This is a genomic window from Haloarcula sp. MBLA0138 (genome assembly GCF_055632455.1).
The window spans coordinates 1,804,280-1,914,416 of sequence record NZ_CM145746.1; the positions used below are offsets into that span (position 1 = coordinate 1,804,280).

At 69.4% G+C, this 110,137-nt stretch carries 109 protein-coding genes, 2 pseudogenes and 1 CRISPR repeat array (1 of these 112 only partly in view); of the genes and pseudogenes, 74 read left to right on the forward strand and 37 right to left on the reverse strand.

Features of this window, described 5'->3' with window-relative positions; genetic code table 11:
* The first annotated feature begins 358 nt into the window (after window positions 1-358).
* The 9 genes from cas6 (at window position 359) to ACV7JO_RS09670 (ending at window position 11,074) form a co-directional block, all read left to right on the forward strand.
* Window positions 359-1,162, forward strand: a complete 804-nt coding sequence (gene cas6 / locus ACV7JO_RS09630; protein WP_470353194.1) for a CRISPR-associated endoribonuclease Cas6 — start codon at window positions 359-361, stop codon at window positions 1,160-1,162.
* Window positions 1,149-3,284, forward strand: coding sequence for a type I-B CRISPR-associated protein Cas8b/Csh1 (gene cas8b, locus ACV7JO_RS09635; protein WP_470353195.1), 2,136 nt, complete (start codon window positions 1,149-1,151; stop codon window positions 3,282-3,284). Before cas6 ends, cas8b begins: the two co-directional genes overlap by 14 nt.
* Before the next feature lie 3 nt (window positions 3,285-3,287).
* On the forward strand, window positions 3,288-4,382 hold the full coding sequence (gene cas7b / locus ACV7JO_RS09640; protein ID WP_470353196.1) for a type I-B CRISPR-associated protein Cas7/Csh2: 1,095 nt from the start codon (window positions 3,288-3,290) through the stop codon (window positions 4,380-4,382).
* A gap of 2 nt (window positions 4,383-4,384) precedes the next feature.
* The gene (gene cas5b, locus ACV7JO_RS09645; protein WP_470353197.1) at window positions 4,385-5,167 is read left to right on the forward strand and encodes a type I-B CRISPR-associated protein Cas5b; all 783 of its coding nucleotides are present in this window, start codon (window positions 4,385-4,387) and stop codon (window positions 5,165-5,167) included.
* Window positions 5,168-5,170: 3 nt separating this feature from the next.
* On the forward strand, window positions 5,171-7,792 hold the full coding sequence (locus tag ACV7JO_RS09650) for a CRISPR-associated endonuclease Cas3'' (protein WP_470353198.1): 2,622 nt from the start codon (window positions 5,171-5,173) through the stop codon (window positions 7,790-7,792).
* Window positions 7,789-8,367: a CRISPR-associated protein Cas4 gene (locus tag ACV7JO_RS09655; RefSeq protein WP_470353199.1), complete on the forward strand. Its 579-nt coding sequence runs from the start codon at window positions 7,789-7,791 to the stop codon at window positions 8,365-8,367. The genes ACV7JO_RS09650 and ACV7JO_RS09655 overlap by 4 nt, the downstream gene beginning before the upstream one ends.
* Before the next feature lie 2 nt (window positions 8,368-8,369).
* Window positions 8,370-9,362, forward strand: a complete 993-nt coding sequence (gene cas1b / locus ACV7JO_RS09660) for a type I-B CRISPR-associated endonuclease Cas1b (RefSeq protein WP_470353200.1) — start codon at window positions 8,370-8,372, stop codon at window positions 9,360-9,362.
* Between the two features lie 2 nt (window positions 9,363-9,364).
* Entirely contained in the window at window positions 9,365-9,628 is a 264-nt protein-coding gene (cas2, locus tag ACV7JO_RS09665) for a CRISPR-associated endonuclease Cas2 (RefSeq protein WP_470353201.1), read from the forward strand.
* A 276-nt stretch (window positions 9,629-9,904) separates the two neighbouring features.
* Complete coding sequence (locus ACV7JO_RS09670; RefSeq protein WP_470353182.1) at window positions 9,905-11,074, forward strand: ISH3 family transposase; 1,170 nt, start codon at window positions 9,905-9,907, stop codon at window positions 11,072-11,074.
* Between the two features lie 190 nt (window positions 11,075-11,264).
* A CRISPR array of direct repeats spans window positions 11,265-13,430; the repeat unit is 31 nt; unit sequence GTTTCAGACGGACCCCTTGTGGGGTTGAAGC.
* An 80-nt stretch (window positions 13,431-13,510) separates the two neighbouring features.
* On the opposite strand, the gene ACV7JO_RS09675 is transcribed toward ACV7JO_RS09670, so the two are convergent.
* From ACV7JO_RS09675 to ACV7JO_RS09685, 3 genes are all read right to left on the reverse strand, one after another.
* Window positions 13,511-14,134: an ArsR/SmtB family transcription factor gene (locus ACV7JO_RS09675; protein ID WP_470353202.1), complete on the reverse strand. Its 624-nt coding sequence runs from the start codon at window positions 14,132-14,134 to the stop codon at window positions 13,511-13,513.
* Window positions 14,135-14,207: 73 nt separating this feature from the next.
* The gene (locus ACV7JO_RS09680) at window positions 14,208-15,530 is read right to left on the reverse strand and encodes a S8 family serine peptidase (protein WP_470353203.1); all 1,323 of its coding nucleotides are present in this window, start codon (window positions 15,528-15,530) and stop codon (window positions 14,208-14,210) included.
* A complete protein-coding gene (locus ACV7JO_RS09685) occupies window positions 15,523-16,287 on the reverse strand; it encodes a hypothetical protein (RefSeq protein WP_470353204.1) in 765 nt (254 codons plus the stop codon). Before ACV7JO_RS09685 ends, ACV7JO_RS09680 begins: the two co-directional genes overlap by 8 nt.
* Window positions 16,288-16,395: 108 nt before the next feature.
* Here ACV7JO_RS09685 and ACV7JO_RS09690 point away from each other — a divergent pair, with 108 nt between their 5' ends.
* From ACV7JO_RS09690 to ACV7JO_RS09700, 3 genes and pseudogenes are all read left to right on the forward strand, one after another.
* Window positions 16,396-17,694 carry a nickel pincer cofactor-dependent isomerase, group 22 gene (locus ACV7JO_RS09690; RefSeq protein ID WP_470353205.1) on the forward strand — a complete coding sequence of 433 codons (1,299 nt, stop codon included), beginning with the start codon at window positions 16,396-16,398 and terminating at the stop codon, window positions 17,692-17,694.
* A 45-nt stretch (window positions 17,695-17,739) separates the two neighbouring features.
* The gene (locus tag ACV7JO_RS09695) at window positions 17,740-18,528 is read left to right on the forward strand and encodes an SDR family oxidoreductase (RefSeq protein WP_470353206.1); all 789 of its coding nucleotides are present in this window, start codon (window positions 17,740-17,742) and stop codon (window positions 18,526-18,528) included.
* 70 nt (window positions 18,529-18,598) lie between these two features.
* Window positions 18,599-20,010: pseudogene (locus ACV7JO_RS09700) on the forward strand (FAD-dependent oxidoreductase).
* 194 nt (window positions 20,011-20,204) lie between these two features.
* On the opposite strand, the gene ACV7JO_RS09705 reads toward ACV7JO_RS09700, so the two are convergent.
* The 3 genes from ACV7JO_RS09705 to ACV7JO_RS09715 form a co-directional block, all read right to left on the reverse strand.
* Entirely contained in the window at window positions 20,205-21,440 is a 1,236-nt protein-coding gene (locus ACV7JO_RS09705; RefSeq protein WP_470353207.1) for an FAD-dependent monooxygenase, read from the reverse strand.
* A 133-nt stretch (window positions 21,441-21,573) separates the two neighbouring features.
* The gene (locus tag ACV7JO_RS09710) at window positions 21,574-21,894 is read right to left on the reverse strand and encodes a hypothetical protein (RefSeq protein ID WP_470353208.1); all 321 of its coding nucleotides are present in this window, start codon (window positions 21,892-21,894) and stop codon (window positions 21,574-21,576) included.
* A gap of 61 nt (window positions 21,895-21,955) precedes the next feature.
* Entirely contained in the window at window positions 21,956-23,281 is a 1,326-nt protein-coding gene (locus ACV7JO_RS09715; RefSeq protein ID WP_470353209.1) for a CoA-binding protein, read from the reverse strand.
* A gap of 90 nt (window positions 23,282-23,371) precedes the next feature.
* Here ACV7JO_RS09715 and ACV7JO_RS09720 point away from each other — a divergent pair, with 90 nt between their 5' ends.
* Window positions 23,372-23,815: a MaoC family dehydratase gene (locus tag ACV7JO_RS09720; protein ID WP_470353210.1), complete on the forward strand. Its 444-nt coding sequence runs from the start codon at window positions 23,372-23,374 to the stop codon at window positions 23,813-23,815.
* A 72-nt stretch (window positions 23,816-23,887) separates the two neighbouring features.
* Here the strand turns inward: ACV7JO_RS09720 and ACV7JO_RS09725 are convergent, their stop codons facing one another.
* Window positions 23,888-24,646 (reverse strand): maleate cis-trans isomerase family protein, encoded by a 759-nt coding sequence (locus ACV7JO_RS09725; RefSeq protein WP_470353211.1) that lies wholly within the window; start codon window positions 24,644-24,646, stop codon window positions 23,888-23,890.
* Between the two features lie 129 nt (window positions 24,647-24,775).
* Between ACV7JO_RS09725 and ACV7JO_RS09730 the strand changes: the two genes are divergently transcribed.
* Window positions 24,776-26,128, forward strand: a complete 1,353-nt coding sequence (locus ACV7JO_RS09730) for a methyl-accepting chemotaxis protein (RefSeq protein WP_470353212.1) — start codon at window positions 24,776-24,778, stop codon at window positions 26,126-26,128.
* Window positions 26,129-26,176: 48 nt separating this feature from the next.
* Here the strand turns inward: ACV7JO_RS09730 and ACV7JO_RS09735 are convergent, their stop codons facing one another.
* Window positions 26,177-26,578 (reverse strand): universal stress protein, encoded by a 402-nt coding sequence (locus ACV7JO_RS09735; protein WP_470353213.1) that lies wholly within the window; start codon window positions 26,576-26,578, stop codon window positions 26,177-26,179.
* Window positions 26,579-26,695: 117 nt separating this feature from the next.
* Here ACV7JO_RS09735 and ACV7JO_RS09740 point away from each other — a divergent pair, with 117 nt between their 5' ends.
* From ACV7JO_RS09740 to ACV7JO_RS09750, 3 genes are all read left to right on the forward strand, one after another.
* Window positions 26,696-27,316 (forward strand): GNAT family N-acetyltransferase, encoded by a 621-nt coding sequence (locus ACV7JO_RS09740; RefSeq protein ID WP_470353214.1) that lies wholly within the window; start codon window positions 26,696-26,698, stop codon window positions 27,314-27,316.
* Between the two features lie 94 nt (window positions 27,317-27,410).
* Window positions 27,411-27,920 (forward strand): gamma carbonic anhydrase family protein, encoded by a 510-nt coding sequence (locus tag ACV7JO_RS09745; protein ID WP_470353215.1) that lies wholly within the window; start codon window positions 27,411-27,413, stop codon window positions 27,918-27,920.
* A 210-nt stretch (window positions 27,921-28,130) separates the two neighbouring features.
* Window positions 28,131-28,898, forward strand: a complete 768-nt coding sequence (locus ACV7JO_RS09750; protein ID WP_470353216.1) for an IclR family transcriptional regulator — start codon at window positions 28,131-28,133, stop codon at window positions 28,896-28,898.
* Here the strand turns inward: ACV7JO_RS09750 and ACV7JO_RS09755 are convergent.
* The gene (locus tag ACV7JO_RS09755) at window positions 28,889-29,746 is read right to left on the reverse strand and encodes a UbiA family prenyltransferase (RefSeq protein ID WP_470353217.1); all 858 of its coding nucleotides are present in this window, start codon (window positions 29,744-29,746) and stop codon (window positions 28,889-28,891) included. The genes ACV7JO_RS09750 and ACV7JO_RS09755 overlap by 10 nt on opposite strands.
* A 106-nt stretch (window positions 29,747-29,852) precedes the next feature.
* Here ACV7JO_RS09755 and ACV7JO_RS09760 point away from each other — a divergent pair, with 106 nt between their 5' ends.
* On the forward strand, window positions 29,853-31,400 hold the full coding sequence (locus ACV7JO_RS09760; protein WP_470353218.1) for a class I adenylate-forming enzyme family protein: 1,548 nt from the start codon (window positions 29,853-29,855) through the stop codon (window positions 31,398-31,400).
* Window positions 31,401-31,617: 217 nt separating this feature from the next.
* Here the strand turns inward: ACV7JO_RS09760 and ACV7JO_RS09765 are convergent, their stop codons facing one another.
* Window positions 31,618-33,027 carry an SLC13 family permease gene (locus tag ACV7JO_RS09765; protein WP_470353219.1) on the reverse strand — a complete coding sequence of 470 codons (1,410 nt, stop codon included), beginning with the start codon at window positions 33,025-33,027 and terminating at the stop codon, window positions 31,618-31,620.
* A 92-nt stretch (window positions 33,028-33,119) separates the two neighbouring features.
* On the opposite strand from ACV7JO_RS09765, the gene ACV7JO_RS09770 reads away from it, so the two are divergent.
* On the forward strand, window positions 33,120-33,740 hold the full coding sequence (locus ACV7JO_RS09770) for an MBL fold metallo-hydrolase (RefSeq protein ID WP_470353220.1): 621 nt from the start codon (window positions 33,120-33,122) through the stop codon (window positions 33,738-33,740).
* Here ACV7JO_RS09770 and ACV7JO_RS09775 read toward each other — a convergent pair.
* The gene (locus ACV7JO_RS09775; RefSeq protein ID WP_470353221.1) at window positions 33,737-34,486 is read right to left on the reverse strand and encodes an ABC transporter ATP-binding protein; all 750 of its coding nucleotides are present in this window, start codon (window positions 34,484-34,486) and stop codon (window positions 33,737-33,739) included. The genes ACV7JO_RS09770 and ACV7JO_RS09775 overlap by 4 nt on opposite strands.
* Before the next feature lie 93 nt (window positions 34,487-34,579).
* Between ACV7JO_RS09775 and ACV7JO_RS09780 the strand changes: the two genes are divergently transcribed.
* The 8 genes from ACV7JO_RS09780 to ACV7JO_RS09815 all read left to right on the forward strand — a co-directional run bounded on the left by ACV7JO_RS09780 (window position 34,580) and on the right by ACV7JO_RS09815 (window position 41,891).
* A complete protein-coding gene (locus ACV7JO_RS09780; protein WP_470353222.1) occupies window positions 34,580-35,950 on the forward strand; it encodes a CoA-binding protein in 1,371 nt (456 codons plus the stop codon).
* Window positions 35,943-36,677, forward strand: coding sequence for an acetate--CoA ligase family protein (locus tag ACV7JO_RS09785; protein ID WP_470353223.1), 735 nt, complete (start codon window positions 35,943-35,945; stop codon window positions 36,675-36,677). Before ACV7JO_RS09780 ends, ACV7JO_RS09785 begins: the two co-directional genes overlap by 8 nt.
* The gene (locus tag ACV7JO_RS09790; RefSeq protein ID WP_470353224.1) at window positions 36,674-37,078 is read left to right on the forward strand and encodes an acyl-CoA thioesterase; all 405 of its coding nucleotides are present in this window, start codon (window positions 36,674-36,676) and stop codon (window positions 37,076-37,078) included. Before ACV7JO_RS09785 ends, ACV7JO_RS09790 begins: the two co-directional genes overlap by 4 nt.
* A 67-nt stretch (window positions 37,079-37,145) precedes the next feature.
* Entirely contained in the window at window positions 37,146-37,316 is a 171-nt protein-coding gene (locus ACV7JO_RS09795; RefSeq protein ID WP_470353225.1) for a hypothetical protein, read from the forward strand.
* Between the two features lie 146 nt (window positions 37,317-37,462).
* Window positions 37,463-38,566, forward strand: a complete 1,104-nt coding sequence (locus ACV7JO_RS09800; protein WP_470353226.1) for a cupin domain-containing protein — start codon at window positions 37,463-37,465, stop codon at window positions 38,564-38,566.
* 119 nt (window positions 38,567-38,685) lie between these two features.
* Window positions 38,686-39,927 carry an ABC transporter substrate-binding protein gene (locus ACV7JO_RS09805; protein WP_470353227.1) on the forward strand — a complete coding sequence of 414 codons (1,242 nt, stop codon included), beginning with the start codon at window positions 38,686-38,688 and terminating at the stop codon, window positions 39,925-39,927.
* A gap of 21 nt (window positions 39,928-39,948) precedes the next feature.
* Entirely contained in the window at window positions 39,949-40,830 is an 882-nt protein-coding gene (locus tag ACV7JO_RS09810; RefSeq protein ID WP_470353228.1) for a branched-chain amino acid ABC transporter permease, read from the forward strand.
* A complete protein-coding gene (locus tag ACV7JO_RS09815; RefSeq protein ID WP_470353229.1) occupies window positions 40,827-41,891 on the forward strand; it encodes a branched-chain amino acid ABC transporter permease in 1,065 nt (354 codons plus the stop codon). Before ACV7JO_RS09810 ends, ACV7JO_RS09815 begins: the two co-directional genes overlap by 4 nt.
* 86 nt (window positions 41,892-41,977) lie before the next feature.
* Here ACV7JO_RS09815 and ACV7JO_RS09820 read toward each other — a convergent pair whose 3' ends face one another.
* The 5 genes from ACV7JO_RS09820 to ACV7JO_RS09840 form a co-directional block, all read right to left on the reverse strand.
* Entirely contained in the window at window positions 41,978-42,682 is a 705-nt protein-coding gene (locus ACV7JO_RS09820; RefSeq protein ID WP_470353230.1) for an ABC transporter ATP-binding protein, read from the reverse strand.
* A 157-nt stretch (window positions 42,683-42,839) separates the two neighbouring features.
* Entirely contained in the window at window positions 42,840-43,718 is an 879-nt protein-coding gene (locus ACV7JO_RS09825; RefSeq protein ID WP_470353231.1) for a fumarylacetoacetate hydrolase family protein, read from the reverse strand.
* Between the two features lie 105 nt (window positions 43,719-43,823).
* Window positions 43,824-44,711: an SDR family oxidoreductase gene (locus ACV7JO_RS09830; protein WP_470353232.1), complete on the reverse strand. Its 888-nt coding sequence runs from the start codon at window positions 44,709-44,711 to the stop codon at window positions 43,824-43,826.
* 1 nt (window position 44,712) lies between these two features.
* Window positions 44,713-46,212 carry an aldehyde dehydrogenase family protein gene (locus ACV7JO_RS09835; RefSeq protein WP_470353233.1) on the reverse strand — a complete coding sequence of 500 codons (1,500 nt, stop codon included), beginning with the start codon at window positions 46,210-46,212 and terminating at the stop codon, window positions 44,713-44,715.
* A gap of 74 nt (window positions 46,213-46,286) precedes the next feature.
* Window positions 46,287-49,361, reverse strand: a complete 3,075-nt coding sequence (locus ACV7JO_RS09840) for an FAD-binding and (Fe-S)-binding domain-containing protein (protein ID WP_470353234.1) — start codon at window positions 49,359-49,361, stop codon at window positions 46,287-46,289.
* 96 nt (window positions 49,362-49,457) lie between these two features.
* On the opposite strand from ACV7JO_RS09840, the gene ACV7JO_RS09845 reads away from it, so the two are divergent.
* Both ACV7JO_RS09845 and ACV7JO_RS09850 read left to right on the forward strand, forming a co-directional pair.
* Window positions 49,458-50,900 carry a DUF3179 domain-containing (seleno)protein gene (locus tag ACV7JO_RS09845; protein WP_470353235.1) on the forward strand — a complete coding sequence of 481 codons (1,443 nt, stop codon included), beginning with the start codon at window positions 49,458-49,460 and terminating at the stop codon, window positions 50,898-50,900.
* Window positions 50,901-51,094: 194 nt separating this feature from the next.
* A complete protein-coding gene (locus tag ACV7JO_RS09850; protein WP_470353236.1) occupies window positions 51,095-51,436 on the forward strand; it encodes a DUF8000 family membrane protein in 342 nt (113 codons plus the stop codon).
* A 161-nt stretch (window positions 51,437-51,597) separates the two neighbouring features.
* On the opposite strand, the gene ACV7JO_RS09855 is transcribed toward ACV7JO_RS09850, so the two are convergent.
* A complete protein-coding gene (locus tag ACV7JO_RS09855; protein ID WP_470353237.1) occupies window positions 51,598-52,743 on the reverse strand; it encodes a glycosyltransferase family 4 protein in 1,146 nt (381 codons plus the stop codon).
* Window positions 52,744-52,822: 79 nt separating this feature from the next.
* Between ACV7JO_RS09855 and ACV7JO_RS09860 the strand changes: the two genes are divergently transcribed.
* From ACV7JO_RS09860 to ACV7JO_RS09910, 11 genes are all read left to right on the forward strand, one after another.
* Window positions 52,823-54,580, forward strand: coding sequence for a Gfo/Idh/MocA family protein (locus tag ACV7JO_RS09860; RefSeq protein ID WP_470353238.1), 1,758 nt, complete (start codon window positions 52,823-52,825; stop codon window positions 54,578-54,580).
* Complete coding sequence (locus ACV7JO_RS09865) at window positions 54,577-55,353, forward strand: CDP-alcohol phosphatidyltransferase family protein (protein WP_470353239.1); 777 nt, start codon at window positions 54,577-54,579, stop codon at window positions 55,351-55,353. Before ACV7JO_RS09860 ends, ACV7JO_RS09865 begins: the two co-directional genes overlap by 4 nt.
* A gap of 6 nt (window positions 55,354-55,359) precedes the next feature.
* A complete protein-coding gene (locus ACV7JO_RS09870; protein ID WP_470353240.1) occupies window positions 55,360-56,142 on the forward strand; it encodes a GTP cyclohydrolase IIa in 783 nt (260 codons plus the stop codon).
* Window positions 56,135-57,154, forward strand: coding sequence for a zinc-dependent alcohol dehydrogenase (locus ACV7JO_RS09875; protein ID WP_470353241.1), 1,020 nt, complete (start codon window positions 56,135-56,137; stop codon window positions 57,152-57,154). The genes ACV7JO_RS09870 and ACV7JO_RS09875 overlap by 8 nt, the downstream gene beginning before the upstream one ends.
* 24 nt (window positions 57,155-57,178) lie before the next feature.
* Complete coding sequence (locus ACV7JO_RS09880) at window positions 57,179-57,553, forward strand: 6-pyruvoyl trahydropterin synthase family protein (protein ID WP_470353242.1); 375 nt, start codon at window positions 57,179-57,181, stop codon at window positions 57,551-57,553.
* A 2-nt stretch (window positions 57,554-57,555) separates the two neighbouring features.
* Window positions 57,556-58,386, forward strand: a complete 831-nt coding sequence (locus ACV7JO_RS09885; RefSeq protein WP_470355768.1) for an SAM-dependent methyltransferase — start codon at window positions 57,556-57,558, stop codon at window positions 58,384-58,386.
* 70 nt (window positions 58,387-58,456) lie between these two features.
* The gene (locus ACV7JO_RS09890; protein WP_470353243.1) at window positions 58,457-58,939 is read left to right on the forward strand and encodes a metal-dependent hydrolase; all 483 of its coding nucleotides are present in this window, start codon (window positions 58,457-58,459) and stop codon (window positions 58,937-58,939) included.
* A gap of 53 nt (window positions 58,940-58,992) precedes the next feature.
* A complete protein-coding gene (locus ACV7JO_RS09895; RefSeq protein ID WP_470353244.1) occupies window positions 58,993-59,340 on the forward strand; it encodes a DUF192 domain-containing protein in 348 nt (115 codons plus the stop codon).
* A gap of 159 nt (window positions 59,341-59,499) precedes the next feature.
* Window positions 59,500-61,041 carry a (R)-citramalate synthase gene (locus ACV7JO_RS09900; protein WP_470353245.1) on the forward strand — a complete coding sequence of 514 codons (1,542 nt, stop codon included), beginning with the start codon at window positions 59,500-59,502 and terminating at the stop codon, window positions 61,039-61,041.
* 104 nt (window positions 61,042-61,145) lie between these two features.
* On the forward strand, window positions 61,146-62,063 hold the full coding sequence (locus ACV7JO_RS09905; protein ID WP_470353246.1) for an NAD(+)--dinitrogen-reductase ADP-D-ribosyltransferase: 918 nt from the start codon (window positions 61,146-61,148) through the stop codon (window positions 62,061-62,063).
* Between the two features lie 49 nt (window positions 62,064-62,112).
* A complete protein-coding gene (locus ACV7JO_RS09910) occupies window positions 62,113-62,514 on the forward strand; it encodes a hypothetical protein (RefSeq protein WP_470353247.1) in 402 nt (133 codons plus the stop codon).
* An 8-nt stretch (window positions 62,515-62,522) separates the two neighbouring features.
* Here the strand turns inward: ACV7JO_RS09910 and ACV7JO_RS09915 are convergent, their stop codons facing one another.
* The 3 genes from ACV7JO_RS09915 to ACV7JO_RS09925 all read right to left on the reverse strand — a co-directional run bounded on the left by ACV7JO_RS09915 (window position 62,523) and on the right by ACV7JO_RS09925 (window position 65,065).
* Complete coding sequence (locus ACV7JO_RS09915) at window positions 62,523-63,185, reverse strand: HAD family hydrolase (RefSeq protein WP_470353248.1); 663 nt, start codon at window positions 63,183-63,185, stop codon at window positions 62,523-62,525.
* Between the two features lie 80 nt (window positions 63,186-63,265).
* Window positions 63,266-64,498, reverse strand: coding sequence for a type IV pilin domain-containing protein (locus ACV7JO_RS09920; RefSeq protein WP_470353249.1), 1,233 nt, complete (start codon window positions 64,496-64,498; stop codon window positions 63,266-63,268).
* 87 nt (window positions 64,499-64,585) lie between these two features.
* On the reverse strand, window positions 64,586-65,065 hold the full coding sequence (locus ACV7JO_RS09925; RefSeq protein WP_470353250.1) for a bifunctional nuclease family protein: 480 nt from the start codon (window positions 65,063-65,065) through the stop codon (window positions 64,586-64,588).
* 178 nt (window positions 65,066-65,243) lie between these two features.
* On the opposite strand from ACV7JO_RS09925, the gene ACV7JO_RS09930 reads away from it, so the two are divergent.
* Window positions 65,244-65,552, forward strand: coding sequence for a DUF8142 family protein (locus tag ACV7JO_RS09930; RefSeq protein ID WP_470353251.1), 309 nt, complete (start codon window positions 65,244-65,246; stop codon window positions 65,550-65,552).
* Between the two features lie 12 nt (window positions 65,553-65,564).
* Here ACV7JO_RS09930 and ACV7JO_RS09935 read toward each other — a convergent pair whose 3' ends face one another.
* The 4 genes from ACV7JO_RS09935 to ACV7JO_RS09950 all read right to left on the reverse strand — a co-directional run bounded on the left by ACV7JO_RS09935 (window position 65,565) and on the right by ACV7JO_RS09950 (window position 67,099).
* Window positions 65,565-65,801, reverse strand: coding sequence for a DUF3194 domain-containing protein (locus ACV7JO_RS09935; protein ID WP_470353252.1), 237 nt, complete (start codon window positions 65,799-65,801; stop codon window positions 65,565-65,567).
* Window position 65,802: 1 nt separating this feature from the next.
* On the reverse strand, window positions 65,803-66,192 hold the full coding sequence (locus tag ACV7JO_RS09940) for a prefoldin subunit beta (protein ID WP_470353253.1): 390 nt from the start codon (window positions 66,190-66,192) through the stop codon (window positions 65,803-65,805).
* Window positions 66,193-66,287: 95 nt separating this feature from the next.
* The gene (locus tag ACV7JO_RS09945; RefSeq protein WP_470353254.1) at window positions 66,288-66,800 is read right to left on the reverse strand and encodes a PIN domain-containing protein; all 513 of its coding nucleotides are present in this window, start codon (window positions 66,798-66,800) and stop codon (window positions 66,288-66,290) included.
* Entirely contained in the window at window positions 66,797-67,099 is a 303-nt protein-coding gene (locus tag ACV7JO_RS09950; protein WP_470353255.1) for a UPF0175 family protein, read from the reverse strand. The genes ACV7JO_RS09945 and ACV7JO_RS09950 overlap by 4 nt, the downstream gene beginning before the upstream one ends.
* Window positions 67,100-67,220: 121 nt before the next feature.
* On the opposite strand from ACV7JO_RS09950, the gene ACV7JO_RS09955 reads away from it, so the two are divergent.
* The 6 genes from ACV7JO_RS09955 to ACV7JO_RS09980 all read left to right on the forward strand — a co-directional run bounded on the left by ACV7JO_RS09955 (window position 67,221) and on the right by ACV7JO_RS09980 (window position 72,303).
* Window positions 67,221-68,057: a pantoate kinase gene (locus tag ACV7JO_RS09955; protein ID WP_470353256.1), complete on the forward strand. Its 837-nt coding sequence runs from the start codon at window positions 67,221-67,223 to the stop codon at window positions 68,055-68,057.
* Window positions 68,058-68,095: 38 nt separating this feature from the next.
* Window positions 68,096-68,845, forward strand: a complete 750-nt coding sequence (locus tag ACV7JO_RS09960; RefSeq protein ID WP_470353257.1) for a 4-phosphopantoate--beta-alanine ligase — start codon at window positions 68,096-68,098, stop codon at window positions 68,843-68,845.
* Window positions 68,846-68,882: 37 nt separating this feature from the next.
* A complete protein-coding gene (locus ACV7JO_RS09965) occupies window positions 68,883-69,650 on the forward strand; it encodes a hypothetical protein (RefSeq protein WP_470353258.1) in 768 nt (255 codons plus the stop codon).
* A gap of 148 nt (window positions 69,651-69,798) precedes the next feature.
* Entirely contained in the window at window positions 69,799-70,731 is a 933-nt protein-coding gene (locus ACV7JO_RS09970; protein WP_470353259.1) for a sulfide-dependent adenosine diphosphate thiazole synthase, read from the forward strand.
* A gap of 263 nt (window positions 70,732-70,994) precedes the next feature.
* Complete coding sequence (locus ACV7JO_RS09975) at window positions 70,995-71,471, forward strand: HTH domain-containing protein (protein ID WP_470353260.1); 477 nt, start codon at window positions 70,995-70,997, stop codon at window positions 71,469-71,471.
* A gap of 64 nt (window positions 71,472-71,535) precedes the next feature.
* Window positions 71,536-72,303, forward strand: coding sequence for a DUF7001 family protein (locus ACV7JO_RS09980; RefSeq protein WP_470353261.1), 768 nt, complete (start codon window positions 71,536-71,538; stop codon window positions 72,301-72,303).
* Here ACV7JO_RS09980 and ACV7JO_RS09985 read toward each other — a convergent pair.
* From ACV7JO_RS09985 to dcd, 3 genes are all read right to left on the reverse strand, one after another.
* The gene (locus ACV7JO_RS09985) at window positions 72,300-72,947 is read right to left on the reverse strand and encodes a class I SAM-dependent methyltransferase (RefSeq protein ID WP_470353262.1); all 648 of its coding nucleotides are present in this window, start codon (window positions 72,945-72,947) and stop codon (window positions 72,300-72,302) included. The genes ACV7JO_RS09980 and ACV7JO_RS09985 overlap by 4 nt on opposite strands.
* Complete coding sequence (locus ACV7JO_RS09990; protein ID WP_470353263.1) at window positions 72,944-73,840, reverse strand: thiamine-phosphate synthase family protein; 897 nt, start codon at window positions 73,838-73,840, stop codon at window positions 72,944-72,946. Before ACV7JO_RS09990 ends, ACV7JO_RS09985 begins: the two co-directional genes overlap by 4 nt.
* Before the next feature lie 144 nt (window positions 73,841-73,984).
* Window positions 73,985-74,572: a dCTP deaminase gene (gene dcd / locus ACV7JO_RS09995; protein ID WP_470353264.1), complete on the reverse strand. Its 588-nt coding sequence runs from the start codon at window positions 74,570-74,572 to the stop codon at window positions 73,985-73,987.
* A gap of 194 nt (window positions 74,573-74,766) precedes the next feature.
* On the opposite strand from dcd, the gene ACV7JO_RS10000 reads away from it, so the two are divergent.
* The 7 genes from ACV7JO_RS10000 (at window position 74,767) to ACV7JO_RS10030 (ending at window position 81,168) form a co-directional block, all read left to right on the forward strand.
* Entirely contained in the window at window positions 74,767-75,549 is a 783-nt protein-coding gene (locus ACV7JO_RS10000; protein WP_470353265.1) for a BGTF surface domain-containing protein, read from the forward strand.
* 128 nt (window positions 75,550-75,677) lie between these two features.
* Window positions 75,678-76,016 (forward strand): peptidyl-tRNA hydrolase Pth2, encoded by a 339-nt coding sequence (gene pth2, locus ACV7JO_RS10005; protein WP_470353266.1) that lies wholly within the window; start codon window positions 75,678-75,680, stop codon window positions 76,014-76,016.
* A 77-nt stretch (window positions 76,017-76,093) separates the two neighbouring features.
* On the forward strand, window positions 76,094-76,828 hold the full coding sequence (gene psmA / locus ACV7JO_RS10010) for an archaeal proteasome endopeptidase complex subunit alpha (protein ID WP_470353267.1): 735 nt from the start codon (window positions 76,094-76,096) through the stop codon (window positions 76,826-76,828).
* Window positions 76,828-77,520 carry an archaeal proteasome endopeptidase complex subunit beta gene (gene psmB / locus ACV7JO_RS10015; RefSeq protein ID WP_470353268.1) on the forward strand — a complete coding sequence of 231 codons (693 nt, stop codon included), beginning with the start codon at window positions 76,828-76,830 and terminating at the stop codon, window positions 77,518-77,520. The genes psmA and psmB overlap by 1 nt, the downstream gene beginning before the upstream one ends.
* Before the next feature lie 100 nt (window positions 77,521-77,620).
* Entirely contained in the window at window positions 77,621-78,967 is a 1,347-nt protein-coding gene (locus tag ACV7JO_RS10020) for an MFS transporter (RefSeq protein ID WP_470353269.1), read from the forward strand.
* 40 nt (window positions 78,968-79,007) lie between these two features.
* On the forward strand, window positions 79,008-80,387 hold the full coding sequence (gene truD, locus ACV7JO_RS10025; RefSeq protein WP_470353270.1) for a tRNA pseudouridine(13) synthase TruD: 1,380 nt from the start codon (window positions 79,008-79,010) through the stop codon (window positions 80,385-80,387).
* 49 nt (window positions 80,388-80,436) lie between these two features.
* A complete protein-coding gene (locus tag ACV7JO_RS10030) occupies window positions 80,437-81,168 on the forward strand; it encodes a DUF2103 domain-containing protein (protein WP_470353271.1) in 732 nt (243 codons plus the stop codon).
* Here the strand turns inward: ACV7JO_RS10030 and ACV7JO_RS10035 are convergent.
* Both ACV7JO_RS10035 and ACV7JO_RS10040 read right to left on the reverse strand, forming a co-directional pair.
* The gene (locus ACV7JO_RS10035) at window positions 81,154-81,810 is read right to left on the reverse strand and encodes a hypothetical protein (protein ID WP_470353272.1); all 657 of its coding nucleotides are present in this window, start codon (window positions 81,808-81,810) and stop codon (window positions 81,154-81,156) included. The two genes, ACV7JO_RS10030 and ACV7JO_RS10035, sit on opposite strands and share 15 nt — an antisense overlap.
* Window positions 81,811-81,843: 33 nt before the next feature.
* Window positions 81,844-82,011: a hypothetical protein gene (locus tag ACV7JO_RS10040; protein ID WP_470353273.1), complete on the reverse strand. Its 168-nt coding sequence runs from the start codon at window positions 82,009-82,011 to the stop codon at window positions 81,844-81,846.
* A gap of 125 nt (window positions 82,012-82,136) precedes the next feature.
* Here ACV7JO_RS10040 and ACV7JO_RS10045 point away from each other — a divergent pair, with 125 nt between their 5' ends.
* The 6 genes from ACV7JO_RS10045 (at window position 82,137) to ACV7JO_RS10070 (ending at window position 86,998) form a co-directional block, all read left to right on the forward strand.
* Window positions 82,137-82,445 (forward strand): 50S ribosomal protein L37ae, encoded by a 309-nt coding sequence (locus tag ACV7JO_RS10045; protein WP_470353274.1) that lies wholly within the window; start codon window positions 82,137-82,139, stop codon window positions 82,443-82,445.
* Between the two features lie 26 nt (window positions 82,446-82,471).
* Complete coding sequence (locus ACV7JO_RS10050) at window positions 82,472-82,606, forward strand: DNA-directed RNA polymerase subunit P (RefSeq protein ID WP_470353275.1); 135 nt, start codon at window positions 82,472-82,474, stop codon at window positions 82,604-82,606.
* Window positions 82,603-82,866 carry a KEOPS complex subunit Pcc1 gene (locus ACV7JO_RS10055; protein ID WP_470353276.1) on the forward strand — a complete coding sequence of 88 codons (264 nt, stop codon included), beginning with the start codon at window positions 82,603-82,605 and terminating at the stop codon, window positions 82,864-82,866. Before ACV7JO_RS10050 ends, ACV7JO_RS10055 begins: the two co-directional genes overlap by 4 nt.
* Window positions 82,867-82,916: 50 nt before the next feature.
* On the forward strand, window positions 82,917-85,682 hold the full coding sequence (locus ACV7JO_RS10060; protein ID WP_470353277.1) for a PAS domain S-box protein: 2,766 nt from the start codon (window positions 82,917-82,919) through the stop codon (window positions 85,680-85,682).
* A 160-nt stretch (window positions 85,683-85,842) separates the two neighbouring features.
* Window positions 85,843-86,199, forward strand: a complete 357-nt coding sequence (locus ACV7JO_RS10065) for a DUF7344 domain-containing protein (protein ID WP_470353278.1) — start codon at window positions 85,843-85,845, stop codon at window positions 86,197-86,199.
* Between the two features lie 37 nt (window positions 86,200-86,236).
* Complete coding sequence (locus ACV7JO_RS10070; protein ID WP_470353279.1) at window positions 86,237-86,998, forward strand: aldo/keto reductase; 762 nt, start codon at window positions 86,237-86,239, stop codon at window positions 86,996-86,998.
* A gap of 3 nt (window positions 86,999-87,001) precedes the next feature.
* Here the strand turns inward: ACV7JO_RS10070 and aspS are convergent, their stop codons facing one another.
* Window positions 87,002-88,306 (reverse strand): aspartate--tRNA(Asn) ligase, encoded by a 1,305-nt coding sequence (aspS, locus tag ACV7JO_RS10075; protein ID WP_470353280.1) that lies wholly within the window; start codon window positions 88,304-88,306, stop codon window positions 87,002-87,004.
* 92 nt (window positions 88,307-88,398) lie between these two features.
* Between aspS and ACV7JO_RS10080 the strand changes: the two genes are divergently transcribed.
* The 3 genes from ACV7JO_RS10080 (at window position 88,399) to ACV7JO_RS10090 (ending at window position 91,718) form a co-directional block, all read left to right on the forward strand.
* The gene (locus ACV7JO_RS10080) at window positions 88,399-88,887 is read left to right on the forward strand and encodes an Lrp/AsnC family transcriptional regulator (protein WP_470353281.1); all 489 of its coding nucleotides are present in this window, start codon (window positions 88,399-88,401) and stop codon (window positions 88,885-88,887) included.
* 222 nt (window positions 88,888-89,109) lie between these two features.
* Window positions 89,110-89,514: an NAD-binding protein gene (locus tag ACV7JO_RS10085; RefSeq protein WP_470353282.1), complete on the forward strand. Its 405-nt coding sequence runs from the start codon at window positions 89,110-89,112 to the stop codon at window positions 89,512-89,514.
* 2 nt (window positions 89,515-89,516) lie between these two features.
* Window positions 89,517-91,718, forward strand: coding sequence for an amino acid permease (locus tag ACV7JO_RS10090; RefSeq protein ID WP_470353283.1), 2,202 nt, complete (start codon window positions 89,517-89,519; stop codon window positions 91,716-91,718).
* A 9-nt stretch (window positions 91,719-91,727) separates the two neighbouring features.
* On the opposite strand, the gene ACV7JO_RS10095 is transcribed toward ACV7JO_RS10090, so the two are convergent.
* Window positions 91,728-92,444: a phosphoglycerol geranylgeranyltransferase gene (locus ACV7JO_RS10095; RefSeq protein WP_470353284.1), complete on the reverse strand. Its 717-nt coding sequence runs from the start codon at window positions 92,442-92,444 to the stop codon at window positions 91,728-91,730.
* A 106-nt stretch (window positions 92,445-92,550) separates the two neighbouring features.
* Between ACV7JO_RS10095 and ACV7JO_RS10100 the strand changes: the two genes are divergently transcribed.
* The 3 genes from ACV7JO_RS10100 to ACV7JO_RS10110 all read left to right on the forward strand — a co-directional run bounded on the left by ACV7JO_RS10100 (window position 92,551) and on the right by ACV7JO_RS10110 (window position 94,425).
* Window positions 92,551-92,949, forward strand: a complete 399-nt coding sequence (locus ACV7JO_RS10100; protein WP_470353285.1) for a Rieske (2Fe-2S) protein — start codon at window positions 92,551-92,553, stop codon at window positions 92,947-92,949.
* A 104-nt stretch (window positions 92,950-93,053) separates the two neighbouring features.
* Entirely contained in the window at window positions 93,054-93,887 is an 834-nt protein-coding gene (locus ACV7JO_RS10105; RefSeq protein WP_470353286.1) for a YqcI/YcgG family protein, read from the forward strand.
* Entirely contained in the window at window positions 93,880-94,425 is a 546-nt protein-coding gene (locus ACV7JO_RS10110; RefSeq protein ID WP_470353287.1) for a cysteine hydrolase family protein, read from the forward strand. Before ACV7JO_RS10105 ends, ACV7JO_RS10110 begins: the two co-directional genes overlap by 8 nt.
* 8 nt (window positions 94,426-94,433) lie before the next feature.
* Here ACV7JO_RS10110 and ACV7JO_RS10115 read toward each other — a convergent pair whose 3' ends face one another.
* On the reverse strand, window positions 94,434-96,941 hold the full coding sequence (locus ACV7JO_RS10115) for a DNA topoisomerase I (RefSeq protein ID WP_470353288.1): 2,508 nt from the start codon (window positions 96,939-96,941) through the stop codon (window positions 94,434-94,436).
* 186 nt (window positions 96,942-97,127) lie between these two features.
* Here ACV7JO_RS10115 and ACV7JO_RS10120 point away from each other — a divergent pair, with 186 nt between their 5' ends.
* Entirely contained in the window at window positions 97,128-97,667 is a 540-nt protein-coding gene (locus tag ACV7JO_RS10120; protein ID WP_470353289.1) for a hypothetical protein, read from the forward strand.
* Window positions 97,668-97,690: 23 nt separating this feature from the next.
* Here ACV7JO_RS10120 and gatB read toward each other — a convergent pair whose 3' ends face one another.
* Entirely contained in the window at window positions 97,691-99,208 is a 1,518-nt protein-coding gene (gene gatB / locus ACV7JO_RS10125; protein WP_470353290.1) for an Asp-tRNA(Asn)/Glu-tRNA(Gln) amidotransferase subunit GatB, read from the reverse strand.
* A gap of 159 nt (window positions 99,209-99,367) precedes the next feature.
* On the opposite strand from gatB, the gene ACV7JO_RS10130 reads away from it, so the two are divergent.
* The 4 genes and pseudogenes from ACV7JO_RS10130 (at window position 99,368) to ACV7JO_RS10145 (ending at window position 105,147) form a co-directional block, all read left to right on the forward strand.
* Entirely contained in the window at window positions 99,368-100,114 is a 747-nt protein-coding gene (locus tag ACV7JO_RS10130) for a DICT sensory domain-containing protein (protein ID WP_470353291.1), read from the forward strand.
* Window positions 100,115-100,240: 126 nt separating this feature from the next.
* Window positions 100,241-100,618, forward strand: coding sequence for a DUF7518 family protein (locus ACV7JO_RS10135; RefSeq protein ID WP_470353292.1), 378 nt, complete (start codon window positions 100,241-100,243; stop codon window positions 100,616-100,618).
* 15 nt (window positions 100,619-100,633) lie between these two features.
* Window positions 100,634-104,217 (forward strand): annotated as a pseudogene (gene smc, locus ACV7JO_RS10140) (chromosome segregation protein SMC).
* Window positions 104,218-104,220: 3 nt separating this feature from the next.
* Window positions 104,221-105,147: a segregation/condensation protein A gene (locus tag ACV7JO_RS10145; protein WP_470353293.1), complete on the forward strand. Its 927-nt coding sequence runs from the start codon at window positions 104,221-104,223 to the stop codon at window positions 105,145-105,147.
* Here the strand turns inward: ACV7JO_RS10145 and ACV7JO_RS10150 are convergent, their stop codons facing one another.
* Both ACV7JO_RS10150 and ACV7JO_RS10155 read right to left on the reverse strand, forming a co-directional pair.
* Window positions 105,148-106,356 carry a cation:proton antiporter gene (locus ACV7JO_RS10150; RefSeq protein WP_470353294.1) on the reverse strand — a complete coding sequence of 403 codons (1,209 nt, stop codon included), beginning with the start codon at window positions 106,354-106,356 and terminating at the stop codon, window positions 105,148-105,150.
* A gap of 21 nt (window positions 106,357-106,377) precedes the next feature.
* Window positions 106,378-106,866, reverse strand: coding sequence for a cation:proton antiporter regulatory subunit (locus ACV7JO_RS10155; protein ID WP_470353295.1), 489 nt, complete (start codon window positions 106,864-106,866; stop codon window positions 106,378-106,380).
* A gap of 287 nt (window positions 106,867-107,153) precedes the next feature.
* Here ACV7JO_RS10155 and ACV7JO_RS10160 point away from each other — a divergent pair, with 287 nt between their 5' ends.
* From ACV7JO_RS10160 to ACV7JO_RS10170, 3 genes are all read left to right on the forward strand, one after another.
* Window positions 107,154-107,390 (forward strand): antitoxin VapB family protein, encoded by a 237-nt coding sequence (locus ACV7JO_RS10160; protein ID WP_470353296.1) that lies wholly within the window; start codon window positions 107,154-107,156, stop codon window positions 107,388-107,390.
* The gene (locus ACV7JO_RS10165) at window positions 107,387-107,611 is read left to right on the forward strand and encodes a PIN domain-containing protein (protein ID WP_470353297.1); all 225 of its coding nucleotides are present in this window, start codon (window positions 107,387-107,389) and stop codon (window positions 107,609-107,611) included. The genes ACV7JO_RS10160 and ACV7JO_RS10165 overlap by 4 nt, the downstream gene beginning before the upstream one ends.
* Window positions 107,612-107,686: 75 nt before the next feature.
* Window positions 107,687-108,787: a site-2 protease family protein gene (locus tag ACV7JO_RS10170; RefSeq protein ID WP_470353298.1), complete on the forward strand. Its 1,101-nt coding sequence runs from the start codon at window positions 107,687-107,689 to the stop codon at window positions 108,785-108,787.
* Window positions 108,788-108,793: 6 nt separating this feature from the next.
* On the opposite strand, the gene ACV7JO_RS10175 is transcribed toward ACV7JO_RS10170, so the two are convergent.
* Complete coding sequence (locus ACV7JO_RS10175) at window positions 108,794-109,444, reverse strand: hypothetical protein (protein ID WP_470353299.1); 651 nt, start codon at window positions 109,442-109,444, stop codon at window positions 108,794-108,796.
* 250 nt (window positions 109,445-109,694) lie between these two features.
* Window positions 109,695-110,137, reverse strand: the 3' portion of a protein-coding gene (locus ACV7JO_RS10180; RefSeq protein WP_470353300.1) for a phosphoribosyltransferase. The gene runs 253 nt beyond the window's last position; the window shows 443 of its 696 coding nt (coding positions 254-696); the start codon falls outside the window, past its right edge; its stop codon occupies window positions 109,695-109,697.

Here is a 110,137-nt window from a genome sequence, read left to right on the forward strand (position 1 = left end):
ACCAAATGCCAAGAACAACCACCAACTCCGACCGAGAACCGACAATAAATTGGCTCAAACGTGGTCACGTGCGTGCTGACCCAAAAGCACCGGAGTCAGAATAGTAAGTTAATCAACACACAATGAATATGGCGTAGCCTCACGAGTGCACAAGTGTCCCTACCAGATAGATAAATTCCGATGGAACAGCGTGTGGTTGAAGCAGCAATCTGTGTTACACAGAGTGTAGTAGGGACCTGTTATCAGACGGCCCTCAGTGGGTCGTTCCACTTTCACCGTAGTAGAAGTAGATTTATATGTATATGAAATGTCGTTATCCCTGTGACATGAACGGACCACGTTGGAGTGAGTCGACCTAATGCGGGTACTCGTCCGGTTGACGGCCCGCGCGGACAGCGAGTACGACAACGCCTACCACCACAAGCTCCGCGGCCGCATCTGGCGAGCGCTCGAAGGGAGCGAGTACGACGACATCCACGACGAGAACCGGCCCAAGCCGTTCGCCTACAGCAATCCGTTCCCCCCGGGGGCGATGACCGAGGGCGACGAGCGCTCACTGCTGGTGGCCTCGGCGCGCGAGGACCTGCTGGCCCACGTGGCCGAGGACCTGACGCGGGACCGGGAACTCAACGTCGGCGAGATGCCGTTTCACGTCGACGAGGTGACGCCGCTCGCGCCGGACGTGGGCGAGCCCGGGACCACCGGCACCATCGAGACCGGGACGGGCGTCCTCGTTCGGATTCCGCCGTGGCGCTTCGAGGAGTACGGCATCGACAGCGACCACGACGAAGCGGAATTCTGGAGACCCGAACACACGATGGAGCCGTTCCGGAACCAGATAGCCGCGAACCTCGACAAGAAACACGGGCTGTACGCACCGGACTACCTGCCCGGCCCCACCGAGGTCGACGGCGACCTCTTCGACGAGCACGAACTCGTCAAGACCTTCGCGATTCCGGTGACGCCGACCACCGGCCACGAGGAGACGTGGGTGTTGAGCAAGTGGAAGTTCGACTACGCGGTCCGGGACGACGACCACCGCCGGCACCTGAACCTCGCGCTCGACGTGGGCATCGGCGAGCGGAACTCGCTGGGCTTTGGTTTCTGCAACATCACCGACAAGACCACCACGGGGGGCGAGCGCGCGGATGCTCTCCCCTGATGAGTTCGAGTCTGAACACGGCGACCGCTTGGACGAGGAGCTTCCCGACCGGCCGGTCTCGACGCTCCGGGACATCCAGTACCTCTACGGCCGGCTCTACACGCTGGCGACCGCCGGCGGCGGGGAGTTCTCCGCGTACCTCACGCCCGACGAGTCCCGGGACATCCGCGGCGAGCCCGAGAGCCTGATTGCGCTCCGCATCGACCTCGCCGCCGATGGGAGCGCGGCGCTGGCTGACGACCCGGTCCACGTGACGACGCTCACCGCGGACCTCGTCCCCGCGGTCGCACACTGCGACTACGACTCGTCGCGGGGTATCGACCACAGCGTCACCCACCGGACCGGACAGGACAAGTCACCCGAGAGAATCGCCGGCTACCTCGTCGACCGGCTCACGCGCTGGGCGACCGACGAGGTGGTCGCCGACGCCGCGGCCGACCACGAGGACGGCTGGATAATCGACGCGCTGGCCGACCTCGGCGAGGACGAGTCGCTGCCCGAGCGCGTCGAAGCGGCGGTCGCGGCGGCACTCGACGGGACGACGACGGCCCTGACGACGGTGCTGGTCCGGCCCCCCGACGCCGAGAGCTACTTCTACCCCGGCGAACTCGCCACCGAAGCGGCGGGGGCCGACCGGACCGACGTGTTTCAGGTGGCGATGCGGGCGCGCAAGCTGTCGAAGCTCGTCGACAAGAACGCCGCCGACGACTCGCGCGGGCGGGCCGTCGACCTCCTCACCGGCGAGGCCGCACAGACGGTCGGGATGGCGGAGGACCCGCTCAACTACTTCCTCGGCAAGCAACACGAGTCGTTCCCGGGGCTTGACCCCGAGGAGGCGTGGCGGTCCCACCCCGTCTCGGAGGACGGCGCGGTGACGCTCATCAACGCCCAGACGTTCGTCGACGCCTGCTCCTACCGCGCGCTGAACATGCGGGTGTACTACCTGCCGTACTTCTTCGGCCGGCCGACGGTCGAGAAGGCGCTCGCGCTCTACGACATCCTCTACGCCGTCTACCGAGACGACGACCTGACGCCGGTCGAGCAGGCCTACCAGTCCTACACCGGCGAGCGAGCGTTCGGCGTCGATTCGAGCCACGAACTCCGCTTTTACGTCGGTGCCATCCGGTACCAGCAGGCCAAGCGCTTCGACGTGTTCGGCGACACGCTCGACGGCTCGCTCGTCTACCCCGTCGACCTCTCGGAGGCCCACGACGCGGTCATCGAGAGTCCGCTGTTCGAGGCCGGAGCGTCGCCACGGAGCGCGCCGATGCCGACACACCCCGACTGGGACCTGCTCACGCCGGGCGACCAGCTCCGGAGCATCGCTACGGGGTGGTATCTGACGCAGACGTTCCCCGACTTGGCCCCCGACGCCGATACCTCGCCGGACGACTACCGCATCGAGGCGCTCGTCGGAATCCTCTCGGGGGAGCCGCTGCTCGTCGAGGAACTGCTCCGGGAGTACGTCGACGCGCTGACCGACGCCGAGGGCGACGACCACCCGTCGCTCACCGCCGCCTCGCAGTTCGCACAGCTGTCCGCGCTGGCCGAGGCCGACCTGCTGGACACGAACGACCCGCGCTACGAACCGCTGACCGAACCACCGACCTACGACTCACTCACGATGACACACGCAGACGAGATGCGGGCCGACGGCGGCAGCGCCGCCGCGGACCGCGAAGCGAAGCTCGAATCGTTCGTCGACGGGACGCCGGCGATACGCGAGGACCCGCGACGGCGGGCGGCGTTCCTCCTCGGCGCGCTCGTCGGACACGTCTCCGGCTATCAGGAGGCCAGCGAGAACCGCGCGACGACGCTCGTGGATCAACACCCAATCAAGGGGCTGACTGTCCGGAAGTTCAAACGGACGCTACAGGAGGCGCTGGACAAGAACGTCGTCTACTCCCGGGACAACCGAATGAGTTCGACGATGTACGCCGAAGTGGTCGACGGCCTCCGCGCGGCCGTCGCGGCCAGCGAGACCGACCCCGACGAGTGGGAGATAGACACGACCGACCTCCGGTTCTACTACTCGCTTGGGGTCACCTACGGCCTCAACGACTACGCCCCGGACGGGGAATCGAGCGACGAACAGACCGCCGAAACAGCCGAGGAAGCCTAACCCATGTCCGAGACAGACCAGTCCGTGACGAACCGCTCCGAAATCGTGTTCCTGTACGACGCCGTCGACGCGAACCCCAACGGCAACCCACTGAGCGGGTCGGACCGACCGCGTATCGACCCGGAGACACAGCAGTGTGTCGTCACCGACGTTCGACTGAAGCGGTACCTCCGGGACCAACTCGACGCCGACGGCCACGGCGTCTACATCCGGAGCGTCCAGTCCGACGACGGCAACCAGTACAGCCGCGAGAAACTGCTCGGCGACCGCCTGCGCGAACTGGACCCGGACGACTGGGACCTCGGCGACCTCGACGAGGAGGGGGAGGCAGCGCTGTTCGACGAGGTCTACGGCACCTTCCTCGAACACAGCGCCGACGTGCGGTACTTCGGCGCGACGATGAGCGTCGACCTGCAGGGCAAGTACGAGGGGTTCGACGACTACCTCCCGGACCACTTTCAGGGACCGGTCCAGTTCTCGCCCGGCAAGTCGATGCACGCCGTCTCCGAGAACGAGGAGTACAACAGCCTGACCAGCGTCATCGCCACGGGCGAGGGCAAGGAACAGGGCGGCTTCGACTTGGACGACCACCGGGTGAAGTACGCGCTCATACGCTTCCGCGGGCTCGTCGACGAGCACGGGGCCGACGACACGAACCTGACCGAAGCCGACGTGCGCCGGCTCGACACGCTCTGCTGGCGCGCCCTGAAGAACCAGACGACGAGTCGGAGCAAGATAGGGCAGGAGCCGCGGCTCTACGTCCGCGTCGAGTACGCCGAGGAGAGTTTCCACCTCGGCGACCTCGCGCGCGAGTTCCGCGTCGACGAGGCGCACTCGAAACCGGACGAACAGCTCCGCTCGGTCCGGGACGTGGTCGTCGACGTTGACCCGTTCGTCGACCGCCTCGCCGAGAACGCCGACCGCATCGACACGGTCCACGTCGCCGGCAGCCCGTCGCTACAGGTCGCCTCGGACGGGGAAGTGGCCGACGTAGAGACGTTCTACGACGACCTCCGGGCGGCGCTCGGAACCGACGGCGTCCACGTCATCGACGTCTACGACGAGTACGAGGCGACGCTGCCAGAGACCGACGCGTGACGATGGGCGAGAGAACCGCCGACACCGACGACCGCCCGGTCGGGGAGACGTGTCTCTCCTTTACCGTGTGCGGCGAGTGGGGCCACTTCCGCCGCGTCGAGGGCAACATCGTCAAGCAGACCTATCGGTTGCCGCCGCGGACGACGGTCGCGGGGCTGCTCGCGGCCGTCCTCGGTATCGGCCGGGACGACTACTACGACCTGTTCGGCCCGGAGAACTCGGCCATCGCCGTCGAGCCCCGCGGGCGGCTCCGGACGATGAACGTCCCGCAGAACACGCTGTCGACGGCGAAGGCGAACATCGAGATGCACCCCTCGCGCGGCCACGCCCGCATCGGCCTCCCGGACCCGTCCGACCTCCGCCAGCAGCACAACTACGAGATGCTGGTCGACCCCGAGTACCGCGTCGACTGCTGGCTCGCCGACGAGGCGGCGTACGCCGACCTCCGCCGACGGCTCCGGGAGGGGAAGAGCCACTACGCGCCCAGTCTCGGCCTCTCGGAGTGTCTCGCGTCGATAACGTACCACGGGGAACACGGTATCGCGGCCGCCGACGCGACCGACCCCGTGGTCGACTCCGCGGTCGTCGACGCCGTCGACGCCGTCGTGCTCGACCCGGAGACGCCCGTGCGGACCGAGCAGTCGCCGGGATTCATGCGCGCCGACGACGGCGGTCGCATCACGACGGAGTTCGTCTCCTACGGGTTCAGCCCGCGGGGGGACCCGCTCACCGTCCGCGACACCGACGCCTGCGTCGTCGACGGGCGGACGGTCATGTTCAGCTGACCGATGCTCGAACGAACGGACCGGTACTCGCACTACCGGCACGACGGGGAGCCGATTCACCTCGCCGACCACCAGCGGGACGTGGCGGAGCGGGTCGCGTATCTCGCTCCGGACGGGGCCACGACCTGTGCCGGGACGCCGGTCGCGGAACTCGCGGCGACCGTCGCCCTCGTCCACGACTTCGGCAAACTCACGACGGCGTTCCAGCGCCACCTCGACGGCGAATCCGTCGACGAGCCGACGGAACACGCGCCGCTGGCTGCGTTCGCGGCCTTCTACGCGCTCGACGCGAGCGGGTACGACCCCGTCGACGCGCTGACCGGGTTCGTCGCGGTCGCCAAGCACCACGGCGACCTCCCCGACGTCGCCGACTACGTCTTCGACAACACGCATCCGGACCAACAACGGGGTCGGAAGCGAATCGAGATGGTCGGGACACAGGTCGACGATATCGACGGCGACGCCGCGGCGCTGGCCGACGAGATGCTGGCCGACGCGACCGACGGGAACGGGTCGTGGGACGAGTTCGCGGCCCGAGCGACCGGCGACGAGTTCCTGCTGGACGTACTCGACCCCGTGACCGGTCGGACGCCGACGAACGCGCAGCCGGATGGGCTGCCCGACGACTTCTACGACGGGGTGTTGCCGGTCTGGTCGACGCTGACGCTCGCGGACAAGACCAGCGCCGCCGCGCTCACCGCCGGCGCGACGCTCGACACCGACGCCTACGAGGGCGAGCGGCCGTCGCTGTCCCGTCTCGAATCCGAAATCGAGCGGCTGAAGGGGTCGCTGGACCCCGACGCGACGGCCGACGAGCAGCGGGTCCACGAGCTCCGCGGCGACGCCCACGAAGAGGTGCTGGACGCCGTCGACGGGTTCGAGGCCGCCGACACGTCCGTCGCGTCCATCACGCTCCCGACAGGACTGGGGAAGACGTTGACGGGTATCAACGCCGGCCTCGAACTGCTCGCGCGCGGCGATTCGGACGACGGACGGCTCGTCTACGCGCTCCCGTTCACCTCCATCATCGACCAAGTCGCGGCCGAGTGTCGGGACGTGTTCGAGACCAGCGGCGGCGACGGGGTGTTGACCGTCGACCACCACCTCGCGGAGACGGTCGTCGACGAGGCCGAACTCGACACGTCGGACCCGGACGCGGCCGCCCACATCGAGGAGCTCCTCGGGGAGAGTTGGCGCTCCGGGATGGTCGTGACGACGTTCGTCCAGCTGTTCGAGAGCCTCGCCGGCCCGTCGAACGGGCAGTCGACGAAGCTCCCCGCGCTCGACGGGAGCGTCGTCGTCCTCGACGAGCCACAGGCGCTACCCGAGGCGTGGTGGCCGCTGGCGCGTCGCCTCGTGGAACTGCTCGAAACACAGTACGGCGTCCGGACGGTCGTGATGACCGCGACGCAGCCGAGGGTGTTCGACGGGGACGGGCGAACGACCCACGAACTCGTCGCGCAGCCCGAGCGGTACTACGACGCGCTCGACCGCGTCGTCTTCGACCTCCACGCGTCCGCGGCGTCGTTCGTCGACGGCGACCCGGCCCCGCTGGACTACGGGACCGCCGCCGAGACGCTGCTGTCCGAGACCGGCACCGACGAGTCGGCGCTGGCGATATGCAACACAATCGACAGCGCGCGGGAGCTGACCGACGCGGTCACCGCGCGCCGGGATTTCACCGCACTGAACGCCGTCTACGACGAGTTGCTCGCCGGCTGCGGGACGCTGACTGCCGCGGTCGAACCGGCGTCGGTCGTCGCGGCGGTTCGCGACGCCCGCGACGGGCGCGAGCCGGTCTTCCTCCATCTCACGACCCGCCACCGGCCGGTCGACAGACAGCTCCTCGTCGACGCGACGAAACGACTCCAGTCGGCGGGCGTCCCGGTCGTCGCCGTCACGACCCAGCTCGTCGAGGCCGGCGTCGACATCAGCTTCGACCGCGTCTTCCGCGACTTCGCGCCGATGAGCAGCGTCGTCCAAGCGGCGGGGCGGTGCAACCGCTCGTTCGAGCGCGAACGCGGGACGGTGACCGTGTGGCTCCTCGACTCCCCCGGCGAGCTACAGCGACTGCCGGCGACGGCCGTCTACGGCGGCGACGGCGAGGAGAGCCGGCCGAAGCTGACCGCACAGGCGATAGCCGCCGCACGCGACGACGGCCAGCGCCGGTTCTCCGAGGCGACGATGACGTGGGACGTTGTCACCGACTACTTCGAGCGGTTGCAGGAGCGCGACCCCGGCCAGCGGGAGTACGTCGAGTACGTGACCGACGCGAAAGCGAGGCAACTCGGCCGCCAGTCGCTGATTCAGTCCGGCAGTGGGGTCGACATCGTCGTCGCCCGAACCGGTCCCGAGGAGGACCTGCTCGACGACATCGAAGCCGCGTTCGACGACTACCGGTTCGACGTGCTCGACGAGATGATCGCCGATACGCGGGAACTGCAGGTGTCGATTCCGCTGTACGACGAGGCGAGCGAGGAGGCGCGCCGAATCAGCGACCTGAACCCGGTTCACGCCGACACGACGCTCCGGCAGGTGAAAGCGCGAACCGACCAGTACGACGCCTACTCGGCGCTGACCGGCCTGTCGGTCCCGAGTGCGTCCGTGGACAACAGGTTCCTATGACCGGTGCCCCGTCGGCCGACGGTGACGACGGCGACCCGGTCGAGCGACTGCTCCGCTCGGCGCGCGACGAGGCCGTCGACGACCCGTTCCACGTCACCGGCGTGATGATGCAGTACTACGCGGTCTGTGAACGCGAACTCTGGTTCGCGTCCCGACACCTCGAAATCGACCGGGACAACGCCAACATCGTCCGGGGGACGCAGGTCGACGACAGCGCCTACGAGGACAAGCGCCGGAACGTCTCCGTCGACGGTATCATCGCCATCGACGTGCTCGACGACGGCCGCGTGATGGAGGTCAAGCCGTCGTCGTCGCTGGTCGAACCGGCGAAGCTCCAGTTGCTGTACTACCTCTGGTATCTCGACCGGGTCGTCGGCGTCGAGCGCGACGGCGTGCTGGCACACCCGACCGAACGGAAGCGCGAACCGGTCGTGCTGACCGACGACAACGCCGCGTGGGTCGAGGATGCCATCCGCGGCGTCCACGATATCGTCACGGCCGACTCGCCGCCGCCGGCCGAGCAAAAGCCGTTCTGCGAATCCTGTGCGTACCACGACTTCTGTTGGAGCTGTTGACGATGAACGACAACTACCACGTGTTCAGCGACGGGCGGCTCGAACGGCACAACGACACGGTCCGGCTCGTGACCGACGACGGGGAGACGAACTACCTTCCCGTCGAGAACGCCGAGGCGCTGTTCCTCCACGGCCAGATCGACTACAACACTCGCCTGATGTCGTTTCTCAACGACCACGGCGTCGCCATCCACGTCTTCGGCTGGAACGACTACTACGCCGGCTCGGTCATGCCCGAGCGCGGACAGACCTCCGGCCAGACCGTCGTCGAACAGGTCCGCGCGTACGACACGCCCGACCGCCGTCGGTCGATAGCTCGGAAGTTCATCGCGGGGAGTATCCACAACATGCGTGCGAACGTCAAGTACTACGACGGCCGCGGACACGACTTCGCCGACGTACTCTCGCGTCTCGACGTGCAGTCGGAGGCCCTCGACCCGGCCATGGACACGGACGAACTGATGGGCGTCGAGGCGACGGCCAGACGTGCGTACTACTCCGTCTTCGACAGCGTCCTCCCCGAGGGGTTCGTCTTCGGCGGCCGGCAGTACAACCCGCCGGACAACGAGGTCAACAGCCTCATCTCTTTCGGCAACTCGCTCGTGTACGCGAACGTCGTCTCCGCGATTCGGGCGACCGCGCTCGACCCGTCGGTCAGCTTCCTGCACGAACCGGGCGAGCGCCGCTACTCGTTGGCCTTAGATATCGCCGACCTGTTCAAACCGCTGCTTGCCGACCGCGTTCTCTTCCGCGTCGTCAACCGGGGCCAGTTGACGCTCGACGACTTCGAGGAAGACCTCAACGCCTGCCTCCTCGACGAGAACGGCCGGAAGACGTTCTCGAAGGCGTTCGAATCGACGCTGGAGGAGACCGTCGAACATCCACGTTTGAACCGCAAAGTGAGCTACCAGTACCTGCTCCGCGTCGAGACGTACAAGCTGAAGAAACACCTCCTCACCGGCGAGGAGTACGTCCCGTTCAAGCGGTGGTGGTGACCGTGCCCTACGTCATCGTCGTCTACGACGTCCGCGCCGACCGCACGCCCAAGTTTCTCAAGTATCTCCGACGGTATCTGACCCACGTGCAAAACTCCGTCTTCGAGGGCGAACTGACCGAAGGAACGCTGACCGAAGTCACAGAGACACTGGAGTCGATGGTCGACGACGGCGAATCGGTGATGGTCTACCGGATGGCTTCGGAGAGCTTCGTCGACCGCGAAGTGTTCGGCGACGACCCGATGGACGACCCGAAGTTCCTCTGACCCGCTGTTTCGTCGACCCCCCGGGGTAAGCGAGGGTATTGCGGGTCGACGAAAAGCGTGAAGTGCTACGGGCCGTATAGCCGTAGCTACGTGCCCGAATCGGGCATGGTTTCAGACGGACCCCTTGTGGGGTTGAAGCAGGCTAAGCGAATGTTCCGCATATACTGTATCGCTGTTTCAGACGGACCCCTTGTGGGGTTGAAGCCCGGACTCCGAGATACCCGAGACTCAGTACCTCACAAAGCTCGCAAGTTGAAGGAGTCCGCTTGCTGAGTTGTGTCCAAGCAAGCAAAGCAAGCGGACAGTGAAATCCACGAAGACCAACTTCTTAACTTCCTCGTCAACCGGCTTGACGAGGAAGTTTCTCTCACCCTGGCGAATAACGCTGAAATCGATCCCGAGGACATCTACGAGGTCCTCGTCGGCGCGACCGCCGACGGGACCTCGATCTCCACGCTGTGCAACTCCAGTGAAGACTCGCCATCGGCGAACACGATCCTCTACCACCTGCGGACGAAGTTCGAGCCGGAACGGCTCGAACGAGTCGCTAACACACTCCTTCGGCAGGATGTCGTCGAACTGCTCCCCGAGCAGGTGGAGGTCTGCGCAGACCTCCACCTGCGGCCCTACTACGGTGACGAAGCCGACACAGACGGCCTCTACCACTCGGAAGCGAAGCGGGGAACCACCGCGTTCCACGCGTACGCGACACTCTACGCGCGTGTGAAGAACAAACGCTACACGCTGGCGGTGCGCCGTCTCGAAGACGGCGACACCGCCAGCAGCGTCCTCGCTGAGTTCCTCGGTGTGCTTGACGGCCTTGACACCGAGGTCAAGGCCGTCTACCTCGATCGCGGATTCTACGACAGCAAGTGTCTCACGCTGCTTCAGGCGCATAACTACGCCTACGTGGTCCCGATCATCCGGTGGGGTGAGGCGATTCAGCAGGAACTCTCGGAAGGCTGGAGCCGCGTCATTCAACACGACCTGACAGGGAAACTCGACGGTCATAGCTGGACCGTCGAGTTTCCCGTCTACATCGACTGTACGTACCTGAATGGACGGTATGACGAGAACGGCGTGGCGCGTCACGGCTACGCCGCTGACGCGCCGTTCATCGAGACTCCACGCGACGCTCGATACCACTACTCGAAACGCTTCGGTATCGAGTCGAGCTATCGCTTGTCCGAGCAAGCGATAGCGACGACAACGACACGAGACGCAACGGTGAGACTGATGTACGTCGTGGTGAGTCTGCTGTTGCAGAACGTCTGGCGGTATCTCCACTACGAATACGTGGCGACGCCCCGCCGAGGTGGGCGTCGCCTCTGGTGGTGGCCGTACAAGGAGTTCGTGAATATGGTTCGCCGGGCCGCGTGGACGGCCCTCGCGGTGCGTCGGGCCGTCCCCGCAAACCGGCCACCTGACGACCGGTTTCATCGGTAGTCACTTACCAGGATCGCCGCCTTGTGAGTGGCTACGCTGTCGCGTCGGCGGCTGACCGCCGCCGACAGCGACAGCTCCGTCTCCGATTAGTGTTGTTCAACCGCTATCGACGACTCATCACGACAGAACAGGTGACTTAGGTCAGGCTAACTGGTGATGCTTTGTGAGGTACTGAGACTTTGGAGGTCTCGTTTCAGACGGACCCCTTGTGGGGTTGAAGCCATGATATATTTTGGTGCGAACGTTGCTTTTTGGAAGAGTTTCAGACGGACCCCTTGTGGGGTTGAAGCTCAGATGGAACACGTCAAGAGAGTCGGTGAAGTCGTGGTTTCAGACGGACCCCTTGTGGGGTTGAAGCTTGAGCGAAGCGCGGGGTAAAGCTGAAATATGCTCGTTTCAGACGGACCCCTTGTGGGGTTGAAGCGGATGAGTTGGTTGTTTGCCATTTTGTCTGTACCTCGTTTCAGACGGACCCCTTGTGGGGTTGAAGCGTCGCGTCCCGGCGGTACTCCTCCTTGTTTGCCAGTTTCAGACGGACCCCTTGTGGGGTTGAAGCAGAATGTCCTCACTCGCATTCAGCCTGTCCTCGACGAGTTTCAGACGGACCCCTTGTGGGGTTGAAGCGTCGTGGATGTAAGCCACGTCACTACCGCCCGCGTTTCAGACGGACCCCTTGTGGGGTTGAAGCGAGTAATCCGCACATGATGTAAACCAGTTACCAAGGGTTTCAGACGGACCCCTTGTGGGGTTGAAGCGTTTGAAGTCCGCCGACGGACCGGGGCTCGGTCTGGTTTCAGACGGACCCCTTGTGGGGTTGAAGCGACGAGTCCGGCGGCGTCGGTCGCCCCGCTCTGCTGGTTTCAGACGGACCCCTTGTGGGGTTGAAGCCTCTCAGAACCCCGCGAGCGGGTCGTTTGAAGCAAATGTTTCAGACGGACCCCTTGTGGGGTTGAAGCAGAGCTTCGTTACTGGCAACGATTTCGTTGCATTAGGGTTTCAGACGGACCCCTTGTGGGGTTGAAGCTGCCACAAGTCTGGCACTAAGACCGCATCCGTTTACTCGAGTTTCAGACGGACCCCTTGTGGGGTTGAAGCTGTGGGACGAGGACATGGACGAGATGGAATGGCAGGTTTCAGACGGACCCCTTGTGGGGTTGAAGCGACCAAACCGGGAGCTTCGAGGTAACCACGCAGGCCAGTTTCAGACGGACCCCTTGTGGGGTTGAAGCTTGCGTGACGTAGCGGACTTCTGCGGGCGACGTGGGTTTCAGACGGACCCCTTGTGGGGTTGAAGCCCAATTTTTCCCACCTGTCGCTCGGAGAATTTCGCGTTTCAGACGGACCCCTTGTGGGGTTGAAGCCCAATTTTTCCCACCTGTCGCTCGGAGAATTTCGCGTTTCAGACGGACCCCTTGTGGGGTTGAAGCGAGATGGCCGCCGACCAGTACAACAGCAGCAACAGGTTTCAGACGGACCCCTTGTGGGGTTGAAGCGAGATGGCCGCCGACCAGTACAACAGCAGCAACAGGTTTCAGACGGACCCCTTGTGGGGTTGAAGCCGCCGTGCCCGCGCCGCCCGTGCCGTTCACGACGAGTTTCAGACGGACCCCTTGTGGGGTTGAAGCAAACGCGCCCTGCCCGCGGAGCCGTGGACGCTCATGTTTCAGACGGACCCCTTGTGGGGTTGAAGCCCAACGGGACCGCTCCGACGGCGACGGCGACGGGTTTCAGACGGACCCCTTGTGGGGTTGAAGCGCAGGCATGGACTCAGATAGAGGAGCAGAACACGGGTTTCAGACGGACCCCTTGTGGGGTTGAAGCGCGCACGGCCCTCCCGGACGCACTCGTAGAGACGGGTTTCAGACGGACCCCTTGTGGGGTTGAAGCCGGAAGTCCGCTTGCCGCGGGGCTCCGGCCTCTCGGGTTTCAGACGGACCCCTTGTGGGGTTGAAGCGACTGTGTGGGTTACGTTACCCACATCGGTTGTAGTGTTTCAGACGGACCCCTTGTGGGGTTGAAGCGAGGTGGACGCCGAGAACTACCGGAACGTAATCGAGGTTTCAGACGGACCCCTTGTGGGGTTGAAGCGTGGAACATCCGCGACGTGTGGACAAACGAAGCGAGTTTCAGACGGACCCCTTGTGGGGTTGAAGCCCGGCAGATTGAGCGGCTGCCGGGGATGCCACGACTGTTTCAGACGGACCCCTTGTGGGGTTGAAGCGTCTGTGAGAGGTTCCTGAGTGCGATTGGCGAAAAATGTTTCAGACGGACCCCTTGTGGGGTTGAAGCTGTCTCCGTGATATCTGCGCGCATCTGTGATGCCGAGTTTCAGACGGACCCCTTGTGGGGTTGAAGCCACGTCGTCGGTGTCGCACCGTACTTCGATACGACTGTTTCAGACGAATCCCCTGTGAGACTGAAGTAGTAAGCTCTACCCTAAGGGGACACAGCGCGGCCACGGGCGAACAGTAGCACCAGCGCGACGACGGCGAGACAGCCACAGAAGAACAGCAGGCCGGGCTCGAACACCTCGAAGACGAGCCAGCCGACGGTGCCGACGGAGTCGACGGGGCTCGCGTCGGGACTGGCAGGACTGAGCACGCCCGCGCCGCCGGGCCGGGCGACGGCTTCGGCCCCCCACTGGACGAACAGGCTGGCGACGCCCAACAGGCCCAGTCCGGCGACCACGTCGGTCAGGGACTGCCGGACCTGCGGCCGAAGCTCGCGGTTGCCGACGAAGACGATGGGGTCGCTGGCCGGGCCGTAGACGGTCATCTCGTTGCCCTTCTCGGAGTAGACGGTGTCGATGGGTTCGACCAGTCCCGCGTCTTCGAGGTTCGTGATGTGGTAGTGGACGTTCTGGACCGAGGTGTCACAACGGGTTGCGATCTCCGAGGGTGTGCCCGGACGGTCGAACAGCGTCCGGAACAGAGTCCGGCTCGTGTCCGAGCCGAGCGCGTCGAGCACCGCGTCGGTCTCGCCGCCGTCGACATCGAGGACCCGCAGCCGCTCGTCCGGCGTCGCGTTCCGCCCCTGTAGTTTGTCGATGAGTCCCGACATAGCCAGTCGTTACCGGACAGTGACACGGCCGGCCACATAGCGCTTCGGCTGGCTTAAATCGGGCTTTTAGCCGTCAGCCGCCGGCCGTCGCGTTCGCCCCACCGGTCTCGTTCGCCGCGGCCGCCACCGCCCGCGAGGGGACGACGACGCCGCGGCCGGTCGCGTAGTCGACGCCGGGGCGGTGGACGTCGCGCGCGGTCAGTTCCAACAGGAGTTCGACTGCCGGGGGCGAGAGGGTCGGGTCGGCGTCCGCGAGTAGCGCGGCCACCCCGCCGACGTAGGCCGTCGCCGCCGAGGAGCCGACGAAGCCGTCCGCGCTGGCCGCGGCGAACTGCCGGTCGGGCGCGGCCACGTCGACGCCGGCCCGGCCGTCGACGGTCGGACCGCGGGAGCTGTAGGGTTCGGGTCGCTCGATACGGTCGTTGTACGCGCCGACGCCGACGACGCCGGGGGCGGTCGCCGGGGCCACGACGCTCCCGCCGGGGTCGGCGCGTCGGAACTCGTGGGTCGGCGAGACGAGGCGCAGGCGTGCCCCGGTGGGCCGGTCCGGCCCGCGGACGACGACGAAGTACTCGCCGGGGAGCACGTCGGCGACGATGCGCTCGTTGGGCACGCCGTCGGCCCGGTAGGGCTGTGAGCGGGCGACCAGCCGGGTCGCCGACCCGTTGGTCCAGTACAGCTCGGCGGTGTAGTCCTCGCTCGCGTGGCTCCGGTCCCAGTTGAGCCAGAGGACGATGTCGGTCCCGCCGCGGACGTACCGCCGGTAGCGCCCGTCGGCGAACCTGACGGTACCGTTGTCGGCGGTGGCCCCGTCGTAGGTGCCCCGCCAGTGGGACTGGGCGAGGTTGCCCGCGGGCGCGACGAAGACGACGCCGTCCTCGGTGGCTCGCTGTGCCGCGCGGGCGACCGGGCCGGTCCCGTCGCCCGGTTGGCCGTAGAACGACACCGGCGCGACGACGACGTCGACGCCCTGCCGGCGGAGCCACCGGACCGCTCGCCGGTAGCTGTCGACGCCGTCGGCCCGGGCGAGATAGAGGTCGGCGTCGGGGGCCGTCCGGGCGAGGACCCGCGCCGTGGCCGTCCCGTGAGTGGTGTCGCCGTCGAGCGCGGCCGACCCGAACGCCCGCGCCGCGCGGACGCGACCGGCGAGGCGGGGGTCGGCCGTGTCGAACCCGGTGGCGTCGACGACGCCGACGGAGACGTTCCCACCGGTGACGCCGGCCGCGTGTACGGCGGCGAACCCCTCGCCGCCGTCGACCGTGACGGGGGTGGTAGCCGACCGGTCGGCGGGGGAATCTACCGCGGGACCGGTCGTGGCCGCCAGCCCACCGATGGCGACGACGAGCGCGAACACGACGACGGCGGCGACGGCGGTCGCGGCCTGCCACTCACGCACCCGGTGTCACCTCCCCGACGCGCCCCGCCCGGTCGACCCACGCGGGCCGCGTGAGATTGGTCGCGCCGGTGCGGACGCGATAGCCGGCCGCGCGCGTCCGGCGCTGACGGCCCCATTTGTTGCGCTCGACGGTGACTAACGTGGCGGCGAAGGCGCTTACTCTCCCATTCGCCGTGACGACGGCTGTCGACTGGAACCGGACGGTATCGGCCTCCAGCGGGCCGTCGGGCGGCCGGTACGCCGTCGCGGTGAGGACGTAGCGCCGCGGCGGCCCGTCGCGGACCCGCGTCACGACGAACCGGCCGCTCGCAAGCCACCGTTCGAGGAGCGCGGTCCGGTACAGCCCGGCGGCGTCGGTCGCGGCCTCGATGGGACGCACGCCGTCGCCGTCGTACCGTCGGTCCCCGTCGGGACCGCGCCAGACGCGGACGCGGCGGGTCCCGGTCGCCGTCGTCGTCTCGACCGTCGCCAGCGAGCGCCCGTCGCCGTCGGTCCGGAGTGCGGTCTCGACGCTCCGGTTGGCCGTCCCGGCGACCGTGGCACGCTCGGTCCGGGAGACGCCGAGCGAGACCGCCGTTCCCGACAGCGACCGCTCGTGGGCAGCGACGAGCGCGCTCGCGTCGACGAGGCGGCCGTCGGCGACGCCGGGCGGTTCTGCGGGCGCTGCCGGGGTCGTAGCGCCCGCTCCGGACCCCAACCCGGCGCACCCCGCCGAGAGGGCCACCAGCGCGAGCGCGACGAGCCGACAGCGGTACATGGTCCAGCGTCGGGGTCGCTCCCCTAAGGTCTACGGGACGCTCAAACAGGCTTCGAAGTCGCTCGGCCGACCCGCAGGTTTGTATGCCGTCGGCCGCCACCTCCGAGCATGGAGTTTCCCGAGCGCGAGGCCGTGACGGACCTCGTCGACCCCCAGCCGCTCCCTCCGTTCGCGCGGGTCCGGTACGACCCCGACAGCGAGCGCGTCGACGACCCGGCCGCCGCGGTGCGGGCGGAGATGGACCGCCTGCCACTTTCGGGCGTCGAGACGGGTGCGACCGTCGCCGTCGCCGTCGGCAGTCGGGGCATCCACGCTATCGACGCGGTGGCGCGGGCCGCCGTGGCGTGGCTGGACGAGCGGGGTTACGACCCGGTGGTCGTGTCGGCGATGGGGAGCCACGGCGGCGCGACGGCCGCGGGCCAGCGGGCGGTGCTGGAGTCGCTGGGCGTCACGGAGTCGAGCGTCGGCGCGCCGGTCGACGCCCGCATGGACACCGAACGGGTGGGGTCGGTGACCGTCGGCGACACCGAGATGCCGGTCCACGCCGCGACGGCCGCGCTGGACGCCGACGCCGTCCTCGTCCTCAACCGCGTGAAGGCGCACACGAACTTCACCGGGCCGATAGAGAGCGGGCTGACGAAGATGGCCGTCGTCGGCCTCGGCAAGCAACGCGGCGCGAAGGCGTTTCACTCGACGGCCATCGCCGAGGGGTACGTCGAGACGCTGACCGCCGCGCTGGAGGTGCTCCGGGCCGAGACCCCGCTGGTCGGCGGCATCGCCCTCGTCGAGAACTTCCACGAGCGCCTCGCCCACGTCGAGGCCGTCCCGGCCGACGCCTTCGCGGAGCGCGAGCCGGCGCTTTTGGAACTGGCCGACGCCGAGATGGCGACGCTCCCGGTCGCGGACGTGGACCTGCTGGTCGTCGACGAACTCGGCAAGGAGATATCGGGCGCGGGGATGGACACCAACGTCGTCGGCCGCTACCGCGTGCTGAACGCGCCCGACCCAGAGACGCCCGACATCGACCTCATCTACGCCCGCGGGCTGACCGAGGCGACGGACGGCAACGGCGTCGGCATCGGGCTGGCCGACATCACCCGGCGGGCGGCCGTCGACCGACTGGACCTGCACAAGACCTACGCGAACGCGGTGACCAGCGGGTCGCTGGCGAAGGCGAAACTCCCGCTGGTCGCGCCCGACGACGAGACGGCGCTCCGGACGGCGCTGTCGGCGCTTGGCGGCTACGACCCCGAGACGGTCCGGGTGGTCTGGATACGCAACACCGAGGCCCTCGGCGAGTTGCGGGTGTCGGCGGCGCTCGTCGACGACCTGCCCGAAGCAGCCACCGTCGTCGGCCGGGAGGCGCTGACCTTCGACGGCGGGACGGCGGCGTTCGCCGAGCGGTGAGTTCGGGGTCCAAACGCTTTCCCCGACGAGGGCAGTTGACCCGGTATGGACCTGCAACTGGACGGCAACGCGGCACTGGTGACGGCATCGTCGAGCGGTCTCGGCAAGGCCTCGGCGCGGGCGCTGGCCCGCGAGGGCGCGAACGTCGTACTCAACGGCCGGGACACCGACCGGCTCGCGGCGGCGAAAGCCGACATCGAGGCCGACGCGGCGGGCCGGGTCGTCACCGTCGCGGGCGACCTCACCGACCCCGACGACGTGGCGGCGCTGGTCGAGGCCACCGTCGCGGAGTTCGGCGGGCTGGACCACCTCGTGACAAGCGCGGGCGGCCCGCCGGCCGGGGCGTTCATGGACACCGATGACGAGGACTGGACGGCCGCCTACGAACTGCTCGTGTTGAGCGTCGTCCGCTTGGCCCGGGCGGCGTACCCGCACCTCCGCGAGGGCGACGGCGGGACCATCGTCAACGTCACCTCCCGCAGCGTCAAGGAGGCGCTCGACGACCTCGTGTTGTCCAACGCCGTTCGGATGGGCGTCATCGGGCTAGAGAAGACCCTCTCGAAGGAGTTCGCGCCCGAGGTTCGAACCAACGCCGTCCTCCCGGGCTCCCACGAGACCCGGCGCATCGAATCCCTCGTCGAGGACGGCGTCGAGAGCGGCAAGTACGACTCCTACGAGGCGGGCATCGCCGAGTGGTCCGACAACCCTCTGGGGCGGGTCGGCGACCCGATGGAACTGGGCGACGTGGTCGCCTTCCTCTCCTCGCCGAAATCCGGCTTCGTCAACGGCACCGCCCTCCCGATAGACGGCGGTGCGACGCAGGCGACCCTCTGAAACGAGCGCTGACCGGTCGCCGTCTAGTTAGCCGACCAACCATTTAGTGCTGGCACGCCTCGTCGACGGTATGGACCCGTTCGTAGTGGTCGGCGGCGACGCGGCGGGGCTGAGCGCGGCGAGCAAGTTCGCACGCGAGACGACTGACCGCGAGGTCGTCGTCTTCGAGCGGGGCGAGTGGGTCTCCTACGCTCACTGCGGGACCCCTACTACGTCGAGGGTATCGTCGAGCGACTCACGGACCTGCTGTCGCTCTCGCCCGCGCAAGCGGCCGAGCGCGGTATCGACCTCCGGCGGAACCACGAGGTCGTCGCCGTCGACACCGCCGCCGAGAGGGTCATCGTCGAGTCGCCCGAGGGCCGCTTCCAGCAACCCTACGGCGACCTGCTCGTAGCGACTGGAGCCCGCGCGGTGACGGACCCGCTCCCGGGCGCGGACCGCCCGGGCGCGTTCACGATGCACGGCCTCGACTCGGCGGCCGCGGTCCGCGCCGCGCTGTCGGAGCCGGGGGCCGACGCTGTCGACACGTCTATCGAGTACGTCGACACCGCTCTCGTCGAGCAGTACGCCGACTGGACACCGCCCGAGCGCGTCGCCGTCGTCGGAGGCGGCTACGTCGGCGTCGAGATGGCGGAGGCGTTTCGGGCCCACGGCCTCGACGTACACCTGTTCCAGCGCTCGGAGACCCTCCTCCAGCCGTTCGGCGAGGCGGTCGGCGCGCGCGTGGCCGACCACCTCCGCGAGCGCGGTGTCACCCTGCACCTCGGGACGGCGGTCGAGGAACTGGCAGGCGAGGACCGCGTCGAGGCCGTCGTCCACGACGGCGGGCGGACTCCGGTCGGTCTCGCGCTGGTCGGCATCGGCGTCCGGCCGAACACGGCTCTCCTCGCGGACACGCCGGTCGCGTGTGGCGACTCCGGTGCCGTCGCGGTCGACGCCTACGGCGAGACCAGCGTCGACGGGGTCTACGCCGCCGGCGACTGCGCGGAGGCGACCCACACCGTGACGGGCGACCCGGCGTGGGTGCCGCTTGGCTTGACCGCCAACCGCGCGGGCCGGGCCGTCGGGGCGACCGTCGCCGGCGACCCGACCCCGGTCGGCGACATCGCCGGGACGGCGGTCCTCAAGGCCTTCGACCTCGAGTGCGGACGGACCGGAATTATCGACCACGACGCCGCTCGCGCGGCCGGGTTCGACCCCGTCTCGGAGACGGTCACCGCCGGCTCGCGGTCCGGCTACTACCCCGGCGGCGACGACACCGACGTGACGCTGACCGCCGACGCCGGGACCGGCCGCCTGCTGGGCGGTGCCGTCGTCGGCGCGGACCGGGCGGCGATTCGAATCGACACGCTGGCGACGGCCGTCGAGAGCGGGATGACCGTCGGCGAACTCGAACGGACGGACCTCGCGTACGCGCCGCCGTTCAGCCCCGTCTGGGACCCCGTCCTCGTCGCCGTGAAGGTGCTGGGCGGGTCGCTGTGACCCGGCTGCCGTCGCTGGCGCTCGGGAGAGGTGGCTGAGAAAGAACTATTTGGACTGGTAGTGGTACTCGAATGTGATTCGATACTGTTGGAACGCCATATCCGTTTCCATATCTACCTATATAAACAATATACTAGATTGTATACAGACGAAGAGTGAGAATATGCAGACAGAAGGAGAGATACGCGTCCGAGTCAGTAGTTGCCGGTCGAGACGATAGGCGGTGCGTCGTGCGGGCCGTAGGGTGCGTCGTCGAGGTACTCGCCGGCCGGTTCGAAGTAGTCGGCCAGCGACGCGGCGGCCTCCTTTCGCAGGACGGTCGCCGGGTTCTCGCCCTGCAGGTACTCCAGCGCCTCGCCGGCGGCGTTGAGGTTGTACTCGGCGGCCTTCTCGCGGCGGGCCGCGTACAGTTCGACCTCGTCGCGGGCGACGGCGTCGGTCTGGGCGCGGTAGGCGACGGCGACGGCGGAAGCGGCCTCGTCGGCGTCGGCGATACCGGAGTTCATCCCGCGCGCGCCGAAGGGCGCGAGCAGGTGTGCGGCCTCACCGGCCAGCAGGACTCGTCGGTGGTCGTCGACGAACGTGTCGGCCATCACCTGCAGGAACTTGTAGCTGGAGACCCACGTCAGCTTGTCCGCGTACTGCTCGCCCATCACCGCGGTGACGAACTCGCGCATCTGCTCGTCGGAGACCAGTTCGTCGGGGTCGTCGCCCTCGATGCACTGGATGTCGAGCCGCCAGCCGCCGGTGAAGGGGACGAGCATCACGTTGCGCCCGCCGACCTCCGGCGCGTCGTAGTGGAACAGCCGCTCCATGGGCCACTGCTCGTCCTCGTCGTCGAGTTCGTCCACGTCGGCGATGATGAAGGAGTTCTCGGACTGGTCGCCCTCGAACGTCGCGCCGATCTCGTCCCGGACCGTCGAGCCGCCGCCGTCGGCCCCGACGAGGTACGGGGCCTCCCACTCGCGCCCGTCCGAGGTCTCGACGTGGACGCCGTCGGCGTCGCTCTCGACGGTCTCGACGGCGCAGTCCCAGTGGATGTCGATGCCGGCCTCCTCGATGGCCTCGTGCATGTACGCCTCGGTGCGGACCTGCGGGACGCTCGTGAAGTGCGGGAACTTCCCGTCGCCGCCGGGATTGTCGTAGGTCCGCTTGAACACTTCCTTGCCGCGCCAGCAGGTCCGCCGGGTCGGCCAGACCAGCCCCTCCTCGACGAGGTTCTCGCCCAGCCCGGGGTGGACTCGTTCGAGCGTGTGCAGTGTCGTCCCGTGGACGTAGATGGCCCGGCTGCCGGACCGGTCGCGGTCCTCGGGCTCCGCCTCCAAGATGGTCGCCGGAACGCCGCGCGCGTTCAGTGCGAGTGCCGTCGTCATCCCGACCGGGCCCGCACCGGCGATTAACACCGGCTCGTCCGCGTCATTGCTACTCATCGTATCTGTACGTCGCTTGGGACAGGTCCAAGATAATTATTGTGGTTGGGTCCGGCAGAACGACCGTCACAAACCGGCTACTGCGAGTATACGCGAGGCTATCGGCGGGCGAACACGCGCGGCGGCTGCGGAGTTACAGTCCCAGTTGCGTCTCGACCCAGTGGTCGCGGGCCGCGAACACTAGCTCCTCCTCGTCGGCGAAGACCGTCGTCTCGGCGACGAACTCGTCCCACGTCCCGTCGGGCACCAGTTCGAGGTCCGCGGCCGAGGTGGCATCGGACGGGCTGGCTGCGACCATCCCGTCGAAGTCCTCGAAGTCGGTGTACTCCCGCACGAACGCCTCGTCGAAGATGTCCGTGACGGGAATCTCCTCGTGCTCGCCGACGACGTCGCGTGGGTGCGGGAGGTCGTCGGCTTCGGCAGCCGCTTCTGCCAAGTCGCTTTGTCGAACCATACAGACGATGATGACTGATACCACCTAAACGTTTCTGCTGCGCGGACAGCGAGGCCGGGGCCTACTGCGACCACTCGGCGAGGACGGACGCGGCGTAGGCACCGCGCTCGGGGGCGTCGAACGTCGCAATCCCGAGGTCCTCCATCCGCTCGCGGTCGGGCGTCAGCGCCTCGTCCGGGCCGGCGACGGTGAAGACGACGGGCTTGTCGACGTCCTCGGTGAGCGCTTCGAGTTCCTCGACGGGGTACCCCAAGGAGTGCTCGAATATCTCGTAGACGAGGACGATGTCGACGTTGTCGTCGCGGGCGACGGCGTCGACCACCTCGCCGAACTCCGGCATCGGCCGGCCGGTGTCGACGGGGTTCTGGTCGTAGGTGAACCCGAGGAGGTGGTCGTCGAGGCGCTCGTGGGTCTCGTCGGTCAGCGCGGGGAAGTTCGCGCCCCGCTCTCGGAGGGAGTCCGCCATCATGATGCCCGGGCCGGCCTGTGCGGTGACGAGGCCGACGTTGGGGCCGTCCGGCGTCGGGCACGTGGCGAGGACGCGGCTCGCGTCGAGCAGTTCCGTCATCGACTCGGCCATGACGGCCCCCGCGTCGGTGAACGCCGACTCGTAGCTGTCGTAGCTCTGTATCGGCGCGTCGGTGTGTGCCTGCACGAACTCCTCGTTGCGGTTCCCGGACTTGAGCGCGACGACCGGCGTGTCCGCGGCCTCGATGGCCTCGACGGTGGCGTCCATCTCGGTCGTCCCCTCGACGTGCATCGCTATCGCTTCGGTTCCGGGGTCCTCGTCGAGGACCGGAATCACGTCGTCGAAGTCGGTGTTGACGCGGTTCCCGAGCCCGTACATGCCGGCGGTCCCGTACCCCTCGCGGTCGAGTTGGAACGTGGCGGTCACGCCGACGCCGCCGCTCTGTGCGACGACCGCCACGTCGCCGGCCTCGATCTCGTCGAAGCCCGGGACGAAGGAGCTGAAGACGTTCCGGTTGGGCATGATGTGACCAGCCGTGTTCGGCCCGAGAACGGCCATGTCGTGTTCCTCGGCGGTCCGGCGCATCTGCGCTTGACGCTCGCGTCCTGCCTCGTCTGCCTCCGCGAAGCCACCGGCGAAGACCACGGCGGCCCCGACGCCCGCCTCGCCGCACTCTTCGAGTACGTCCGGGGTCGCGGGTGCGGGCACGCAACACAGCGCGAGGTCCGCGTCGGTGTCGGCGACAGCGTCGACGAACTCGTAGCCGTACACCTCGCCCTCGCCGGCGGGGTTGACGGGGTAGACCGGCCCGTCGAACTCCTTGGCGTTTGCCATGGCGTCGTTGCCGAGCTTACCGGGTGTTTCTGAGGCACCGATGACCGCGATGCTGCTTGGGTCGAACAGGTCCGGGAGACTCATATGCCACTTTCTCCGGAAGTCTGAATATACCTTTCGACTGTGGACCTCCGGCACCTCGGTTTTTTGTTCGGCCGCCGCGTTCGCTGGCGCATGCGCTTCTTCGACGACATCGAAGTCGGCGAGGTCCACGAGTCCGACGCGTACCGCGTGACGAGCGAGGAGATAATCGAGTTCGGCGAGAAGTACGACCCCCAGCCGTTTCACACCGACGCGGCGGCGGCCGAGGACTCGATTTTCGGCGGCCTCGTCGCCTCCGGCTGGCAGACCGCCGCGCTCTGCATGCGTCTCCACGTCGAGAGCGTCCCCGAGACGGCCACGCAGGCCGGTGTCGGCGTCGACGACCTGCGCTGGCACCGGCCGCTGCGCCCCGGCGACGCGCTCCGGCTCCGGACCGAGGTTGCCGAGAAGCGACTCTCCGAGAACCGGGCCGACAGCGGCTACGTGACGACCCGCCACGAGGGGCTGAACCAGAACGACGACCGCGTCATCTCCTACGACGCGACGGCGATGGTCCGCCGGCAATCCGAGCCGTAGCGGGTCGAACCGTGGTCGTCGGTCCGGCGCGTCCCGCATCGGGGACTGTGGAACCGGCCCATCCCGACACCGTCACTCGTTGATGCCGCCGGCCAGCAGGCGACCGGCACCGGGGACCTGCGTGCTGAGACCGAGGTGGTCGAGTATCTCGTAGGTCGTCGCCGTCGCCGCCGAGAAGACGGGCAGTCCGAACTTGTCTTCGGCCGCCTGAATCGACGCGAGCGACGGCATCTGGACGCACGACGACAGCACGAGCGCGTCCGCGTGGGCCGTCTCCAGCGAGTCGGCGATGTGCAGCAGGTTCCGCTGGTCCAGTTGCGCGACTTCGAGGTTGTCCGGGCACTCCAAGGCCTCGTAGTCGACGACTTCGACGCCCGTGCTCTCGAAGTACTCTATCATGGTCCTCGTGAGGTCCTCCATGTACGGCGCGATGAGCGCTATCCGCTCGGCGTCGAGGCGTTCGAGCGCGCGCACCAGCGCGCCGGCGCTCGTCACGACCGGCGCGTCGGCGTCGTTGGCGGCCGTCCGCTGGCGGAGCGCGGCCTCGCTCTCCTCGTGATAGCCCGGCCCTTGGGCCATGATACCAATGAGACAGGCGTACGCGAGCACGTCACACCGCGCGTCGGAGAGCAGCGTCGCACACTCCTCGGACTGTTCGTCCATCCGTTCCAGTTCCTCCTGTGTGACGCTCTGCATCCGCATACGACTGGAGTGGAAGGTGAACGACTCCTGATAGTGTTCGGGCCGTCCCTGCAGCATCGCGGGAATCTCGGTCTCCATCGTCACGTTCGAACTCGGGACTATCAGCCCGACGCGAAAGTCGTCTGTCATGCGTCGTTCGAACCTCGGTCGGCCCCCGAAATAAAGGCACGCCATCGACCATCCACCGTCCACGGTGGACCGGCGCGGAAGTTACCGCTACAGAACATCTTAACACAGAGAAACGAACAACGTCCGGGTATGTCGAAGCCCGCCCCGAACGAAGCGACACTCTCACCCGAGCTACCGGACGAGTCCGACGAGACCGAACGTCTCCGCGCCGAGCGAGACCACTGGCGGCACATGTTCGACCAGATGGTCGAACTGTTCCCGGAACCGGTCATCGTCGTCGACGGCGACGGCACGCTGACACACTGGAACACGGAGCAGGAGGACTTCATCGGCGTTCCAGCCGGCGAGGCGCTGGGCAAGCCGGCCCACGAGGTGGTCGGGACCGACGAAGTCACGGAGACGCTCGCCGAGGAGGTCGCCCGGACCGGCGAGGCGATACGCGAGACCGACGTTCGGTCGGGCACGCACGACGACGGGACCGAGTGGCACGTCAGGGCGACCGGCGTCCCGCTGGTCGCGCCCGGCGGCGAGACCGTCGGCTGCTTCGAGTACGTCAGTCGCGTGACCGACCTCGTCGAGCAGCGGGAGTCGATGCGGGAGGTCCAGCGGCAGGTCCAAGAGGAACTAGAGACCTCGGTCGCCGACCTCGAATCGGCGGCCGCACAGGTGACCGACAACGCCGAGGAGATAGCCGACATCGCCGACGAAGAGGCCGAGAACATCGACGACGTGGACGAGGAGATACAGACGTTCAGCGCGACGACCGAGGAGGTGGCCTCGAGCGTCGAGACCATCAGCGACCAGAGCGACGAGACCGAGTCCCTCGCGGCCGACTCGGAGGCGGCGACACAGGACCTCCTCTCGACCGTCGAGGACGTCTCGCAGGCCAGCGAGCGCATGGCCGAGGACGCCGGCGACCTCGCCGAACAGGTAGCGGAGATAGACGACGTGGTGGCGACGATAGACGACCTCGCCGAGCAGATTAACATGCTGGCGCTGAACGCCTCCATCGAGGCGGCCCGGGCCGGCGAGGCCGGGGAGGGCTTCGCCGTCGTCGCCGACGAGGTAAAGTCGCTGGCGGCCGAGTCCCGGACGGAGGCCGACCGCATCGAGAGCCTCATCGACTCGGTGGCCGACATCGCGTCGACGACCGTCGACAGCGTCGAACAGACCACCGACATGGTGGCCGACATCGAGACACAGATAACCGGCGTCAACGAGAACCAGCGCCAGATTCAGGAGGCCATCGCCGACATCTCCGGCCAGTTGGACCAGATAGCGGCGGCGACGAACGACCAAGCGACCAGCGCCGAGGAGATAGCCGCGCTGCTCGACACTACCGTCGAGGGCGTCAGGCGGGTGGCCGAGCAGATATCCGAGTTGGCGACGGCCAACCAGCGCCAGACCGAGCAGATAGCCCAGATACGCCAGAGCGTCCAGTCGCTCGAACGCAACCTCGACGCGGCCGTCGACGCCGACTGAGAGTCCCGCGCGGGACTTCCGGCCGCTTCAACGCACCCCCGAGCGTCGTTACGCCTCTTCTTCGCTCCCGCAGACGAGGACCGGCCGTGGTGTCCCGAGGATGATGTCCTGCGTGACGCTGCCAAACAGCGCCTTGCCCGCCGGCGTCCGCTTCCGGCCGCCGACGCATATCTGGTCCACGTCGTACTCCTCGGCGTACTTCAGCGTCTCCTCGGCCGGGTCGCCGCTGGATTCGAGGAACTCGACGTCGACGCCCGCGGCTTCGAGGCGGTCGGCCGTCTCGCGGACGGCCTCGACCTGCTTGACCGACCCGCCCTCGGGATTGTCGCCGAAGACGTGCAGGAGATACGCCTCCGCCCCGTCGGCCGTCTCGACCATGTCCTCGACGGCGTTGATCTGCGCGCGAGCCTGTGACAACCGGTCGTCTAGCGCCAGTAGCAGTCGAACCATGTCTCGACGTTCAGCCCAGTCACCCTTATATCCACTGTGCGTTCCCGACGCGCGAGATTCCCGCGGCCGAATATATTCGCCCCGCGGATTAAGTGCGCGGAGGTGGTACGTCGTATCATGGGACGCGGAACCGACGAGCGGAGGGCCTGTGACGGCTGGGACAACTCTGAGTGTCGGGGGACACCTCACTGCCCGCCGCGGTGTCCGCGGTTCACCGACCGGGAATCGGTACCGGGGCTGGTCCGCCCGTATCAGTCCGACGACCGGCCGCGCCTCGTCGACCTGTATCTCGGGCTGGACCCCGCTGACCGGACGATGGGGCTGCCGCCGGCGACGGAGTCGCGGCTACACGGCTGGCTCGACCGGTTCACGGACACGGGCTGGAGCCTCGTCGCCGAGGTCGACGGGAGCGTCGTCGGCCACACGGGGGTCACGCCCACCGACGCCGCCGAACCCCACCTCGTCGTCTTCGTCGCCGACGGCGCGCAGGGACGGGGCGTCGGCTCCGAACTGCTCTACCAGCTCGTCGCCTACGCCGCCGACCGGGAGTACGAGGCGCTGACGCTGACCGTTGCGGCGGACAACGACCGGGCGCTCACGGTGTACGACAATCTCGGGTTCGATGTCGTCGAACAAATGGGGGCAGAGTTCGAGATGCGCCTCTCGCTCCAACAACCCCTCGCAGAGCGGGTTCAGCGGCCGCCTGCCGAGCGGGAGGGGACGACACCGGGCGGCTGACCGACAATCACTCGGCGATTCGTTCGATAACGGCGAACGAGAACGGATTGCCACGACACGTAGTTCTTTGTCGGTTCCCCGCGGTGTAGCGGGCATGCAACGGGAGTTCGGCGGACACGAACCGAGCGTCGCGGCCGACGCGTTCGTCTCGGAGATGGCGTATCTCGTCGGTGATGTCGAGGTCGGGGCGGCGTCGAGCGTCTGGCCGTTCGTCTGTCTCCGGGGTGACGGCGGTTCGGTGACCGTCGGCGAAGGGACGAACGTACAGGAGTTCACCATGCTCCACGGGGCGACGCTGGGCGACGAGGTGACCGTGGGCCACGGCGCGGTCGTCGACTACGCCGAGGTCCACGACCACTCGCTGGTCGGGATGGGCAGTTCGGTGATGGGCGGCGCGACCGTCGAGTCGAACTGCATCGTCGCCGCCAACGCCGTCGTCCTGCAGGACCAGACGGTCCCCGAGGGGCACATGGCCTACGGGACGCCCGCGGAGACGCGTCCGCTCAGCGACGAGCAACTGGCACAGATTACCCGAACTCACGAGAACTACGTGGAACTGGCGGCCCGGTACCGGGACTCGGACGCGGGTGAACCGCGGGGATGACCCGACTCGGTGCCCGCCGACTGCGGCCGCGGTCCGTCGCCCAGTTCGACTTTGCGCGCCCGAGTAAATAACATACGTACGCGCGTTATCGGATGGGTGCGAACTCCGTACCGGACATATATTCGACAGCGTCGAACAGTGTGTTCGGGCACGCGGACTCGAACGGGGCGCGCAAGAACATTTAATTGTGACGTACACGTGTGTCACGCCATGGGACAGACCGGACGAACGGGTAAGGGAATCAAGTCCGACGAAACGCTGTTCGCCCTCATCGAAACGCTTCGGGAACTGGACGGGGCCGGCGTGACGGAACTGTCAGAGCGGTTGGGCATCGCCAAGAGTACGGTCCACGGACACCTGACGACGATGCGCGAACACGGCTACGTCGTCAAGGAGAACGGGCAGTACACGCTCGGGCTAGGCTTTTTCAACTACGGTCAGTACGTCCGGGGCCGCCTCGACATCTTCCGCTCGGGGATGGCGGCCGTCGACGAACTGGAGCGGGCGACCGGCGAGATGGCGTGGCTCATCACCCACGAGAACGGGAAGGCGATGTACGTCTACGGCCGCGGCGGCGAGAACGACATCGACATCAACACCATCCTCGGGACGTGGGTCGACATGCACTGCAACTCCGGGGGCAAGGCGATTCTCGCCCACCTCTCCGACGAGGAGATAGACCGGATAATCGACCGCCACGGGCTGCCCGCCCGCACCGACGACACCATCACGGACCGGGCAGCGCTCCACGACGAACTGGCGCAGGTCCGCGAGCAGGGGTACGCCCTGAACCTCAGCGAGGACTTAGAGGGCGTCCACGCCATCGGCATCCCGCTCGTTTTCGAGGGCGAAATCCGGGGTGCGCTGAGCATCGCCGGGCCGGCCCACCGCCTCTCCCGGGAGCGCTGCGAGGGGGAGGTGCTCGACCAACTCCGGGCCGCGACCGACGAGATAGAGCTGAATCTGGCCTACCAGTAGGACGCCAGTGCGCTGTCGAGCAACGCCGTCCCGGCACACCCGCCCCCACACGCCGCGAGGAAGACGGCGGCGACAAAGCCGTAGGTGAGCGCCATCTGGACCCGCACCGCCCGCGCCGGCCCGAGCGCGACCGCCGCGGCGAGACAGCCCGCGGGCGCGAGGGCCGCGACGGCGGCCGCCGGCGGGAAGGGGCCGGCGGCGAGCGCGAGAACGGCGAGTCCGGTCCCGGCGAAGACGCCGGCGGCCACGCGGGTCGCGCCCCGCGGGCCGAGCAACACCGGGACCGTCCGCTTCCCGATAGAGCGGTCGAACTCCGCGTCGAGGCGGTCGATACCGACCTTGATGCCAGCCAACAGGGCGGCGACGACGCCGGCGGCCGCGAGGACGGACGCGTCGACGCGCCCGGTCTGGGCGAGGAACCCGCCGACCAGCGCGACGGCGATGCCGACCGGGTAGTCGACGGTGACGGCGACGGGGTTGCGGTCGAGATAGGGGGCGTGCAGGAGCGCCAGCGCCAGCACGGCGACGACCGACAGCGCCGCCAGCGCGTCGGTCAGCGCGGCCAGCGCGGCGGCGACGGTCAGCGCCGCCGCCGTCCCGACCGCCCCGCTCCACCGGAAGGCGCGTACCGAGAGCCGGGGCGGCTCCTCGCCGCGCAGGTGGCCGTCGACGTAGCCGTCCCGGAGGTGGGCCACGAACAGCGCCGCCCCCACGCCCGCCGCGTGGAGGGCGACAAGCGTGGGGTCGACGGCAGGAGCCAGCAGCGCGCCGTAGACCGACATCCCGACCGCGGGGACCATGAACACCGGCCGGACGTGGGCGAACAGGCCGGCGGCGAATCGGGTCATGCCGGCGCTTCCCACCGGGGACGCATAAGCCTCCGGACCCGGTGACGCCGCCGTAACCAGAACAATTAATACTTCAGTTGGACTGGTACACGGTATCAGGCCCACGATGAAACTCAGAGAGGCATTCGCACGGACCGTCCGCTGTTACCCCGACAAGACCGCCCTCGTCACGGAAGACGGGCGAACGCTCACCTACGCGGCCCTCGACGAGCGGAGTACGCGTCTCGCCAACGCGCTCCGCGACCGGACGGGCGACGCACGGTGTGCGGTCCTCGCACTCAACAGCCCGCCCGCCATCGAGTCGATGCTCGCCGGGGACAAACGCGGTGTCGGCACCGTCCAACTCTCCTACCGCGCGACCGTCGGCGAACTCGCCGAGATGGCCGAGACGGCCGCCGCACGCGCGTTCCTCTTCGACGACGCCAACGCCGACGCCGCGGTCGAACTGCTCGACCGCGGGGTGTTCGAGGTCGCCATCCACGCCGGCGAGCGCGATATCGACCGGCCCGACGTGGAGTCCTACGAGACGGTCCTCGACGACGCTGCGCCGACGCTTTCGGACGCCCTCCCCGCGGGCGACGAGTGTGGCGTCCTGTACACCAGCGGGACGACCAGCACGCCGAAGGCCGTCCCCTTCGACCAGGAACAGCTCTGGTACGGGGCCGTACAGGGCGTGATGGAACACGGCATCGACGAGACCGACACCGCGCTGTGCACGACGCCGTGGTACCACATGGTGACGACCGACGCGTGGCTCTACCCGCACCTCGTCGCCGGCGCGACCGTGGTGTTGCACTCGACGTTCGACCCCACGGAGGCGCTGGACCTCATCGAGACCCACGACGTGACCGGGATGCTCGCGGTGCCGACCCAACTGAAGGCGATAAACGGCGTCCAGCGCGAGGCCGACTACGACGTGGAGACGCTGGAGTACATCCGCACCGGCGGCGCTATCGTCACCGAGGACCTCGTCGAGGAGACGACCGAACAGCTCACCGACCAAGTGTACAACACCTACGGGATGACCGAGGCCGGCCCGGACCTCTCCTTCGCGCACCCGAGCGTGCAGGACGACCACCCCGGGACCATCGGCAAGGAGGCGTTCTCGTGGGAGATTCGGGTCGTCGAGACGGCCCCGCTGGACGAGCATCCCGACCCCGAAGCCACCGTCGACGCCGGCGAACGGGGCGAAATCATCGCCCGCGGCCCCGGCATGTCGACGGGGTACATCGACAACCCCGACGCGACGGCCAAGACGTACTTCGACGGCTGGCTCCGGACCCGCGACGTGGCGACGGTCGACGAGGACGGCTATCTCTACATCGTCGACCGCGTCGACAATATGATCGTCAGCGGCGGCGAGAACGTCTACCCCGCCGAGGTCGAGGCGGCGCTCGAAGGCCACCCGGACGTCGACGAGGTCTGTGTCTTCGGCCTCGACGACGAGCAGTGGGGGCAGGTCGTCACCGCCGTCGTCGTCACCGACGCGGCCCTCTCGGCGGACGACTTGGACGAGTTCTGCCTCGACCACGACTCGTTGGCGGACTTCAAGCGGCCCCGGGAGTACGCGGTCACCGACGACTCGCTGCCCCGCAGCGACACGGGGACCGTCCTCCGGAGCGAACTCCTCGAGACGTACTTCCCCGGGCGATAGGTCGCCGCCGGCCGCCCGCTGGGAATCCCGCTCGCCGGTGACCGACGTTGGTCGGCTTTTTCACATACAAAACGAATCGGTCGCGCCGGTTCGCCGTCCGAGTACCCGTCGCCACAGACCGGGGTGTCGGCCGCGCTCGCCGGGTCGGCGATACGTGTCACTCACATTTCCGTTTTCAGTGTGAAAAATAGCCGCCGACACCGCCACGTTTTCGCGCTCAGAACAGGAGGACGAACAGGCCTATCTGGAGCGGGAAGAGGAGCAGCAGGTTCCCCAGCGAGTAGGCGCTGGCGACCCGAGTCAACTCGACGGTGTCGACCACGTCGAGGCCGAGAATCGCCACCAGCACGGCCGACTGGTAGGGGAAGAAGTAGGTGTTGAGCGCGGCGGCCTCTATCATCGCCACCGGGACCAGCGGGACGCCGGCGCTGTTGGCGAACGAGACCAGAATCGGCGTCAGGACGCTGGCGACGGCCAACCCCTCCATGACGAACGCCAGCGCCATCGAGACGACGACGACGAACACGAGCACCAGCGCCAGCGAGGCGTCGCTGGGCAGGAACGACAGGAGCGTCCCCGCGGCGAGGTCGGTGAAAGCCACCCGGCGCAGTCCCTCGGCGATGGCGAAGATAGCCCCGAGGAAGAAGATGATAGAGAAGTCGGCATCCGCGACCGCGTCGGGTTCGACGACGCCGATTCGAGGGGTGAACGCGAGGACGACGACGACGAGGGCACCGAACAGCGGGTGGAGGCCGTGGACGAAGTCCGTCGCCCAGATGGCGACCCCGACCAGCAGGAAGAGCAACATCCGGCGCTCGCGCGGCGAGACGGTGGTCGACCCGTCGCGGCTCTCGACGGCGACGGCGTCCCGGTCCCGGGGCCGATAGAGCGCGTACGTGATGCCGACGATGACGAGGACGCGGCCGACGCTCATCACCGGGCCGAGCCACAGCGCCCACTCGGTCCACGAGATGGCGGGGCCCCCGCCCGACTCCACCAGCCCCGTGATGATGATGTTGGCGAGTGAGCCGGTCAAGATGCCCGACGAGCCGTAGTACGTGGCAAACAACGGCCCGAGGAAGAGACCGACCTTCGCTTGGCGCTCGTCGAACAGGTCGCCCAGCGACTTGAGGATGGGCGCGAGGATGAGCACGCGGACCAGCGAGGACGGGACCAGCACGGCCAGCGCCAGACTGCCCACGGAGAGGGCGACGAGCAGATAGCGGTACGCCGAGACGGCGTCGGTCGCCACGGCCTCTGGCATCCGGTCGAGCGCCAACCGCTCGACGAGTCCGGCCAGCCCACTCTCGCTGGCGGCCTCGCCGATGAGGATACCCACCACGACCAGCCACGTCGCCGGCGACTGGAACCCCGTCAGCGCCAACTCCGTCGAGAAGGTGACGCCGATGAGACCGATGCCCAGCAGCGCCGTGAGCCACGGCTTGATCGGCGACCCGACCCAGAGTGCGATACAGAACAGCGTGATAGCCAGCATCTGTGCCGCTTCGGCCGACAGCGGTGCGAAGCGAAGCACCGTCCCTGCGACCAACAGCCCCGCGGGCACCGAGAGCCACGCGGGGTCTACCTCCCGGAGCGCGACCGTGCGACTCGCTATCTCGTCTGACATCCTACGTACACGACTGCACACCGCGAGCGGTTATCAGCGTACCGGTGCCACGGCGAAAGAGGCTTGCGCCTGCCCCGCGAGAGATGACCTGTATGCCCACAGAGCTATCGCCGGACGTGTACGACATCACCGTCAAGACCGCACCGGACGCCCGCTGGCGCGTCCACCTGTTCGACGGCGAGACGCCCACGCTCGTCGACGCCGGGTTCGAGGACACCGTCGACACCGTCGCCGCGGCCCTCGACGACCTCGGGGTGACCCCCGAGCGCGTCGTCGTCACCCACGGCGACCCCGACCACATCGGCGGGCTGGCCGGGCTGGCAGAGCGATACGGACTCGAAACGTGGGTCCCCGAGGGCGTCGAGACCGACGCGCCGGTCGACCACCGCTACGGCGACGGGGACGCCGTCGGCCAGTTCACGGCCGTTCACGTCCCCGGCCACACGCCCGCCCACCACTCGCTGGTCGACGAGGACAGCGGCGTGGCCGTCATCGGCGACGCGCTGTTCGGCTCGGACGCCCGCGGGCTCCCGCCGGGCCACTTCGTCCTGCCGACGGCCTTCTTCTCGGCGGACGTGGCGGCGGCCGACGAACACCTCGACCGGCTACTGGACTACGAGTTCGACGTGGGACTGGTCTATCACGGGACGAGCGTCACGGAAGCGGCCAGCGAGAAGATAGCGTCGTTCGTCGACTTCGCCGGGAAGCCCTAGTCGCCGGTGACGGCGTTCGAGAGGTCCTCGTTCGCGTTCTCGCCGAGGTAGGCCTCGATGACCTCGTCGTCGTTCTGTATCTCGTCGGGCGTCCCCTGTGCGATGAGCCGGCCGTTGTTGAGCACCATGACGCGCTCGCTGACGGACATGAGCGCGCGCATCACGTGGTCGATGAGGAAGACGGTCTTGCCTTCGTCTTTGATGTCGCCGATGAGGTCGACGATGTCCTCTGTCTCCTCGGGGTCGAGGCCGCCAGCCACCTCGTCGAAGAGGACGAGGTCGGGGTCCGTGGCGAGGACGCGGGCGATTTCGAGCCGTTTCAACTGGCCGACGCTGAGTTCGTCCGGCTCGCTGTACTTGATCTCGGCGAGGTCGACGAACTCCAGCATCTCGTGGGCGCGCTCGCGGACGTCGTCGAACTGCCGGCCGCCGAACTCGGCCCCGACGGTGACGTTCTCCAGCAGCGTGAGGCTCTCGAACGGACGCACGATCTGGTGTGTCTTGGCGAGCCCGCGGTGGCAGATGTCGTGGGGGGCGTCGCCGGTTATCTCCTCGTCGCCGAAGAAGACCTTGCCCTCGGTCGGCTCGTGGACGCCGGTGACGGTCCGGAAGAGCGTCGACTTGCCGGCCCCGTTCGGTCCGATGAGCCCGACGGCCTCCCCGCGGTCGACAGTGAACGAGACGTCGTCGATGGCGACGACGCCACCGAACTTCTTCGTCAGGTTCTGTCCTTCGAGTAGCGCCATTGGGTGTGAGTATCCCATCCACTCTGATAAACCTACCCCTGTCGCGCCGCGGCGAGGGAAAACGCTTTCAGCCAGTTCCGAGAAGTGTCCGGCGTGACTCTCAGACAGCTGTTCGACCCGTCGGCGGTCGCCGTCGTCGGCGCGTCGGCGACCGAGGGGAAAATCGGCTACGAGGCGATGGCGAACGCCGCCGCCTTCGACGGGGCGGTCTACCCGGTCAATCCGTCCGGGTCGGGGACGTTGTTCGGCGAGGCGTTCGTCGACTCCGTCACCGACATCGACGACGATGTTGACCTCGCGCTGTGTTGCGTTCCCGGTCCCGCGGTCCCGGACGTGCTCGAAGAGTGTGGCGCGGCCGGTATCGGCGGGGCGGTCATCTACGCCAGCGGCTTCGCCGAGGCCGGCGAGGAGGGCCGGCAGCTACAGGCGACCGTCATCGAGACGGCCGAGAAACACGACATCTCCCTGCTCGGGCCCAACACCAGCGGCTTCGTCATCCCCGAGACCGACCTGCTGTGTTCGTTCGGCAGCGGGGCCGAGGAGATTCCCGCAGGCGGGACCGCCGTCGTCGCACAGAGCGGGGGTATCGCCCACGTCCTCGCCTTTCAGGCCCGACGGCAGGGCCGAGGCGTCTCCGCGATGGTCGGGCTGGGCAACCGGGCCAACGTCGGTTTCACCGAGACCATCGAGTACTTCGACGGCGACGACCGGACCGACGCCATCGTGCTCCACGTCGAGGGAACCGACGACGGCCGCGCGCTGCTGGAGGCGTGTCGGGCCAGCGACACGCCGGTCATCGCCTACAAGGTCGGCCAGTCCGACGTGGGCGAGTTCGCCGAGTCCCACACCGGCGCGCTGACCGGCGACCACGAGCTGTACACCGCCGGCTTCGCCCAGTACGGCGTGCCGACGGTCGACGCCACCGACGACCTGCTAGACGCGGCCGCGGCGCTGGGCGACTCCCCGACGCCGGACGGACCGAACGTCGGCGTCGTCACCGCACAGGCCGGCCCGGGCATCATCATCACCGACCGCATCCAGCGCGGCGGCGGCCGGCTGCCGGAACTCACGGCCGAGACGCAGGACCGCGTCGACGAGATTCTGCCGGGAGTGACCTACGCCGGCAACCCGGTCGACACCGGCCGGCCGATGCCGGAGTTCGGCGAGGTCGTCACCGCCGTCGCCGAGGACGACAACGTCGACATCGTCCTCGTCTACGAACTGTTCGAGCAGTCCATCGGCTTCCCCGTCGAGGAACTCGACGGGCTCGCCGAGCGGGTCGGGAAGCCGGTCCTGTTCGCCACCGAGGGCATCGAGGAGGACGTGGCCCCGGACAGGGAGGCGCTGTCAGAGGCCGGCGTCCCGGTGTTCGAGACGCCCGAGCGGGCGGCCGACGCCGCGGCCGTCCTCGCCCGGTACGCCGGCATGGCCGCCGACGCCGGGGAGGTGGTCGCCGATGACTGAGGCCGACCCCATCGCCGCCGCGCGCGCCGACGACCGGCGGACGCTGACCGAAGCCGAGGGCAAGCGACTGCTCGCGGACGCGGGCGTGGAGACGCCGCCGTTCGCGGTGTGTGACGACGCCGACGCCGCGGTCGACGCGGCCGCAGACATCGGCTACCCGGTCGTGGCGAAGGTCTCCTCGCCCGCGGTCACGCACAAGAGCGAGTGGGCCGACGGGGCCGGCGTCGCGGTCGGACTCGACTCGCCCGGGGCGGTCCGTACGGCTGCCACCGACATCCTCGACGCGGCGGCCGACCGGGACCTCGACGCGCGCGTCCTCGTGGAGGCCGCGATGGACGTCGACGCCGGGACCGAGGTCATCGTCGGCGGCCTGCGGGACCCCTCTTTCGGCCCGGTCGTCCTGACGGGGCTGGGCGGCGTGTTCACCGAACTGTTCGAGGACACGAGCCACCGGGTCGCGCCCATCGACCGCGACGAGGCGCGGGCCGCAATAGAGGAACTCCGGGCCGCCCCGCTGCTGTCGGGCTACCGCGGGAGCGAGCCGGCCGACGTGGACGCGCTGGCCGACGCCGTCGTGACGGTCGGGGACCTCGTGGCCGAGTACCCCATCGCCGAACTCGACGTGAACCCGGTGCTGGCGTCGGCCGACGGCGCAGTGGCGCTGGACGCGCTGGTCGTGCTCGAAGACGCGGACGCGACCGCCGCCGAGGCGGAGGGGGACCGATGAGTTACGAGCGCGTCTGGACGGTCCGCTTCTCGGACACGGACCCCTTCGGCATCGCCCACTACCCGCGCATCGTCGACGCCCTCCACGAGACCTCGGACATGTTCATGCAGGATATCGGTTACCCGTTCTGGGAGATATCGCAGGACGACGGCTTCGGCCTGCCGCTGGTCGAGATGGACTTCGAGTTCGAGGCCCCGGTCGAGGCCGGCGACGAAGTGACCATCGCGCTGACGCCCGACGTGGGGTCCCGCAGCGTCCGGTTCGAGTACACCGCGACCTGCGACGGCGAGGTGGCCTTCGAGGGGTACGAACAGCGGGTCTGTGCCGAACACGGCGGCGGCGGCGCAATCGAGGTGCCCGACGGAATGCGCTCGGAGATGGCCGCCTACGCCGAGGACTGACGGGGTGAAATCCGCCCGGAGTGGGGGCAACGATGCGCTTTTAGGACTCCGGCCCGGTGGTACGGATATGGCGGAGTTCGAGAACCCGTACGCGGAGGAGGACCCGTTCGTACAAGCCCACTTCGACTGTATGGACTGCGGCGGGAAGCTCTGGGAGTACGCGATACAGCGCCAGATGGTCTGTGAGAACTGCCGCGCGGTCTTCCCCTCGGCGGACGTCTTCGACGCGCAGGCGTAGCCGACCCCCCGACAACGCGAGCGACGACCGGGCCCGATAGGCGAGGGTCCGAACCACTAATCGGCCGATGTCGGGCGTTTCAGGCCGCAGGCTGCCGGTTCGTCCAGTACACTTATGTTGGTCGTGTGCTAACGTATCGGTACAGCATGGCCCAAACAGAGCCAGAGGAGCAAGAGGAACAGGAGCTGGAGGAGCAACTCGAGTTGAGCTCCGACACGCGGGGCATCCTCGAGGAGCACAACCTCCGTCCGCTGTGGGAGGTGGAGGACGACTTCGGGAACACCATCGACGACCTCGAAGCGGACATCTGGAAGTGGGAGGACATCCAGTCCGCCATCGACGGCGTCGAGGACGACGTTCCCATCGCGGACCTTCCCCCGGGATTTCAGCGGCGGGTGGCGGTCCCCATCAACGCCTCGTTCGGGAACGCCATCTCGAACACCATCTACGTCGGCGTCCAGACCGTCTCGCCCGGCGAGACGGCCCCCTCCCATCGCCACGGGGCAAACGCCCTGCGCTTTAGCATCGACGGGAGCGAGGACATGAAGACCGTCGTCGCAGGCGAGGAGTTCCCGATGAAGGACAACGACCTCATCACCACGCCCCAGTGGGAGTGGCACGACCACGTCAACGACTCCGACGAGACGGCGGCGTGGCTCGACGTGCTCGACCTCCCGCTGGTGCTCGACTCGCTGAACGCCCGCAACACCTTCGAGAACCACGAACTCGAGCGCCAGCCGGTGACCAAGACACAGGGGTACTGGGACTCCCAGTACGGCCGCGGCCGCCCGGAGGACGACGCCGACGGCATCCCCGGCCCTTTCGAGGGCATCCGCGAGGCGACCCCGCCGTACCGCTTCAAGTGGTCGGAGATGGTCGAGTCGCTGCGCCAGCGTGCCGACAACGACGACCCCGACCCCTACGACGGCTACAGCCTCGCCTACGTCAACCCGGCGACCGGCGAGCCGCCACTGTTCCCGACGATGTCGTTCCGGGCGCAGTTGCTCCACGAGGCGACGGATGCGCACTTCCACAACGCGACGGAGGTCTACTTCGTCGTCGAGGGCGAGGGCGCGACCCACGTCGACGGCGACGCCTTGGAGTGGAGCGAGCGCGACATCTTCGTCGTCCCGCCGGACGCGACCCACCACCACGAACCCGACGACGAGGAGGCCATCCTGCTCGGGATGACCGACCGGCCGGTGTTCGAGGCGATGAACTTCTACGCCGAGGCCAGCCCCTCGTCGTAATCCGCGACGCCCGCGGTCGACTGGGTTCACCGAACCCGCTCACACCCCTTCGCTGCCCGAATATGTAGGGACAGCAACGGGTAATTTTATAATCTATCATCTATATCACCCCATACGGTATGGTTAACGATGAAAGTCCAGTAACGCGCCGGTCGTATCTCAAAGGGACCGCTGGTGCCGCCGCGGTCGCCAGTCTCGCCGGCTGCGCGTTCGGCGGTACGGGCGGTGGCGACGACACCCTGACAATCGCGGGGACGGTTCCGGAGACGGGGTCGTTCTCGTCGCTCGGGCAGGACCTGCGCCGTGGCTACGAACTCGGACAGGCCCGGATGAGCGAACAGCTCGACCGCGACGTCGAGCTCATCCTGCAGGACGACGAGAGCGACGCCCAGACGCTCCGGCAGAACCTCCAGCAGATAACCAGCAACAACGAGGTGGACATGATCTGGGGCAGCTTCTCCAGCCTGCTGGTCACCGCCGGGAGCGCGTTCGCCGAGAACCAGAACCTCCCGTTCCTCGGCATCGCCTTCGCCTACGAGGCACCCCACCGCAACGACAACTACGAGTGGACCTACGCCCCGTTCCCCAAATCTCGGGACGTGGCCCGCTCGACGCTGGGGACGCTCCAACTCATCCCCGAGAGCGAGCGGCCGACGCAGGTCGGTATCTGGGAGCCCAACTCGGGGTGGGGCCGCGAACAGGCCGACTACTGGCAGGAGACGCTCAGCGCCGAGGGGTACGACATCGTCCTGCGCGAGACGTTCGAGATCGGCTCGCAGGACTTCTCGACGCTCATCTCGCAGTCCCAGAGCGCCGGCGTCGAGGTGTTGCTGTCGAACCCGACGCCGCCGGGCGGTATCACCGCGGTCAACCAGATGCAGTCGAACAACTGGTCGCCGCAGGTGCTCAAGTTCGTCCGCGGGGCCGACCCGTCGGCGTGGTGGTCCGCGCTGGGCGAGGCCGGCGCGTACGCGCTGATGTGTCCGGGCTGGGTGCCCGGCCTGACCGGTAACGGCAACCAACGGCTTCGGGAGTCGTACATGAGCGAGTACGACACCGAGAGCCAGTACATGCCGGTCAACGTCGGCGGCTCCTACAACCTCACGCAGGTCGCGCTGCAGGCGGTGCAGGCCGCCGGGTCGACCGAGGCGAGCGAAATCCAGAGCGCGCTCCGCAGCGAGACGTTCCAGACGGTCATCGGCGAGTTCAGCTTCGAGGACAACGGGCTGCCCGCCGAGGGCGAACTGACCGCCCCGACCGGACAGTGGTGGGACGGAGCCCAGCGGCTGGCCTACCCCAACACGGACTCCGACCGCGCGCTGGACTTCAGATACCCCATCCCGCCGTGGAGCGAGCGGTAACTCCGCCTCCACGTCTCTATCATGGTACTCGGAGAACTCTTCACGCAGTCGGTGGTGAACGGTATCCTACTGGGCGGTATCTACGCCGTCGCGGCGCTGGGACTGTCGCTGGTGTTCGGCATCATGGACATCGTCAACCTCGCGCACGGCCACATGCTGATGGTCGGCGCGTACGTCGCCATCCTCGTGTTCGCGGCGACGGGCATCACGCCGCTCGTCGGGATGTTCATCGCGATGGGGCTGCTGTTCGTCCTCGGTATCGTCCTCCAGAAGGTGCTCCTGAAACACGTGGTCGGGGAGGGCATCGAACAGCCCATCATCGTGCTGTTCGGACTGGCGCTCATCCTCCAGAACATCGGCCAACTCATCCTCGGGGGCGACGCTCGGACCGCGGACCTCGGCATCCCCGGCGACGGCATCGACCTCGGGTTCGCCTTCCTCTCGCTGCCCCGGACGGTGACGTTCGTCGTCGCCGTCCTGCTCATCGCGGCGACGTGGGCGTTCCTGCAGTACACGCGGACGGGACAGGCCATCCGCGCGACCGCACAGAACCGCACGGCGGCGCGGTACATGGGAATCGACACGGACCGCATCTACGTCATCACGCTCGCTATCGGGACGGCGCTGGCCGGCGCGGCCGGGGCGTTGCTCTCGATGCTGTTCCCCATCAACCCCTTCGTCGGCTGGTCGTACCTGCTGAAGGCCTTCGCCGTCGTCGTGCTGGGCGGGGTCGGCAGCATCCTCGGGACGCTCGTCGGCGGCGTCATCCTCGGCGTCTCGGAGAACCTCGGCGCGCTGTACCTCGGCGGCGGGTACCGCAACGTCGTGAGCCTGCTCATCTTCCTCGGCGTGTTGCTGCTCAAACCCGAGGGGCTGTTCGGCACCGGAGGTGGTGGTGAATGAGCCTCATGGAGCGCCATCCCGAGGAGTCACTGCTCGCCAACCGACGGCTTCAGGGCATCGTCGCGCTGGCAGTCGTCGTACTCCTGCTCGTCCCGTTCGTCACGACCGAGGCCCTGACCGGCCTCGTCCTGACGGGGTTGGTGTTCGTGATGCTGGGCGTCTCGTGGAACCTGCTCGCGGGGTACGCCGGGCAAATATCGCTGGGTCACGCCGCCTTCTTCGGCATGGGCGCGTTCGTCGCGGCGTGGCTGACCACCCCCTCCGGAGCCGGCTTCCCGGCATCCATCCAACTGCCGATACTGGCCGCGGTGGTCGTCGGCGGACTGGCCGCCGCGCTCATCGCCTTGGTCATCGGCCCCATCATCTTCCGCCTGAGCGGCCACTACTTCGCCATCGGGACGCTCGCGCTGGCGGCCGTCATCGAACTGGTGATGCTCGACCAGCGCTCGCTGACCGGCGGTTCGACCGGCTACTACGTGCAGGGCGACCTGAGCATCGACGCGCTGGGCATCGGCCACAGCGACGTGATGTTCTTCCTGACGCTGGTGGCGACGGTCATCACCATCGCCGTCACCTACCGCATCGTCGAGGGCGCAGGCGGGCTGGGGATGAAAGCCATCCACGACGACGAGGAGGCCGCGAGCAGCCTCGGCGTCAACCCCCTGAAGTACAAGATGTACGCCTTCGTCGTCTCGTCGTTCTTCGCCGGCCTCGCCGGCGGGCTGTACGGCCACTACACGCTGTACATCAACCCCGAGTCGACGCTGGCGGTGACGTGGACCATCGACTCGCTGGTCATCGTCATCCTCGGCGGGATGGGCACGTTCGCCGGCCCGATTCTGGGCGCGGGGCTGTTCCTCGTGCTGGACACCGGGTTGGCCTCCATCGTCGGGAGCATCTCGACGACCATCGAGGGCGTGCTCATCATCCTCTTCATCATCTACCTCCCGCAGGGGCTCTACGGGCTGGCCGACGACTACCTGATAACTGACGTTGGCGGTTCGAGTGGGTCGACGACGCCGGCGGCAGACGCCGGCGAGGCGACGCCGAAAGAAGAGTAGGCCCGCCTTACGAGTCTTTTTTCTCTGTCCGCCGCCGACCAGAAGGCACGCTTGCGACGGTTCGATTCCGAGGGAGAACTGCGTTCCTACGCGCCGAGATACGACTCTTCGACGCGCTCGTCCTGTGCGAGTTCGGCGGCCGTCCCGGAGAGGGTGACCTGCCCGGTCTTGATGACGTAGCCGCGGTCGGCGACCCGGAGCGCGTTGTAGATGTCCTGCTCGACCAGCAGGACCGTCGTCCCGTCCTCGTTGATGCGCTCGATGGCCTCGAAGACGTCGTCGACCAGCACCGGCGCGAGACCGAGGCTGGCCTCGTCGAGCAGGAGGAGGTCGGGGTCGCTCATCAGCCCGCGGCCGATGGCGAGCATCTGCTGTTCCCCGCCCGAGAGCGTGCCGGCGCGCTGGCCGGACCGTTCCTCGAGCCGCGGGAATATCTCGTACACCGCCGACAGCCGCTCTTCCATGCCGTTCCGGTCGACGTACGCGCCGAGTTCGAGGTTCTCCCGGATGGAGCTATCGGTGAATATCTCCCGGCCCTCCGGGACGTGGGCGATGCCGCGCTCGACGACCTCCTCGAAGGGGAGGTCGCCGATGCTCTCGCCGCGGAACCGGACCTCGCCGGCCGTCGGCGTGAGGTCGCCACAGATGGTCTTCAGCGTGGTCGTCTTGCCGGCCCCGTTCGCGCCAAGCAGCGCGACCGTCTCGCCTTTCTCGACCGAGAGGTCGACGTCCCAGAGGACCTGCACGTTCCCGTACGACACGTCTATCGAGTCGACTTCGAGGAGTGCCATCGATTGTCACGTGATTTATCGTGGGCTTTCTTAAGCCTACCCCTCTGGACCGACGGGCGTCGGCGCTATCGGCGGGGCGTGACCCGAAAAAGGCGAGTGGTACGAGTCGACCGCGCCGCGCGGCCCGCTACGGCGTGCGGTCCGTCGCGGTCCGGGGTTACTCCTGACCGCCCTTCTGCACGTCGGCCTCGGCGTAGCTCACGTCGCGGCCGGTCACGTCGACGGTCATCGAGCCGACGGACTCGATCTCGGCGTCGATGGTGTCGCCGTCGGAGAGCTCGCTGACGCCCTCGGGCGTGCCGGTCGTGATGACGTCGCCGGTCTCGATGGTCGCGCCCAGCGACGCGTACTGGACGACGTCGGCGCAGGTGTAGACCATGTCGCCGGTGTTCTCGTACTGGCGTCGCTCGCCGTTGAGCTGGAGCTCCATCTGGAGGTCCTGCGGGTCCTCGATGTCGTCGGCCGTCGTCACGCACGGACCGACGACGGTGAACGTGTCGTAGGACTTCCGGTTCGAGCGGTCCTGGTCGCCCCGCAGCGAGATGTCGAGCAGGATGGTGTAGCCGAAGATGTGGTCCCACGCCTCCTCGGCGGGTACGTCCTTGATGTCGCCCTCCATGACGAAGGCCAGTTCTATCTCGTGGTCGGTGCGGCGGTCGGCGAAGGGCAGTTCGATGCCGTGGTCCGGCCCGACGACGCTGGAGGGTGCCTTGAGGAAGTACCCCTTGTCCTTGATGGAGAACCACTCCTCGGTGGTGATGTCGCGGTCCGAGAGAGCCTCCTCGATGTGGTTCTCGTAGTTCAGCGGCGCGGCGATGACCTTGCCGGGCCGGCCGACCGGCGACCCGACTTCCACGTCCTCGATGTCGTGGTCGGGGTCGGCGTCGGCGTACTCGCTGGCGTCGTAGTCGCCGTCGATGTACTCGACGAGGGGTTCGTCGGCGTCGATGCCGAGGCGGTCGTTCAGCGCGACGACGCCGCTGCCGTCGTCTGTGAGCAAGCCGAGCTGGTCGCCGTCGTAGCGGACGAATCGCATAGACGAGTGGTCGGTCGAGACCCCCATAAAAGATGCCTTTCCGGCCGGCGAGCGTGTCGGCCGCCGGCTACCGACAGACGGGCCGCGGCCGGTGTCACCGCGGGCTCAGAGGTGGCTGTCGGTCCGCGTCAGTTCCGCGTCGGCGGCCACGTCCTCGCGGAAGTGCGCCGCCAGCGTGTCGAGGCTCCAGCCGTCGGGCTCGACGCCGACCGCCTCCGTCTCGGGGTCCGAGAGCACGCCCACGCGATTCCCGCCCGCGTACAGCGTGCAGCCGGTCACGTCCGCGGCCGCCTCGCTGGCGAGATAGGCGACCATCGGTGCGACCCGCTCGGGGGGCATCTCCTCGCGCGTGTACGGCCGGTGTTCCTCGGGAACCGTCTCGGTCATCCGGGTGTAGCCGTTCGGGACCAGAGCGTTGACCCGCACGTCCGAGCGGTGCATCTCCGTCGACACCGAGCGGACCAGCCCCAACACGCCGGCCTTCGCGGCCGCGTAGTTGGCCTGTCCGAGGCTGCCACGCGCCGCGCCGGCGCTGACCGCGAGGTAGGAGCGCTGGCGGTCGAAGCCGTCCTCGCTCGCCTCGCGCCAGTGGGCACAGGCCGCCCGCAGCGGCGCGAACTGGCCGGTGAGGTTGTTCTCGACGACCCGGTCCCAGTCCTCGGGAGCGAGCTTGTAGCTCATCCCGTCCCGGAGAACGCCGGCGAAGTTGGCGACGAAGTCCAGCCGGCCGTGTTCGGCGACCGTCTCCGACACCAGTCGGTCCGCGTAGTCGAAGTCGCTCACGTCGCCGTGGTGGGCCGTCGCCGCGCCGCCGGCATCGCGGATGTCGGCCGCGACCCGCTCGGGGACGGCCGGGTCGCTCCCCGTCCCGTCGACGCCGGTGCCGAGGTCGTTGACCACGACGGTCGCGCCGTGGTCGGCGAGTTCTCGCGCCGCCGCCGCGCCGAGGCCGTTCCCGCCGCCGGCGACGATACAGACCGTCCCCGAGAGCATCTCAGAACGGGAACTCGCGGGGCTCGTGCTGGAGCGATATCCACTTCTTCTCGGTCACCTCGTCGAGGAAGTCGTCGGTGTTGTAGCCGCCGACGCCCGATGCCCCGGTGCCGCTGAACGGGACGTGGGCCTCGTCGTTGATGGGCTGGTCGTTGACGTGGACCATGCCGGTCTCCAGCCGCTGGGCGATGCGCTTGCCCGCGCCCACGTCGCCGGCGTGGACCGAGCCCGAGAGGCCGAAGTCGGTGGCGTTGGCGAGTTCGACGGCCTCGTCCACGTCCGAGAACGGGATGACCGGCGCGATGGGGCCGAAGTGCTCGTTACAGGCCGCGGCCATGTCGTTGGTCACGTCCGACAGCACCGTCGGCTCGACGACCAGCGAGTCCTCGACGCCGTCCAGTTCGACGATGCCGCCGCCGGTCTCCAGCGTCGCGCCGGCCTCGACGGTCCGCTCGACGTAGTCGAGTATCTCGTCGCGCTGGGACTCGTCGATGATGGGGCCGACGACGACGTGGTCGTGGGCGCTCCCGGCCGGCAGGTTCGAGACGCGCTCGGTCAGCTTCTCGACGTACTCGTCGTAGATGGCCTCGTGGACCAGATGGCGGTTGATGGAGATACACACCTGTCCCTGATGGGAGAACGAGCCGAAGACGGCCGCGTCGACCGCGTTGTCGATGTCGGCGTCGTCGGTGACGATGTGGGCGTTGTTGCCGCCCAGTTCCATCGCGGCCTCCGAGAGGTTCTCGCCGGCCGCGGCGGCGACGCGGCGACCGACCTCCGTCGACCCGGTGAAGGCGACCACGTCGCTCGCGTCGTGGCTGGCGACGGCGTCGCCGACCTCGGAGCCGCGGCCGGTGACGACGTTGATGACGCCGTCGGGGAAGCCGGCCTCCTCGAACAGGCGAGCGAAGACGAGGCCGCCCACGATAGGGGTGTTCGTCGCCGGCTTGACGACGACGGTGTTGCCGGCGGCGACGGCTGGCGCGATGGCCCGCGCCGAGAGGTTCAGCGGGAAGTTCCACGGCGAGATGACCGTCACGACGCCCTGCGGTTCGCGCTGGACGACGTTCTCCTTGCCGGGGATGTTCGAGGCGGCGTGTTCGCCTTTCATCCGCCGGGGCATCGTCGCGGCCTCGGCGAGTTGGTCCTCGGTGAGGTGCAGCGAGGTCTCGCCGACGCCCTGCATCTGGCCGGCCTCCGTCGCCAGCAGTTCGATTATCTCCTCCTCGCGTTCCTCGAGCGTCTGGAGGAGGTTCTGTGCGAGTTCCTCGCGGCGGGCCGGCGGCGTCTCGCCCCACTCGGCCTGTGCCTCGGCGGCGGCCTCGTAGGCCGCGTCCACGTCGGCCTCTGTCCCGCGCGGGACCTCCGTCACCGTCTCGCGCGTGGACGGGTCCTCGACGGCGATGGTCTCGCCGCTCTCGCTCTCGCGCCACTCCCCACCGATGTAGAGCTTGCTCCAGTCGGCGTCGATGCTATACCGGGATACGCTGTCCTGCGCCATACCGTACCATGATACCGAGTCGAATATGAACCTTTGGTAACACCGATGTCAGCGGCCGCGAGAGGCCGCCGCCGCTACTGACGCCCGGACAGCGCGGCGTCGAGCGCCTCGACCGGGGTCGGCGGTTCCTCGCGGTCGACCCCCGCGAACGCCCCGTCGGTGGGCACGTCGAGGTCGCCCAACTGGGTCCGGCAGGAGGCCCCGGGCGCGACGACGGCCTCGGCGTCGCTCGCGCGCACCTGCCCGCCGAGTTCGTCACCGATAGCCACGCTCATCGCGTGGTGTTCGGCCTCGTAGCCGAAACTGCCGGCCATACCACAACAGCCCGAATCGAGCGCGTCCACCTCGTAGCCCGCCCGCCGGAGGACGCCGACGGCGTGGTGGTCCTTCTTCGTCGCCTTCTGGTGGCAGTGGCCGTGGTAGGCCAGCGAGCGGTCGGGCGCGTCGGCCGCGAGCCCCTCGTCGAGCCGGAAGGTGTCGAGGTACTCACAGACGCCGTAGCTGTTGGCCGCCAGCGCCTCGGCGTCCTCGCCCGAGAGCAGGTCCAGATAGTCCGACTGGAGCATCACGGCGTCGCTGGGTTCGACCACGACCACGTCCCAGCCGTCGGCGACGCGGGGCGCGAGCGCGTCGACGGCTTCCCGGGCCGTCTCCCGGGTCGCGTCGACGAACCCCTTCGAGTACGAGGGTCGGCCGCTGTCGGTCACGTCGGCCATCTCGACGTAGACGCCGGCCGCCTCCAGCACCCGCACCGCGGCCTTCCCGACCTCGGGGTGGCTGAAGTTGGTGTAGGTGTCCGGGAACAGGACGACCCGGCGCTGGGCCTCGCTCTCGGGGACTGCCGGTCCGCGGTCGGCGAACCAGTCCCGCAGGCTCTCGCGCTCGAAGGTCGGCAGCGAGCGCTCGCGGGCGATGCCGAGCGTCTTCTCCATGACGGCCCGCGCCCCCGGCAGTTTCGGTCCCCAGTTCGAGACGGGGGCCAGCGCGCTGCCGACGCGGGCCAGCGTGTCGACGTTGGCGAAGACGCGCTCGCGGAGGCTCGCCCCGTGTTCTTGGTGGTGGGCGTGTTCGACCTCGACTTTCAGCTTCGCCATGTCGACCTCGCTCGGGCAGTCGTGAGCACACCCCTTACAGCCGATACAGAGGTCCATCACCTCCGAGACGAACTCGTCGTCGGTCGGGTCGTCGGGCAGGTCGCCGCTCATGGCCTGCCGGAGCATGTTCGCTCGGCCGCGGGTCGAGGTGACCTCCTCGTCGGCGGCCCGGTAGGTCGGGCACATCACGCCGCCCTCGGACTGCTGGGTGCGACAGCCGCCACAGCCGTGACAGAGTTCGACCATCCCCTGCATCCCGTTCTCGTTGTCCCACGACAGCGACGCGTCGAAGCCGGCATCGAACTCGTAGCCGGGGTCGAACCGGAGGTTCTCGGTCAGGGACACGTCGCCACAGACCTGTCCGGGGTTGAGCAGCCAGTCGGGGTCGAAGGCGGTCTTCAGGTCGCGGAACGCCTCCCACAGCCCCTCGCCGTACAGCTTCCGGTTCCACTGGGTGCGGGCGCGGCCGTCGCCGTGTTCCCCGGAGACCGAACCGCCGAACTCCACGACGAGGTCGGTGACGGCCTCGCCGATGTTCTCCATCGCGTCGAGGTCCGTCTGGGACTTCGTGTTCACCAGCGGGCGGACGTGGAGCACGCCCGGCCCGGCGTGGGCGTAGAAGGAGGCGAACGTGTCGTTGTCCTCCAGCACGTCCTGAAAGCCCTCGACGAACTCCGGCAGGTGTTCGGGCGGGATGGCGCAGTCCTCGAGGAAGCTGATGTGTTTCTCGTCGCTGGTCCGGGACAGCAGGATGGGCAGGCCGGACTTGCGGAGCTTCCACAGTTCCTTGCGGTCGGCGGGGTCGTGGGCCTCCAAGGCGTCGAAGGCGTAGCGGTCGCCGTCGTCTCCCTCGCCGTCGTCCGCGTCGTCGGGCACCCGGTCGGCCAGCAGGTCCGCCACCCGCTCGCGGCCCGCCGCGTCGTCGGCGGCGTAGAACTCCACGAGCAGCGCGGCCCGCGCCCGGTCGGGGAGCTTGGCGGCCACGTCCTCGAACTCCGTGGTGTCGGCCGCGAGGTCGATGAGCACGTCGTCGATGAGTTCGACCGCCGCGGGGTCGTGGTCGAGGACGTGGGTCACGTCGCTGACGGCCTCGACGACGCTGTCGTAGGTCAGCAGGGCGACCGACTTGGTCTCGGGCAGTGGCTCCAGCGAGACGGTGGCGGCGGTGACGACGGCCAGCGTGCCCTCGCTGCCCGCGAGCAGGCGCGCGAGGTTCACGACGCCGGCCTCGCCGTACTCGCCCTCGTACTCGGCGACGAGTCGGTCGAGGTTGTACCCCGAGACGTTGCGCTTGAGTTCGGGGTAGCGCTCGTCTATCTCCGCGGCGTGGTCGTCCAGCAGTTCCACGACGCCGGCGGCGATGCGGGCTTCGAGGTCGTCGCTCCCGGCGTCGGCCCGCTCGCGCAGGTCCGCGACGGCCACCTCGCCGAACGTGGTGACGGTGCCGTCCGCGAGGACGACCTCGCACTCCTCGACGTAGTGGTCGGTCTTCTCGTAGACCAGCGAGTGCGCGCCCGTGGAGTTGTTGCCGATGGCCCCGCCGATGGCGCTGCGGTTGCCCGCCGCGGGGTCGGGCCCGAAGGTCAAGCCGAACTCGGCGGCGCGGTCGTTGAGGTCCGCCAGCACCGCGCCGGACTGCACGCGGGCCTCGCTAGCGTCGGGGTCGACCGACTCGACGGCGTCCATGTGGCGCGTGAAATCCAGCACGACGGCCTCGTTGACCGTCTGGCCGGCGAGGCTCGTCCCGCCCCCGCGGGGCAGGACGGGTATCTCCCGGTCGGCGCAGTAGGAGACGACGCTCGCCACGTCCGCCGTCGAAGCGGGGAAGACGACGCCGATGGGCGTCACCTCGTAGGCGCTGGCGTCGGTCGCGTACAGTTGGCGGGAGTACTCGTCGAAGCGGACCTCGCCGTCGACGCGCGATTCGAGGTCCGAAACGAGTCCCGGTCGCTCGACCCGGCCGCCGACGTAGTCGTAGTCCGCTCGCTCGTCGCTCGCCGTCGGGGCGAGGCGGACGCCGCCGTCGGGGGCGGCGTCGCTGTCGTCGTTGGGCATGTGCAATCTAGTGTGGGAACCAATCACTTAACCCCGCCGTTGTCGGCACGGTTCGGCGGGGGTACAGTTTTGCCGACCGCCGCCCTGTTGGCAGCCGTGACCACACCATCCGACACGCCGACCGAGCGCCTGCGAACGCTGACCGACCGCCTGCTGGTCAGGGACGCCGACGCCCACGCCGAGGCCGTCGGCGAACTCGCCGCCGTCGGCGACGAGCGCGTCGTCCCGCACCTGCTCGAAGTGCTGATCGTCGACGCCATCGCAAACGACTGGGCGGAGTTCGGCTTCCCGGCCGTCCTCAGGGAGCGCGACCCGCCGCGGTACTTGGACCTGCCCGACGTGCGCTGGCCCGGCGTCCGCGACGCGCTGGCGACCCTCGCCGACCCCGACTTCGACTCCGCTCACGCGTGGGTCGAGTGGGAGTCGTGGTACTCCCAGCAGGACATCGAACCGCTGGCCGGCTTCGACGAGTGGAAGCTTCGGCTGTACCGCTCCTATCTCCCGCCGGTCGGCGCGTTGCTCGACTGTGAGCCCCGCGACTTCGACCTACAGGACATCCGTTGGGGCAACTGCGACCGCTCCTTCCTCGCGGCGCTGAACGCCCCCGATTTCGTCTCCGGCGACGCCGTCGCCGCCGCTGGCAGCGGCGGCGCGTCCGAGCGCTACCTCGACGCCGACGACACCGTCTTCGGCTTCGAGATAGACGGACAAGCCTACGCCGTCCCGCGGTGGGTGCTGTTCCCCCACGAACTGCTGAACGCCGAGCTATCGGGGGTGCCCGTGAGCCTCACCTACTGCACGCTCTGTAACGCCCCCATCCTCTACGACCGGCGGGTCGGCGACGAGGTGTTGACCTTCGGCAGCTCCGGGATGTTGCGCTCGGGCAACAAGGTGATGTACGACGAGGAGACCGAGACGCTGTGGGACCAACACAGCGGCACGCCGATGGGCGGGCCGTACCTCGACAGCGACCCCGACCTGTTCTTGGACCAGTTCGCCGTCACGCAGACCACGTGGGTCGACTGGAGCGCCGAGTACCCCGACACGCTCGCGCTCGACATCGACACCGGCTACGACTACGACTACGGCTACTACAACGGCAACGTCGGCTTCTTCGAGCACTACTGGAACAAGGAGGCGGTGGTCCAGCCCGGCGTCCGGAAAACCCAAGACCGCCTGCCGGAGAAGGCCTCGGTCTACGGCGTCACGGGCAGCGACCCCGACGAGGTGTGGGTCGTCCCGGCCGACGACCTCGATGCCGACGCCGTCCTGACCGGGACCGTCGACGGGCGAGAGGTAGTCGCACTCCGGGACGCGACCGACGACATCGCCGTCTACGCGGCCCCGCCGACACCCGCCGAGCGGACCGACACCGGTCTCCGGGACGACGACGGGACCGAGTGGACCGTCGAGCGCGACGCGCTCCGCGCCGACGGCGCGAGCCGGGACCGCATCCCCGGCCGCCACGGCCTTTGGTTCGCCTTCCGGACGCACTACGAGACCGCACACGTGCTGTCGGCGACCGACTCGGAGCGCTGAACCGGCAGCGAACCTGACCACCTATTCCGATATATGGGGATATATACCGAGAATATGGCCACAGACTTGGATATATACATCCAAACCCGGCCGCAGGTCGAACACTATCCGCGCCCGTCACCGGAGCGCGACGCGACGTGGCCGAACTGTCGGGGAAGTATTATCCGTCCGCCGAGCGACCGTCCGACACGCCGATGGACCGGACGGTCGAGATATCGGGCCGCGCTATCGTCTACCTCTTCTACGCGTCCTCACTGGCTATCGTGCCGGTGTTGGCCTACTTCGTGGTGTGGCCCGTCGATAGTCTCACCAGCGTGTTGGTCGCCGTCGCGCTGGCGGCGCTGGTGCTCGTGGCGATGCTGGACCTGTGGTTCTGGCGGAGCGGCGCGCTGAGCGACCGCCTCGACGCCGCCGCGGCGCGGACCCTCCCGTACGACATCGCGGACGACCCGCTCGCGTACCCCGGACAGGCCGCCAAACGCGGGTGGCGGACGGCGGTCCGTCGCCTGCCCGGCGGGGACGACGAGGACGAGTGACCCTTTCGCGTCTCTCCCCGTGACGGGTCATCGAACCGGCCTCGCACCGACGGGTCGGATGACCCGACTCGCGCAGTGTCCGTGCACGGATACGCCCGAAACGAACGTATATATCGCACCGGCAGATGCAAAACCTCGATACGGGGGCGTTTCGGGTACGTTCAAGCGCTTTCTGCGGCGAGCCGGGACGCCACCGCCTCGCGTATCCGCTCGTGGAAGCGGTCGCTGGCGAACCGGTCGGCGGACAGGCGCGGCCGGGCGTCGGACCTGACGGCGGCGACCAGTCGGTCGGCGGCCCCCGAAGGCGAGTCGAACAGCCGGTCCTCGGCCCCGTCGACGACGTCGCGCTGGCCGCCCGAATCGTGGGCGAACGCGACCATCCCGGCGGCGACGTACTCCGCGAGCGCCATCCCGAAGTGCTCGCCGGGCTTGGGGTTGAGGCCGTAGCGGTGGCTCCCCAGTAGCGTCTCCAAGCGCGCCCGCGAGACCGCCCGCTCCAGCGTGACGTGGCCCCGCTCGTCGACGGCCGTCTCGACCCGGCGGACGTACGAGCGGTAGGCGTCGGCGGTCGAGCCGACGAGGTGGAGGTGGAGGTCGACGCCCCGCGCTCGGGCGCGGTCGACCGCGCGGACGGCGTCGAGCGTGTGGTTGTCCGGCGCGACGCGGCCGACGGTGACGACGCCCCGCTCGCGCTGTGCCCACGGCCGCCCGGGAATCGGGTCGACCGGCGGGTGGACGACCGCGGGCCGGCGTCCGTACCGGGCGGCGACGTGGTCGGCGGTGTACCCCGAGTTCGCCAGCAGCGTCGCGTCGGCCGGGAGCCGCCGGTCACCGAGCCCCGCGAGCCGCGTCCACAGCCGGTTGGCAGCCACACGGGGCCCGCTCTCGCCGTCGCCGTTGCCCTCGCCCGGACCGCCGACGGCGGCGTTGAACTGCGGGAAGTGAACGTACTGCACTGACGGCACCGGGAGGCGGAACTCGTTGGCGGTACTGACTGCGCAGTCGAACCCGGCCGCGTGCCGGCGGAACCACCGGACGAGGGCGGCGCTCCGGAGAGCGAGTTGTGGGCCGAACGCGTCGTCGACCCGGGCCAGCGCGGGGGCGAGGATGCCGGTCCCCGGCGGCGTCCGGACTGGCACGTCGGCCGCGGTGCCGAATAGCCCGTTGAGCGTCGACAGCGCTGTCTCCGAGAGGGTGAACAGCGTCACGTCGTGAGCGGTCTGGAGCGCCTCGCAGACGTGCGCACAGACCGCGTCAGCGCCGCCGCGCAGGTCGAGCGTGTTGTGTAACACCGCCACGCGAGCCATGAGCCCCACTCCGGCGGAGCGGACTAAAACCCATCTCTATCGGGTCCGCCCTTTTGCCCGCGGCCGCCCAAACAGTCGCATGGACTGCGTAGTGGTCGGGGCAGGTGCCGTCTCGGGGCGCTATCTCGACGCCCTCAGCGCCGCCGACGCGCTCTCCGTGACCGCCGTCTGCGACACCGACGCCGAGCGGGCGCGCCGGGCGGCCGACCGGTACGACGCCGCGGCCCACGTCGACGTGGCGGCCGCGCTCGACGCCGAGGACGCGCCGCTGGTGGTCAACCTCACCGGCCACGCGGCACACGCCGCCGTCACCCGGCGCGCGCTGCTGGCCGACCGACACGTCTACACGGAGAAACCGCTCGCGCTCGACCCCGCGACGGCCCGCGAACTGGTCACCGTCGCCGACCGCCGGGAACTGGGGCTTGGCTGTGCGCCGACGAACCCGCACGGCCCCGGGCAGCGCCGTGCCGCCCGCCTGCTCGCCGACGGCCGACTCGGCCCCGTTCGCCTCGCCTACGCCCACGCCCACGTCGGCCGGGTCACGGAGTGGCACGACGACCCCGGCTCCGTCCTCGCGGTCGGGCCGCTGTGGGACGGCGGCGTCTACCCCCTGACCCTGCTGGTCGCGTGGTTCGGACCGGTCGAGCGGGTCGTCCTCGCCGACGGCGCGGGGCCGTGGCCCGACCGCGAGGCGCGGGCCCCGGACGCCCACTCGCACGTCGACGCCGTCCTCGTCCACCGCGACGGCCCCCGCATCCGGCTGACCGCCAGCCTCTACGTGCCCCACCGGAGCCGGGAGTTCTACGGGGTGGAACTCCACGGCGACGACGGCTCGCTGTACCTCGACGACGCCGGAGCACAGGCCGACACGACCGATAGGGTGCAGTTCGGACGCGCCGGCCGCGAGTACACGCCGGTCCCACCGACTCGACCCGCTCGGACGGCCAGCTACGCCGACGGTCCCGTATCGCTCGCCCGTTCGGTCGAGCGGGACCGGCCAGCGCTCGGGACGGCCCGCCGCGGCGCTCACGTCGTCGCGGTCTGTGCGGCCGTCGAGGCGGCCGCGGCCGACGGCGGTCCGGTGTCGGTGCCCGACTGCGGCGCACGGGCGGCGCGGCCGGCAGTGCCCGTCGCTCGGCCGCCGGCGGACCCGCCGACGCGACCGGCGAGCCTCGCGCTCCCGCGGGTCGGGTTCGCCTCGGCGACCAGCGGTGCCGACACCTGCGAGCGGGCGCTGGATGCCGGCTGTCGGCTCCTCCTCGCGGACCCGGAGACGGCCGGAGCCGTCGACGACGCGCTGTCCGCGCCCGGCGCGCCGGCCCGCGAGTCGGTCCACGTCGGCGGCGTGGTCCCGGCCGGGTCGTCCGTCGCTGAGGCGGTCGGTAGGCTAGGGTCGCGGCTGGGCGTGGCCGCGCTCGATTCCGTCCTCGTCGCGGGACCGACGCCCGACCGGCTCGGAGCCGCGCGGGCCGCCAGTGAGCGGGGTGACCTGCGGGCGGTCGGAGCGGTCGCCGACCCCAGTATCGCTGCCGAGTTCGACGCCCCGCCGGCGCTCGTCGCGTCCGGGTCGCCGCCGGCCGACGGGGTGCTATCGGTGCTGCACGACGCGGGCACCCGCGTGCTGTGTCGAGTGGCCGACCCGTCGGTGCTCGTCGACGACGCGGCGCGGGCGGTCGCGGCCGACCGGGCGGTCTCGCCGGCGCGTCTCGCGGTCGCGCGCGAGGCGTCTCGGGGGGTTGTTCCGGTCGTCGCCGACGGCACCACCACGGCGCTGGCCGGTGCCGGGACGCCGCTCTCGGCCGCGGAGCGCCGGCGGCTGGCGGGGGCGCGGCGATGAGCCACGACGCCACCGGACTGGGCGGCCGCCGCGCGCTCGAAGTCGGGAGCGTCGCCGCGGCCGGCGTCGCGGCCCTCGCGGCCGGGCACTGGCTGCTCACCGCCGTCGCCGCCGGTCCGGCGCTGCGCTGGACCGGCCCGACCGCGGCCGTCCTCGCGTATCTCGTGGGCTACCTGTGGCTGTCCCGGGACGCGGTCCGCGACGCCGACGGCGTCCGCCTGCCGACGTTGGGCGTCGCCAACGCCGTGACCCTTGGCCGGGGTGCGCTCGTCGCCGGCGTCGCAGGCTTCGCGCTCCTCGACGTCGACGGGGCGCTGGCGTGGCTCCCGGCGCTGGGCTACGGGACCGTGGTTGTCCTCGACGCCGCCGACGGAGCCCTCGCCCGGTCGTGGGGGACCGAGACGGAACTTGGCGCGCGCCTCGACATGGCGGTCGACACGACCGGGTTTCTGGTCGCGCCGCTCGTGGCCGTCGCGTGGGGGTGGCTCCCGGTGTACTACCTCTCGCTGTCGCTGGCCCGCTACGCCTACCGCGGCGGGTGCTGGCTCCACCGCCGGCGCGGCGGGACCGTCGGGGACCTCCCGCCGAGCCGACTCCGCCGGCCGCTGGCCGCCCTGCAGATGGCGTTTCTCACCGTCGCGCTTGCCCCCGCAGCGCCGACGCCGCTGGTCCGCGCTGCCGCCCCGGCCGTGTTGCTCCCCTCGCTTGCGGTGTTCGCTCGGGACTTCGTCGCCGTGACTGGTCCGAAGAGTAATGGTAGTCTGGTCAAATAGCGCCATGTGACTGGGGCACCCGATTCCGTCGTCCAACTCTCGCTCGTCCAACTCGACGACTACGGCCCGTGGACCGTGACGCCGGAGCCGCGGCCGGAACCGTCCTTACAGAGCCTGCAGGCCCGCCTCTACGCGGACCTCGCTGACTTCGTCGGCAGCCGGGACGGCTACGTCTTCCCCGGACGGTACGACAACATGGTCGCGGTGACGAACCGCATCGACCCCGAGGAACACCGCCGCTTCCAGCGCCTCGTCGGGAACCGCTATCCGGTGACCGCGAGCGTCGGTGTCGGGACCGGCGCGACGCCGGCCGCGGCGCTGGGCGGCGCGAGCGAGGCGCTACAGGAGACCGGGAGCGCGCAGGACGCCGAGCGGGTCGAGCGACTGGCGACCGCCCGCGAGCGGTCGCCGTCGGGTCCGCTCGCCGTTGCGCACTTCGACGTGGTCGACGCGACGGGCCGGTACACCGACCGCGAGCACGCCTTCGACGCCGAGCGAACCATCCGCCGGGCCGCCGTCGAACTGGCCGACCGGATGCGCGAACACGGCGGCGTCACCGCCTTCGTCGGCGGCGACAACGCCATCTCGGTCTGCCCGCCGCTCGGGGCCGCGGTCTACGACGACGTTCTGGCGGGCGTCCGGGAGGCGACCGGGGTCGAGATGCGCGTCGGCGTCGGCACCGGCGAGACGGCCCAGTCGGCGGGTATCGACGCCAAACACGCGCTCGAACGGGGTCGTTCGACCGGCGAGTGGGTGACCGAGTCGGAACGTGCCAGCGCCGATGACTGACCGCCACCGCGCGCTCTACTTCGAGCGGCCGGAGTCGGTGACCGTCCGCGAGGCGCAGCGACCGGCCCCGGACCCCGACGAGGTGCTCGTCGAGACCGCCGTCTCGGGGGTGAGCCCCGGGACCGAACTGCTCGTCTATCGCGGCGAGGTTCCCGAGGAGATGGCCGTCGACGAGACCATCGACACGCTCGACGGTCGCTTCGACTACCCGGTGCAGTACGGCTACGCCGCGGTCGGCCGGGTGACGGAGGTGGGGGACAACGTCGACGCGGCGTGGCGCGACCGCCTCGTGTTCGGGTTCAATCCCCACGAGAGCCACTTCTGTCTGCCGCCCGAGCGGCTCCAGCCGGTTCCCGACGACATCGACCCCGCGACCGCGACGCTGTTTCCCACCGCCGAGACGGCCGTCAACTTCGTGCTGGACGCCGCCCCGCGGGTCGGCGAGCGCGTCGTCGTCTTCGGGGCCGGCCCCGTCGGGCTGGCGACGACGGCGGTCCTCTCGGGGTTCCCGCTGGCCGACCTCGTCGTCGTCGACCCGGTCGCGAGCCGTCGCGAGGTCGCCGCCGAACTGGGCGCGACGGCGACCTGTCCGCCCGCCGACGTGGACGCGGTCTGTGACTGGAGCGGCCCCTCGGGCGCGGACCTCGCCGTCGAGGTGTCGGGCAATCCCGCGGCGCTGGACGACGCCATCGACGCCGTCGGCTACGACGCCCGCGTCGTCGTCGGGTCGTGGTACGGGACCAAACCGGCCGAACTCGACCTTGGCGGGCACTTCCACCGGGGGCGGGTCGACCTCGTCTCCAGTCAGGTCAGCACCATCTCGCCGACGCTGCGGGGCCGCTGGGACAAGTCCCGGCGGATGGACCGGGCGGTACAGGCCGTCCGGGACCACGAACTCGACCGCCTCGTCACCCACCGAGTCCCCTTCGGCGAGGCGGCGACGGCCTACGACCGGGTCGCCGCGGACGATGACGCGCTGGCGGTCGTGTTCACCTACGAGCAGGGGGATTAAGCGGCCACCGCCCCAGTCACCGGTATGTACGAACTGTCCGTCTCCCGGGAGTTCGTCGCCCAGCACTTCCTGACCGTGCCCGACCCCGGCCCGGAGGGAGAGGTCCACAGTCACCGCTACGAGGCCGACGTTCGCTTCGCCGGCCCGGCGCTGAACGAGTACGGCTACCTCGTCGACATCGACGCCGTGGAGACGACGCTGGACGACCTGACCGAGCGGTACCGCGACGAACTGCTCAACGACCTGCCTGCCTTCGACGGCAACCCCAGCGTCGAGCTGTTCGCGCGGGTCTTCGCGGACCGCGTGGCCGACCGACTCGACCCGGCGACGCCGGAGCGCCTGACCGTCCGGATGTGGGAGGACGACGCCGCGTGGGCGAGCTACGAGCGGGCCCTGTGAGCATGGACCACGACGACGTGCGGTACCTCGACGCCAAGCGCACCGTCGACGACCGGGCGCTGAACCGCCGGGTCCGGGACGCGCTGCTCGACCGCCTCCCGCCGTCACCGACGATAACGGAGTTCGCCCCCGGCACCGGGACGACGGTCCCCCGACTGCTCGCGTGGGGCGTCACCGACGGGCGCTATCGGGGGGTCGAGCGCGAGCGCCACCTCGTCGACCACGCCCGGGAGCGCCGCGCCGACGAACTCGACGACGCGGGCTACGCCGTCGAGCGGACCGCCGACGGCCTCCGGGTCGCCGACCTCGACGTGGCGTTTACGACCGGCGACGCGCTGGCAGTCGAGGCGGACGGGGCGGACCTCGTCGTCGGACAGGCCTTCGCCGACCTCGTCCCGCTTGCGGACCTCCGCGACGCTCTCGACCGGGCGACCGGTCCCGACGGGCTCGCCTACCTCCCGATTACCTTCGACGGCACGACGCTGTTCCAGCCCGACCACCCCGCCGACGACCGCGTCGAGCGGGCCTACCACGACGCCATCGCCGCGCATCCGGGGCGGGACCCGCGGGCGGGTCGGCACCTGCTCTCGCGGCTGGCCGGCGACGCCCTCGTCGCCGTCGGCGCGTCGGACTGGGTGGTCCGGCCCGCCGGCGACGGCTACCCAGCCGACGAGCGCTACTTCCTCGACTGCATCCTCGGTTACGTGGCCGACGCGCTCGCGGACGCCGCCGTCGAGGGGGCCGACGACTGGCTGGCGACCAGACGCGACCAATTGGCCGCCGGGGAACTGACATACGTGGCCCACCAGTACGACCTGCTCTTTCGTCCGTAGCGGTCCGCCGCCGAGGTGTCGACGCTCGACGGGGCGTAACGGTGTTACCCGCGAGCGCTCTAGCGAGCGTGTGCTGTTCCCGACCCATCTGGCCGCCGCCGCGGTCCTCGGCCGGTACGTGCGGCTGTCGCCGCTGTGGCTCGTCGCCGGGGCCGCGCTCCCGGACCTCGTCGACAAGCCCCTCGCCTCGGCCGGCGTCGTCGACCTGTTTCACTCGGTCGGCCACAGCGGGCTGCTGGCGGTCGTACTGCTCCCGCTGGCGCTGTCCGGGCGGGCGGGACTGGCGGTCGCCGTCGGGTGGGCCTCGCATCTGTTCCTCGACGCTCTTCACGTCGTCCTCAACGGCCGGCCCGGCGACGCGCTGTTTCTCGGCTGGCCACTCGTCGCCCCGCCGGCCCCGCTCCGACTCCCGCCGGTCGAGTTCCTCTTTTACTACCTCTGGACGCCCGCATTCTTCCTCGAAGTCGCGTTCTGGGCAGCCGTACTGGTTGCGGCCACACGACGGCTCCGGGCCGCGGCTTCCGAGCGGCGAGGGTCCGCCGAGCGGGACTGACCGGCCGCCGAGTCGACGGAACCCTTTTGCGGACCCGCGCCGTCGGCCGGCGTATGCCCGTCGTCCACGACCCCGACGGCGACCGTCGGGTCCTCGCCGCCGAGGTCGACCGCGCGGAGTCAGCGCTCGAACAGAGCCGCGGGCTGATGTTCCGAGCGTCGATACCCGACGACTACGCGCTCGTGTTCCCCTTCGACGGCGTCGGCCGCCGGTTCATCCACATGCTGTTCGTCCGCTTCCCCACCGACGTGCTCTGGCTGGTCGACGGCGAGGTGCGGGACGTGGCGACGATGCACCCGTGGCGGTCGTTCGGTTGGGCCGTGGCGGACACGGTACTCGAACTCCCCGCCGGCGCGGCCGACGGGGTCGAACCGGGCGATACGGTCGCTATCGAGGCGTAAGCGGCGGCGACGACGACCGGGGGCGTTCCGCCAGACTTTAGATAGTGAAGGTTAGAGTAGAGGGTACCATGTCGGAACACCCGACGGAGGATAGAGGAAGTCGCCGCGAGGCGGCTGGGCGCGAAATTCGCCGCGCAGCCTGATGGACGTGACCCTTCTGTGACAACGACACTGTTCGGGGACCACCCAGCGACGCGTCCCCTCGACGAGGTAGCCGGCGTACAGTTTCTCGACACGACGCTCCGAGACGGCGAGCAGGCCCCCGGCGTCTCGCTGACGCCCGACGACAAGGCCGACATCGCCCGCAAGCTCGACGCGGCGGCCATCGACGTCGTCGAGGCCGGCAGCGCCTGCACCGGCCCGGGCGAGCGCGAGACCATCTCGCGGGTGGCCGGTCTCGACTTGGACGCGACGGTCACCAGCTTCTGTCGCGGCATCCGCAACGACATCGACCTCGCGCTGGAGTGTGACGTCGACGGCGTGAACCTCGTCGTGCCGGCCAGCGACAAGCACGTCGAGCAGAAGGTCGGCACCTCCCGGGAGGAGAACGTCGCCTCGACGGTCGACCTCGTCGAGTACGCCACCGACCACGGCCTCTGGGTCGAGGTCATCGGCGAGGACGGCTCCCGGGCCGACCTCGACTACCTCGAAGAACTGCTCGGGGCCGCCGTCGACGCCGGCGCGGACCGCGTCTGCTGGGCCGACACCGTCGGCCACGCGACCCCCGACCGGGCACTTGAGTGCGTCTCCCGGCTCTCGGAACTGGGGCCGGTCAGCGCCCACACCCACGACGACCTCGGGTTGGCCGTGACCAACGCCTTGGTCTCGGTCGCGGCCGGCGCGGACCTCGTCCACGGCACCATCAACGGCATCGGCGAGCGGGCCGGCAACGTCGCCTTGGAGGAGGTCGCCATCGCGCTGGACCACGGCTACGGCGTCGAGACGATGGCCCTGACCGAGGCCTACGACCTCGCGGAACTCATCGCCAACCGGACGGGCATCCCGCTGGCCCCGAACAAGGCCGTCGTCGGGCAGAACGCCTTCACCCACGAGTCGGGCATCCACACCGACGGCACCCTGAAAGACGACGCGATGTACGAGCCTTACCCCCCGGAGAAGGTGGGCCGCGAGCGCCGCCTCGCGCTGGGGAAACACGCCGGCCGCGCGGGCGTGAAGGCCGCCCTCGACGAGCGCGGCGTGGACGTGACCGACGACCAGCTCGGCGACATCGTCGCCCGCGTCAAGGAACTCGGCGACCGCGGCAAGCGCGTCACCGACGCCGACCTCCTGACCATCGCCGACGAGGTGACCGGACAGGAACAGGACCGCCGCGTCGAACTGCTCGGACTCACGGCGGTTTCGGGCTCGGACACGCCCACGGCCAGCGTCCGCCTCTCGGTCGACGGCGAGGAGCGCAAGGAGGCCGCGACCGGTTCCGGCCCCGTCGACGCCGCGATGAACGCCGCCGAGACCGCGCTGTCACACGCCGCCGACGCCACGCTGGAGGACTACCACGTCGACGCCATCACCGGCGGCACCGAGGCCGTCGTCACCGTCGAAATCGAGATGTCCCGCGGCGACGACCACGTCGCCATCGCCGCCAGCGACTCGGACATCACCCGGGCCTCCGTGCGCGCGATGGTCGACGCCATGGACCGGCTGATGGCCGACGACGGCGAGACGCTGGTCGCGGACGACTAAACACGACCGGTCCACGAGCCACGCGGCGACTCGCCACGCCTGTCCGGCAGTTGGAAGCTTTATAACGCTCGACGCGGCATATCTCTCAGACTTGTATCTCTCGCATGAGTGAAATTATCGCGGACTGTGAGACCGACCTCGTCGACCCGGAACTGACCTTCGACGGCCGGGCCGCCGACCCCTACCCCGCAATCAGCGACTCGGCACAGGTGCGGTTCGTCGACTCCCTCACCGAGGCCTTCGGCGACAGGCTGACCCGTCTACATCTCGGTCGCATCTGGGACTGGAAGCGGTCGAGCTACGGGAACTACGCCCGCTCCCACGCGCTTGCGATGCAGAGCGAACACGGGGTCGACTGCGCCGTGCGAAACGGCGATCTGTTCGGCATGGCCCCGTCAGACGAGGACGAGGCCTTCGTCGAGCGGCTGTACGACGCGACGCAGACCTTCCTCGAACGCGAGTTCGGCGACGAGATTCGCCTCTATCGCGGGCTCCGCCACTCGACGGGCGAGTTCGTTCGGGAAGTGCTGGCGAACCCCGGGGACCGCTATCTCGACCTGCAACTCAACTGCGTCAACAACTTCACGACCAACCCCGTCGTTGCCCGGGAGTACGGACTGTCGGTCTTCGAGACGGTCGTCGACCGGTCGGACGTACTCCTCGCACCGGACTTCGTGCTGAAGTTCGTCGAGGGCGGGAGTATCGGGTTCAAAGACGCCGAGGTACAGGTCAGCGGCGACATCTCGGACATCGTAGACAGACGCGACGTCGTCCTCCCCACCAGCGACGAACCGGTCTACCGCCCGCTTCTCGACCCGGACCGCTTCGGCCGCGTGGAACACGACGAGGTCGCGACGCTCCTCGCGACTGCCGCCGAGTCCGGGCTCACGATAACTGACACGGACGCCCAGTCGTCCGTCTGGGAGTGGTTCGACAGGTACCGAGACATCGTCGGCGTCTCGGAGGTGGCCGCCCTCGGGGACCTCGACTCGCAGTTACGGGACCTGTGCCCCGACGCGTGAGGCGCACGAAGAATTTATACTGAGTGGGAGACAACTGATAGGTACAGCGATGGGGCTCGACCTGACCGATCTGTCCGACCGCGACTGGCTCGCACGGGGTCGCGAAGCGGGCGGTATCGAGTCCCGGTTCACCGAGCGATACGCCGACACTGACTCGGCGTTAGAGACCCGCGACCGCCTGCTGAGTGCGGTCGCCAAGGAACTTCTCGACCGGGAATCGGGCCGACGGCGGGACGAGGCCCGAACGGCCGCGGCGTCGATTCTCGACGCCCTCTCGACCGCCGCCGTCCGCGACGCGGCCACGAACGCGTGGGAGCGCGTCGACAGGCGGCACCAAGACGGCGACGAGTTCATGCCGCAGTTTTACGCCAAGTGGGCGTCGAACGTCGTCGACCGCTACGTCGATGCACGCGACGGACGCGGGTCGTCGCCGACGTACGAGACCCACTGAAGCGGCCGCTAGGCCTCCTCGACCACGCTGACGACCTCGTTTAGTCCATCGACCTCGTACTCCGGCCGCTCGTCCAGCGTCGCGTCGGCCCGGTGATGCCGGCGGACGAACGCCGCGTCGACGCCGGCGCGGTGGGCGGCTACCACGTCGGATTCGCTGTCGCCGACGTACAGCGCGTCCGTGACCCCGAGGTCGTCGAGCGCGCGCTCGACGTAGTACGGCCGGGGCTTCTTCCGGCGGAGGCTCTCGACGGTCGGCGGGCGACCCCGGACCGTCTCGAAGCGGTCGGCCAGCCCGAAACGGTCGAAGGCGAAGTCGACCGTGGCCTGTTGGTTCGAGGAGACGACGCCCAACGGGCAGTCCAGCGCGTCGATAGCGGCCACGTCGGCGTAGGGGCTCTTCTCGCCGGCCCGTATCTCGGCCCGCTGGACGGCCGATATTTCGCCGTCGCGCAACGGCCAGAACGCCGCCGGGTCGACGCCGTAACGGTCACAGACCGCCTCCAGTTCGGGGACGGTGACACCGATGCTCATCGTCTCGACGTGGTCGGGGTCCGGGGCCGCGACGCCGGCGGCCGCGAACGCTCGGCGTGCACCGGCGCGGTGGGCGGCCATGCTCGTCAGGGTCAGCAACACGCCGTCGTTGTCGAAGACGACCGCTTCGTAGCCCATCGACAGCCACTCCGGGCCGGAGCGTCGAGAAGTTTTCTCTACCGTGGCGACCGGCCGTCCCTTCCGAGAACGGAGCCCGCTCAGCCGACGCTGCCGGTCTGTGGTGTCCCCGTCGCCGCGCCGTTGGGGGTGACATCGAGCACGTCGTCGCCGTCGTTGAGGACGGCGTCCTCGACGGCGACGGTTCGGCCCGCGTCGACCGTCGCCACCAGTTCGTTGTTCGGCCCGGGATTGGTCGTCCCGGAGTCCAGCGTCGCGCTGCGCACGTCGATGTCACCCGACGCCGCCGCCAGCGTGACCCGTGCCCCGCGCTTGTCGGTCCTGACAGTCGCGCCGTCGAGCGCCACGCCGCCGCCGGTCGAGCGAATCTCGATGGGGCCGCTGCCGGTTACGGTCGCGCCCGACGCCGAGACGCCGGCCCCGTCGATGCCGACGCGGGCCGCGTCCTTCGTCGAGGTGACGGTCGTCCCGTCGAGCGTGACCGGGCCGGAGCTGTCGATGTCGACCTCGCCGTTGGCGGCGATCGTCGCTCCCGTCGCCTCGATGGCCGCGCCGCGGAGCGTGACCGCGGCTTGGTCGCGCCGGCTGTCGACGACGCCGTTCTCGATGCGGAGCGTGCCGCCGTTGGCGTCGAGGGTCGCCCCGGCGGCCGCGCCGCTGTTGGTCACGGTCACCTCGCCGGCGAGGTAGATGCCGTCGGCCGATATCGTCGTCCCGTCCGCTGCCGATACCGACACGCTGTCGGGGATGACCAACCGCTCGCTGGTCGTGTAGCCGTCGGCCAAGTCGCTCGCCGCGACCGTCGTCTCGCCGTCGTCGTAGACGCCGTCGCCGTCCGCGTCACGGAACGCCTGTCCCGGGTCGGTCGGTCCCGACGGGGCCGGCGTCGACCCGCCCGCCCGCTGCCCGTACTCCGGCCCGGTCCACTCGTCGAGGACTGCCGACCGACCGTCGGCCGCCCAGACGACGCGGAGGCGCTCGTCCCCGTCGGCGTTCGACAGCCGCATCGAACTGCCGGCGCTGACGGTTCCGGAGCCGGGCCACGGACCGAACGAGACGGTCCCGTCGGGGTCCTCGCCCGTCACCGAGAGCGCCGCGGCGTCCACGGTGTCCCCGTAGGCGTGCGTAATCGTCAGCCCGTCGTCGGCGAGCGAGAACTCGAAATCCGCGGTCGGTGTGCTACCCAGGCCGTCGCTCACGCCGAGCGCGAGGACGGACACGACCGACCCCAACACGACGACGATGGCGACCAGCAACACCGTCGAGACAACGGGGCTGACGCCGCGGGACCCGGACGAGGCTGGGGTTGTCACCAGCTACACCGAACGTGCGTGACCAGTATAAGCCCTCTGTGGGACCGACCGCCACACGGCGTCGTCCGGGGGCGATTCGGGAGGACCTCAGAGACCCAGTTCGCCCGGGCCGTCGTCCGGCCCCTCGTCCTCGTCGGCCGCCTCGAACTCTTCGGGCGGGCGACCCGCCGCGTCCAGTACCTCGTCGGAGACGACGATGGGGCAGTCGACCCGCAGGGCGAGTGCGATACCGTCGGAGGGGCGGGCGTCGAACACCATGTCCTTGCGCCGGTCGTCGGTGTACTGCTCGGTGTCTACCTTCGCGTAGAACGTGCTGTCCGCGAGGTCGTCGATGCGGACGCGGTCGATGGCACCGCCAAACTCCGCGACCATCTCGACGAGCAGGTCGTGGGTCAGCGGGCGCTCGAAGGGTTCGCCCTCGATGGCGAGTTGCATCGACTGGGCTTGGTCGGAACTGACGAAGATGGGGAGAATCTCCTCGCGGGCTTCGAGGAGGACCACCGGCGTCCCGGTTCCCTCCTCGCTCACCCCGACGCCGACGCCCTCGACCGAGGCCTCGTGGTCCATACCCGGAGTTCGGCGCGCGGGTATGAAAAGCTACCCCGCGGCCCGCGCAACAGTGTGTCACCTCCGCATCGGTCCGTGCCCGACGCGTAACGGCGACGCTCGCGGCCGCCAGCGCGGCCGGCCGACGGTCACACGCATCGAACGCGACGTTTTTGCCCGTGGCTCCCGCAGTACCCGTATGGACGACACCGCTGGGTCCGGGCTGGCGGAGGAGACAGCCGACGAGCGGACGACGGCGGACCTCTTGGCCGACGGCGACGAGTCGAGCATCGTCGACACCGACGCGATGGACCGCTGGCAGGCGGCCAAGTACGTCTCGCCGTTTCTCTTCATCGGGCTGTTCGACCTCGTCTTGTTGCTCGGCTGGGGGCTCGACCCGCTCTGGGGGTTCATGATTCTCCCGCCCATCCTCTTCGTCACCGTGTTGGGCTGGATAGCGTTCCGGACCGGGTTCGCGAGCGACCGGACCGGGGAGCCACAGAACTAGGGTGGTCGAGAACTAGGCGTCGAAGAGGTCGTCGACCGCCGCGCGCGCGGCCAGCGCCGCGTCGTCGGCCACCCGGGCCTCGTCGAGTCGGCTCTCGGGCGCGTTGACGTACACGTCGACCTCCAGCACGCCGTCCTCGAACGTGACGGTCACGTCGACGTCCTCGACATCGCTCACGTCGAACCGCGAGAAGACGACGTTCTCGGCCGCGTCGGCGGCCGTCTCGACTACCTCGTCGTCGGTCGGCATCTCACGCGCCGCCGGCACCGGGACCGCCGGCCGGGCCGCCCGCACCGCCGCCGCCGAGCATCTGCTGAAGCTCGCTCTGGAGGCTCTCGAACTGCTCTTGGACGCGCTCCTCCTGTTTCTCCAGCGTCTCGACGCGGACTTCGAGGCTGCTGACCTTCTCTTCGAGGTCGTCCTCGGCCTCGTCGAACTCGGTCTTTACGAGGAGTTCGCCGACCTCGCGGTACATCGTCGTGTCCTCGTCGACCTCGTCCAGTTCGTCCAGCGCTGTCTGGGACTCCTGCAGCTCGGTCTCGGCCTGCTGTTTCTGGGCGGCGACCTGCTGTGCGGTCTCCTGAAGGTCCTGTAGCTCCTCGAGCTTCTCCTGTGCTTCCGGCGGAAGGTTACCCTGCATACTCCGACGGTTGGTGCCCGGCGTGTTAAACCCACGCTTTCAGTCTCCCGCCGACCGCGAGAGTTGTGTCCGAGCGGCGGGGCGAGAGCGGCTCGCTACTCCCCGATTTCGCCGACGGCGCGTTCGCGCAACTCGCCGGTCAGGTGCGTTCCGTGTTGGTCGATGCGCCGGACGATGCGTTTCGCCTGCGCCGTGCTGAGGTACTTGTCCTCGATGGCGGCCCGGACTACGACGCCGAAACTGCTCGTGACCTCCGCGCCCAGTCCCTGCGCGACCCGGCGGACGGTACGGTCCTCGGAGACGATGGCGACCGCCGAGCGGTCCGAGCGGTCGCGGTGGGCCAACACGCCCGAGAGGACGGCGGTCGCGGGGCCGAGGTCCCGGTCGCCCAACAGGGACTGCGCCTGCTCGCCCCGGTCGTCGGCGACGGGGGTGACGCCGCCGCTCTCGACGAACTCCCCGAGGTTCGTCGCCGCCGGTTCCACGTCGACGGCGTCGGCCACGGTCTCGGGGACGACAACCTCGCCGTCGAAGGCGTCAAGCAGCGGAAGCTCCCCGACCTGCCCGAGGCTGTACAGCGAGGTGGGGCCGAGGTAGACCCGCGTCATAGCTCCGCGGCCGTGTCGGCATCGAGTTCGAGGTCCGACAGCTCCAACTGCGTCGTGAGGTTGCGCTCGCGGGCCACGTCGAGCCACTCCGAGACCGAGAGGTCCGCGATTTCGGCTGCCTCGACCGTCGATACCTCGCCGGACTGGTACTGCTCGACGGCGACGCGGATGCGCAGTGTCTCCAGTCCCTCCCGGAGAGCCTTCCGGATAGTCGTCGAGCGGTCCTCCGAGAGCAGGTCCGCCACGTCGTCCAGTTCCGCCTTCTCCTCGCTCGGGAGTCGCGCACTTATCGTCGGCATGTATACGCAGTCGTTCTGCGTAAACACATCAAAGTACGGGTCGTGGCAGCCGATGTCGGCCGAGCGACAGGACGGCCGGGACTGCCAACAGTTATCCCGCACGGTCCCCCACGTGGCGGCAATGAGCGACGGAGCCTCGGCGTTCGTCCCCGGCCACGTCACCGGCTTTTTCACCGTCGACCGGGCCGAGGACCCCATCGAGACCGGCTCTCGCGGCGGTGGTATCGCCGTCTCCGACGGCGTCTCCGTGACGGTCCGGCCGGCCGCGGAGCGCTCGGTCGAGTTGAACGGCGACCCCGTCGAGATGGCGGCCGTCGAGACGGTGCTCGACACGCTCCGGGCGACCGTCGCAGTGGCAGCCGAGACGCCGCTACCGCTGGGTGCGGGCTTCGGCGTCTCCGGGGCGACGGCGCTGGGGACGGCGCTGGCGACCAACGCCGCGCTCTCGCGGGGGCTCTCGTACAACGAACTCGTGACCGTCGCCCACGGCGCGGAGGTGCAGGCCGGTACCGGCCTCGGCGACGTGGTCGGGCAGGCTCGCGGCGGGGTCCCGCTCCGACTGGAGCCGGGCGGTCCCGAGTTCAACTACGTCGACGAGGTTCCGGAGCGCGCCCGCGTGGAGTACCACACGCTCGGCGAGCTATCGACGGCCGCGGTCATCGGCGACGACACCGCGGCGCTGACCGCCGCCGGCGAGCGCGCCCTCTCGCTGGTCGTCGATGAGCCGACGCTGTCGACGGTCACCCGCGCCGCCCGCCAGTTCTCCCGGGAGGCCGACCTCCTGACGCCGCCGGTGCGCTCGGTCGTCGAGGACGTGACCGCGGCCGGGGGCGACGCGGCGATGGCGATGCTCGGCGAGACGGTCTTCGCCGTCGGGACCGGGCTGACCGACGCGGGCTACGACGCCAGCGTCTGCGAAGTGTACCCCCCCGGTGCGACCGTCGAGAGTGGCCCCTGACCGACGGCTTTTCCGCCCCCGGTCCCCGAGAGCGTCTCATGAGCGACGACGTCAACGTTCCCGAGAGCCACCCGCGCTACGACTCTCTGCTGACGCGCCACCGCATCGAGGCCGGCGTCGAGAAGGGCATCACGTCCCGACAGGGACTCATCGCGCAGGGCCGGGGCGAGGCCTACGACTACCTACTGGGCGAGCGCACCACCGACAGCGCCGACCGGGCCGAGCGTGCGGCCGCCGCCCACCTCCTGCGGGCCGACCACGCCGTCGTCTCGGTCAACGGCAACGCCGCCGCCCTCGTCCCCGACGAACTGGTCGCCCTCGCCGCGGCGACCGGCGCGGCCCTCGAAGTGAACCTCTTCAACCGCACCGAGGAGCGGATGCGCGCCATCGCCGACCACCTCCGCGACCACGGGGCCGAGGACGTGCTGGGACTCGACGCCGACGGGTGCATCCCCGGACTGGACCACGAGCGCGCGAAGGTCGACGCCGACGGCATCGAACGCGCGGACGTGGTACTGGTCCCGCTGGAGGACGGCGACCGCGCCGAGGCGCTGGGCGAGATGGGCAAGACCGAACTCGTCGTCGACCTGAACCCCCTCTCGCGGTCGGCGCAGGTCGCTGAGGTACCCATCGTCGACAACATCGTCCGGGCGGTTCCGAACGTGACCGCTCACGCCCACGACCTGTCGGGCGACACGGCGGCCCAGCGCGACGCGGTCGAGGCCTTCGACGCCGACGCGGCGCTCGACGCCGCCGAGCGGGCCATCCGCAGCGGCGACCTCGACTGAGCGCAACCCTTCTGTCCCGCCGGCCCCTGTCTCGGCCATGACCGACGCGGACGACGGGCACCGCGACGCCGCTATCGCGGCGCTGGCGGCCCGACGGTACGACGACGCCGGCGACGAGTACACCCGGGCGGCGTGGACCCGCCTCGCAGCGCCCCGCGCCGGGCGGTCGCCCTTCGAACCCGACCCGAAGGGATGGGTCGGCGAGGCGCTCGAACAACTGATCGTCGCCGCCGTCGCCTACCGCGTCGCCGACCGCGCGGACCGGGCCACACGGCGCGCCGTCGAGGGCGTCGCCGTCGCCGAGGACCTCACGAACGCGCTCGGCCGGCCGGGGCAGGCGGCGTGTCTGCGCGAGTTCGTCGCCGACCTCCGGACCGCCGGCGGCCTCGACGGGGCCGCGGACGCCTACGAGTCGGCCGCCGACGCCTATAGGTCCGCCGGCCCGGATATCGAGCGACCGCAGGCGCTGGCGACGACGCCGCTGTTCGAGGCCGCCACCGCGCCGATACAGCAGGTCGCCCGCGGGTCGGCAGACGGCGAGATAGCCGTCGCGTGGGCGGACCTCCACGGCCCGGACCCCGAGGACGCCGGGGCCTTCCTCGCCCGTCGCGCGACGTTCAAACGTCAGCGGTTCGCCGGCCTCGTCGAGCGGGCCGTCGCCGACGGGCACCTCGCCGCACCCCGCGGGACGACCGAGTACGACAACGCCACCTACCGCTGTCCCGACTGCGACGCCACCGACGTGAACTGGGCCGGCGGCGACGTGCTGTGTCTGCGGTGTTCGACGCCGGTCGTCGAGCAGTGACCGGCCGCTGATTCCGCTGGGAACTCCGGTCGCGCTTTGGCCGGACACGCCCCACCCGTCGGAAGCGACCGCTACGGTCGCCGGAACGCGGGCCCGCCTGTCGCGGACCACAACACCTATCTACCACTGCTAGATATTACTTAGTTGTATGAGCGACTTCGACAAGTTCAGCGACGTCGGCGAGGCGGAGGTCACACGGGCTATCGGACAGGAGTGGACCGAGGAGTTCATGGACTTCTCGGACTCGGACGTCATCATCGTCGGCGGCGGCCCCTCGGGGCTGATGGCCGCCAAGGAACTCTCGGAACGGGGCGTCCAGACGATGGTCGTCGAGAAGAACAACTACCTCGGCGGCGGGTTCTGGCTCGGCGGCTTCCTGATGAACAAGGTCACCGTCCGCGACCCGGCCCAGAACGTGCTGGAGGAACTGGACGTGGACTACAAGCGCTCGCAGGACAGCGAGGGCCTCTACATCGCCAACGGGCCGGAGGCCTGCTCGGGTCTCATCAAGGCCGCCTGTGACGCGGGCGCGAAGATGCAGAACATGACCGAGTTCACGGACATCGTCATCCGCGAGGACCACCGCGTCGGTGGTATCGTGATGAACTGGACGCCGGTCCACGCGCTGCCCCGCGAAATCACCTGCGTCGACCCCATCGCGGTCGAGGCCGACCTCGTCATCGACGCGACCGGTCACGACGCGATGGCGGTCAAGAAACTCGACGAGCGCGGCGTCCTGAACGCGCCGGGCATCGAGGACGCCAAGGACAACAGCGGCATGGACCAGACCGGCGACGACACCTACGGCGCGCCCGGCCACGACTCGCCCGGCCACGACTCGATGTGGGTCGGCGAGAGCGAGGACGCCGTCGTCGAACACACCGGTCTCGCCCACGACGGCCTCGTCGTCACCGGCATGGCGACGGCGACGACCTACGGCCTCCCGCGGATGGGGCCGACGTTCGGTGCCATGCTGGTCTCGGGCAAGCGCGCCGCGCAGGTCGCGCTCGACGAACTGGAGGTCGACGCCGACCCCGTCGACCTGACCTCCCGGGACGCCGCGACGCCCGCGGACGACTGAGACGACTCGTCGTACCCCCTTCCGGCAGTCCCGGTCGGGCCGTCGGTGTGCGAGACCGTTCCCCGACAGCCCGGACGACGGGTCGCCCATCCCGTCGACACGCCGCCCACCCCGTCGACGGGTCGTCCATCCGCTGACGCCCGTCGGTCGATTTGGTCGTCTGTCCACTTTAGCTCGGAATATATCTGTGTATTAGGACTAATATCTCGCTAGTAACAACGATTATGTATGACTGTTGCGAATATGCGAGTGATTGACAATCAATGTCTGGCGACACGCGACAGGCGACCGACGACCGCGTGGCGGTCCCCGAGCGCTCGGTCGTCCTCTGGACTCGACGCCCGGTGTGTGGTCCTCGAACGACGGTCATCGACCGGCTGAGTACCCTCCGAGCCAGCGGCGACCTCGACGAGTTCTCGGTCGAGACGTGGCCCGAGAAGGTCACTGTCTCCGGCCGCGACGGCCCGAACGACCTGTTGGAGACAGTCGAGACGTTCGAGCAGTGGGCCGGCGACAACGGGCTGAGCGTCCGACCCCCCTTCGAGACGCGGACGGCGTCGCTGCTGGTCGGCGGGAGCGAGGAGGTGCTGAAGACGCCGATGCTCGCCGTCGCGGTGTACGGCGGCGACGACCTCGTCGGTTTCTACCCCTGTACCGACGGCGAGCGGACGTGGACGGTGGAGGACCTCCTCGACGCGCTCGGCGACGACGCCGACCGGCTGCCCCACGAGTCGGACTGAGCGCGGGCGGAGCGACACCGGCCGCGTTCACAACGAATATCATGCGGGCATACCACTGACTGGTATGGTCGACGAGGTCACGCTCTACCGCGCGCCGACGACGGCCGCCGACGCCGACGCGCTGGCCGACTGGCTCCGCGAGCGCGTCGGCGCCGCGGTTCGGGTCCGGGACCGATTCCTCTCGTCGTCCGCCGACGACGACCTCCCCGAGGCGATGGCGGCCGCCCGCGTGTTAGACCCCACCGAGCGCGAGACGGGCAACACGATGCTCGGTATCGTCCGCTACGAGGAGCGAGCGATAGAACACCCCGAGCGGGCCGGCGGCGTCGTCTACGACGGGCAGGCGGTCCAGCGGACCCTCCACGAGCGACTCCCCGACGACCGGCGGTCGCTCGACCACCTCCACGTCCCCCTGCTGGACCGCGTGGTCGGGACGTGGGGCGACCACGACGGCCGCTGGCACAAGCGCGTGAACGTCCTCGGCCAGCCCGCGCTGGTCTCCGTGCCCGGGCTGTACGAAGCGCCCGCCAAGCCCGAGCAGTACTACAAGGAACAGCAGAAACACGCGCTGCTGTCGGGCGACGCGCCGCCCCGCGAGGTCCTCGAAAGGCAGGTCGAGGGCGACTTTCTGGTCGCCGACGACTCACGGACGACCGAGGCGCTTTCTGGCTACGTCCTGCAGGCGTACCACTACGTCGAGACGGGCGAGGCCTTCTGCGACGACGAGCGCTGTCGGCTCGCCAATCCGCACCGCCAGCCCGGCGTCGTGGCGGCGCAACTGCGCGACCCCGAGTTCTGCCCCGCCCACGCCGAGCGGTACCGCCCCGACTAGACCCGCCCCGACACCAGCCCGAGGTAGCCGCCCGCGAACGTCTCGTAGCGGCGGTCGACCGTCCGCACCGCGAGCCGTTCGCGGGCCAACCGCACCCGCCGCTCGAAGGCCGCCGCGTGGGACCGCCGCGAGAGCCGTGCCCCGGGCGCAGAGAGTCGGACGAACGCCTCGAACGCGAGGTTCAGCGGGGCCGCGACGGCGCGGTCGCTGCGCTGGAAGTTCAACAGCGCGACCCGCCCGCCGGGGGCGACGGCGTCACACCACGCGTCGACGGCCGCCGCAGGGTCGTCGAAGACGCCCGCGACGAACGTCGCCAGCACGGCGTCGGCACCGCGGACCGGCGGCCGACTCGCGTCCCCGCGGACGTAGTGGACGCCCGGGCCGACGCGCTCGGGGCGCTCGCGCGCCCGGTCGAGCATCCCGCGGGTCAGGTCGACGCCGACGACGGTCCCCGACAGCCCGACGCGCGCCCGGAGGAGCGGGACGTTCGCGCCGGTGCCACACCCCATCTCGACCACCGTCGCGCCCGGAGCGAGGTCGAGCGCGTCGGTCGCCCGGGCGCGCCACGACCGGACGCCGGGCAGCGACGCCAGCCGGTCGTAGACGGTCGCCCAGCGGTCGTAGAACGCGGCCGTCCCGCTCACAGCAAGTCGCGGACCCGCTCGGCCACCGTGGCGGCGTCCGGCCCGAGCAGGTAGACGACCGGCTCGATGCCCATCCCGCCGGTCTGGTAGAGCGCGTCCGCCTCCGAGGTATCGGCGAGCGCCGCCTCGACAGCCGGTTCGAGATCCGCTTCGGCGTCGAACTCGACGGCCGCCAGCCCCGCGGCCTCGACGGCCGACAGCACCTCCTCGCCGTAGCGGACGTTCAGCGCCGCCCGCGCGTCGCTGCCGGCCGCCCGCGACGCCAGCAGCAGCGACGCCACGTGCTCGCTGACGCCGAACTCCGGTTCGGCGGGGATGGTCGCTCGCCCCTTCACGTCGAGGATGCGCCCGGGGACCGCCGCCACGTCCTCGATGTCCTCGCCGCCGGCCAGACTCTGGACGAGGTTCGACCCGACCGCGGGGATGAGCGTGGCGAATCCGCTCGTGTTCTCCAGAACGCGCAGGCCCCGGCGGACCGACGAGAGGGTCTGCTCGGCGTCCCGCAGCGACGAGTCCGGGTCGTGGATGGCGAACTCCCCCTCGTAGTCGGCCAGTTCCGGCACCGCCTCCTCGTGGAGCTGTGCGAGCACGCCCCCCTGTTCGAGTTCGCGGACGAACACCTCGGCCTCGACGAGGGCCTGCACCGGACTCGTCTCGCCCGACGCCAGCCCGTCGGCCAGCCGCTCGACCAGTTCGGTCATCCCCCGGTGGTCGAGCAGCGCGTCGTTGCGCTCGACGTCCCCGTGGGCGTACTTCGAGACGGCGCTCTGGCTGATGCCCAGCAGGTCCGCCACCTCGGACTGGGTCAGCCCCCGCTCGCGCAGCGCCTCTGCCAGCAGCGACCGGAACGTCGGCAGGAACTCGTCGACGACTATCTCCTCGACGAAGCGCATCTACGCTCCCCCGGTCATTGGTCGCCTCCGAACTCACTCGTCCGGAGCCGAGACACGACCACGAAGCCGCGTGCGTCGGCTCTCATTGGTCGCCTCCGAACTCCACATCGCTTCTCGCCGACAGCCGACCGACACGAGCGTCGGTCATTGGTCGCCTCCGAACTCTCTATCACCCTGTATCTTCGACGCCTGCGGCCCCGTCTGGCCCTGATACTTCGAGCCGCGCTCGGTCCCGTAGGGTCTGTCGGCGGGCGTCTTTAGCTCCGTGAAGGTGAGCTGTGAGATGCGCATGCCCGGCGTGAGCGCGACGGGCGCGGTGCCGAGGTTGGAGAGTTCGAGCGTGATGCGCCCCGAGAACCCCGGGTCGCACAGCCCCGCCGTGGCGTGGACCACGATGGCGAGACGGCCCAGCGACGAGCGTCCCTCGACGTGGGCGATGAGGTCGTCGGGAATCCCGACGCGCTCGTGGGTCGTCCCCAGCACGAAGTCGCCGGGGTGGAGGATGTACTCGCCGTCCTCGTCGACGGTTCGCTCCTCGACGTAGTCGGCCACCTCCTCCTCCGCGTTGGGGTGGATGCAGGGGATGTTGGCGTGCTGGAACTCGAGGAACTCCCGGCCGAGCCGGAGGTCGACGCTGGCGGGCTGAATCTGGATGTCGGGGTCGTCGAGTGGCTCGACGACGAGGTCCCCCTCCTCCAGCCGGCGCAGGATGTCCGCGTCGGAGAGTATCATTACCCGACGTACCGGCGCGGCGTGCCTAAAGCGTCCCGCCTCGCCGCCGGAACCGTTCAATGCGAGATTTTAGCATCCGTCGGGGGTTTTTCCGCCCCCGACCAAGCCGGAAGTGTGCCACCGAGCCGCCCACGCGCCACGCGGCGCACGGCCCGCACCGAACCGACAGCCCACCGCGACCGCGGGAGGGCCGGATGAACGGTCGACGGCGCGCCGTGGTCGCCGCCGTCGCGGTCGGGGCGCTCCTGCTCGTCGGGGCCGCCGTCGCCGTCCCCGCGCTCTCCGGGCAGTCTGACGCGCCCGCCGGGACCGACGCGCCCGCCGGGGCCGACGCGCCTGCCGCGGACGGCACCGCCACCCCCGCCGACACGGTGACCGAGACGGTCCTGCTCCCGCGAAACGACTCGCTGGTGCTCCGGACCACGAGGAACGAGACCGTCCGGGGCGTCACGGACCGCGAGGCCGGGACGACGCTGACGGTCCGACTGCGCAGCACCGACGCGGCCAACCCCTTCCTCGTCCAGCGCGAGGCGACGGTCGGCGCGGACGGTCGATTCGAAGCGGTCGTCGACCTCTCGAGCGTCGGCGGGAACGCGACGGCGACCGTGACGGTCCGCGCCGACGGTGCGGAACTCACGAACCGGACCGTGCGGATACGACACGTCGCCGGCGGCGGCGACGACGCCTCGGCGTCACCCACGCACTTCGTCTTCGACGGCGACCGACTCACTGTCGCCGACGCCCCGAACCAGACCGTCCGGGGCGAGACGGACCGCGAGCCCGGAACCGATGTCGTCCGCGCGCGCAGCAGCGACTCGAGTAACCCGTTCCTCCGTCAGCGGACGGCGACAGTGCGCGACGACGGCACCTTCGCCGTGACGATGGGCTTCGAGAGCGTCGCGTCGGGGACGAACTTCACTGTCGCCGCACGCCGGGACGGCGAGCGGCTGGCCGCGGCCCCGGCCCGCGTGGAGTGACGCAGGCCGCCCCGCTCGCCCCGCGTCGGTCCGGCCTGCGCCCGCACCCATGGCGTAAGTGCCCTGTGGTACGTGCAACCGGGCGGGGACTCCGACGAGGGCTTAAGTACGGGTTGCCATACAGGAGTATGAAGCAGGCCATCGTCGCGCGGGCCGACATCGGGATGAGCGAGGGCAAACTCGCCGCCCAAGTCGCCCACGCGTCGCTGTCGGCGTACGAGGACGCCGACCGGCGGGCCCGCACCGCTTGGAAGGGCGGCGGGCAGAAGAAGGTCGTCCTCGGGGCCGCCGGCGAGTCCGACCTGTTCGAACTCGCCGACGCCGCCGAGCGCGAGGGCCTGCCGCATGCCGTCGTCAGGGACGCCGGCCACACCGAACTCGACTCGGGCACGGCCACCGCGCTCGCGGTCGGTCCCGCCGAGGAGGAACTGGTGGACCGCGTCACCGGCGACCTCTCGCTGTACTGAGGGCAGCGGGCGCAAACCCGGAAAAGGGTTATATATAACCGTACCTAACCTCAGGTGAACAACAGAGAGCACACATCATGCAAGGCAACGAACAACAGGCGTACGACCGCGGGATAACCATCTTCTCGCCGGACGGCCGCCTCTATCAGGTCGAGTACGCGCGCGAGGCCGTCAAGCGCGGCACCGCCAGCGTCGGCGTCCGCACGGACGACGGCGTCGTTCTCGCCGCCGACCGCCACGCGCGGTCGCCGCTCATCGAGCGCGACAGCATCGAGAAGATACACGAGATAGACGGTCACGTCGGCGTCGCCAGCGCCGGCCACGTCGCCGACGCCCGCCAACTCATCGACGTGGCGCGCCGGCAGGCACAGGTCAACCGCCTGCGCTACGACGAGCCGGCCTCCGTCGAGTCGCTGACCAAGGAGGTCACCGACTACATCCAGCAGTACACCCAGACCGGCGGCGCGCGCCCGTTCGGCGTCGCGCTGCTGGTCGGCGGCATCGAGGACGGCGAACCACGCCTCTTCGAGACGGATCCCTCGGGGACGCCCTACGAGTGGCAGGCCGTCGCCATCGGCGGCAACCGCGATGACATCCAGCAGTTCCTCGAAGACGAGTACGAGGACGGGGTCGACCTCGAAGCCGGCGTCGAACTGGCGCTGCGCGCTCTCGAGTCGGTCAACGACGACGGTCTCGACGCCACGGGCGTCGACATCGCCACCATCGACGTCGAGTCCGAGCAGTTCAGCAAGCTCTCGGAGGACGACATCGCGGACCGCCTCGCCGAGTTCGAACTCGGAGGTGAGCAGTGATGTTCGACCCCGACGACCGGCTCACCGACGCCTACGAACCGCAGGTCGGCTCGCTCCCCAACGAGCGCGACGGCCGCGAGGAAGACAACGTCGCCAAGACCGGCACCACGACCGTCGGCCTCGCCACCGACGAGGGCGTCCTCATCGCGACGGACCGACGCGCCTCGCTGGGGGGCCGCTTCGTCTCGAACAAGAACGTCCAGAAGGTCGAGCAGATTCACCCGACGGCCGCGATGACCCTCGTGGGCAGCGTCGGCGGCGCGCAGTCGTTCATCCGTTCGCTGCGGGCCGAGTCCGACCTCTACGAGGTCCGGCGGGACGAACCCCTCTCGATTCACGCGCTGGCGACGCTGGCGGGCAACTTCGCCCGCGGCGGCCCCTACTTCGCCATCAATCCCATCATCGGCGGGGTCGACGAGGAGGGCAGCCACGTCTACAGCGTCGACCCGGCCGGGGGCGTCCTGCAGGACGACTACACCGTCACCGGCTCCGGGACGATGGTCGCCACCGGCACCATCGAGGGCGAGTACGACCCCGAGATGAGCCTCGAAGCGGCGCGCTCGCTGGCTATCAGCGCCGTCGAGGCCGCCGCCGAGCGCGACACCGGGTCGGGCAACGGCGTCGTCCTCGCCGAGGTCACCGACGACGGCGTCGACATCGACCGGTTCGACGACTACGAGTCCGCGGCCTGAGCGGTTCGGCCGCTGACCTCCGTAGCTCTCTATACCGCTCCGTAGCGAACTCCGTGCCGGTTTTCGAGGCTATAAGTGGCTCTCGCGGATAGCGAGGGCTATGGCGACCGACGACACCGACGGCCGGGTCGACGTTGTGGACGCGTTCCGGCAGTTCTTCGCGCTCGAACGGGACGTGCTGGTGTTGTCGCTGTCGATGCTGGCGTTCAGCCTCGCCTTCCAGATGACCAGCCGCTACGTCCCGGAGTACATGCGCGTCCTCGGGGCCAGTGCGGGCGTCATCGGTCTGTACGGTAGCGTCGGGAACCTCGTCAGCGCCGTCTACCCCTACCCCGGCGGCGCGCTCTCGGACCGGGTCGGCTCGCGGCTGGCGCTGACGGCCTTCGCCACGCTCGCCACCGTCGGCTTCGGCGTCTGGTATCTCGCGGCCGTCGTCGGCGACTTCGCCCTCGGTCCGGTGACGGTGCCGGCGTGGGGGCTGGTGTTCGTCGGACTCTTCCTCGCGCAGGCGTGGAAGTCCTTCGGGCTGGGGGCGACCTTCGCCATCGTCAAACAGAGCGTCCCGCCCGAGCGGCTGGCGATGGGCTTTGCGAGTACGGAGGTGTTCCGCCGGCTGGGCTTCCTCCTCGGGCCGCTGGCCGCCGCCGCCCTGCTCGCGGTCACGGCGACGTTCGTCGAGGGGTTCGGGCGGGTCCTGCTGGTCGCCGTCGCCTGCGGGGCGGTCGCCACCGTCGCCCAGCACGTCCTCTACGACGCCGGCGAGGACTCGCTCGGAAAGTCCTTCGAAGGTATCTCGCAGGTCGTCGCCGACCTTCGGGCGATGCCCGCGACCCTGCGCCCGCTGTTGGTCGCGGACACGCTGGTCCGGTTCGCCAACGGGATGGTGTACGTCTTCTTCGTCATCGTCGTCACGGAGTTCCTCGCGGTCGGCTTCTCGGGGTTCGGCCTCTCACTTCGCCCCGACGCCTTCTTCGGGCTCCTGCTGGGCGTCGAGATGGCCGTCGCCGTCGTCTCGATGGTCCCCGTCTCGAAACTCGCCGAGCGCGTCGGTCTCAAGCCCGTCGTGGCGCTTGGCTTCTCGGTGTACGCCCTCTTCCCGCTGGCGCTGGTGGCGGCCCCGGCCGACCAGTGGGTACTCGTCGCCCTCTTCGCGTACTCGGGGCTTCGCTTCGCCGGCCTGCCCTCGCACAAGGCGCTCATCGTCGGCCCCGCCGAGCGGGACGCCGGCGGCCGGGTGACCGGGACCTACTACCTCGTCCGCAACACCGTCGTCATCCCCAGCGCCGCCCTCGGGGGGTGGCTCTACGGGAGTTCGTGGACCCTCCCGCTCGGACCAGTGGCGCTCCGGGCCGGCCCGCAGTTGGCCTTCGGCGTCGCCACCGTCGTCGGCCTCGCCGGCGTCGTCTACTTCCTCGTGTTCGGCCGGGAGTTCGAGGCTTACGCCTGACAGCGCCACACTGAAGCCCCGGCGGCCGAACAGTCGGCCAATGCGCGAGGCCCACCCCATAGAGCAGGCGGTCGGCATGGACCACTACGTCAGCGACACCGACGGGGTGGGTGGCCGCCTGAAGGTCGCCCCCGAGGACTTCCGCGTCACCGAGATAGAGGCGTTCGGCGTCGAACCGCTCGACGCGGACACCGGCGCGTACCCCCACCTCGTCTTCCGGGCCGAACTGCGGGGCTGGGACACCAACGACTTCGCGAGCGCACTCTCGGACCGGCTGGGCATCTCCCGCGAGCGCGTCTCGTGGGCCGGCACGAAGGACAAGCACGCGGTCACGACACAGCTGTTCTCGGTGAAGGGAATCGACGCCGCCGCCCTGCCGGAACTGTCCGACGCGGCGCTGGACCCGCTCGGCCGGGCCGGCCGCCCGGTCCTGTTCGGCGACCTCGCTGGCAACCGCTTCGAGATTACCGTCCGCGACGCCGACCGTCCGGACAACGCCGGGGCAGTCCTGCGGGACCTCCGCGCGTTCGCCGCCGGCGACGGCGCGCCGACGGGCGACGACGCGCCCGCGGACGGCCCCCTCCCCGACGACGCGGTGACCGTCGGCGTCCCCAACTACTTCGGCCAGCAGCGCTTTGGCTCCCGTCGCCCGGTCACCCACGAGGTCGGCCTCGCAATCGCCCGCGGCTCGTGGGAGGACGCCGTTCTCGCCTACGTGGGCAATCCCAGCGGGCGCGAGCCGGCCGCGACCCGCGAGGCCCGCACCTACGTCGAGGAGACCCGCGACTGGGCCGGCGCGCTGGACCGCCTGCCGCGGGCGCTGGGCTACGAGCGGTCCATCTGTCACCACCTCGCCGAGCACGGCGACGGCCCGGCGGCGTTCCGGGGGGCGCTCGAAACCCTCCCCTCGAACCTCCAGACGCTGTTCGTCAACGCCGCGCAGTCGTACGTCTTCAACAGAATCCTCTCGGAGCGACTGGAGCGCGGTCTCCCCTTCAACCGACCGGTCGCGGGCGACGTGGTGTGTTTCGCCGACGCGGACGCCCCCGAGGGCTTCGCGCTGCCCGACCCCGACCGGACCCAGCGGGTCGACGACGCGCGCCTGCGCACCGTCGAGCGCCACTGCGAGCGCGGCCGGGCGTTCGTCACCGCGCCGCTTGTGGGGACCGAGACGGAACTGGCCGACGGCGAACCCGGCGACATCGAGCGGTCGGTGTTGTCGGCGGTCGGCCTCGAACCGGACGACTTCGACCTGCCCGGCGAGTTCCACAGCGAGGGGACCCGCCGGGCCCTCCTCCTGCGGACGGACCTCGAAATAGCCCGGGACGGCGACGACCTCACCGTCGCGTTCGCGCTCCCGAAGGGGAGCTACGCGACGGTCGTCCTCCGGGAGTTCCGCAAGGGCGACCCGGAGGCCTGACGCCGCCGAACCGTCCGGCTTATGCCGCCGAGAGCCGCTACGTCCAGCCATGGACTGCCGGCAGTGCGCCGCGCCGCTGGACCGACCGGGCGACTACTGTCTGGTCTGTCACACTGCCAACGTCGACGCCGTGGTGCTTGAACTGGGCCGCGAGCGCGCGACGGTGACCTGCGTGTTCGAGGAGTCGGTCGTGGGCCGGCGGACGGTCACCACGACCCCGGAGGGCGAGGGCAGCAGCGAGGCGGCCGTCGTCGAACTCCGGAACTTCGCCGGGTTGGTGGCCGACGAGGTGCGGCGCAAGCGCCCCGAAGAGGTGTACGTCACCGGTGACCGCGAGGTCATCGCCGCGGTGCGGGCGCAGCTGCACAACGAGTTCTTCCGCGTCGAGGGCGAGGACCCCGTCCAGCGGGTCATCGACCGCCGTGGCGAACCCGCTCTCGAAGTCGTCGACGCCCCACCGGCCGAAAAACTCGGCGGGAGCCACACGACGCTCATCGGCGACCGGGCGGGCCAGCGCGCCATCCAGACGGTGGCGGGCCACCCCCACGTCAAGAAGGTCATCCCCGGCCCCATCGACGCCGGGGGGTCCGGCTCCCGGACCGGCGTCCGCGCGAAGGCGACGCGGGCCGACGGCAACGGCAACGTCCGCTTGCTCATCCGGGACGGCTCCAGCGTGCAGGAGAACCGCGTCGTCACGACCGCCGGCGACCGGGAACTTGGCGAGCACGTCCGCACGGACCTCAACGACGCGCTCCGCGAGGCCGAGCTACAGAGGGAGTAGCGACGTGGCCGCGCCGGCACCGACGACGCCGACCGCGAGCGCCAGCACCACCCCGCCCCGTGCCAGCGCCGGGAGCCGCGTCCCCGCGTCCAGCGCGAGCGGGGTGGCGTGGAGGACACCTAGCAGGAGGAACGCGGCCGGCTCGACGAGTTCGGGACGGGCCGTGCCGGCCGCCAGCGCCGCCAGCGAGACCACGCCCGCGTAGAGATAGCCCCGCCCCCGACCGGGGAAACCGGCGCGCTCCAACAGCCCGCCGGTCCAGCAGTAGCCAAGCGCCGCGGCGGCCGCCCACGACTCCCAGAAGGCGAGGCGTTCGGGGACGACACCGACCAGCCCGCCGGCGGTGAGCCCCATCGCAGCCCCGTTGACCGCGCCCCACGCCAGCATCGCGTCCGAAAAGCGGAGCGCCTCGGGGCCGTGCCGGACGACCGCACCGGCGAACGCCGTAGCCAGCAGCACCCACAGGCCCGCCGCGAGCCACGCCGCCGCCGGCGGGGCGGCCCACGCGAGGACCTGCGTGCCGCCCCAGCCGACAGTGCCGGCCAGCGCCCCCGCTCGGAGCGTGTCGCGTTCCGAGAGCCGTCCGGTGGTCGCCGGCGCGGCCCGCTCTAAGCGCGCTCTGACGCCGTCGGTCGCCGCCATCGTGTGGCCGGTTCGCAGCCGGCCCTAATGGCTCTAGGCCAGTTCCGCGAGGAACAGGAGCACGCTCGGGGCGGCGAGCAGGACCAGTCCGGCGACGATGAGCAGCGCCGGCACGACGAGCAGGCCCATGTCCGTCAACAGCCAGAGGCCGAGCCCGCCCAACAGGACGACGAGGCCGACGAGTCGCAGCACCCACGTCACGATTCCCTCGAACCCGGAATCAGCGATGAGGTCGACGACTTCGAGTACCTCGTCGATAGCACCCGCCGCTTCACCGTTCGGACAGTTAAGCCTGTGTGTCTGCCGGTCGCCGTCTCGAAGGGCTTATGTGCCCGCTCGGCGGACGAATGACCACTATGGCCGAACAGAAGGGACGAACCGGGAGCGCCGGCCGATTCGGCGCTCGGTACGGTCGCGTCGCGCGCCGCCGGGTCAACGAGATCGAGAGCGAGATGAACGACGACCACGCCTGCCCGAACTGCGGGGAGAAGCGGGTCGAGCGACAGGGCACCGGCATCTGGCAGTGTGGCTACTGCGACTACACGTTCGCCGGCGGCAGCTACAAGCCCGAGACCCCCGGTGGTAAGACCGTTCGCCGATCCATCCGCGCCGCGCTGGCCGAAGACGAGGAGTAAAGCGGCTCCACCCACACAGTCTACATATGAGCTACAAGTGTTCTCGCTGTAAGCGTGACGTGACGCTCGACGAGTACGGCGGCGTCCGCTGTCCGTACTGCGGTCACCGCGTCCTGCTGAAAGAGCGCGCACCCGACGTCAAAGAGATAGACGTCGAGTGAGCGACGACGCCGTTCTGACGTTCGTCTTCGACGACGCCGAGCAGGCTCGCCGGGTCGAGCGCAGCGTCCGGCCCGAGGTCGGGGCGATAGGCAGCGGGCGGACGACGGCGGCGCTCGACCGCGACGGCGCGACCGTCGAGGTCCGCGTCGAGGCGACGGACCTCGCGGCGCTGCGGGCCGGGCTGAACACGTGGCTGACGCTGGTCGGCGTCGCGGAGGACGCCGACGCGTCGGTCGGAGCGTGGCCAGAAGATTTATAACTGCAAGCGCGTCTCGTTGCAGGCAGCATCCCCCGAACTGCCTCTCTCCGATGACCCAGCGCGAGCCAGACACGAACCTTCTGTCGAGTACGGGCAGCGGACCAGCCGCCAGCGCTCCGGACGCCGTCCTCTACGTCGACGCGGACGCTGCCGACCGGTCGACGACGCAGTCGACGCTCGCCGACCGGGGCGACAGGTTCGAGGTCACCGCCGCCGCCGGCGTCGAGGCCGCGCTGTCCCACGCCGCCGACGGCTCGTTCGCGTGTCTCGTGGTCGACCCGGCCGGCCTCGACGGCGCGGCGCGGTTGGTCGACGTCGTCGACGCTCCAGTCGTCCTGTTCACCGAGCGGGACCCGTCAGCGCTCGACGGCGCGCTCGTCGACCGGGCGACCACGGTCGTCGAGAAGGGGCCGAACGCAGCCCACGCCGAGTTCCTCGCCGAGAAGGTCGGCAGCGTCGCCCGGCGGTCCGACGACCGCAGCGAGTACGCGTTGAGCGCGGCGCTGTCGGACATCGAGACCGGCGCTGACGACGCGGTCGCGGTTCTGACGGCCGAGGACGGCACCGTCGTCTGGGCGAGCGACCCGCTCGCCTCGCTAGTCCCGACAGCCGACATCGGTGACCCGGCGACGCTGCGGGAGTTCTTCGCGGCGGTCCTGCCCGACACCGCCGACAGGGACGCGACGCTCGCCCGCCTGTGTGACGGCCCGACGGAGACCGCAACCGTCCGCGTCACGCCCGGCGGACGGGACCGCTACCTACTGTGCCGGGAATACGACCTCCCCGCGGCGGCCAACGGGCTGGCCCTGACGCTGCTCGAAGACGTGACCGAGCGCGCCCGCCGGGAGGCCCGGACAGCACTGCTCGAACTGCTCGTCGAGCGCGCGCAGGACGGCCTGTACACGCTCAACGAGCGCGGCGTCATCGACTTCTGCAACGAGTCGTTCGCGGACAACCTCGGATACGACCCCGAGACCGTCCGCGGCATGCACGCCTCCGAGGTACTCGCCCCCGGCGAACTGACGAAAGGCCAGCGAACAATCCAGCAGCTACTCGACCGGGGGAACGAGCAGAGCACGACCGTCGACCTCACCTTCCGGCGACGCGACGGCGAAGAGCGCGAGATGTCCATCCACTACACCCTGATTCGGGACGAAGCGGGCCAGTACCGGGGACTGATGGGCGTCGTCCGGGACATCACCGAGCGCCGCGAGCGCCAGCGCGAACTCCGGGCGGTCAAGGAGCGACTGGAGATGGCCGTCGAGGGCGCGGAACTCGGCGTCTGGGACTGGCGGCCCGGGACCGGCGACGTGCGGTTCGACGAGCGCTGGACGGGCATGCTCGGCTACTCGGTCGACGAACTGGACCACTGCTACGAGACGTGGGCCGACCTCGTCCACCCCGAGGACCTCGACCGTGCCGAGGCGGCCCTCGACCGCCTCAAAGGCGGCGACATCGAGCGCTACCAGTGTGACTTCCGGATGCGAACGAAGGCCGGCGAGTGGAAGTGGATACGGGACTTCGGGAAGGTGTTCGAGCGCGACGAGGACGGCGACCCGGTCCGGGCCGTCGGCATCCATCAGGACATCACCGAGGAGAAAGAGCGCCAGCGCGAACTCGAACGCCAGCACGACGAACTGGCGATGCTCGACCGCGTCCGCGTCCTCATTCAGGACGTCATCCGCGCCCTCGGCGGCGCGGCGACCCGCGAGGAACTCCAGCGAATCGTCTGCGAGCGCATCGTCGAGTCCGAACTCTACCGGTTCGCGTGGGTCGGCGAGCGGGAGGGCGGCGACCGGATAGCGCCACAGACCGCGGCCGGTGACGGCGGCAGCTACCTCGACGAGGTCACGGTCACCGTCGGCGACACCCCCACCGGTCGGGGGCCGGTCGGCGAGGCGTTCCGAACCGGCGACGTGCAGGTCACGCAGGACATCGCGGCCAGCGAGGCCTTCGAGCCGTGGCGCGAGGCGGCGCTGGCCGAGGGGTTCCAGTCGGTCGCGGCGGTGCCACTGGCCCACGACGGCGTCGTCCACGCCGTCCTCGTCGTCTACGCGGACCAACCGGCGGCGTTCAGCGACCGCGCCGTCGAGAGCTTCAGGGTGCTGGGGGAGACCACCGGGTTCGCGTTCGCGGCCGTCCAGAACCGGCGGCTGTTGAAACGCGACACGGTCCTCGAACTGACCTTCCACACGGCCAGCGCGGACAACTGTCTGCTGCCGGTGGTCCGCGAACACGACTGCACGCTGGAGGTCGTCGGTGGGACCGACATCGGAGACGCACACCTCGAGTACGTCGAAATCGAGGGCGCGCCACCCGCGGCCGTTCTCGAGACGTTCCTGTCGTCGACCCACACCCGCGGCGGCCGGGTCGTCCGCGGCAGCGAGGACGGCGGCGTCGTCGAACTCCGGCGCGACCGGACGTTCCAGTCGCTCCTGCTCGACGTAGGCGCGCACCCGGTCGCTATCACTGCCGACGAGACCGGCGCGACGTTCGCGGTCGAGACCGCGGCCGACGCCGACCCGCGGACGATTCAGGGTGCGCTCTCCGAGCTCGTCCCGGGGCTCGAACTCGCCTCGAAGCGCGAGCGCGAGCGGACGCCGCCGTCGGCGACCGACGAGGCGGGCCTCCGCGAGCAACTGACAGACCGGCAACTGGAGATACTCCGCACGGCGTATCTCGCGGGCTACTACGAGTGGCCCCGCGACACGACCGCCGAGCAACTCGCCGAGACGCTCGACATCTCCTCGCCCACGCTCCACCAGCACCTGCGCCGCGGCGAGCGGAACCTCCTCGACGGCCTGTTGAACCTGTAACTGGTGGTCTTTCGTGACAATTGATATGGGTTTTCTCGGACGCGGAGCGAGCCGCGCCTAGTCGCCTAGGTGCGGCGTTGAATATGGAGTCGGTAGGAATTGATACTACCCGCTCATGAGTAATCAATCACCGGGTCCACAGAGCGACCAATGGCGGGGGATGACGCCACACGACCGCGGGCTCACGACGCCCATGGTCGACGACGTGTTCGACGCGCTGTCGGACTGGCGTCGGCGTGCTGTCTGCCGGTACCTCGCGACCTGCGACGACGACTCGGTCGACGTCGAGACACTCGCCGGGGCGGTCGCGCGCCGGGGTCGCGCCAGCGGCGTCGACAGCGACACCGACGCCGAGGCGATAGCGACGGCACTCGCCGAGACACATCTGCCGGAACTCCATCGGATCGGACTTCTGGACTTCGACGCGCGCAGCGAGGCAGTGAAGTACTGGGGGTCACCCACCGTCGAGAAGTGGGCCGAACACGCCGACGAAGTGACTGACCGCAACGAGTTCTGACCGATACGCCCAACTCGGTCCCCGCTGACAGCCCTCCATGGACCTCCCACCGGTCGGTCTCGGGACGATGGGCGTCGACGACCGCGCAGTCGTCCGAACTGCCATCGAGGCCGGCTACCGACACGTCGACACCGCACAGGTGTACGAGAACGAGCGCACCGTCGGCGAGGGCGTCGCCGCCGCCGACGTAGACCGCGCGGGCCTGACCGTGGCGACGAAGCTCTGGACCGACAGGCTGGCCGGCGACGCCGTCCGGCCGGGCACCGAGGCCAGTCTCGACCGCCTCGGTCTCGACGCCGTCGACCTCCTCTACGTCCACCGCCCGCGGGGCGACTACGACCCGGCGACGACGCTGCCCGCGGTCGAGCGGGTCCGCGAGGCGGGACTGGCCCGCAACGTCGGTCTCTCGAACTTCACCGCCGACCAGGTAGCCACCGCCCGCGAACACCTCGACGACATCGCCGCCCACCAAGTCGAGTTCCACCCGTTCTTCCGGTCGCCCGACCTCTTGACCGACGCACAGCGCCACGACTACCCGCTCGTGGCCTACTCGCCGCTGGCCGGCGGGTTGGTGTTCGAGGACCCGACCATCCGGGCCATCGCGGACGCCCACGACACGACGCCGGCGGCGGTCAGCATCGCGTGGGTGACCAGCTACGACGCCGTCGTCACCGTCCCCAAGGCGTCCTCGCGCGCGCACCTCGACGCGAACCTCGCGGCCGCCGACCTCGAACTGACCGCCGACGAAATCGAGCGTATCGAGGCCATCGAGCGCGAGGAAGAGCTGTTTCCGGAGTAGGACCTAGGGGCTCAGCCGCTGCCGGTCACGCGGGAAGAGGACGGCCTCGCGGATGTTCTCCAGCCCGAGCATCGTCATGACGAGGCGCTCGCCGCCCAGTCCCCACCCGGCGTGAGGAGGCATGCCGTAGCGGAACATCTTGGTGTAGTACTCGAAGGCCTCGGGGTCCAGCCCCTGCTGTTCGAACCCCGCGACGAGGTGGTCGTGGCGGTGTTCGCGCTGGCCGCCCGAGACCAGTTCCATCGACGGATGCATCATGTCGAAGCCGGTCGAGACCGATTCGTCGTCGTCGTGGTCCTTGATGTAGAAGGGCTTGATCTCGCTGGGCCAGTCGGTGATGAAGTAGTGTTCGCCGACCTCCTGTCCCAGCACGTGCTCGGCCTCGGTCGAGAGGTCGTCGCCCCACACCAGCGGCTCGTCGAGTTCGCCGGTGGCGTTGATGCGGTCGATGGCCTCCTGATAGGTCAGGCGCGGGAAGTCGCCGTCGGGCGCTTCGAACGTCTCGTCGAGGCCAAGCGCTTCGAGTTCCGCCTCGCAGTTCTCGGCGACGCCCTCGTAGGCGGCCTTGACGACGTGTTCGCAGGCGTCCATCGCCTCGGTGTGGTCGAAGAAGGCCGACTCGAAGTCGATAGAGGTGGCCTCGTTGAGGTGCCGAGGGGTGTTGTGCTCCTCGGCGCGGAAGATGGGACCGATTTCGAAGACCCGCTCCAGCCCGGAGCCGACCATCAGCTGCTTGAACAGCTGCGGGCTCTGGTTCATGAACGCCTCGCGGCCGAAGTACGTGATGGGGAACAGCTCCGTGCCGCCCTCGGTCCCCGTGGCGACTATCTTCGGCGTGTTGATCTCGGTGCAGTCGAGCGACCGGAACGCCTCGCGGACCGACCGCAGGACTTCGGCCCGAATCTCGAAGACGGCCTTGACCTCCTCTTTGCGGAGGTCCAGCGTCCGGTTGTCCAGCCGGGTCGGGAGTTCGGCGTCGACTTTCCCGGAGGGGTCCAGCGGCAGTTCGGGGTCGGCCTCCGAGACCACGTCCAGCGAGTCGGGCGTGACCTCGACGCCGGTGGGGGCGCGTGGCTCCTCCTCCACGTCGCCGGTCACGGCGATGACGGACTCGCGGTGGACGTCCAGCCCCGTCTCGACCAACTCGTCGTCCATCTCGTCTTTCTCGAACTTGACCTGAATCTTCCCGGTGGCGTCCCGGAGGATGAGAAAGGCGATGCCGCCGAGGTCCCGAATCTCGTGGACCCAGCCGGCGACGGTGACGGTGTCGCCCGGTTGTGCGTCCGCGGTGTAGGTGCGGTCGTCCATAGGCGTGCGTTCTGGTGGCCGGGACTTAAGGACAGTCTTTCGGCACAGCCGGACCACGAACGTTTGTATCGGCTGCCGTTCAACGGGTCGGTATGGGCGACGGAGAGGTCTCCATCGACGACTTGGACCGCCGTATCATCCACGCGCTCCAGCGGGACGCCAGACACGCCACCGCCAGCGAGATCGCCGAGCGCTGTGACGTGTCGGCTCGAACAGTCCGGAACCGCATCGACAAGCTCGAAGAGCACGGCGTCATCCGCGGCTACGACGTGGACGTGGACTACGAGGCCGCGGGCTATCAGCTCCACACGCTCATCGTCTGTACGGCCCCTATCCACGAGCGCGAGGAGATAGCCAGACGCGCGCTGGAGGTCCCGGGCGTCGTCGCCATCCGCGAGGTGATGACGGGTGCCGAAAACGTCCACGCCGAGGTCGTCGGGACCGACGGCAACGACCTGAGCCGCATTGGGCGCGAACTCAACGACATCGGGCTGGAGGTCGTCGACGAGGACCTCATCCGAAACGAGTACACCCGCCCGTTCCACCTGTTCGAACCCGGCGCGCCGCTCGAAGAGAACTGAATCGAAAGCCGTTTCAGAAGTATATACAATATATATTTCTGAAACAGAAGCAGAAGCTAGTGATTTATCCGGTTACGGAATGTACACACTGGTAACGTCGGCACGCGCCCGCTCACCGGTGTGACACCGGCGGCCGCGCCGTGCCGATTCGCTCCCGAACCCATCATGACTCCTCAACCCGGACCCCGAGACGTATTTGACAGCGACAGCGGACCGCCGACGGTGTTGGTCGTCTGCGATAGCCACCTCGTGGCGGCCGCGGCCGCGGAACTGACTGCCGACGCCGACGTTCGACTCCTCGCCGACCGCGACGGAATCGCCGGTCGAGCCGACGGCGTCCGGGCCACGTCCGGCGACGTGACCCGCGTCGAGACGCTGGCGGCGGCCGGTGGGGCCGAAGCCGACGCCGCGCTGGTCGCGCTCGAAACCGACCGCCAGACCCTGCTGGTCTCCCAACTCCTCCGCACGCGGTTCGACATCGACACCGTCGTCGTTCTCATCGCGGACCCGGCGTTACGCGAGGCGTTCGACGGCGTGGCGACCGCCACCGTCGACGGTGGCGCGGTTCTCGCCGACGCGCTCTGCCAGCGGACGGGAACCGCTCTCGCGCCGACCGAGTCCGCCTAACGATGCCGAAAGACCTCGAACGGGACCTCGGACTCCTCTCAGTCATCGCTATCTCCATCGGCGCGATGGTCGGGAGCGGCGTCTTCATCCTCCCCGCACTGGCCGTCAAGGACGCCGGTGCGGGCATTATCGTCGCCTACGCGCTGGCCGGCGTGTTGGTCCTTCCGGCCGCGCTGAGCAAGGCCGAGATGGCGACAGCGATGCCCGAAGCCGGCGGGACGTACGTCTACATCGAGCGGTCGATGGGGCCGCTGTTGGGCACTGTCGCGGGCCTCGGGACGTGGTTCTCGCTGTCGTTCAAGGGCGCGCTGGCGCTGGTCGGGGGCGTCCCGTATCTGGTGTTGCTGTTCGACCTCCCGATACGGCCGGTCGCGCTCGCGCTCGCCGTCGTCCTCGTCCTCGTGAACTTACTCGGAGCCGAGCAGACCGGGCGGTTGCAGGTCGTCATCGTCGGCGTGATGCTGGCCGCGATGGGCTGGTTCGTCGTCGGGGGCGGCCCGGCCGTCGACCCGGCGAGTTACGACGGCCTCTGGGCCTACGGCGTCGAGGGCATCTTCGCCGCCACGGGGCTGGTGTTCGTCTCCTTCGCCGGCGTGACGAAGATAGCCAGCGTCGCCGAGGAGGTCGAGGACCCCGACCGGGTCATCCCCATCGGGATGCTCGGCTCGCTGGGGTTTACGACCCTGCTGTACGTCCTCGTCGTCGCCGTCGTCGTCGGCCTCGTCCCGCTCCCTGACCTCGGCGCGACCGACGTCCCCGTCGCGCTCGCGGCGGACGCGGCGCTGGGGACCGCGGGCGTCGTCGCGGTCGTCCTCGCGGCGATACTGGCGCTCGTCAGCACGGCCAACGCCGGGGTCCTCTCGGCGTCGCGCTACCCGTTCGCTATGAGCCGGGACGGGCTCGCACCCGCGTCCCTCGGGAGCGTCAGCCAGCGGTTCGCCACGCCGGCCAACGCCATCACGCTCACCGGCGGCGTGATGTTGGTTCTCATCGCTTTCGTCCCGATTCTGGAGATAGCGAAGCTTGCAAGCGCGTTCAAGATACTCGTGTTCGCCATCATCAACGTCGCGCTCGTCGGGTTCCGGGAGAGCGACCACGCCGACTACGACCCCTCCTTCGAGGCTCCGCTGTACCCGTGGCTGCAGGTGTTCGGCTTCGTCACCGGGCTGGCGCTGCTGACGCAGATGGGGACCGTCGCGCTCGCCGGCGCGGCCGTCATTCTCGTCGGGAGCGCGCTCTGGTACGCGTTCTACGTCCGCCCGCGGGTGTCCCGCGAGGGGGCCATCCGCTCGGAGGCCCGCCGGACGGCCGGCCAGCGCGCGCTCGACCGGACCGCGGACGCGCTCGAACCCACGTCCGGGACGGACGTACTCGTCGCGTTGCCCGAAGGCTCCGACGGCGCGCGCGAGCGGACGCTGGTCGAGTTGGCCGGGTGGCTGTGTGACGACGACGGACGGGTCACCGTCATCCAGTTCGACGAGGTCCCCGACCAGACGCCGCTCTCGTACGCCTCGTCGGTCAAGTCGGCCTCCGACGTGGAGTTCGAGCGCCGCACCGACGGGCTCGCAAGCGAGGTCGACGCTCCGGTCGTCTACGGCGAACTCGTCAGCCACCACCCCGAGCGGGCGGTGGCGAACGCCGTCGACGACTTCGACGCCGACCTGCTGCTCGTCGACCGCACCGCCACCTTCGACGACGGACTGCTCGGCGACAGCGTCTCGCGGGTCCGCTCGGCCGCCGACTGCGACACGGTCGTGGTCGACGCCCGGGAGATACGCGACTGCGACGGGGTCACGCTCGTCGCAACCCACGGGCCCTACGACCCGCTGAAGGTCCGCTTCGGGAACGCCATCGCGGCGGCGACGGGGAGCGACATCCGGTTCGTCTACCCCCTCCCGGAGGACCCCTCCGAGGACGAACTGGCGTCGCTCTGGGCCTACCACAACGAACTGCTCGAACTGTGTGCGGGGCCGGCGACGTGTACCTTCGCGCGCCGGGACGACCTCGCGTCGGTCCTCTCGGCCGGGACGGGGAACTCGCTCGTCGTTCACGGTCTCGGCGACGGCCTCGCCGCCGGCCGCTCCGCGCGGACTCGGGCCGCCGCGGCGGCTATCGAGGACGTCGAGAACCCGTCCATATCGGTCCACCCGCGAAACGACGACTCCGGTCCGGTCGACCGCCTCCTCCGCCGTCTCGCGTTCTGAGAGCCGGCGTTACTGCGTCGCCTCGGCTTTCGCGTCCTGTGCGCCCTCGACGGTCTCGCGGACGGCCGCGACGCCCTCGTCGTGGACGAGGTCACCGACGACGATAGTGTCGGCGTGGGTCGCCATCCGCCGGGCGGAGTCGTAGTCGTGGATGCCGCCGCCGTAAAAGAGGGTGGCGTCGTCGAGCGCGTCGGCGGCCGCGCCCACGATGTCGGTGTCGCCCAGCGTCCCGGAGTACTCGACGTAGACTATCTCCTGTCCGAGCAGGTGTTCGGCGGCCTCGGCGTAGGCCGCGACCTCCTCGCCGTCGAGGTCGCAGTCGGCCTGCGTGTAGGTGGCGACGGAGGCCTCGGGGTTCATTACGATGTAGGCCTCGGTGAAGGTTCGGGACCAGTCGATGTCGTCGTCGATTCGAATCCACTCCTTGTGCGCGCCGGTGACCCACGTCACGTCGCCGGCGTTCATCACGACCGGGATGAGGTAGCCGTCGTGGCGGTCGCTGTGGACGACCGACGCGGGGTTGGAGGGCTCGATGTAGACCGGGATGTCGTGTTTCCCGCAGGCGTCGACCACGCGGGCCATCTTCTCCTCGGTCATGCCGGTGGTCCCGCCCACCTCGATGGCGTCGGTCCCCGTGGCGGCCACGTCCTCGAAGGTCTCGCCGTCGACCAACGTCTTGTCCGGGTCTATCTTCACGATGTGGTCCCAGTCCGCCCAGTCGCTCATACCTGCCTGACTTGCGCGTGGCCGTATAACCGCTTCGGAAGGGGGAACTCCCGCGACGCCGCGCCCCGCCCGACCGCTTTTGTCCGTCCCGGCCCACGGGACGGCCATGCAGCAACTCACGACGGTCGAGCAGGTCCACGAGGACGGGTCGTACCTGTTCACTGCGACCGACCCCTACGGCGACTCCGAGGAGGTCGTCCTCGTCCCCTGCGAGGACGGCGTCTCGGCGTGGGTCAACCGCTGTACGCACGAGGACCAGCGCTTCGACACCGGCCGGGGCGTCCCGATGCGGGACGGCGAACTGATATGTCCGCGCCACGGGTCGCTTTTCGACGCCTGCGAGGGCGACTGCGACAACGGCGAGGCCGCCGGGACGACGCTGCCCGGCGTCGAGGTCGCACAGCGCCACGGGACGGTCTTTCTCGTCGACGACGACTACGAGTTCGACCACGAGGGCGGCGTCGACGACGACGGGCCGAGTTCCACCTCGCACCTGCAGTTGTGAATCCGGCACCGAGCGGGCACCGCGACCCGACGACCGAAGCGGGTGGCGGGTACGCTTGCACGAACCACGGAGGATATAGTCGGCCGGGTCCTTAGGTGGAGCCAATGACGGACGGACGCGTCGGGACGCTCATGGCACAGTCCACGCTGGAGACGTGGGTCGAGAGCGGCGACGCCCCGGGCTGGGTCGCCGACCACTGGCGGACGTTCCGGGAGGGGCTGTTGGGCGAGCGCAACGGCTCGCCGTTCCCCTGTTTCTTCGGCGTCGAGTCGGTCCAGCGGGGCGACCCGCTGTACACGGTCGTCCCGTCGACGCACCACACCGACGCCCTGCTGTCGTTCCGTGACACGCTCGCCGAGTACGTCGGGCGCTACGGGGACGGGAGCGACCGCGCGTCGCTGGTGACTTTCTTCCGGCCGCCCGAACGCCCTCTCTCGGAGGCCGAGTACCACGACACGCTCTGGCACGTCCTCCAGTTCCTCCACCTCCACGACCCCGCGCCGTGGCCCGCCGACATCCCGACCGACCCCGACGACTCCCACTGGGAGTTCTCCTTCGCCGGCGAGCCGATGTTCCCGACCTGTCGCGCGCCGTTTTACGACGACCGCAAGAGCCGCTACTGTCCGGTGGGGCTGGAAATCACCTTCCAGCCACGCGCCCTGTTCGAGGCGATGGACGTGACCGCCGACACCGAGGCCGGCCAGCACGCCCGCGACGTGATTCAGGACCGCCTCGAAGACTACGACGGCGTCTGCCCGCACGCCGACCTCGGCGACTGGGGCGTCGAGGGCGACCGCGAGTGGCCCCAGTACATGCTCGCCTCGGACGAGGAACAGGCCCCCGACGAGTGTCCGATGACCGTCACGCGGGACCACCCGCGGTTCGACCCGGCGTTCGACCCCGGCGTCACGACGGGCGCGGTCCGGGGCGATGACTGACTACGCCGACGCCGTCCTCGTCCTCGTCGACTTCCAGCGGGGGTTCGACGCCGACGGGTGGGGCGAGCGCAACAACCCCGCGGCAGAGGCCCGCGCCACCGACCTGCTGGCGGCGTGGCGCGGGGCCGACCGCCCGGTCGTCCACGTCCGCCACGACTCGACGGAACCGGACTCGCCGCTGCGGGGGGACCGGCCGGGGTTCGCCTACGCCGACGGGTTCGGTCCCGAGGGTGACGAACCGGAGTTCGTCAAGCGGGTCAACGGTCCGTTCGTCGACACCGACCTCGACGCGTGGCTCCGCGAGCGCGGCCACGAGCGCCTCGTCGTCTGCGGGCTGACGACCGACCACTGCGTCTCGACGACGGCCCGGACGGCGGAGAACCGCGGCTACGAGGTCGCCGTCGTCGCGGACGCGACGGCGACGTTCGGACGGTCCCTCGACGGCGAGGAGTTCGACCCCGAAACCGTCCACCGGACGGCGCTGGCCCACCTCGGCGGCGAGTTCGCGGCCGTCGTCCGGACCGCCGACCTGCTGTAGCCGGGGGGTCAGTCGTCCAGTTCCGCCTGCCACTCCCGAACCGTACTCTCGGTGACGCCCTGTACCTCGCTGGCAACGGCGTCGGCCTCGGCCGTCCGCAGGGCGTCGAGGTCCCCGACCCCGGCGGCCGCCAGTTTCTCGGCGGTCGCCGAGCCGACGCCGTCGAGGTCTTCGAGGTCCTCGACCGCGTTGCGCGCCCGGTACTCCTCGTAGTTGCAGATGGGACAGCCGAGTTCCCACGGGTCGTCGCTGTCGGGGTCGACGACCAGTTCGGGCAAGTCGTGCTCGTCGCAGTACTCGTCGGTCACCGCGATGTCGCCGTTGCGGGGCAGGGGCAGCGAGTAGTCGCAGTCGGGATAGCGGGTACAGCCGACCAGCCGAGAGCCCGACCGGAGGTGTTTGATGGCGAGTTCGCCGCCCTCGGCCGCTTCGGCGTCGTCGCCGTCCGCCGGGACCCCACACTCCGGACAGACGCCGATGACCTCGTCCTCGCTCTCGTCGGCCTTCTCGGCCTCGCAGCGGGGACAACCGTGGACGAACGTGTCCCGACCGGCGAGCATCTTCACGTGGTGCATCTCGTGGTCCTCACAGTAGTCGTCGAGCACGAGCGGTTCGCCCGTCGAGGGCAGCGGGAGCGTGTTCCGGCACTCGGGGAAGCCGTCACAGCCGACGAAGTACGACCCCTGCCGGGAGCGACGCACCAGCATGTCCTCGCCACACTCCGGACACGGTCCGAGGGTGCGGTCGGCCTTCAGGGACTCTTGGAGGTGGTCACCGACCTCCTCGCGGGACTCGCGCAGTTCCTCGAAGACCCGTTCGAGCATCTCGCGGGACTCGTCGGTCACGTCGTCGAGCGTGGCCTCGCCGTCGGCGATGGCGGTCATGTCCGCCTCCAGTCGCGCGGTCATCTCCTCGCTGACGACGTGGTCGGCGAACTCCTCGGCGGCCTCGACGACGGCCATCGCCAGCCGGGTCGGTCGGGGCGGGTCGCCCTCGATGTAGCCGCGGTCGTACAGCTTCTCGATGGAGTTGTGGCGCGTACTCTTCGTGCCCAGCCCCCGGTCCTCCATGGTGCGGATGAGCCGCGACTGGCCGTACCGGCGCGGCGGTTGGGTCTGCTTGGCCGCCAAGCTGACCTCGGAAATCGACAGCGCCTCCCCCTCCGTCACGTCGGGCACGTGGGTCTCGCCGGCGCTGGAGTAGGGGTAGACGGCGTGGTAGCCCGGTTCGACGAGGCGCTTGCCGTTGGCCTTCAGCGACCGGCCCGCGGCCTCGGCGACGACGCGGAGGTGTTCCCACGTCGCCGGCTCGGCGACGGTGGCGAAAAACCGCCGGACGACGAGTTCGTACAGCTCCCACTCGTCCTCCGAGAGTTCGGCCTTCGGCGGCAGTTCGCCGGTCGGGTGGATGGGCGGGTGGTCGGTCGTCTCCTCGTCGCCCTCCGTCGCGGTCACGTCGTCCTGTTCGAGCAGGGACTCGGCGTCCGCGCCGAAGGCCGAGCCGACGAACTCGTCGAGCAGCGTCTCCTCGTCCACGTCCTCGGGGTAGACGGTGTTGTCGGTTCGGGGGTAGGTGATGTAGCCGGCGGTGTACAGCTCCTCGGCGATTGACATGGCCCGCTGGGCAGAGTAGCCAAGCGACCCCGCCGCGGAGATGAACGCCGTCGTGTTGAACGGCGTCGGCGGGCTGTCGGTGCGGGTCCGTCGGCGGACGCTCGTGACGGTGGCCGCGCTCGCCCCGCGCAGGTCGGCGTCGGCGGCCTCGGCCTCGCTCTCGTCCCAGACGCGCTCGGCCTCGGTGCCGTCGTCGTCGTAGAAGTACTGGGCCTCGAAGTCGGTGTCGTCCTTCCGGAGGTCGGCGGTTATCTCCCAGTAGTCCTCGGGGTCGAACGCCTCTATCTCGCGCTCGCGGTCGACGATGAGCTTCAGCGTCGGCGACTGAACCCGGCCCACGGAGATGAAGTCGTCGCCCAGTTGCCGGGCCGACAGCGAGAGGAACCGCGTCAGCGCCGCGCCCCACACGAGGTCGATAATCTGGCGGGCCTCACCCGCTGCCGCGAGGTCGAAGTCGAGGTCGTCGGGGTCGGCGAAGGCCTCCCGGACCTCCCGCTCGGTGATGGAGGAAAAGCGGACCCGCTCGATGGGCGCGTCGGTCTCTGCGCGGATGAGTTCGTAGGCCTCCTTGCCGATGAGTTCGCCCTCGCGGTCGTAGTCGGTGGCGATGACGGCCTCGTCGGCCCGGCGGGAGAGCTGTTGGAGCGTCTCGACGATGTTCTCCTGTGTCGGCTCCTTGCGCACCTCGGCGTCGATGAGCTCGACCGGCTCGACGTCGCGCCAGTCGCTGTACTCCGGCGGGAAGTCGACGCCGACGACGTGGCCCGACAGCCCCACGACGCGGGTGTCCCCCCACCGGTAGACGTTGACGCCGTTCCGGCGCTCGGCCGACGCCGACCCCTCGGAGAGGATGTCGGCGATACGCCGGGCGGCGTTGTCCTTCTCGGTGATTATGAGCCGCATCGGCGCTCACCTGTCTCGGTCATTGCGGGTCGCTACGCCGCGACGCGTACTAAGGGCTTTCGGCGTAATCGACCGACAGCGCGGGTGTGCGGGCGCTCGCTGCGGGTGGGCACGGGCGTCGCGCGCCGCGCCCACGCGGGAGGTGAAACCGAACGGCTCTTGTCCGACACGCGCCGAGTCGGGAGTATGGACCGACGGACCGCCCGCGCGTTGCGCGCCGTCGCCGCCGCGCTGACCTTCGCCACGGCGGCGTTTCACCTCTGGTGGGGGCTGCCCCGCGCCATCGTCTACCTCATGGCGATAGACCAGTGGTTCGGGGGATGGCTGCCGCCGGACCCCCGGCCGTTCCTCTTCGTCCCCTTCGCGCTCGCCCTGCTCGCCGGCCCGTATCTGGTCACCCGCCGCGTCCTCGCGCTCCGGGACGCCTACGTCGCGGGGACGGTGATGCTCGCCCTCTCCATCGCCGGCTGGGCGTTCTGGCACACCACCGGCCACGGCGCGTTTCTGGTCGGCGGCGCGGAGACGACCGCCACCGGCCACACCCACGGCCAGTCCAGCGTCGTCCACCTCCTGCTCGACCACTACGTCACCGAACCCGCCGAGTCGGCCATCAAGACCATCGAGGGCGTCGCCGTCGCTGTCTTCGTGACGCTGCTGTGGCGCGACCCGGCGCTGTTACCGGCGGCGCGCGGGAGCGACTCCTCGGGCGACTCGACCGAGCAGTAACCCGCTCCCGCCGTCGCTCGCGGTCAGTCGTCCAGTTCCTCGCGCAGCAGGCCGTTGACATCACCGGGGTCTGCGCTCCCCCCGGTCTTGCCCATCACCTGTCCGACGAGGAAGTTCAGCGCGCCGTCCTCGCCGCTGTGGTAGTCCTCGACGGCGTCGGGGTTCTCCGCGATGGCCGCTTCCACGGCCGCCTGCACCTCGTCGCCGGAGGTCTTGCCCAGCCCCTCGCGCTCGACGACGGCGTCGGGGTCGTCGCCTTCGTCCAGCATGTCCCGCAGGACCGTCTCGCGGGCGTTCTTGGCCGTTATCTCGTCCTCGGCGACGAGTTCGACCAGCCGGGTCACCTCGTCGAAGCGGTCGTCGACGTCGGTTATCTCCATGTCGCGGTAGTTGAGCTCCCCCAGCAGGTTGTCGGCGACCCACGTCGCCGCGAGGTCGGCGTCGAAGCGCTCGGCGACGCTCTCGAAGAAGTCCGCGACCTGCTTCGTGCTGGTGAGCTTCGCGGCGGCCTCCTCGCTGAGGCCGTACTCGGCGACGAACCGCTCGCGGCGGGCGTCGGGCAGTTCCGGAATCGAGAGTTCGGCCTTCCAGTCGGCGACCCGCAGGGGCGGGAGGTCGGCCTCGCGGAAGTAGCGGTAGTCCTTCTCCTCCTCCTTCGAGCGCATCGAGACGGTGTTGCCGTGGGTCTCGTTGAAGTGGCGCGTCTCCTGTTCGACCGCCCGGCCGGACTGGATGAGCTTGCGCTGGCGGGAGGCCTCGAACGAGAGGGCCTGCTCCGCGCCCTTGTGGCTGGAGATGTTCTTGACCTCGGTGCGGTTGGCGTCCTCCAGTACGGACTCGTCGATAGCGCCGTCGGCCCCCACCTCGCCCGCGTCGACCATCGAGAGGTTGGCGTCGATGCGGAGACTGCCGTCCCGCGTCGGGTCGAACACGCCCAGATACTCCAGCACCTCCTCCAGTTTCTCCAAGAAGGCCCGGACCTCGGCGGGGTCCCGGAAGTCCGGTTCGGTGACGACCTCCATCAGCGGCGTGCCCGCGCGATTGTAGTCGACGAGCGTGTAGTCGGCCCGGTCGATGGAGCAGGTGCGCGACTCCAGCGGGCCGGTGCCCTCGCGGACGTGCTTGACGGAACCGGGGTCCTCTTCGAGGTGGGCACGCCGAATGGCGACGCTGCGGCGCTCGCCCGCCACGGTGAAGGCCAGTTCCCCGTCCTGACAGATGGGGGCGTCGTACTGCGTTATCTGGAAGTTCTTCGGCAGGTCGGGGTAGTAGTAATTCTTCCGGTGGAACGTCGTCTCGTCGGGTACGTCGGCGTCGACGGCCTTGCCGACCTTCACCGCGGCCTCGACGGCCCCCTCGTTGACGACCGGGAGCGCGCCGGGCAGGCCGAGACACACCGGGCAGGTGTGGGTGTTGGGCTCGGCGTCGGTCACATCGGTCGAGCAGCCACAGAATATCTTCGTCTCCGTCTCCAACTGGACGTGGACCTCCAGCCCGATGACGGCCGCGAGTTCGCGGGACTCGGCGGCTTGTGCAGTCATTACCCGCGGTTCGGCGGCCGCCGGCTAAAGGCTAACGACCCCGTGCGGTCGCTCGCCGCCGACCGCTCGCGCCGCAAACACCCCTCTAGGGGCGAGTGCGTATTCAGAACTGATACTGCCGTCGTCAGTTTCTATAGGGGTTGGCACGGTCGATGGGACGTGACGCTCTCGCGGTTCATCGACGACGTGCGGGCGGCCGAGAAGACGCTCACGGTGTTCAACGCCGACGAGCCAGCGCCGCTGGTCCGGATGCTGAAGGGGATGGTCGACGCGCCCGCAGTGACCGTCAGAGAGAGCGAACCGGTCGACGACGGGCCGGCAAACGTCGCGGTGCTGGAGAGCGAGGACGGGACCGAATTGGCCGTCTCCACCATCGGCGACGTCGGCGACAGCGTCCTGATGGTCAACTCCGACCTCTACGTCACCGGGACGCGCGCCGTCGACGAGGTGGACACGCCGGACGTGTTGGCGAGGTTAGACGAGACGACGTTCTCGGTCGACGGGAAGCAGAAGATGCTGCTCATCGAGATGTCCCGGCACATCGAGGCGCTGGCCCACGAACACGGTGACGGGGCGTTACACTCGGGGTTTCAGCACCTCTCGCGCATCGAGGACGAACACGGGACCAAGCGCGTCTACGAGCGACTGGCCGGGACGGACGCGGCGGTTCACGTCTACGGCGTCCCCGACGGGTCCCCCGGCCTCGACGGGGCCGCCGTCCACGGCGACGACGGTGCGGAACTCCGCCGCTCGTGGTTCGTCGTCCACGCGGACTGTCCCGACGGCATGCGTGCGGCGCTGGTCGCCGAGGAGACCGGGCCGAACGAGTGGCGGGGCTTCTGGACGTTCGACGCCGACGTGACCGCCGAGGTGGCCGCGTACCTGACCGACGCGTATCACGCGTGATACTGGAGTGGTCGGTTCCGCGAACGGTTCCCGGCGGTTCCGGCGACGGGAGCCGTGACCGACGTGTCACATTCTTTGTCAATGTCTGACGTAAGTTTATGGGGGCACGGACGGTCCCTTACGCGTATGTGCGGCAACCGCGTCGAGGAACTCGAAGCGCGCGTCAAGGAACTCGAAGCCTCGGTCGAGGGGCTGACCGACGAACTCGTCGAGTGTAAGGTTCGTCTCCGCGAACTGGAGAACACCGTCGACGAGGACATGGGCTTTGGCTCCCACGCCGCGCCGGCCGCCGAGGCCGACGCGCCGCCGGAGAACGACAGCGCGTCGCCGCCGGAGAACGACGCCGCGGCGGCGGCCGACGACGGCGGCGACATCGTGACGGCCGGGGCCGACACACCTAACACGGAGGCTCCCGAGGAGTCGGACAACATGGAGGATGCCCCCGCCGCGTCCGACGCCGACTCCGAGGAGACGGAGTCGGAGTCCGACATCATCGTGGCGTAGGCGGCCCACCACCGCATGCACATCAAAGAGCTCGTCCTCGACAACTTCAAGAGCTTCGGACGGAAGACCCGCATCCCGTTTTACGACGACTTCACGACCATCAGCGGCCCGAACGGCTCCGGCAAGTCCAACATCATCGACGCCGTCCTGTTCGCGCTCGGTCTGGCCCGCACCTCCGGCATCCGGGCCGAGAAGCTGACCGACCTCATCTACAACCCCGGCCACGCCGACGAGGACGTGGCCGTCTCCGGGGAGCGGGAGGCGAGCGTCGAGGTCATCCTCGCCAACGAGGACCGCACCCTCGACCGCTCGCAGGTCGTCAACGCCGCCGGCACGGAGGACGTCGGCGACGTGGACGAGATATCGATTCGCCGCCGGGTCAAGGAGACCGAGGACAACTACTACTCCTACTACTACATCAACGGCCGCTCGGTCAACCTCTCGGACATCCAAGACCTGCTGGCACAGGCCGGCGTCACCCCGAAGGGTACAACGTCGTCATGCAGGGCGACGTGACCGAAATCATCAACATGACGCCGGGCGCTCGCCGCGAGATAATCGACGAGATAGCGGGCGTCGCGCAGTTCGACGCGAAGAAGGCCGACGCCTTCGACGAACTGGAGGTCGTCCAAGAGCGTATCGACGAGGCCGAACTCCGCATCGAGGAGAAACGCGACCGCCTCGACCAACTCGAAGACGAGCGCGAGATGGCCCTGCAGTATCAGGACCTGCGCGACGAGAAAGCGGAGTACGAGGGGTACCGCAAGGCCGCCGAACTGGAGGACAAGCGCACGGAACTCGACGCCGTCGAGGACGACATCGACGGACTGGAGGCCGAACTCGCCGACCTGCAGGCCGAACTCGACGAGCGACAGGGGAAGGTCGTCCGACTGGAGGACGAACTGCACGAGCTCAACCAAGAGATAGAGCGCAAGGGAGAGGACGAACAACTCGCCATCAAGCGCGACATCGAGGAGATAAAGGGCGACGTCTCCCGGCTGGAGGACAAGATCGAGTCCGCCGAGGCGGCCGTCGAGGACGCCGAGAACGAGCGCCGGCAGGCGTTCGTCAAGATAGACCGCAAGCAGGAGACCATCGACGACCTCGAGGCCGACATCCGCGAGACGAAAGTCGAGAAGTCCAACGTCAAGGCCGACATCGCCGAGAAGGAGTCCGCGCTCGCGGACGTCCAACAGCGCATCGACGAGGTCGGCGAGGAGTTCGAGGAGGTCAAGGACGAACTCGAAACCAAGCGCGACCGGCTGGAGGCGCTGAAAAGCGAGAAGAACGACCTCCAGCGCGAGCAGGACCGCCTGCTCGACGAGGCGCGCCGGCGCTCGAACGCCGAGGACGAGAAGCGCGAGACTATCGAGGAGTTGGAGGCGAAAGTTCCGGAACTGGAGGCCGACATCGACGACCTCGAAGCGGAACTGGAGAAGGCCCGACAGAACAAGGAGACCATCGGCGAGGTGGTCGACGACCTCCGGGCCGAGAAGCGCGACCTGCAGGCCGACCTCGACGAACTGGAAGACGAGATAAGCGCCAAGCAACAGGAGTACGCCCAACTCGAAGCCAAGGCCGGCGAGGACGGCGACTCCTCGTACGGCCGGGCCGTGACGGCCGTCCTCAACGCCGACCGTGAGGGCGTCCACGGCACCGTCGGCCAACTGGGCGGGGTCGACCCCGAGTACGCCACGGCCTGCGAGACGGCCGCCGGGGGGCGACTCGCCCACGTCGTCGTCGACGACGACGGCGTCGGCCAGTCCTGCATCGAGTACCTGAAATCGCGCAACGCCGGCCGGGCGACGTTCCTGCCCATCACGCAGATGCAGCACCGCTCGCTGCCGTCGCTGCCCTCCCACGACGGCGTCGTCGACTTCGCGTGCAACCTCGTCGACTTCGACTCTGAGTACGCCGGCGTCTTCTCGTACGTGCTGGGCGATACGGTCGTCGTCGAGGACATGGACACCGCCCGCGAACTGATGGGCGACTACCGCATGGTGACCTTAGAGGGCGACCTCGTCGAGAAGAGCGGTGCGATGACCGGGGGGTCCTCCTCGGGGACGCGCTACTCCTTCTCGGGCGGGGCCGGCAAGCTCGAACGGGTCGCCACGCGAATCACCGAACTCGAGGACGAGCGCGCCGACGTTCGCGCGGACCTGCGCGACGTGGAGGAGCGCCTCGAAGACGCCCGCGACCGCGAGTCCGACGCGACCGAACAGCTGCGCGACATCGAGACTAGCATCGAGCGAACCGAGGGCGAGAAAAGCGAGACCGAGGCCCGCATCGAGGAACTGGAGGCCGACCTCGAAGAGATTCAGGCCGACCGCGAGTCCGTCGCCGACGAGATGGACGAACTGGAGGCCGACATCGAGGCCAAAGACGAGGCCATCGCCGACCTGCAGGCCGACATCGACGAACTGGAGGCGGAGGTCGCCGACTCCGAACTGCCGGCTCTCACGGACGAGCGCGAGGCCATCCGCGAGGACATCGACGCGCTGGAGGACCGGATGGACGACCTCGACGCCGAGTTGAACGAACTGCAACTGGAACAGCAGTACGCCGAGGACGCCATCGACGACCTCCACGACACCATCGAGGCAGCCCAGAACCGGAAGGCCGAGCAGGAAGAGCGCATCGCCGACCTCGAGGACCGAGTCGCAGAGAAGCGCGAGCGGAAGGCCGAGAAAGAGCAGGCCGTCGCCGAACTGGAGGACGAACTCGCGGACCTCAAGGCCGAGCGCGAGGAGCAACGCGAGGCGCTACAGGCGGCCAAGGAGGCCCGCGACGAGCAGCAGTCGGCCGTCGCCGACGTGGAGCGGGACCTCGACGACCGCACCGAGGAGCGCGACCGCTTGGCGTGGGAGATAGACGAACTCGAGGCCCAAGTCGGCGACTACGACCCCGAGGACGTGCCCGACCACGACACCGTCGAGGCCGAAATCGAGCGGCTGACCGGCGAGATGGAGGCCTTGGAGCCGGTCAACATGCGCGCCATCGAGGAGTACGACCGCGTCGAGGCCGACCTCGACGAACTCGAGGAGAAGAAGGCGACGCTGGTCGAGGAGGCGGAGGGTATCAGAGAGCGCATCGACACCTACGAGGCCCGCAAGAAGGAGACGTTCATGGAGTCGTTCGACGCCATCAACGACCAGTTCGAGGACATCTTCGAGCGCCTCTCGAACGGCACCGGCCACCTCCACCTCGAAGACGAGGACGACCCGTTCGAGGGTGGCCTGACGATGAAGGCCCAACCCGGCGACAAGCCCATCCAGCGGCTCAACGCCATGTCCGGCGGCGAGAAGTCCCTCACGGCGCTGGCGTTCATCTTCGCCATCCAGCGACACAATCCCGCGCCGTTCTACGCGCTGGACGAGGTCGACGCCTTCCTCGACGCGGCCAACGCCGAACTGGTCGGCGAGATGGTCGACGAGCTGGCCGGCGACGCCCAGTTCGTCGTGGTCTCGCACCGCTCGGCCCTGCTGGAGCGCTCCGAGCGGGCCATCGGCGTGATGATGCAGGGCGACAACGTCTCGGCCGTGACGGGCATCGACCTCTCCGGCGAGAGCGACAACGAGGAGGTGCCGGCCGACGACTGAGCCATGACCGACGACATCCCGCTCGATATCACCGGACACGAAGAAAGGGAGCCGCCCGGCGGCACCGACAACCAAACGGGGAGCGACGCGACCCGTGAAGACGGGGAGCCCCCCGGCGGCGTCGACCTGCCCGACGGCACCGACGGCGAGGACGACGTGGAGCCGGTCGAGGTCCTCGTCCAGTTGGCCGACGACGGCGAGATAGACCCGTGGGACATCGACGTGGTCCGGGTGACCGACAAGTTCCTCGACCGACTGGACGACGCGGACCTCCGGACCTCGGGGCGGGCGCTGTTTTACGCCTCCGTGCTCGTCCGGATGAAAAGCGACGCGATGCTGGGCGAGGACGAGGGCGAAGACGAGCCGGCCGAGCCGTGGGAGCAGGCGATGGCCGAGGACGCCCCCATCGAGGAGCCCGACCCGTTCGCGTCGCTCGAATCCGAGATGGACCGGCGGCTCGAACGCCGGCGCGCCCGCGGGATGCCCCAGACGCTGGACGAACTGGTCCGTGACCTCCGGGACGCCGAGCGGGACACGTGGTGGAAGGAGTCCCGCGAGTACGACACCAGCGACTCCCCCAGCGGGTTCCAGCGGGGGACACAGGAACTGGACTACCGCGGGGCCGACGACATGCGACTGGACGAGGAGCCCTCGGCGGCGGACGTGACCGGCACGGCCCACGCCGAGAACATCGACGACATCATCGACGACGTACACGGCGCGGTCCGGGAGCACTACGAGCAGGGCCGCGAGGAGGTGCTGTACCGCGAGGTCCAGACCGCCGGCGGCACGCGCGTCGAGACGTTCCTCGGCCTGCTCTTTCTGGCCCACCGCGGGCAGGTCCGCCTCCAGCAGGACGACCTCTTTGGCGACCTCTGGATTCAGGACCCCAACGCGGCGGGGGGCTCCGAGGAAGCGCTGGCGGACTGACTACTCGCCGAGGCGGGCGACGACGAACGACTCGACGGGGGCCGAGTACTGCATCAGGAGCGTGCCGACGACGCTCAACAGCAGGACGTACCCGACAGCGAAGGAGTACAGTGTGGTGGCCGTCGCGGGCGCGAGCGTCGTCCCGGCACCGGCCAGCGCGACGGTGGCGACGATGAGCGAGAACTCCCCGCGGGTGACGAGTCCGAGGCCGACGCGGGTCGACCGGCGCGTACCGAGCCCGTAGGCGCGCCCGCCTAGATAGCCCGAGAACAACTTCGCGGGGACGGTCACGGCCGCCGCCGCGAGGACGAGGCCGGCCACGCCGGCCACCAACACGGGGTCGGCCTCGATGCCGATGTAGAAGAAGAAGACGGCGGCGAAGGTGTCCCGGAGGGGTTCCAACAGGTCCGCCAGTTCGTGGCCGTGGCTCGTCGCGGCGAAGCCCATCCCGACGAGGAAGGCCGCGACGGCCTCGCTGACGCCGACAGCCAGCGCCGCGCCGGCGACGAGGACGGTGATTCCGAGCGTCCGCAAGACGGTCAGTTCCTGCGAGGACGTGGCGAGCGCCCGCTCGAACCACGCCGTCCCGAGGACGGCCGCGAGGGCGAGCGCGAGGATGAACCCGACGGCGACGGCCACAGACGCGGCCGCGCCGGCGAGGTCGCCGCCGCCGGTCACCAGTGCCGCGGCGACGGTGAGATAGACGGCGACGACGAGGTCCTCGAAGACCAGCGTCCCCAGCAGCGGGTCGGCCTCGTCGTTGGCTATCCACCCGAGGTCGATGAGCGACTTCGTGACGATGGCCGACGAGGAGACGTAGACGACGCCCGCCGTCAGCAGCGCCGCCAGCGGGTCACCGAAGAACGCGAAGCCGACGACCACCCCCACGGGGAAGTTGACCAGCAGGTCGACGCCGCCGGCCCGGGCCACCCGGTCGCGACTCGCCAGCAGGCGCTGGGGGTCGACCTCCAGCCCGAGGAAGAAAAGCAGGAAGACGATGCCGAGTTCCGCGCCGAGCGTGACGAACTCGCCGGCGGCGACGCTGGGCAAGGCGTAGCCGCCGACCGAGAGCCGTCCGGCTACCGACGGCGACAGCCCCATCCCGGCGACGATGTAGAAGGGGATGACCGACTTGTCGAGGCGGGCGGCGACCGCGCCCGCGACCGCGACGGCGGCGAACAGCACGCCGACTTCGAGCAGGTCAGCCACGCGTCTCCACCCCCATCGGGGTCAGTCGGCCCCCGACAGCAGCCCCTCGAACGCGTCACAGCTCTCCCTGTCGCCGACGACGACCATCGTGTCCCCGGCCCGGAGTTCGGTGTGGGCGACGCCGCTCGCGACCACCGCGTCGTCGCGCTGGATGGCGACGACGGTGACGCCGGTCCGTTTGCCCGCGTCGGCGTCGGCGAGGGTCTGGCCGACCAGTTCCGCTCCCTCGTCGACGGTGTACCACTCGAGGAGAGTCCCGTCGCCGAGCAGTGTCCGGACGGACTCGGAGGCGACCGGTTGGAAGTACGCCCCTTCGAGGACGGTGCCGACCAGCCGCGCCTCGCGGTCGGTGAGTTCGAACAGCGCCTCGGAGTCGGCGTCCGGGCCGGGCTTCAGGTACACCTGTCGCTTCCCGGTGTTGTGGGTGACGACGACCAGCCGCTCCCCGTCGCCGATGTCGACCTCGTGTTTCTTGCCCACGCCGGGCAGGTCGCTCTCGGTGACGTCCATACCCGCGTGGTCGGTCCCGGTCGACATAACAGTAGTTGTAGATACGATTTCTCTATTCGTTCAGTCTCTGAAACGGCTGCTCAGTGAGCCTGCGTATTGACCACCAGCATCCGCGCGAGCGGAGCGAGTGCGGTTCACCGACGGCGAGGCGGGAGGCCGAGCCGTCGGCCTTTTTCACCCACGTTTTTGCCGGGAGGGTTCCCACAGCGAGCGGAGCGAGCGAGGAAACCCGACCGGGAAAAAGGTGGTCTGCTTCCTCACAAGGATTAATCGCTGTCAACGCAACGATGGCGACCGAAGATGAGCAGATTCGAGTTAGCGATGCGGTGAAGCGAGAACTTGACCGCCGCCGGGAGGGCGAGAGCTATAACGATGTGTTGCAGCGGATGCTTGAGGACGACCGCGACCTCATGGCTGGGTTCGGACGGTGGTCGGACGAACGGGCTGACCGGGCCCGAGAGGCACGTGAGAAGTCCAAGCAGAAGTCGAAAGACCGGGTGCATCGGCTGGCAGACGACGGATGAAAGTACTCGACGCGACGTTTCTCATCGACTATCTCGACGGCGTCGACGCCACCGCCGAGTATCTACTGGCCCATGACGATGCCCGGTTCGTCTTCCCGGCCCCAGCGTACGCCGAGGTCCTTGTCGGAGAGGGGAACGCCCCGGACAGCGACGTAGCAGCGGTCAAAGCCGCCCTCTCGTGGGGTGACGTTACGAGACCGACGAGGAGACAGCAGAGATAGAATCGCCGTATTCGCAACAACCGATACCGCCACGGGCGAACAGGACTAAAGCCGTCGAGTCCCAAGTCGGAGTGAATGGACGAGCAGTCGCCGCCCGCGGACGTGCCCGACCCCGAAGGGCTGGCCGACGCCTTCAGCGTCTACGAGGTCACCCCGACGGACGACGGCGTCCGCTACTACGGCGAGCCCCTGACCGACCGCGACCAAGTAGTGCAGACCCTCGGCCCGGCGTTCCGGCGGCGGGGCTACCGCGTCCGACTCAAGCAGGAGATGGGCGAACACGTCCTCGTCGCCACGGAGCGCTCGCTGGGCGTCGACGGCGTGCCGTGGACGAACGTCCTGCTGGCAGTGCTGACGCTGCTGTCGACGCTGTACGCCGGCACCCGCTGGTACGGCCTCTCGGTCGCCGAGAACCCGGCGGCGCTGCTACAGGCGTGGCCGTTCGCGCTCTCGGTGCTGGGCGTACTCGCGGTCCACGAGTTCGGCCACTACGCCCTCAGCCGCCACCACGAGGTCCAGTCGAGCCTGCCGTACTTCATCCCGTTGCCGAACCTGCTTGGTACCCTCGGGGCGGTCATCAGCATGAACGACAACATCCCCGACCGGAAGGCGCTGTTCGACATCGGCGTCGCCGGACCGCTTGCGGGACTGGTCGCCACCGTCGCGGTGACCGCCGTGGGCGTCACGCTGGAGCCGGTCCGGCTCGCCGGCGGTATCGCCACGCAGGTGGAACTTGGCTACCCGCTGTTGGTCCGGGGCGTCGCCGCGCTGTTGGGCGAGCAGTTGGTGTACCCCGACCCCTCGGTTGTCGCCAACCCCGTCGTCATCGCCGGCTGGGTCGGCGCGTTCGTCACGTTCCTGAACCTGCTCCCGGTCGGGCAACTCGACGGCGCGCACGTCGCGCGGGCGCTGGTCGGTGACGCCTTCGCCCGGGTCCAGTTGGCGGTCCCCGTCGCCCTGTTCGGGCTGGCCGGCTACCTCGTCGCCTTCGAGGGGGGCCGCGCGGCCCCGTTGTGGGGGTTCTGGGGCGTCCTGACGCTGGCGTTCAGCCGCGTCCGGGCCGCCCGCCCGCTCGACGAGGCGGAACTGGGGCCGGGCCGGAAGGCCGTCGGCGTCCTGACGCTCGTCCTCGGGCTGTTGTGTTTCGTCCCGGTGCCGATAGTCATCACGCTCTGAGCCGGCTCAAAGGCCGTAGGGGTCGTATTCCGGCCGCGAGTCCGCCGCGGGGTCGACGCCGTACTCGGCGAAGTACTCGTCGCGCAGGGCCGCCCCGCCCTCGCCGAACAGCAGGACCGCGCCGTAGGGGCGGCTGTACCGCTCGGCCCCCGGCGGGTCCGGGTCGACGAACAGCGTGTCGGTCGGCGGCCCGTCGACGGCGGGGAGGTCGGTGAGCAGGTCCTCCATCGGCACCAGTCCAGTGAGGACGCTCGGGACGAACGAGCCACCGGGCAGCGGGGCGCGGGGTTGGACGTGGCACTCCGCCACCGGCTCGCCGTCGTCCTCCAGCGTCGCGCTCGCCGGCCGGTCCATCCCCGCGGTCCAGAGGTCGACTGCCACCGGCGGCACGGCGGCGTCGACGGCGAAGTGCATCCGGACGCCGCCGACCCGCTCGACCGACCGAATGGACCACGCCTCGTCGCTGTCGCTCGGGTCGCCGGCCAGCGTCGCCTCGACGAGGTCGCCCGTCCGAAGCCCGTCGACCGTCGCCTGCATGTCGCCGTAGCCCGACTGGTAGACGGTGTACAGGCGCGTCCCCCCGGTGTCGAGGAAGTTGACGTGGGGCACGTCCGCGACGACGCGGTAGACGCGGAACCGGCCGGTGCGCTCCTCCATACCCCCGCCACGCGGTCCGGACGGAAGACTCCACGGGAGGCGGACGCGGCCGGGTCGTGTTAGCACGGGAGAAAGAACTAAGAAGCTCCGCGTTCATTGTTACCAGTAGGCATGACACCGACGAAGATACGCGAGCGGCTGGACGAATCGGCTGGCAGCGTCGACCCGGCGGAGTTCGTCTCGGCGCTCGAATACGTCCGCGACGACGGCCGGCACTGACCGGCCGTTCCGGCGACCGCGCGCGACGCCGTCAGTCGTCGGTGAGTCGGTAGCCGCCGTCGACGGCCTCGGCCACGTCGCGCCGCGTCATCTCCGTGAGTACCTCGTCGAGACGGTCGGGCTGGGCGATTTCCATCTCGATGCGGTCGACGCCGTGGAACTCCCGCAGCAGGTGACGGATGTCGTCGGCGTCGTGGACCGCACCCTCGCCTTTCTCCATGACGCCGGCGGTCAGTTCTATCATGTCCTCGACGAAGTTCCACGGGTAGACGACCCACGTCCACTCTTCGAGGCGCTCGCCGACGAAATCCGGCTCGTGTTCGCTGGTCTGGAGGAGCTGGAGCGTCGCGGTGCGGACGCTGCCGGGGTTCCGGTCGGCGACCCGCTGTGCGGCGGTCTCGATGGAGCGGCCGGTGTCGGCGATGTCGTCGACGACCAGCACGTCCTTGCCCTCGACCGCGCCGTCGGCGAGCG

What these genes read in the sequence shown, in the direction of transcription:
- ACV7JO_RS09805 (WP_470353227.1), top strand. Translation starts at nt 38,686, where the DNA reads ATGGTTAACGATGAAAGTCCAGTAACGCGCCGGTCGTATCTCAAAGGG.
- ACV7JO_RS10000 (WP_470353265.1), top strand. Translation starts at nt 74,767, where the DNA reads ATGAACGGTCGACGGCGCGCCGTGGTCGCCGCCGTCGCGGTCGGGGCG.
- ACV7JO_RS10145 (WP_470353293.1), top strand. Translation starts at nt 104,221, where the DNA reads ATGACCGACGACATCCCGCTCGATATCACCGGACACGAAGAAAGGGAG.
- ACV7JO_RS09675 (WP_470353202.1), bottom strand. Translation starts at nt 14,134, where the DNA reads ATGTCGGGACTCATCGACAAACTACAGGGGCGGAACGCGACGCCGGAC.
- cas5b (WP_470353197.1), top strand. Translation starts at nt 4,385, where the DNA reads ATGGGCGAGAGAACCGCCGACACCGACGACCGCCCGGTCGGGGAGACG.
- ACV7JO_RS09720 (WP_470353210.1), top strand. Translation starts at nt 23,372, where the DNA reads ATGCGCTTCTTCGACGACATCGAAGTCGGCGAGGTCCACGAGTCCGAC.
- ACV7JO_RS10155 (WP_470353295.1), bottom strand. Translation starts at nt 106,866, where the DNA reads ATGGACGTCACCGAGAGCGACCTGCCCGGCGTGGGCAAGAAACACGAG.
- ACV7JO_RS09980 (WP_470353261.1), top strand. Translation starts at nt 71,536, where the DNA reads ATGGTCGACGAGGTCACGCTCTACCGCGCGCCGACGACGGCCGCCGAC.
- ACV7JO_RS09840 (WP_470353234.1), bottom strand. Translation starts at nt 49,361, where the DNA reads ATGCCCAACGACGACAGCGACGCCGCCCCCGACGGCGGCGTCCGCCTC.
- ACV7JO_RS10160 (WP_470353296.1), top strand. Translation starts at nt 107,154, where the DNA reads ATGGCGACCGAAGATGAGCAGATTCGAGTTAGCGATGCGGTGAAGCGA.
- aspS (WP_470353280.1), bottom strand. Translation starts at nt 88,306, where the DNA reads ATGGACGACCGCACCTACACCGCGGACGCACAACCGGGCGACACCGTC.
- ACV7JO_RS10170 (WP_470353298.1), top strand. Translation starts at nt 107,687, where the DNA reads ATGGACGAGCAGTCGCCGCCCGCGGACGTGCCCGACCCCGAAGGGCTG.
- ACV7JO_RS09755 (WP_470353217.1), bottom strand. Translation starts at nt 29,746, where the DNA reads ATGACCCGATTCGCCGCCGGCCTGTTCGCCCACGTCCGGCCGGTGTTC.
- ACV7JO_RS10120 (WP_470353289.1), top strand. Translation starts at nt 97,128, where the DNA reads ATGGACCGACGGACCGCCCGCGCGTTGCGCGCCGTCGCCGCCGCGCTG.
- ACV7JO_RS10045 (WP_470353274.1), top strand. Translation starts at nt 82,137, where the DNA reads ATGTGCCCGCTCGGCGGACGAATGACCACTATGGCCGAACAGAAGGGA.
- cas1b (WP_470353200.1), top strand. Translation starts at nt 8,370, where the DNA reads ATGAACGACAACTACCACGTGTTCAGCGACGGGCGGCTCGAACGGCAC.
- ACV7JO_RS09955 (WP_470353256.1), top strand. Translation starts at nt 67,221, where the DNA reads ATGAGCGACGGAGCCTCGGCGTTCGTCCCCGGCCACGTCACCGGCTTT.
- ACV7JO_RS09945 (WP_470353254.1), bottom strand. Translation starts at nt 66,800, where the DNA reads ATGACGCGGGTCTACCTCGGCCCCACCTCGCTGTACAGCCTCGGGCAG.
- ACV7JO_RS09730 (WP_470353212.1), top strand. Translation starts at nt 24,776, where the DNA reads ATGTCGAAGCCCGCCCCGAACGAAGCGACACTCTCACCCGAGCTACCG.
- cas6 (WP_470353194.1), top strand. Translation starts at nt 359, where the DNA reads ATGCGGGTACTCGTCCGGTTGACGGCCCGCGCGGACAGCGAGTACGAC.
- psmA (WP_470353267.1), top strand. Translation starts at nt 76,094, where the DNA reads ATGCAAGGCAACGAACAACAGGCGTACGACCGCGGGATAACCATCTTC.
- ACV7JO_RS09895 (WP_470353244.1), top strand. Translation starts at nt 58,993, where the DNA reads ATGCCCGTCGTCCACGACCCCGACGGCGACCGTCGGGTCCTCGCCGCC.
- gatB (WP_470353290.1), bottom strand. Translation starts at nt 99,208, where the DNA reads ATGACTGCACAAGCCGCCGAGTCCCGCGAACTCGCGGCCGTCATCGGG.
- ACV7JO_RS10050 (WP_470353275.1), top strand. Translation starts at nt 82,472, where the DNA reads ATGAGCTACAAGTGTTCTCGCTGTAAGCGTGACGTGACGCTCGACGAG.
- pth2 (WP_470353266.1), top strand. Translation starts at nt 75,678, where the DNA reads ATGAAGCAGGCCATCGTCGCGCGGGCCGACATCGGGATGAGCGAGGGC.
- ACV7JO_RS09965 (WP_470353258.1), top strand. Translation starts at nt 68,883, where the DNA reads ATGACCGACGCGGACGACGGGCACCGCGACGCCGCTATCGCGGCGCTG.
- ACV7JO_RS09885 (WP_470355768.1), top strand. Translation starts at nt 57,556, where the DNA reads ATGGACCACGACGACGTGCGGTACCTCGACGCCAAGCGCACCGTCGAC.
- ACV7JO_RS10165 (WP_470353297.1), top strand. Translation starts at nt 107,387, where the DNA reads ATGAAAGTACTCGACGCGACGTTTCTCATCGACTATCTCGACGGCGTC.
- ACV7JO_RS10070 (WP_470353279.1), top strand. Translation starts at nt 86,237, where the DNA reads ATGGACCTCCCACCGGTCGGTCTCGGGACGATGGGCGTCGACGACCGC.
- ACV7JO_RS09850 (WP_470353236.1), top strand. Translation starts at nt 51,095, where the DNA reads ATGGACCGGACGGTCGAGATATCGGGCCGCGCTATCGTCTACCTCTTC.
- ACV7JO_RS09830 (WP_470353232.1), bottom strand. Translation starts at nt 44,711, where the DNA reads ATGCTCTCGGGGACGGTCTGTATCGTCGCCGGCGGCGGGAACGGCCTC.
- ACV7JO_RS10065 (WP_470353278.1), top strand. Translation starts at nt 85,843, where the DNA reads ATGACGCCACACGACCGCGGGCTCACGACGCCCATGGTCGACGACGTG.
- ACV7JO_RS09715 (WP_470353209.1), bottom strand. Translation starts at nt 23,281, where the DNA reads ATGAGTCTCCCGGACCTGTTCGACCCAAGCAGCATCGCGGTCATCGGT.
- ACV7JO_RS09785 (WP_470353223.1), top strand. Translation starts at nt 35,943, where the DNA reads ATGACTGAGGCCGACCCCATCGCCGCCGCGCGCGCCGACGACCGGCGG.
- ACV7JO_RS09815 (WP_470353229.1), top strand. Translation starts at nt 40,827, where the DNA reads ATGAGCCTCATGGAGCGCCATCCCGAGGAGTCACTGCTCGCCAACCGA.
- ACV7JO_RS09975 (WP_470353260.1), top strand. Translation starts at nt 70,995, where the DNA reads ATGTCTGGCGACACGCGACAGGCGACCGACGACCGCGTGGCGGTCCCC.
- ACV7JO_RS09790 (WP_470353224.1), top strand. Translation starts at nt 36,674, where the DNA reads ATGAGTTACGAGCGCGTCTGGACGGTCCGCTTCTCGGACACGGACCCC.
- psmB (WP_470353268.1), top strand. Translation starts at nt 76,828, where the DNA reads ATGTTCGACCCCGACGACCGGCTCACCGACGCCTACGAACCGCAGGTC.
- ACV7JO_RS09810 (WP_470353228.1), top strand. Translation starts at nt 39,949, where the DNA reads ATGGTACTCGGAGAACTCTTCACGCAGTCGGTGGTGAACGGTATCCTA.
- ACV7JO_RS10030 (WP_470353271.1), top strand. Translation starts at nt 80,437, where the DNA reads ATGGACTGCCGGCAGTGCGCCGCGCCGCTGGACCGACCGGGCGACTAC.
- ACV7JO_RS09750 (WP_470353216.1), top strand. Translation starts at nt 28,131, where the DNA reads ATGGGACAGACCGGACGAACGGGTAAGGGAATCAAGTCCGACGAAACG.
- ACV7JO_RS09950 (WP_470353255.1), bottom strand. Translation starts at nt 67,099, where the DNA reads ATGCCGACGATAAGTGCGCGACTCCCGAGCGAGGAGAAGGCGGAACTG.
- ACV7JO_RS09690 (WP_470353205.1), top strand. Translation starts at nt 16,396, where the DNA reads ATGGAGTTTCCCGAGCGCGAGGCCGTGACGGACCTCGTCGACCCCCAG.
- ACV7JO_RS09695 (WP_470353206.1), top strand. Translation starts at nt 17,740, where the DNA reads ATGGACCTGCAACTGGACGGCAACGCGGCACTGGTGACGGCATCGTCG.
- ACV7JO_RS09820 (WP_470353230.1), bottom strand. Translation starts at nt 42,682, where the DNA reads ATGGCACTCCTCGAAGTCGACTCGATAGACGTGTCGTACGGGAACGTG.
- ACV7JO_RS09775 (WP_470353221.1), bottom strand. Translation starts at nt 34,486, where the DNA reads ATGGCGCTACTCGAAGGACAGAACCTGACGAAGAAGTTCGGTGGCGTC.
- ACV7JO_RS09795 (WP_470353225.1), top strand. Translation starts at nt 37,146, where the DNA reads ATGGCGGAGTTCGAGAACCCGTACGCGGAGGAGGACCCGTTCGTACAA.
- ACV7JO_RS09650 (WP_470353198.1), top strand. Translation starts at nt 5,171, where the DNA reads ATGCTCGAACGAACGGACCGGTACTCGCACTACCGGCACGACGGGGAG.
- ACV7JO_RS10095 (WP_470353284.1), bottom strand. Translation starts at nt 92,444, where the DNA reads ATGAGCGACTGGGCGGACTGGGACCACATCGTGAAGATAGACCCGGAC.
- ACV7JO_RS09925 (WP_470353250.1), bottom strand. Translation starts at nt 65,065, where the DNA reads ATGGACCACGAGGCCTCGGTCGAGGGCGTCGGCGTCGGGGTGAGCGAG.
- ACV7JO_RS09745 (WP_470353215.1), top strand. Translation starts at nt 27,411, where the DNA reads ATGCAACGGGAGTTCGGCGGACACGAACCGAGCGTCGCGGCCGACGCG.
- ACV7JO_RS09860 (WP_470353238.1), top strand. Translation starts at nt 52,823, where the DNA reads ATGGACTGCGTAGTGGTCGGGGCAGGTGCCGTCTCGGGGCGCTATCTC.
- ACV7JO_RS10090 (WP_470353283.1), top strand. Translation starts at nt 89,517, where the DNA reads ATGCCGAAAGACCTCGAACGGGACCTCGGACTCCTCTCAGTCATCGCT.
- ACV7JO_RS09960 (WP_470353257.1), top strand. Translation starts at nt 68,096, where the DNA reads ATGAGCGACGACGTCAACGTTCCCGAGAGCCACCCGCGCTACGACTCT.
- cas8b (WP_470353195.1), top strand. Translation starts at nt 1,149, where the DNA reads ATGCTCTCCCCTGATGAGTTCGAGTCTGAACACGGCGACCGCTTGGAC.
- dcd (WP_470353264.1), bottom strand. Translation starts at nt 74,572, where the DNA reads ATGATACTCTCCGACGCGGACATCCTGCGCCGGCTGGAGGAGGGGGAC.
- ACV7JO_RS10115 (WP_470353288.1), bottom strand. Translation starts at nt 96,941, where the DNA reads ATGCGGCTCATAATCACCGAGAAGGACAACGCCGCCCGGCGTATCGCC.
- ACV7JO_RS09705 (WP_470353207.1), bottom strand. Translation starts at nt 21,440, where the DNA reads ATGAGTAGCAATGACGCGGACGAGCCGGTGTTAATCGCCGGTGCGGGC.
- truD (WP_470353270.1), top strand. Translation starts at nt 79,008, where the DNA reads ATGCGCGAGGCCCACCCCATAGAGCAGGCGGTCGGCATGGACCACTAC.
- ACV7JO_RS10035 (WP_470353272.1), bottom strand. Translation starts at nt 81,810, where the DNA reads ATGGCGGCGACCGACGGCGTCAGAGCGCGCTTAGAGCGGGCCGCGCCG.
- ACV7JO_RS10060 (WP_470353277.1), top strand. Translation starts at nt 82,917, where the DNA reads ATGACCCAGCGCGAGCCAGACACGAACCTTCTGTCGAGTACGGGCAGC.
- ACV7JO_RS09765 (WP_470353219.1), bottom strand. Translation starts at nt 33,027, where the DNA reads ATGTCAGACGAGATAGCGAGTCGCACGGTCGCGCTCCGGGAGGTAGAC.
- ACV7JO_RS09835 (WP_470353233.1), bottom strand. Translation starts at nt 46,212, where the DNA reads ATGGCGCAGGACAGCGTATCCCGGTATAGCATCGACGCCGACTGGAGC.
- ACV7JO_RS09710 (WP_470353208.1), bottom strand. Translation starts at nt 21,894, where the DNA reads ATGGTTCGACAAAGCGACTTGGCAGAAGCGGCTGCCGAAGCCGACGAC.
- ACV7JO_RS09910 (WP_470353247.1), top strand. Translation starts at nt 62,113, where the DNA reads ATGGGGCTCGACCTGACCGATCTGTCCGACCGCGACTGGCTCGCACGG.
- ACV7JO_RS09655 (WP_470353199.1), top strand. Translation starts at nt 7,789, where the DNA reads ATGACCGGTGCCCCGTCGGCCGACGGTGACGACGGCGACCCGGTCGAG.
- ACV7JO_RS09855 (WP_470353237.1), bottom strand. Translation starts at nt 52,743, where the DNA reads ATGGCTCGCGTGGCGGTGTTACACAACACGCTCGACCTGCGCGGCGGC.
- ACV7JO_RS09970 (WP_470353259.1), top strand. Translation starts at nt 69,799, where the DNA reads ATGAGCGACTTCGACAAGTTCAGCGACGTCGGCGAGGCGGAGGTCACA.
- ACV7JO_RS09685 (WP_470353204.1), bottom strand. Translation starts at nt 16,287, where the DNA reads ATGTACCGCTGTCGGCTCGTCGCGCTCGCGCTGGTGGCCCTCTCGGCG.
- ACV7JO_RS09915 (WP_470353248.1), bottom strand. Translation starts at nt 63,185, where the DNA reads ATGGGCTACGAAGCGGTCGTCTTCGACAACGACGGCGTGTTGCTGACC.
- cas7b (WP_470353196.1), top strand. Translation starts at nt 3,288, where the DNA reads ATGTCCGAGACAGACCAGTCCGTGACGAACCGCTCCGAAATCGTGTTC.
- ACV7JO_RS10110 (WP_470353287.1), top strand. Translation starts at nt 93,880, where the DNA reads ATGACTGACTACGCCGACGCCGTCCTCGTCCTCGTCGACTTCCAGCGG.
- ACV7JO_RS10100 (WP_470353285.1), top strand. Translation starts at nt 92,551, where the DNA reads ATGCAGCAACTCACGACGGTCGAGCAGGTCCACGAGGACGGGTCGTAC.
- ACV7JO_RS09930 (WP_470353251.1), top strand. Translation starts at nt 65,244, where the DNA reads ATGGACGACACCGCTGGGTCCGGGCTGGCGGAGGAGACAGCCGACGAG.
- ACV7JO_RS09825 (WP_470353231.1), bottom strand. Translation starts at nt 43,718, where the DNA reads ATGCGATTCGTCCGCTACGACGGCGACCAGCTCGGCTTGCTCACAGAC.
- ACV7JO_RS10080 (WP_470353281.1), top strand. Translation starts at nt 88,399, where the DNA reads ATGGGCGACGGAGAGGTCTCCATCGACGACTTGGACCGCCGTATCATC.
- ACV7JO_RS10175 (WP_470353299.1), bottom strand. Translation starts at nt 109,444, where the DNA reads ATGGAGGAGCGCACCGGCCGGTTCCGCGTCTACCGCGTCGTCGCGGAC.
- ACV7JO_RS09990 (WP_470353263.1), bottom strand. Translation starts at nt 73,840, where the DNA reads ATGCGCTTCGTCGAGGAGATAGTCGTCGACGAGTTCCTGCCGACGTTC.
- ACV7JO_RS09760 (WP_470353218.1), top strand. Translation starts at nt 29,853, where the DNA reads ATGAAACTCAGAGAGGCATTCGCACGGACCGTCCGCTGTTACCCCGAC.
- ACV7JO_RS10135 (WP_470353292.1), top strand. Translation starts at nt 100,241, where the DNA reads ATGTGCGGCAACCGCGTCGAGGAACTCGAAGCGCGCGTCAAGGAACTC.
- ACV7JO_RS09935 (WP_470353252.1), bottom strand. Translation starts at nt 65,801, where the DNA reads ATGCCGACCGACGACGAGGTAGTCGAGACGGCCGCCGACGCGGCCGAG.
- ACV7JO_RS09905 (WP_470353246.1), top strand. Translation starts at nt 61,146, where the DNA reads ATGAGTGAAATTATCGCGGACTGTGAGACCGACCTCGTCGACCCGGAA.
- ACV7JO_RS09740 (WP_470353214.1), top strand. Translation starts at nt 26,696, where the DNA reads ATGGGACGCGGAACCGACGAGCGGAGGGCCTGTGACGGCTGGGACAAC.
- ACV7JO_RS09735 (WP_470353213.1), bottom strand. Translation starts at nt 26,578, where the DNA reads ATGGTTCGACTGCTACTGGCGCTAGACGACCGGTTGTCACAGGCTCGC.
- ACV7JO_RS09880 (WP_470353242.1), top strand. Translation starts at nt 57,179, where the DNA reads ATGTACGAACTGTCCGTCTCCCGGGAGTTCGTCGCCCAGCACTTCCTG.
- ACV7JO_RS09800 (WP_470353226.1), top strand. Translation starts at nt 37,463, where the DNA reads ATGGCCCAAACAGAGCCAGAGGAGCAAGAGGAACAGGAGCTGGAGGAG.
- ACV7JO_RS09865 (WP_470353239.1), top strand. Translation starts at nt 54,577, where the DNA reads ATGAGCCACGACGCCACCGGACTGGGCGGCCGCCGCGCGCTCGAAGTC.
- ACV7JO_RS10105 (WP_470353286.1), top strand. Translation starts at nt 93,054, where the DNA reads ATGACGGACGGACGCGTCGGGACGCTCATGGCACAGTCCACGCTGGAG.
- ACV7JO_RS09940 (WP_470353253.1), bottom strand. Translation starts at nt 66,192, where the DNA reads ATGCAGGGTAACCTTCCGCCGGAAGCACAGGAGAAGCTCGAGGAGCTA.
- ACV7JO_RS09875 (WP_470353241.1), top strand. Translation starts at nt 56,135, where the DNA reads ATGACTGACCGCCACCGCGCGCTCTACTTCGAGCGGCCGGAGTCGGTG.
- ACV7JO_RS10020 (WP_470353269.1), top strand. Translation starts at nt 77,621, where the DNA reads ATGGCGACCGACGACACCGACGGCCGGGTCGACGTTGTGGACGCGTTC.
- ACV7JO_RS09725 (WP_470353211.1), bottom strand. Translation starts at nt 24,646, where the DNA reads ATGACAGACGACTTTCGCGTCGGGCTGATAGTCCCGAGTTCGAACGTG.
- ACV7JO_RS09770 (WP_470353220.1), top strand. Translation starts at nt 33,120, where the DNA reads ATGCCCACAGAGCTATCGCCGGACGTGTACGACATCACCGTCAAGACC.